This window comes from Bradyrhizobium sp. B117 (assembly GCF_038969555.1).
In the GTDB taxonomy this organism is placed as follows: Bacteria; Pseudomonadota; Alphaproteobacteria; order Rhizobiales; family Xanthobacteraceae; genus Bradyrhizobium.
On sequence record NZ_CP152414.1, the window covers coordinates 9,399,754 to 9,512,957 of the forward strand.

The following is a 113,204-nucleotide window of genomic DNA, read 5'->3' on the forward strand; positions in this document are numbered from 1 at the left end:
ACCAGCAGGTTGCGCTTGTCTTTCGTCAGCGCCTCGACCGGGCCGAGCAGCGCGACATAGAGCTCGTTGGCAAGCGCAAGGTCGAACAGCCCCGATTTGCCGGAGCCATCGCGCGCCTTGCCGACGTCGAGACCCCTGCGGAATGCGGTGACCTTTTGCGTCAGCGCGTCCGCACCGACCGGAATCTCCTTCCAGTCGACGCCCTCACGCGTGATCGCGATGACATAGCTCTGCTTGTCGACGACGGAGTAGAGCACCATCGCCTCGTCGGCAGACAGCAAAGGCTGGATGTCCTTCAATGTCAGCGGCAGCGGATTGGACAGCGAGGCATAGTCGGGAAACTCGACCGCGAGCGTCTTCTGCAAGCCCGCACGTTCCTTCGCGATCGCAGCGATCCGCACGCGGCTGCGCTGCTCGGCGGCGAGATCGCGTTGGGCGGATTGCTTCGACACTGCGCTGACGATCGCCTTGTCGAGCGCTTCGGTCTCGGCCGCGAGGTCCTGGTCCTTGCGCACGAGCTCGGCGAGCCGGTCGCTGCCTGCGGCGAGCCGGACCGCAAGCTTGTTCACGGCGGAGGCGGCCGAGGATTGCGTGCCGCGCTGGATCGCGGCCAGCGCCTCATCCAGCGCCTTGTCGTCTGGCAGCAGGGATTGCTGGCGCGCGGCGAACAGGATCGGCAACACCACACGCAGTTGCGCGCGGTTGGCCGCGAGCGTCTTTTCGGCGAGCGGCAGCGCATCGGCAGTTCGTCCCGACACCTGAAGGAAGGCGGCAAGATTGCTGGTCGAGGTCGCTACGTCGGGATTGTCAGGTCCGAGCGCACGCTCGCGGATCGCGAGCGCGCGGCGATAAAGCGGCTCGGCCTCGGCATAGCGCTGCTCGTGCTGATAGAGCCCCGCGAGGTTGTTCAGCGAGCGAGCCACGTCCGGATGATCCGGTCCAAGCACCTTCTCGCGGATTGCGAGCGAGCGCTTGATCGGCGCTTCGGCCTCGGCATCGCGGTTGAGATCGCGGTCGACCTGGCCGATGTTGTTCAGGACCGTGGCGACCGCGGGATGTTCAGGGCCAGCGACCTTCTGATAGATCGCGAGCGCCCGCTGGAACAGCGGTTCGGCCTCGGCCTGCCGTTCCTGCTTCACATAGAGCGTGGCGAGATTGTTGAGGGCCCGGCCAACATCAGGATGCTCCCGCGATAGGCCCTTTTCGCTGACGGCCAGCGCGCGCTTGAACAGCGGCTCGGCTTCAGCGAAGCGGCCCTGGCGCTGATAGAGCGCCGCGAGATTGGTCAACTCCGCCGAAACCAGTGGCGTTTCGAGGCCGAGCGCCTTTTCCATCAGCGCGATGGCACGCTTGTAGAGCGGCTCGGCGAGATCATCCCGCCCCTGACCGGCATAGACCTGGCCGAGATTGTTGAGCGCGGCGGCGAGCTCGCGGCCGTTGTCACTCTCCAGGCGCGCGGCCATGCCTTGCGCGAGCGGCAGCGCTTCCGAATATTTGCCGGCACTGATGAGCGCGTTGATCCGCGCGCTTTCCGCGGCAAGGCCCTTCTGAGCAAGACCGGGGGTGGCAAGCGATATCGTGGTCGCGAGCGCCAAACCCGCAACCAGCGTCAAACGACGGCGTGTCATGAACCCTCTCGCGGCCGAACCATTACGGTCTTGGGTCGCAGCGATGGGGGGCAGCGTTCAAATCGTTGCGCTTCAGTCCACTCTTGTGCGCGCTTCCCCAGCGAGGCGGACCAGCATCTTGCGCAGGCCCGCGCCGTCGGTCACGCGCTCCGGAAAATCCAGCCGAAGCGCCGTCTGGCCGTCCTGCATGTCGAGACCCTCGGGGTCGCAGCCGGTGCAGCGCCAGTCGCCGGCGGGGGCGCCGAGGAGCTTTGTTGCATAGAGACCCATGGCATCGCGATGGTCGGCATTCATGTGCTCGACGGCTCCCTCCTCCGCGGCGAGCAGATCCTCGGCGCCCGCGAGGTCGGTGAGGAACTGTTCGGGCTTGAGGTCGACGATCCGGCCGAAACCGGCAACCAGATGGGTTCCCGTCGGGCGGATCCGGAAGAAGGAGAAATCCTTAAACGAAACAAAAGCTTCCGCGGACGGATGGGCCTTGAGATACCGTCGCTGGAGGAGATCCTTGTCCGCTCCCGCCGCTTCGGCCCGGCCCGACAGCATGATCCGGGCACCCTCCAGGGGATCGCCGGCGGCACGCTCGTCCAGCATCAGGGAGACCCGGCCATCGGCCAGGATGTTCCTGGTGTGCACGGCCAGACCCGAGATCAGCAGGATCGGCGAGCCATCCGGGTGGCTCGCCAGATTGACCAGGGAACAATAGGGATCGCCGGAGCCCGCCATCAACGTTGCGAGAGCGCCCTGCCGCGAGCGCCGCAGCAGCGATTTGGCGAGCTTTTCGGGAGCGAAATCGGGGGTGGGTTGCATCGGCTTTCTCGGCTCAGGTGGTTGCAAGGTGGGTCTTTTTTCGGGTAAACGGGGGTCTGGTTATGGGTCGAGATGCGGCGAATCTGCCGTGTTTCGTGGAACTTGGTCACACTTCAGCCCAGCTTGCATTGCTCGGTGACAAGGTTCGTACGCCACTTCGGCACCCATGTATGCGGCGCATCACTGGATTGCTCGCCGTTTCAAGCCACGACCCAAACGGAAAGCAGAAAGCAGAGGCTCATGCCCACAATCGCTTTGGTCGACGACGACCGCAACATTCTCACATCCGTCTCGATCGCGCTGGAAGCCGAAGGCTACCGCATCATGACCTACACCGACGGTGCCTCCGCGCTTGACGGCTTCCGCACCACCCAGCCCGATCTTGCCATCCTCGACATCAAGATGCCGCGCATGGACGGCATGGAGACGCTGCGCCGCCTGCGCCAGAAGTCCGACCTGCCGGTGATCTTCCTGACGTCCAAGGACGAGGAGATCGACGAGCTGTTCGGCCTCAAGATGGGCGCCGACGATTTCATCCGCAAACCGTTCTCGCAGCGCCTGCTGGTCGAGCGCGTCAAGGCGGTGCTGCGCCGCTCGGCGCCGAAGGACCCGACCGTCGCGCCGAAGGAGAACGACGACAAGGCGCTCGATCGCGGCCTTTTGCGCATGGACCCCGAACGTCACACCTGCACCTGGAAGAACGAGCCGGTGACGCTGACCGTCACGGAATTCCTGATCCTGCAGGCGCTCGCGACCCGGCCCGGCGTGGTGAAGAGCCGCAACGCGCTGATGGATGCGGCCTATGACGACCAGGTCTATGTCGACGACCGCACCATCGACAGCCACATCAAGCGGCTGCGCAAGAAGTTCAAGGTGGTCGACAACGAGTTCGAGATGATCGAGACGCTGTACGGCGTCGGCTACCGTTTCAAGGAAGCCTGAGACTCAGCGCGCCTTCGCGAAAGATTGAGAGCATCGCCGGTTCTCGTTGCATCGGGACCGGGATCGCTCCAAGGCGCGATCGGAACGGCGCTTTGGATTGTTGCTTGAGGATAATCCTTCCGGAAAACCGCTGCACACTTTTCCGGATCATGTTCTAGGATGCGAGGACCCTTCGCACGAGATGCCTAACGCGGGCGTAAGCATTGCTTGACCGAACGCAGCCTGACGAGAACCAGAACGCCGGGGATATCGGATCCGACGGCGTTCCGGAGCACGTTGCCGACGACAAGTCGGCCGCGCAGGGCTGGCGGCCGCTGAACTGGCTGAAGCGCGCCGGGCAGTTCTTTTTCGCGCTGTCCTTCTCGAGCCTGACCCGCCGCATCGTCTCGCTCAACCTCGCCGGCCTCGTCGCGCTCGTGGCGAGCATCCTGTACCTGTCGCAATTCCGCGCCGGCCTGATCGACGCGCGCGCGCAGAGCCTGCTGGTGCAGGGCGAGATCATCGCCGGCGCGATCGCGGCCTCCGCGACCGTGCAGACCAACGCCATCACCATCGATCCCGACCGCCTGCTCGACCTCAAGACCGGCGACAGCTATGGCGGGACCGACGATTCGCTCGATTTCCCGATCAACCCGGAGCGCGTGGCGCCGGTGTTGCGCACGCTGATCTCGCCGACCAAGACCCGCGCCCGGATCTTCGATCCCTACGGGACGTTGCTGCTCGACAGCCGTGACCTCGACAACGTGCTGAGCTTCCCGCTGCCGCCGCCGTCGCAGAAGCCGGGCCTCGTTGAACGCGGCATGGTCGCGATCCGCACCTGGCTGAACCGCGGCGACCTGCCGCTGTATCGCGAGCTCGGGCGCGAGAACGGCAATGGCTATGCGGAAGTGAGCGACGCGCTCCAGGGGCAGAAGCGCTCGATGGTGCGGGTCAATTCGCGCGGCGAGGTGATCGTCTCGGTCGCCGTGCCCGTGCTGCGCTCCCGTGCCATCCATGGTGCGCTGATGCTCTCGACCCAGGGCGACGAAATCGACCAGATGGTGACCGCGGAGCGCCTCGCCATCCTGAAAGTCGGCGGCGTCGCCGCCGCCGTCATGATCATGCTGTCGCTGCTGCTCGCGAGCACGATCGCCGGGCCGGTGCGCCGGCTCGCCGACAGCGCCGAGCGCGTCCGCCGGCGCATCAGGGCCCGCATCGAGATTCCCGACTTCACCCGCCGCCGCGACGAGATCGGCCACCTCTCCGGCGCGCTGCGCGACATGACCAGCGCGCTGTACAGCCGCATGGAGGCGATCGAGATGTTCGCCGCCGACGTCGCCCACGAATTGAAGAACCCGCTGACCTCGCTGCGCTCCGCGGTCGAGACGCTGCCCCTGGCGCGCAACGAGAACAGCCGCGCGCGCCTGCTCGAGGTGATCGAGCACGACGTCAAGCGGCTCGACCGCCTGATCTCCGACATCTCCGACGCCAGCCGTCTCGATGCCGAGCTCCAGCGTCAGGATGCGATCCCGGTCGATCTGCGCCGCCTGCTGACGACGCTCGTCTCCGTCGCCAACGAGACCAAGCTCGGCCACGACGTCGCGGTCGAGACGCGGTTCGAGGGCCGCGGCCCGACCGACACCTTTGCCGTGACCGGCCACGATTCGCGGCTGGGACAGGTGGTCTCGAACCTGCTCTCCAACGCGCAGTCGTTCTCGGAAGCCGGCAACAAGGTGCGCCTCACCTGCCGCCGCGTGCGCGGAGAGATCGAGATCGTGGTCGACGATGACGGCCCCGGCATCCGCGACGACGCGCTGGAGCGCATCTTCGAGCGCTTCTACACCGACCGGCCCCATCAGGGCTTTGGCCAGAACTCCGGCCTCGGGCTGTCGATCTCCAAGCAGATCGTCGATGCCCATGGCGGACGGATCTGGGCCGAGAACCGTGCGGGCCCGGTGGACGAGGACGGCGCACCGACCGTCGCCGGCGCGCGCTTCGTGGTGAGACTGCCGGCGCTATGAGCGACGGCGGGCCCAGCATTCACGCCTCCGCAGTCAAGGTCGGGACTCTGGCGGTGCTGATCCGCGGTCCGTCGGGCTCCGGCAAGTCGCGCCTCGCCTTCGATCTGATCATGGCGGGGCGATCGGGCGTCGTCGAACGCGCCATTCTGGTCGGCGACGACCGTGTCCATCTGGCGACAGTCGGCCAGGAAATTGAAGTCCGCCCCGCGCCGACTCTGGCCGGCCTCATCGAGATCCGGGGCCTCGGAATCCGACGCTGCGACTTCGTGGAGCGTGCGACCGTCGGCCTCGTGGTCGATCTGGACGCCGAGGACGCCGAACGGCTGCCTCGGGCCGAATCGTTGAAAACCAGCATTTTTGGTGTCGAAATACCGCGAATCCCCGTGGGCCGCGACTATTCGCCCCTCCCTTTGGTTGTTGCGGGCTTGACCACTACCAAGAGTTAACCTTCTGCTAAGCCCTGAGGCGATTGTTTGAAGGGAAATGGTAACCATATGAACCCCACTATCGCGGCCGAGTAGACCGGCGCAGCTCCCCTCATCCATCCGTCTAGATTCAGGGAGATACGCAACATCCCCTCTTGCGCGGGGGCTCTGGATGGTCAAAGTGGCGCGTTCGTGCGGTGCACCAAAAGCGCCCGCGAGGAGTTTTCCGATGATTGGTCTAGTACTTGTGACCCACGGGCGCCTTGCCGATGAATTCAAGGCAGCGCTTGAGCATGTCATGGGCCCACAAAAGCAAATCGAAGCGATCACGATCGGCGCCGAAGATGATTCCGATCTCTGCCGAAGCGACATCATCGAAGCGGTTAACCGCGTCGATTCCGGCGACGGCGTTGCGATCCTCACCGACATGTTCGGCGGCACGCCGTCCAACCTTGCGATTTCCTGCATGAGCCGGCCCAAGGTCGAAGTGCTCGCGGGCATCAACCTTCCCATGCTGGTGAAGCTTGCCAAGGTGCGCGAAGAGCGTTCGCTGCCCGACGCGATCGCGATGGCCCAGGAAGCGGGCCGCAAATACGTCACCATCGCCAGCCGCGTGCTCGCCGGCAAATGAGCGAAGAGGCGCCACAAGCGGGGACGGGCGTGCCCGCGAGCGCGATTTCCAAAGAGCTTCTGATCATCAACAAGCGCGGACTGCATGCCCGCGCTTCCGCGAAATTCGTCCAGGCAGTCGAGCGTTTCGACGCGCAAGTCTGGGTGACGCGCGGCGGCGAGACCGTCGGCGGCACCTCGATCATGGGCCTGATGATGCTCGCTGCCGGGCCTGGCACGACGATCACCGTGGCGGCGGCGGGAGCGGAAGCGGAAGCCGCGTTGGCGGCGATCACCGAGCTCGTTGAGAGCAAGTTCAACGAGGAAGGGGTCTGACCCACGCGCTCAGTTCCGTAGGGTGGGCAAAGGCGCGACGCGCCGTGCCCACCATTTCTCGATAATCGCAACAGTTGGTGGGCACGCTTCGCTTTGCCCACCCTACGCACTACGGCCCTTCGCTCACTTCGCCGGCGGGGCGATGTAGATATTCCAGCTCATCGACGGGCCGGCCTTGCCGTGGGTGAAGCGGCGCGTGGTCATCACGATGCGCTCGGCGTTCGGTGCGACCTCGGAGACCCATTTCTCGAACGCCGGCAGGCGGCCGTCGGTCGGGTCGAACACGCCGATGAAGCCGTACTTTTTGACGTCGTCGCGCGAGGTCAGCCCGGAATCCCAGGCCTCTAGGGGCAGCAGCGCTGACGGATGATCCTGGCTGTAGAACACCAGCGGCTGGATCTGTTCCATCGTGCCGGCCACGACGGCCCAGCGCGAGCCGAAGCGGGTGTGCCAGGCCTGGGTCAATTCGCGCGCGAGCTCCGAGCGCGCGCCATAGATCGCAGCGTTGCCGGCATTGGCCGCCATCTCGCGCGCGGCGATCCAGGGCGAAGCCATGAGCGTGGCGATGCTGAGCACGAGCCAGATCGCGGCGATGTTGAACAGCACCGCGCTCTGCACCCGCAGCGCGGGGATCGCAACCAGCGCCAGCGGCACCAGGAAGAACAGCGAGATGCCCCAGTCCGTCTTCATGTAGATGCTGAAGGCGAGCGCGCCGAGCGGCGGGCCGACCGCGACGATGATCTGGACGATCCAGACATTCAGCGCCTGCGAAACATTGACGCCTGGATTTTTGCCGCGCGCCCAGGCCCGCGTGACGATGAGGAGCGGCGCGCGCGCAAGCAGCTTGAGCCACGGCGGCACCAGCACCATCGCCAGTGCGGCGAGCGCCACGGGCAGCGCCAACAAGGCGACATTGTGCAAGGCATAGCCGGTCACGAGCTGATGCACGAGGCCGGCGTCCTCGAGGCTGTAGGTGTCGCCGGCATAGGTCAGCGGCACGAAATGCGCCTCCGCCAGCCAGACGACGTGCGGGATCATCGCCACCACCATCGTCGCGATCCCCACCCACGGCGCCGGCGACAGCAGAAATTTCATGCGCTCCGGATGGATCAGCGCGGCAAGGCCGATGGCACCGATCATGGTCAGCACCCAGTATTTGGTCATCAGCGCCAGCGCGCCGGCAAGGCCGAGCCAGATGCCGGATTGCCACGTCCGCTTCTCGAAGGCGTTGAGATAAGCGAGCACCAGCAGCGGCAGCGTGACGAGCTGGAGCAAATCCGCGTTGTACTTGAAACCCTTGAAATTGAAGATCGGGTAGAGCGCGACCATCACCACGACCAGGAACGCGCGCCGCGCATCCACCACGCGCAAGGCGATCAGCCAGCAGATCACCATGCCGACGCCGTCGGTCGCCATCGCCAGCGCATAGGTCGCCCAGTCCGCCGCCGGGAACACCTTGAACCAGAGCCCGGCGACCCAGCCCGACAGCGGCGGGTGCTTGCCGTAGCCCCAGAGGAATTGCTGGCCCCAACCATAGGCTTCTGCGACGTCCATATGAACGTCCTGCGCTGCCTTGAGATTGATCAGGATGAAGGTCCAGAGCACCGCATGCAGGATGGCGAACTGGATCACCAGCCACAGCCGCGCCTCCGGGCGGATCGCGCAGGCGACCAGCCAGGACCGGAAACGGTTGTAGCTCAAGCGGGTCTTCGCCCGCGCTCTGGCCGTGGGAAGAGAGGTGGTCGACATGGCCCGCTTGCTAGCGCGTTTTGGCCCCGCTTGGAATCAGCTTGGCGTGAACAAAGACCCTGAAAATACAGCAATATGGTTGCCGCACGGGGATGTGAGTGGTATCCCGCGCCCATGACGACCGTCCCCATTTCCAACATCCGCAATTTCTCCATCGTCGCCCATATCGACCATGGCAAATCGACGCTGGCCGACCGCCTGATCCAGATGACCGGCGGTCTCTCCGACCGCGAGATGGCGGGCAAGGAGCAGGTGCTCGATTCCATGGACATCGAGCGCGAGCGCGGTATCACCATCAAGGCGCAGACGGTGCGCCTGTCCTACCGCGCCAAGGACGGCAAGGATTACATCTTCAACCTGATGGACACGCCCGGCCATGTCGACTTCGCCTACGAGGTCTCGCGGTCGCTGGCGGCCTGCGAGGGTTCCCTGCTCGTCGTCGACGCCAGCCAGGGCGTCGAAGCGCAGACCCTCGCCAACGTCTACCAGGCGCTCGACAACAATCACGAGATCGTCCCGGTCCTGAACAAGGTCGACCTGCCCGCGGCCGAGCCGGAGAAGATCAAGCAGCAGATCGAGGACGTCATCGGCATCGATGCCTCGGACGCGGTGATGATCTCGGCCAAGACCGGCCTCGGCGTTCCCGACGTGCTGGAAGCCATCGTCACCCGCCTGCCGCCGCCGAAGGGCGATCGCGACGCGACGCTCAAGGCGCTGCTGGTCGACAGCTGGTACGACGTCTATCTCGGCGTCGTCGTGCTGATCCGCGTCGTCGACGGCGTCATGAAGAAGGGTAGCCGCGTGCGCATGATGGGTACGGGCGCGGCCTACGACGTCGAGCGCGTCGGCTTCTTCACGCCGAAGATGCAGCAGGTCGAGGAGCTCGGCCCCGGCGAGATCGGCTTCATCACCGCCGCGATCAAGGAAGTCGCCGACACCCGCGTCGGCGACACCATCACCGACGACAGGAAGCCGGTCGCGGACATGCTCCCGGGCTTCAAGCCGGCGATCCCCGTGGTGTTCTGCGGCCTGTTCCCGGTCGATGCCGACGACTTCGAGACGCTGCGCGCCGCGATGGGCAAGCTGCGCCTCAACGATGCCAGCTTCTCCTTCGAGATGGAAACCTCCGCCGCGCTCGGCTTCGGCTTCCGCTGCGGCTTCCTCGGCTTGCTCCACCTCGAGATCATCCAGGAGCGGCTGTCGCGCGAGTTCGATCTCAACCTGATCGCGACCGCGCCGAGCGTCATCTACAAGATGAAGCTCACCGACGGCACCGAGCTCGAGATCCACAATCCCGTCGACATGCCCGACGTGGTCAAGATCGCCGAGATCGACGAGCCCTGGATCGAGGCGACGATCCTCACGCCGGACGAATATCTCGGCAGCGTCCTGAAGCTGTGCCAGGACCGCCGCGGCGCGCAGAAGGAGCTCACTTACGTCGGCTCCCGCGCCATGGTGAAATACGACCTGCCGCTCAACGAGGTCGTGTTCGACTTCTACGACCGCCTGAAGTCGGTCTCCAAGGGCTATGCCTCGTTCGACTATCATCTCACCGACTACAAGCCGGCCGACCTCGTCAAGATGCAGATCCTGGTCAATGCCGAGCCGGTCGATGCGCTCTCGATGCTGGTGCACCGCACCCGCGCGGAGGGCCGCGGCCGCGCCATGGTCGAGAAGATGAAGGAGCTGATCCCGCCGCACATGTTCCAGATCCCGATCCAGGCGGCGATCGGCGGCAAGGTGATCGCGCGCGAGACGGTGCGCGCGCTGCGCAAGGACGTCACCGCAAAGTGCTACGGCGGCGACATCACGCGTAAGCGCAAGCTTCTGGAGAAGCAGAAGGAAGGCAAGAAGAAGATGCGGCAGTTCGGCAAGGTCGACATCCCGCAGGAAGCCTTCATCGCCGCGCTGAAGGTGGACAGCTGAGGCGGGGGCAGGCTGTTCTCCGGCCGCGCGAACCGCGCCTCAGACAAAACCGCGAAAACAACCCCATGCACAGTAGCCGGCCCCTTGGCGGGACTACGGTTTTTCGATTTTAGCGAAATCGACTTGACCCGTCGGGCAAAACACTGGCATGATGGCACCATCGCGCCGTGTGGGACGCAGGCGTCCATCCAACGAAAGGGCCCACGATGATCCGGGGCGCTTAGAGCGGTCGAGCCTCGCGTCGTATCCGCTGGCGGCCCAAGCGAGGCCGCAGCAGGCCATTGCCGTCGCCGCCAACGGCTCATCGCGTCCTGGGGACAAGATCTGAAAACAGGCCTCTGTGCGCCAGGCGCCATTAGGCGATTTCGGTTTCTACGAATCCAATCTGACGCGTCCGGCAAGAGCACCGCCAGGATGGCAGCAGCGCATGGTGTGTGGTGCAGGGTCGTCGGCGCGCGACACCTCGACGCGGATGGGCAGGCCTCATCTCGATGTCCAGGCGCCACATCCGATGATCGTTTAGGGGCGTGTACTCATAAAGGCAGCGTCAGCCGCTGATGACCAAGCGGAAAGCATCTGCTCAGGTTAAGCTTCACTGCTTTTGACCCCAAGCCGAATAGGACTGCCGCCGCTGGATGCAAACATTACCGAACCAATGATCGGCGCTCCTCGGCATTTCTTCGGGGATAGGGCGGGGTGTCTAGAAAGTTCTGTCGTTTGCAACTAACAGATGATAGAATGTCATCTCAATGAAGGGGCGAAGCATGCGCTTGGTATCTGCCCTTTTGTCGGTCGCTAACGCTCTCACCGAGCGAGAGCGGCTTGCGGGCGCCCACACCATTTCAGACGGTTCCAGAAGAATTGAAATGCCCACTCGCGAGGAGGGCCGGGCTTACTTTCGTCGGAGTTTTATACATGCCGGATCTCGAAACAATTTCAGATAGCGCCAGTAAAATTATTCAACTTATCTCAGTCTCACCTGAAAGTACCCTGCTGACGATCTTTGGGTTCGGGCTTCTGATCGTAGCAGGCATTCTGGCCTATTGGACGCCGCAGACCAAGTCCGCACTTATTGTGAGCCTGATAGGTGGCATTCTCTTCGCAGCTGCTGGACCAAGTGTCGCCCTTCTGAAAGTGGAAAAGAATACAATAAGGAAAATGGACGCCGGCCGGACGTTCAGGAATTTGCACGACAACGCAGAAGTAAAGTATGTCGTTCGCCTGATCTCCTACGATCCCCAACTAGAGGCAGGGCTCGCGATTGATCGGTTGACCAACCTGGGGGCTCCAGATCAGCTATATTCGTTCGTCGCCGACTACGATGAGCTCGTTGGTTATAATGTGATCGACGCGTTGGCGAAGACTGGACAGAGCACGCACAATATCAAGCAAGTCTCAGCGATAATTTTTCCTCTAACCACGCCCATATTTCCGGCGAACGCTCTCGGGCTCTTGCAAGTGATTGTAGACGTCGAAAAGCGTGGAGGAATACAAACTCAACTCAAGAAGAAGCTTTTGGATGGCACTGGCGCCTTCGACGAGGAAGCAATGAAAAAGTTGGTGGCCAGAACCAGTATCGATTCCTATCGATGGCTCAACTATAAGGATAGCTACCCACGCTATTGCGAATTGGCTCACGAATTTCAATGCGGCGGGGGTGATCCCACTTATTCAGCGAAGGCATACATCGGAACTCTCTCCAAGGATTGGCACCCTCTCGGGTTCTCCATAAGACATCCAAATGGTCCGCCGGACGATCGGTGCAAACAGCTTTCCCCCCAAAAGTACTGCTATGATTGGGAAACGACCGAACGTGAATACCGAGATCAAATTGGAAGTCGTGTCTTCCTGATCAGAAATCTGGAGATAAGCAAGATATCTGGTCGGATCATGATCGACTTCGATCAGCCGGCTCAGCAGGTGATTCCTGACATCGGTGCTCGCTAAAATAGCGGCTGAAAGCCCACCGTTCTCGCCCGGATGCCGGCAAATCCGCTCAAGGGACGCGAACTAGTTGCGCATGTGACGCACTTCCGCTTGTGGCCGATTGTGTTGAAAAAGGCCGCTGTTGCGACGCAGAGGGATCAGTGATTCAGTCTGTCTAATTGGCAGGACTGAAGATCATGATGGGGCATCGGCAAGTCGAACAGGCTGCGTTGTTCTATGAGTTTTCGCTCGATAGGCATATTCCCGCCGACCACTTGCTCCGGTCGATCGATAGATTTGTCGACCTTGAACAGGTCAGGCAGGACCTGGCACCTTTCTACAGCAGTATCGGTCGACCTTCGATCGATCCCGAGCTGATGATCCGGATGCTGCTGATCGGTTACTGCTTCGGCATTCGATCGGAGCGGCGCTTATGCGATGAGGTTCACCTCAATTTGGCCTATCGGTGGTTCTGTCGGCTCGGTCTGGATGGCGCGGTGCCGGATCACTCGACATTCTCTAAGAACAGGCATGGCCGCTTCCGGCAGAGCGACCTCTTCCGTCGCGTATTCGAGAGCGTGTTGGGCCGCTGCATCGAGGAGCGACTGGTCGGCGGAGAAGGATTTGCCGTTGACGCGAGCCTGATCAAGGCCGATGCCAATCGGCAGAAGGGGATCGAAGGCGACAAGGGGCTTCCACCGGAGGCTGCCGGCCGAGCGATCGATGAGTATCTGGCTGTCCTCGATGATGCCGCTTTCGGAGCGGCGACTGAGGTCACGCCGAAGTTCGTGTCACCCTCCGATCCAGCGGCGCGCTGGACCGGGGCGCACGGTGGCCAAGCCTTCTTCGCCTACTCAACGAACTACCTGATCGACGTCGAGAACGCGATCATCGTCGATGTCGAGGCGACGACGGCAATCCGGCAGGCGGAGGTGTTGGCCGCCAAACGCATGATTGAGCGCTCGCTCGAACGGTTCGATCTCTATCCGAACCGGCTCCTCGGTGACAGCGGCTACGGCTCGGCCGAGATGCTTGCCTGGCTGGTCTATGAGCACGGCATCGAGCCGCACGTTACAGTCTTCGACAAGTCCGCCCGCACAGACGGGATCTTCTCGCGCGATGACTTCACCTATGACCATGCCGGGGACCTCTACCGTTGTCCCAGCGGTAAAGTTCTTACCACGACCGGAACGCTGGTGAATGATGGCGCCACCATGCTTTACCTCGCCAGCAAGTATGATTGTGATCGCTGCGCATTGAAGTCCCGGTGTTGCCCTAAGCAGCCTTCACGGAGGGTGCCGCGCTCGATCTACGAGGGCGCTCGCGACATGGCGCGCCAGATCGCAAGATCATTGGAGGGCCGCACTTCGCGTCGGCTCCGCAAGAAGATCGAGATGCTGTTCGCGCACCTCAAGCGCATTCTCAAGCTCGATCGCCTGCGACTAAGAGGCCCGAACGGCGCGCGTGACGAGTTCACCCTCGCAGCCACCGCTCAGAACCTTCGCAAGATGGCCAAGCTGATCCCGATGCAAATCCCCAGGCCCGCTTAGCGGGGGGACCAACCGCTAAGCCGCTTCGGAGCTGGCGCCAATACATCGGACTACTGCAGACTTTTTCAACGAAATCGGCCCCAAGCTTAACACCACGAGAGCCGCCGCGACGTCTGCTGTCTGAGGGAAGCCGGACGCCGCCCCACAGATAAGCTGACGCCCGCTTTTGACCCAACGCGGAAGTTGGCTCGGTCCTGCGAATGTAGGAATGTCCTTCCGGCATAACTTGCTGGGGCCAGTTTGCTGGAGGGGCAACGACCGAAACGGGCTGTTGTTGGACAAGAGCAAGTGACGAATTCAACCCGTCGTCTCTTGGCCGCCTTGATGGGATTCTTGACCGAGTTAAAGTGGCAAATTCCACGGCCGTAGCCGGCCAACTGACGGTTGCCTCAATGCGGGAACTCCTGTTCTTCGTCATGTCGAGCTTCTGGGCGGGCGCCGCGCATGCGGCGACGCCGGGTCACGGCAAGACGATCGCGGCCGCCTACATCGTCGGCGCGCGCGGCAAGCCGATCGACGCGGTGATCCTGGGAATTTTCGTCACGCTGTCCCACACCAGCGGAATCGTGCTGGTCGGCGTGCTCGCCTCACTCGGCTCGACCTGGCTCCGGCCGCAGCGCATCGAAGCCTACCTGGCGGCCGCGGTCGGCATCCTAGTGATCGTGCTCGGCCTATGGATGTTGTGGACGCAGCGCGATCTGGTGGCGCTCGCGATGGGCGAGCCAGGCGAGGTCGCCAATCGAGCGGATGCTCATGCGCAGGACCATGCTCACGACCACGCGCATGACGCGGGTCACGACCACCCGCCTGGCCATGGGCACGGCGAGCCTGTGATCTGGCACAGCCACGGATTCGGCAAGGTCCACGCCCACCGGCTGGATGTCGTGGCCGAAAACCGTCCGAAACTCCCAGTGCTGCTGGCGCTGGGTATTGCGGGCGGCCTACTCCCCGATCCAGCCGCGCTCGCGCTGCTGCTCGGCGCGCTGTCGAGCGGAAAAGTCCTCCTAGGCCTAATCACCGTCTTGGTGTTCAGCCTCGGCTTCGCGGCAACGCTCGTGGTGGTGGGCATCGTTGCCGCGAAGGTCGGCGAGAAGGTGCTCGACTGGCTGGCCAGCATCTGGATGATCCGCCTCCAGATCGCCACCAGCCTGCTGATCGTCGGCATGGGCGTGGTGCTGACCATCCGCGCGGTGTCCGAGCTGGCAGCGCTGCCAGCGGGCTGAATCCGTAGTTCGCACCACCTAAAGCGCGATGAGATTAGGATTGATCGTCATCGCGCTTTAGGTTGTTGTTTGAGCATGATCTTTTCGGAAAACCGCTGCGCACTTTTTCGGATCATGCTCTAGCGGCACACCCTACTGGGTTTGCCGCGAGTACCATAAAAACTCCAAATCCACCTTGAAATCCACTGTTACCGCGCACCCGCATACCTGGCCGGCAGCATGCCGACATATCCGCTGATGTCGGCGTACCAGACATTGCCGTCGCGATCGACCGCAACACTGAACGGCCGGGCGTTGTCGCGGGGAAGCGCAAAGGCCGTGATGCGGCCGTGGCGCAACCGCCCGAGGCTTCCACTGCGCATCATGCCGAACCAGACGTCATCGTTGGGAGCTACGGCAATGCCGCTGAGGCCTGCATTTTCGCGGGCCGCCTCGACATCCCAGAATTGTCCATCCTTGAAGCGCCCGATGCGATTGGCGCGGAACTGCAGAAACCACACCGAGCCGTCGGAGCCGACGGCAACATCCGTCGGTACGGCGCCGCGGCGCGGGAGATCGATTGTCCGGCTGGTCCCGTCGGCGGCGAGGTTGAGCAGCTGGTTGCCGTTCTGCAGCGTCGCCCATATGGCGCCGTCGGCCGTCGCGGCGACCCCATAGGGTCCGCCGCGTGCGGAATCGATCTGGTGGCGGGTAAAGACGCCGTCCTTCAGCCGGGTCACGCCATAGCCGGTCGGCTCGGCGAACCAGGCCGCGCCGTCGGGCGCGAGCGTCAGCCGCCCGGGGCGCACAATCGGGGTGTCCAACGCAAACCGTGCGATCTCGCCGGCGCTGCTGACGCGCGCGATGGCGCGTCCGGCGAGGTCGGTGTACCAGGCGCTGCCGTCGGCGGCGACCGCCAGGCCAAGGGGCTCGACGTTGCGGTTTGTCGTCGGCAGCCGCTCGAGGCGGCCGTCGCGCAGACGGCCGATCGCATCGGCATGGTCGATGGTGAACCAAATGCTGCCGTCGGCGCCTGCCGCAATCGCGATCGGGGCATCCTGCGGCTCGCTCATGCGGTACTCGACGAATTTTTGCACCGGCACGGCGCGCATGATGAGAAACGCGACTCCAGCCAACACCGCGATGCCGAGCACCCCGGCTGATATTCGCAGCATCAGCGGCCATGCGCGGATCATCGCGGCGAATGTGTGGTGGCGCGCCGGCGCGACAGGTGCCACGCCGCGAGAACGCCGCCGATCAGCATCAGCCCACAGAACGAGAGCCCGCCGGCGAGGCTGATCGGGTCGATGCGCGCCAGCAGGTTGCCGCCTTCGACGGCAGTTCGCCAGACTTCGGCATAGGGCATCAGCGAGAACACCGCGTAGATCACACCCGCATCGTTCGGATCGCGGGCGAGCGGCCCGGCCTCGATATGGATCGGAAGGTTGTCTTCTTTTGGCGCCCAGGTTTGACCGCCGTCCTCGCTGCGATAGACGCCACGATCGGAGGAGACCACGAGCGTGGTTGCGTCGGCGCTCGCCGCGATTCCGCGCACCCTCGCTCCCGCCTGAGTCAGCGAACGTCCGACGGAATGCCAATCGGCGCCGAGGTTATCGCTGACGACGATCCGGCCGCCTGCCGCCGCCCAAATGCGTTGCGGCCGCGTCGCATCGGCCGCGATCATGTCGACCGGCGCATCCGCGCCGCCAAAACCGGTATTGCGCCAGTTGCGCCCTCCATCGTCGCTGATCATCGCCCGGCTGTCGATCACGGCCGCCAGAAGTTCGGCCGATCCCGGGATCGCCACTAGCGCCGTCATCTCGCTCGTTTGCGACAATCCGGGCACGACGGCAAAGCTGCGGCCGCCATCCTGGCTCGCGAACAGCCGGCTGCGGCCGAGCAGATAGAAGCGATCCTTCGCTGCCCCCGCGACCAGCGCCCGCGCAGGGATCGCGGAAGAAGGCGCTTCGGCGCGCCGCCAGCCGTTCTGGTCACGAAGAAAAACGCCGCTGGTGGCCGCACACATGGCCAGTTCACCGTCCGGCGAGAAGGCGAGCGCAAATACCGCGCCGATGATGACGCCGGGCCCCTCCGGCACCCAGCTGCGCCCGCCATTGCGCGAACTCAGGATGCCGAGGTCGGTGCCGACCAGCAGGTGCAACGAATCGCGTGGATCGACAGCAATGACGAGCGCAGCATTGAGAAACAGACCGACATCCGCATTGAGCCAAGCCGCGCCGAGATCGCGGGAACGAAACACGCCACCATAGCTGCTCGCATCATGCGACGACGCACTGCCGGACAGCAACATGCAGGCGAGCGCGAACGCCAACTGACGCACCCATAGGGCCAATCGGCGCAACCCGATCTGCTTTTTTCCAGCTTCAATAAGAAGCGGTCGGGCTGGGAAGGCTGGTCCCACCCCGAGCACACCATTCATGGCTTGCGCGATTTCTCACCCGGCGCCAGCGCAATTTCGGCCATCCGTCCGCCGTTCAACGCGACCCAGGAATTCTTCGTCAGCGGATATTTTTCGGTGTAGCTCAGCGGCTCGTGGGCGGCGACGCAGTTGTTGTATCCGCCGGTGATCTTGTAGCACTTCTCGTAGGAGAGAAACTGCTGGACCGTGTCGGTCTGCTGCACGTTCGCCGTCATCCAGTCGCGGATGCCCTCGTATGACGAGAACGCATCCGAGCCGAACACCAGCTTGCCGATGCTGGTCGGCACCTCGAGCAGCTGCGAGCCGGCGGTATGGGCGCGGAACGCCGGATGAATCCGCACGCCCGGCAGGATCTCCATCTCGCCGTCGACGATCACCGCCTTGCCCTTCAGCACCTTGCCGTAGACTTCCTCGATGGTGAGCGGCATGTAGCCGCAAGCAGGCGTACGATTGCAGCCGCCGGGATCGGAGTTGACCGCCCGGATGTGCGGCTCTGGATAGTTGAGCGCCCACTCGATCGCCTTGAGTTCCTCGCGCTGGACGTAGAGTACGGCATTAGGCAGGTCGGACAATTGGCCGGCGTGATCCCAGTGGGCGTGGCCGATCACCACCTTGGTGACATCGGCGGCATTCAAGCCGAGAACCTTCAACTGGTCCGGCAGCGGAGCCCAGTGCTCCGACCCGGTCATCTTCAGATAGTCCTGCTGCTTCCAGCCGGTATCATACAGGATCAACTCGGTGCCGCACTTGATCACGCCGATGTTGACCGGGAGATCGACGCTCGGAATGTTGCTCTCCGGCTTGGTACTGCCGGGCACGAAAGCACGATCCGGCATGAACGATCCGAACGGGACGTTCATGAAACGGCTACTCTCGATCAGCCATGCCGAACAGACCGGTTGCTGGGCTTGTGCAGCCGCGCTGAACAGGCACGCCAGCCCCGCCATCATTGCGGCCCACGCGAACGGACGGGTTCGTAACGCACGCTTTCTCATTGTCTTCCTCCCTGCAGCTTCTTTGAGCTTACCTGATTGAGATTGGACTGCGCTTGTCTCTTCACCTGCGATTCGATGGCCTTATCTTGTCTCGATGCGAACCGGCCTCCACTTCAGCCGAAAACGCTTCAATGCGGCTTGTATTGTCCCGGCCACAGCACTTCGCCGACGCGCAGCATGTCTTCGGAAGCCCTCACATCCATGCGGTGGGCCTCGCCGAGATGTTGCGCGTCGCCATCCTCGGTGAATTTCAGTATTTCGGCGGCGGCGTTAGCGTAGAGCGCCATGGCGCCGACATATTGCGCTTGCGTCCCGGACAGCGACGGCGGCGCATTCATGGTGCGGACCTGCGTTTCGGCGGCATGGAAGAATTTCGCCAGCGGCTCGATCTTTCGTGCGAACGCGCGTGGGTCCCGATCGTCGGTCTGATAGGAGATGCCGGCAAAGCTCATCGCTACCGCCGACCGGGTTGCCTCCCGGTGGAGGGCCCATAATTCTGTCGCGAAGCGTTCCTCATCCGCGGTCAATGCCGGCGGCTGGGTTTTCTCGGCTCGTGCTCCGCTGGTTTGCGCCGTGGGTTCCGCCACCGACCGCGGCCGGATCTCGTGCAGCCACGCGGCACCGGTGGTTGCTGCGAGCGCCACAACGACGCCGGCCAACAACAACGGCCGCCTACCGGGCATGCCGATCGTCCGAATGGCGTATCCTCCATTCAATTTGTCGTTGCGACACTGTATCTCTCGGTTCCCCCGATGGTCAACCGAAACAGGTCTTGCGGAAACGCATGTTGCCGCTGATGTCGTGCGCCAGCCGTCAGCGCGGTTCCCAACTCGGCGCGTCGGTGAACAGGCCGCCTTCGGCAAAGCCGATGGCATAGATCAGGATCACTCCGAAGACGAAGCTGATCAGGCCCGACGCCACACGGAGCCGCCAATTGAATTTCGGCAAATTGACGGCGGTGAACGCGAACGGCGCTGACAAGATCAGCGTGATCAGCATCATACCGACCACAGTGCCGAGCCCGAACAGCAGCAAATAGCCAAGCGCTGCGACCGGTTCGCGGATGATGGACAGCACCATCAGGGCTGCGGCGGCCGATCCTGCAAGACCGTGCACGAGACCGACCACGAACGGTCGCAGCCACTGATAGACCGCCATTCGCCCAAACGCACTGCGGTCGAGCTGCGCCAGCGGCGTCTGGTCTTCGGCGTGCCCGTGCGCATCCGAGTCATGACCGTGTGGGTGCGTGTGCACGTAGTCGCCATGCGCATGCAGGTGATCGTGAAGATCGTGCGAATGTCCGCCTGGGATACTCGCATGGGCATGGGCTGCGCCCACCGCCCGGCCCATCCCGGTCAAGGTGAGAATGCCGAGCAGGACCAGCATGATGCCGACGGCGAATTCCATCGACAGACCGAGCTTTGGCGGGATCACGACCCCGAACACGATGATCGCCGCGCCGACCGCCATCACCGTCATGGTGTGCCCGATGCCCCAGGCGGCGCCGATCAGCGCCGAGCCCGCCATGCTGCGCTCGCGACTGACGATCGTGGCAATGGCGACCACGTGGTCGGCGTCGGTCGCATGCCGCATCCCGAGGAAAAAACCGAGAAACAGGAAGGACACAACGTTCAGGGCAGTTCCGGTCATTGCGCACGTACCAAAATGGCGACCCCCGTCCATTATTAAACAGCATTTAGACCCAACACCAAATTCCCCTATGCGCGTGCGCCCGTGACATGGCCGCGGTGCGGGGCATGCCAGCCGACCCCGCGTGCTCTTGGAACAGGATGTCCCGAGCTATGGTCCTGGCCCCAAGCTGAACACCACGAGAGCCGTCGCGACGTCTGCTGCCTGAGGGAAGCCGGACGCCGCCCCAATGCTGCTTTCGCTAAAGCTTAAGGTATTCGAAAACAGCAGCGCAAATGCCTCCGACGACGACCAATGCAGTCATGCCGATAAGCCCAAGGTGCGATTGACACTTGGCAATGATCATAGCTTCGTGTTCATCGTACCCGAGCCGCTCAGATAAGCCGAGCGCGTCTCTGAGCCCCATATTGACACTGCATTGCCTGATGTTCGCTCACGCGAGACGAACTTCGACGAAAAGAATTGCGCGATGGGATGTGGATGAATCGTCATCGCGCTTTAGGCTGTTGGCTACGCATGATCTTTCCGGAAAACAGCTTCGCACTTTGCGCTAACGCGGTCCTTCGGGTCCGGATCATGCTTTTAGCAATCGTGTTTGCATTGGCGCTGGCGGGCACCGCGGCCAACGCGCAGGGTACCAGGTCCGGACCGCCGAGCGCGCCGGCCGTTGCCGGCGTGAATGGAACAACGCCGTTCCTGTTTGATGGACGAATGCGAGGTGATGGCGCCCGGAAGAAGGCACTCGCCGACGATCATCACCCGAACGCTGGCGCCGTTGTCATGCCACCGAAAACGAGCGAGCCCGGACGATAAGTCCGCAGCCCGCATTCCTACAGCTTCCCGAACTCATCCAGCGCTCGGATCACCAGGGGCATGAACTCATCGCCGCCACCGTGGCCGGCGTCGCCGAGAACATGCAGCCTGCTGGTCGTCCATCGCCTGTGCAGTTGCCAGGCCGTGGACAACGGTCCAGAGACGTCGAAACGGCCGTGAATCAAGGCGCCGGGAATGCCGTTCAGCTTCGTTGCGTCGCGGATCAATCGACCATTCTCGAGAAACGCCGCGTTGCGCCAATAGTGCGTGACGAGCCGGGCAAATCGTAGCCGAAATTCCGCGTCGTCATATCGCGGATTGGGCTGATGTCCCGGCGTCAGCGAGACGTGCGCGTCCTCCCAGAGGCACCATTCCCGCGCGGCTGCATCGCGAACCGCCTCGTCGGCGTCCGCCAGCATGATCGCGTAAGCATCGACGAGCGGGAGGCTGCGCAGACGCCGGGGGACAAAATCGGAAAAGCGCTCCCATTCCCTTGGAAAGATGCGCCCGACATCGTGGGTGATCCACTGCACCTCGTCACGCGATGTCGTAGTCACAAAACCGAGCACCATCGCTTTCACCCGCCGCGGATGGGCTTGCGCGTAGGCAAGGCCGAGCGTGGTTCCCCAGGACAGGCCGAGGATGATCCAGCTTTCGATACCGAGCAGATCGCGCAGCCTCTCGATATCCGCGATCAGGTGGTGGGTGGTATTGCTTGCCAGGTCCGCGCCCGATTCACTTGCAAGCGGAAGGCTCCGACCGGAGCCGCGCTGATCGAGCAGCACGGCCTTGTAGACGTTCGGATCGAAAAACCGCCTTTGCCCGATAGAGCAACCCGTGCCAGGACCGCCATGCAGGAAAAGCGCCGGCTTGCCGGTGGGATTGCCGCAACATTCCCAGTAAATCCGGTGACCATCCCCGACATCCAGCAATCCATGCTCATACGGCTCGATGGGCGGGAACTGAGCCATCGCTTTTTCTCTTGAGTTGGATCGAGGGACTTCGGGAAGCCTTCCTATCCTATCGCGCGACGCCAGGGCAATTCATTGCCCGAGCTGCCCAAGCACGGCGGACCACAACGCGAGCGGCTCCCTGAGGGCTCCCGGCTCGGACGGCTTCTGGCGAACGGCCGTGTGCACCATGACGAGCTTCGAGGCCGGATCGACCAGGATGACCTGGCCGCGGATGCCGATCAGGGCAAATCTGCGCTGCTCGCCGGGGAGGAGCCAGACCTGATAGCCGTAGCCGAAATAGGGCGTGGCCACGCGCGGCGCGAGATGGCCATCCTCCGGCCTGACGGTCGTGGCATCCAGCAGCCACTGCCGAGGAATCAACTGACGACCGTCCCAGGCGCCGTCGTGTGCGAGCAGCCGGCCCAGACGCGCATAGTCGCGCAAGGTCGCGTTGAAACAACAGAACGCAATCTCCTGCCCGCCGCTATCGATCGCCCATGAGGCATCCGCTTCAGTGCCGATGGCATTCCAGATCCGGTCGTGGAAATAGTCGGCAACCGGCGTACCCGTGGCGGCGCGCAGGACGAGGCCGAGGATCTCGGTTTCCGCGCTGGCATAGTGCCACCGGGTACCCGGCGGTGCGGTTCTTGTATTGAATTGCGCGACGGCGGCGGCGGGGTCTTTCGTCTCTTCAATGAACAAGGCTCGCCCAAGCCGGGCGATGTCATCGTTCCCGTCATAGACTTCCGAGAATTCGACGCCCGACGACATATTCAGCAGGGCCCGGATGGAGGTGTTTCCATATTCCTTACCTGCAAGGCCGGGGACGTAGGTTGAGACGAGGTCGTCGATCGACTTGATCCGTCCCTCCGAGACCGCGATCCCGACCAGCATGCCCACCAGCGTCTTGGCCATGGACTGCGAGAGAAAGCGGTCCTGGTCGGTCCGCGCATATTGATAGTGCTCGTACAGGATGGTGTCGTCCCTGGCGATCAGGAGTCCCGTCACCGGGTTGCGCTTGAGATAATCCGCGATGCTCAGCCGCTCGGACCCGAAACTGTAGGCGATCGATGGCTCCGGCGCGCGCTTGAACTGCCAGGGCGTCGTCGCGCGCGCGATCGGACGGGACGGGTAGATCTCGCCAAAATGGCTGTAGACCCCGACCAGTTGGTCAAGCCGGGCGGTGGTCCCCCGCGTACCGACCGGATAGCCGGACGCCGCGCCGTAAAGCTCGGCATCGGGGCCGCTGTCCGAAAACACCGGCCCCGGCTCGCCGAGGGGGCTTCGGAGGTCCTCTGCGCAAACCAAGGGCGCCGAGAGCGCGGAGGCGAGAATGACAGACGCAAAAAGCCAGCGGCAACTGCGCGGCCTGCAGAGCGCTCCCCAACTCATTGGCCTTCCTCCTCACACCTCGTCGCGTGTGCGCTTGTGAGAACGACTTGCGGGCCGGTGACGAGAGGCATGCTATCACGAGGGGTGGATGGAGTCAGCATGAAGACCATAGCCGACGTCGGCCGACATCTCCGTTTCAGATGGCAAACCTCCGGCACCACCGACATCGCCATCACCCGATGGCAAAATCGGCCGCCGTCTCCGCGTGAATCGCGGTCGTGTCGAATGTCTCGACCGTCGTGTCACCCTGCCCGACCAGCATCGTGATCTCGGTGCAGCCGAGGATGATGCACTCGGCGCCCGAGGCGACCAGCGCCGCCATCACGTCCTGATAGCGGCGGCGCGAGGGCTCCGCGGTGACGCCAACGCACAGCTCGTCGTAGATGATGCGGTTGACGTCGACGCGCGCGTCTGCGGGAGGAACGAGGACGCCGAGATCATGCGCGCGCAGCCGCTCGATGTAGAAGTCCTCCTCCATTGTGAACTTCGTGCCGAGCAATCCGACGCGCCGGTATCCTTTGGCCCGGATGCGCTCAGCCGTCGCGTCGCCGATGTGGATGAAGGGAATGGTCAGCTTCGACGTGATCTCGGGCGCCAACTTGTGCATCGTGTTGGTGCACAGCACGATGGCGCGCGCGCCAGCGCTTTCGAGGCGGCGCGCGACCTCGGCAAGGCTGGATGCTGCCTCCTGCCAACGGCCGGCATACTGCATCTGCTTGATCTCCTGGAAATCGTAGGAGTACAGCAGCAGCGGCGCCGAATGCAGCTTGCCCAGCCGATCGCGGACGCGCTCGTTGATGAGCTTGTAATAGAGCGCGGTGCTCTCCCAGCTCATGCCGCCAATCAGGCCAATGGTTCGCATCCTCGTGCCTTTCAAGAAATGTCCCGACCGGATCGTAGACGATGAGAGAGGAGCTCGCCATCACGATGCGGAGCAACGGGTGCATTGAACCCGATCCGGCTTCAACGACACTATCCCCTGCGTAGGGATCGGCCTCGCCCGTTCACGGGCGATACGGCGGAGCATCTGGCATGCGAAAACGAAACTGGCGATTGATTGCGGTGGGCACGGTGCTGCTGGTGCTGGCCGTGCTGTTCTTCCTGTCGATGCGCGACATGACGCTGTGGTCCAATGATCCTGTCGCCCTGATGCGCACGGTCGGGGAGGTCTCCGGCGCCGTCGGCGGCATCAGCCTCGTCATGATCGTGTTCGGCCTGATCGGCCGCAAGGCCCCGGTCTGACCAAGCGTCGTTCCGGAAGGCGGGTCACGGCAGCATCACGCCTCCGCTAGGAACGGAATAACAGGTCGCTGGCGCAAATCTGGATGTCAGAACCGCGCATCTCGCGCGGACGCCATTTGGAGGCCTCGATGATCACCTCGAAGCTGTTGCTTGTGCTCGCCCTTGCATCGACGCTTGGCGCCGCGTCGGCACAATCGTTCCATCCGGCGGCGGCCGGAAAGGAAACGACCACCCGACCCTGGACGGCGCCGGTCGGTCATCGCCAGCCGCGCGCATCGGACGTTCCCGCGACGACGATGGGACCGCTGGATCAGGAGGATGCTTACATCGACAGCAGGATCGCCGGCATCTGCCGGGGCTGCTGATCGGGGGATTTTGCAGCCGACCTCCACTTCTGAGCCGAGGCGGTCGTCGGCGCTCGCCGCCGCGCTGTCCGCCACTGCCCCCGCAGCGGACGTCGCGGGTAGAGCCTAACGCAACAGGGGACTTTATCGAGCTCCTGCTGCTCGTTCGGGCTGTCAAGCCGCGGTTCGTTGATACATGCAACGCAACGTCGCATGGCCGACCTTCCATCGTCGGGATATCTTCTCTACTTTCAGATGCAGGGAGCTTGCCATGCACTTCTGGGCCAAAGTCCTCATAGCCGGTCTCATTCTCTGTCCTTGGTATGTGGCGCCAGCTATCGGAGATGACGTCAAGCAGATAAGCGTCGCCGGCGTGCAGTTCGCCTATATCGAGGCTGGGCAAGGCGATCCCGTTGTTTTGGTGCACGGCGGACTTCAGGACTATCGCTTTTGGAATGCGCATGTTCCGGTGTTCGCGAAAAATCACCGTGTCATCTCCTACAGCCGGCAAAATCATTTTCCGAATGCAACGAGCAAGGACGGTCTGCCTGATGCCGCGGCAGATGTTCACGCTGAGGATTTGGCCGCTATCCTGTCGGGGCTCGGCATAAAGCAAGCTCACATCGTTGCCCACTCAGCCGGCGCACATGCCGCACTGTTCTTCGCCGCCAATCACCCTGAGATGGTGAAAACGCTTATCATCAATGAACCCCCGGCCACCGGGTTGCTCACCGGAGCAGCCGGAGGTACGGAGATCCTGAAGGAATGGAACGTTCGGTTTGCGTCCACACGGGAGGCATTCCGAAATGGCGAGATTGATGCCGGGCTCCGGCTCTTTGCGGAAGCTGTCGGCGGACCCGGCACCTACGACCGGCGGTCCGAGAGTGATCGCAGGATGATGTCCGACAATGCGCTGTCTTCCGTCGCAGACGTGACCAGTACCCGTCCACGTCCGGTGTTCACCTGTGACATGGCAAAGCGCATTTCAGTGCCGACGCTTTTGACAAATGGTGAGCGCAGTCCCGAGTTTTTCCAGCGCATCGCTGACGAACTGGAACAATGCCTGCCTCAACGAACTCGCGTAAGAATCCCCGGCTCATCTCACACTGTTCCAGGAGAAGCCCCTGACGCCTATGACGTGGCCGTGCTCGCCTTCATCGCGAGCCACTAAAGCGCGATGAGATCAGGATGGATCGTCATCGCGCTTTGGCTTGTTGTCTGCGCATGATCTTTTCGGAAAACCGCTGCGCACTTTTCCGGATCACGCTCTAGCGAAGTGCGACTGCGGCCGAAATGGCACGGAAGATCGATGAACTCTGCGAAGCGCGGCCGACCGCCCGTTGACGCGGCCGCGCCCCGACGCTAAATGGCCATGTCGGAAAAGGCAGACTTGGTCTGGTAAGCCCAAGTCCTTTCGGTAACGAAAGCTCTGGTCTTTGGCCTCGCGCCCGAGATCCCCACGACGAACAACGGTCGCCGGTCAGGCGATCCCTCGTTCGTCCGTGAGGTCCTCGGGTTCGGGAAACGCTCCGGTCGAACATCGACAGTCGAATATCGACAACGGAGCTTTTCATGCAAAATCCCGACACCATTCCCTATGACGTCATCATTGCCGGCGCAGGTCCCGTCGGCCTGTTCCTGGCCTGCGAGCTCAGGCTTGCGGGCTGCTCAGTGCTGGCGCTGGAACAGGCGCAAGATCCGCATTCGCCGCTCAAGGGCCTGCCGTTCGGGCTGCGCGGGCTTTCAGTGCCGACCATCGAGAGCCTGGATCGCCGCGACCTGCTGGATGATCTCACACGCCGCGCCGCCGGCCGCGACACGCCGGCGGCCGCGCACTGGATGCAGCAGCAGCGCCGCCCGGGCGGCCATTTTGCCGGCATCCAGTTCTTCCACGACCAGATCGACAGCGCGCAATGGCCGTATCGCCTGCCCGGTCCGATCGGCAGCATCGCGGCCGACATGGCGAGCATCGAGGCCGTTCTCGCCATGTGCGCGGGGACGCTGGGCGTCGAGATCCGGCGCGGCTGCGGCGTCGAGTCTCTCACGCAATCGAACGATGGCGTCACCGTTGAAACGGCTGGCGGAATGGTCCAGGGCCGCTGGCTGGTCGGCTGCGACGGCGGACGCAGCATAGTGCGAAAGGCCGCCGGTTTCGAATTCACCGGCACCGATCCGGAATTCACCGGTTATTCCGCGCTGGCCGAGCTGGCCGACCCAGGCGTGCTCGCGCCGGGCCGCCATTACACGGCGTCGGGCATGTACACATTTGCGGCCCCTGGCACGATCGCCATGGTCGATTTCGACGGTGGTGCCGCCCACCGCAGCGATCCGGACCGCGGCCATATCGAGGCGGTGCTGCGCAAGGTCTCGGGCCTCGACGTGAACGTGACGGCCCTTCCCCTCGCCACCACCTGGACCGACCGCGCCCATCAGGCGACCTGCTATCGCAAGCGCCGCGTCCTGCTGGCGGGCGACGCTGCGCACATCCATTCGCCGCTCGGCGGCCAGGGCCTGAACCTCGGCCTTGGCGATGCCATGAACCTCGGCTGGAAGCTCGCCGCGACCATTCGCGGCAATGCTTCAGCCGGCCTGCTCGACACCTATGGGGCTGAACGGCAGCCGGTGGGAGCACAGATCCTCGACTGGTCGCGCGCCCAGGTCGCCCTCATGCGTCCGAGCAGGAGCTCGCGCGCACTCGAAGCCATCATCCGCGATCTCATCGACACGCGCGACGGCGCGACCTATTTCGCCGAGCGCGTCTGGGGCATCTCGCTCCGCTACGATCTCGGCGATGCCCATCCGCTGGCGGGCCGCAGCGCGCCCGATTTCGCGCTCGCCGACGGAAGACGGCTGGCCGAGCTGCTCAGGACAGGAAGAGGGCTGCTGCTGGACTTCGACGCCCGGCCATCGCTGCAGGCGCTTGCGCGCCGCTGGATCGACCGGATCGATCATGTTGCAAGCGAGCCTGAGGATCGGCTGGGATTGAGCGCTTTGCTGGTGCGCCCTGACGGCATCGTGGCGTGGGCCGGCGGGGAGCCGCCTGACCTCGAGGAGGCGGCTCGCGCTATGGTGCGATGGTTCGGTGAACCCGTGAGGCTATCGTAGCGCCCTGCACGCGCCTACGACGTCTTCTTCGCCTCGACGTATCGCGCAAAACTGTCGAGGATCGCCTGCCAGCCGCCTTGCTGCTGCTCGACCGAGTGCGTCGTCTCAGCATCGAAGACGACGCGGACGGTGACGCCCTTCGGACCGGGGACGAACTCGACTTCGGCCTTGCGATCGCCAAACGCATATTCGATCAGCTTGTGCTCGACGATCGTCGTGTAGGTGCCGGCGAAGTCGAAGCCCATGCTGCCGTCCTTGGCCTCCATGCGCGACGAGAATAGGCCGCCCTCCCGCAGGTCGACCGTGGCCTTGGTCGTGTGCCAATCGTCGGACGCGGCGTTCCACTTCACGATGTCGGCAGGCGTCGTATAGGCACGCCAGACCTGATCGATGGGGGCGGCGACGCTGGTTTCGACGGTGATCCTCATGGGCATTGCTCCAGTTGCGGCTTTGACGACTCGAATTGACGAAATCACTTCCACAGGTGCCGGGTCCATGTCCAGCACGTCCCGGGACGTGTCTCCCCAAGGACGATCGAGACCGGTCCGTGCCGACATGGTGCGGCCGTCAATTCGCAAAAAAATTGAAAAAGTGTCGTCGGCGTGTCTGCCGGCTGTTGGCTCCGGCTGATCCGGAGCTTCGAGCCTGTAGGGGCGCTTCGCATTCCCCGCGCAAAGCTATCGACGGGGCGCCGAGAGCTCGTAATTCACGCAGTCCATCTTGATGTCGTACGGACCCTGATAGATGCCGTCGCTGACCCACCGATAGACCTTGCGGTAGGTGGTGATCTGCTCCGAGCGCGGTTGATGGCCGGCCGGACGATTGACATCGGAGATCGTCTTCGACGACGTCTCGGTCAGGGTCAGCTTCTCGTCGGGATGGTCGTCACGCGAAAACACCATCTTCGTGGCAAGCCCCGAATTGTTGTCGGCTGCGCGGAAGCTCGAGCTCAAAAGCTCATCGTTGACCGCACCAAGCAGCGGCCCGCCGACCCAGCCCTTCGGCAACATGATCAGCGCGGAACGATTGAAGATGATGACCGGTGCATCGCCGCTCGGCAGCACGCCCCGGCAGCCGTAACGCCATTCGCTGGCCATACCGGGCGAGGCATTCGCCATGAAGGCAAATGCGAGCAGGCCCAGGAGAATGGAGCGAAGCGAGCGATTTTTGGCGATGGCGGGAATCACGTCGCGCATGGCAGGTCAGATCGGCCTTGTCTTCGCGCGAATGGCCATCGACCGCTTGAGGGTCTGTTGGGCATCGGCATAGCGCCCCTGATCCCGGTAGAAACCGGCGAGGTTCTCCAGGACACCTGCGAGGTCCGGATGGTTCGGACCGAGGGTCTTCTCCATCGCGGCCGCCGACCGCTTGAACAGCCGCTCCGCCTCGGCGTTGCGGCCCTGACGCGCATAGAGCGCGGCCAGATTGTTTTGCGCCTGCGCGACGTCGGGATGATCGGGACCGAACGCCTTCTCGGTCACCGCGATCGACCGCTTGAGCAGCCGTTCGGCATCGGCGTAGCGATGCCGATTGATATAGGCGTCGGCCAGATTGTTCATCAGCACCGTGGCTTCGGGATCGTCCGGTCCGAGCGCCTTCTCGAGCACGGCGAGGCCTCGCTTGAACAGCGGTACAGCCTGGTCGTAGCGGCCCTGATTGCTGTAGACGGCGCCGAGATTGCTCAACGCCAGCACCATCGACGGATCATTGGTTTTCTCGCCAATGGCGATCGACCGCTTGAGAAGCGGCTCCGCTTCCGCGTAACGCTCTTCCGCGCGGTAGAGATCGCCCAGATTGTTCAGCACCATCGCGACTTCGGCATGATCCGCACCGAGCGTCTTCTCCCGGATCGCCAGGGCGCGCTTGTATAGCGGCTCGGCGACCGCGTATTGGCCGAGATTGTAGTGGATCGTGCCGAGGTCATTCAGCGGCATCGCGACGTTCGCGTCGTCGGGGCCGAACTCCTTCTCGCGAAGGGCCAGGGATTTCTGGGCCAATGGCAGCGCTTCGGTGTACTTCCCGGCACGGTAAAGCTGCTTCATTTGCCGCGTGAGCGCGCCCGCCTCGTCCTCTTCGGCATGGGACGGCGCGGCAAACGACAGGCTCAGGGCGAGCGCTGTCACCGCGACACGGATCGATGCTTTCAGGGCCTTCATCGCACGCTCCTTCGTCGCGGCTTTTCGGGACTTACGCGCCGTTGGTGCGCCCGGACGCCGGACAGGTTCAATCCGGGCGCCCGGCCTCTCCGGTTGAACCAACCGCAACGCCGGCCACACCAAACCAGGTCGCACCCATGCACGATCGTGTATCCCGCCGATCGAGGCGCGACAGCAATGAAACGGGTCCATGCATGCGGTTCTTCCTGTGTGAGGTCGTCGCCCGCATCGTTGCGGTCTATCTGTGCGTCGATTGCGTCCGCATGCTGCGGGATGGCTATACCGAGCGCAAAATGAGGGCTTCCAGTCCCGATCTCGTGGACTGGCTGCTGGACTGGTCGCGGCTGGTTTTCCAGCGGGACACCGCGCCGGTCCAATACTGGATGGAGATGGGGCGCCAGGCCGTGTGCCTCGCGGCGTGCCTCGTCGTTGCGATCTTCGGGTGGTGGCTGCCGAACGGCTGAGGCGGGCCCTTCGGCCGAACCCGATGTCACTGCACTCAAAGCGCGGGCAGACCGGGCGGCGGCTTACGCATGTTCGACGCCTGCTCGTAGGCGTAGGCGAGGCGCAGCAGCTTGTGCTCGTTCCAGGCGCGGCCGGCGAAGGTGACGCCGAGCGGATAGTCGGGCGTGTCCTTGCCGTCGGCTCCCGAGACGAAACCGCCGGGTACCGCGACGCTGGGATAGCCCGCCCTGGCGGCGATCGCCGCGCCAGTCGCGCCGGGGAACAGGACGGCGTCGAGCCTGTGCTGGTTCATGTAGGCGTCCATGCCGCGCGTCCTGGCGGCGAGGAGGTCCATCGCGCGCGCCGATCTGTACACGCGCTCGCTCAGATCGCCCCTGGTGCTGTTGGCGGCGAGGAACAGGTCCTGACCGAAGCGCAGCGCCTTGTCGGCATGAGCCGCGTTGAAGGCAACGATGTCCGCGATGGTCTTGATGTCGCTGTGGGTCGCCCAATCCTTCAGGTAGAGATTGAGATCGTGCTTCAGCTCATAGAGGAAAACGATCCGCTGCGTGACCGCATTGCCCTTGTTGCCGCTCAGCGGATTGCGATTGAGCACCGCCATGATCGTGCCCGGTCCGCTCATCCAGCCCGCCGCCGGCATGCTGGCCCGCACGATGACGGCGCCGAGATCCTCGAGCACCTTGATGGTCTCGGCCATCAACCTGGCACCGTCAGTCGGCAGCTTGCTGTAGTAGGGATCGTTCAAGGGATCGGCGGGGTCGCTCGGCACGCCGATGCGTGCGCCTTTCATCGCATCGCGCGCGAGGCCGGCGGTGTAGTCGGCCGGCCTGCGCTGCCGCTCCGTCACGGGATCGAGCGGGTCCTTGGCAGCCAGCACATTCAGCAGCATCGCCGCATCGCGCACGGTGCGCGTCATCGGCCCCGCGGTGTCCTGGCTGTGCGCGATCGGCACGATGCCGGCACGACTGATCAAACCGACGGTCGGCTTTACCGTGACGAGGCCATTCCGGCTGGCAGGGTGCAGCAGCGAGCCCGAGGTCTCGGTGCCGATCGAGGCCGCGCACAGACCAGCGGCGACAGCGACCGCCGAACCCGAGCTCGAGCCACCGGGATCGACGACCGGGATGCCCCGATCATCCAGCAGCGCCGGCACGTAAGGGTTCTTCACCTGGCCGCCGAGCGAGGAATAACCCCCCGGCATATCGATCGCGAGAATGTTGGCGAACTCCGTCAGGTTCGCCTTGCCGAGGATCACGGCGCCGGCATCCCGCAGCAGCTTGACGATGGTGGCGTCGGCCTTGGCACGCGCCCCCTCGAGCGCCAGCGAGCCCGCCGTGGTCGGCTGCTTGTCCCCGGTCGCGATGTTGTCCTTCAGCAGGATCGGCACGCCGGCGAGCGGCCGTTTGGCCGACGGCCTGACGCCGTCGAGCTTGCCTGCTATCGCGCGCGCGTCAGGATTGAGCGCGCGCACGGAGTTGAGCATGAGCCCGTTGCGGTCACAGTCCTCGATGCGCGCGAGATAGGCCTCGGTCAGCGCCGTGGCGGTGACGTGCCCGCTTGCCAACGCATCGACGATGTCGCCCATGGACGCGTCCTCGAGCTCCAGCCCGGTCGCCGCGGCGCGTGTGACGGCCGGGGCGGAGCGAGCATCGCGCCGGGATGGCTTCGTCATAAGGTGCCTCTTGGACGGTATCCTGCGAATATGCTACCAAAGGTAGCATTAACTGCAATTCCGCGACAAGCCGATTGCCATGGACTACACGATCCGGCCCGCACGCGAGGACGACGCAGCTGACATCAGCGGCGTGATCTTGCGTGCGCTGCGCGAGACGAACGCAAAGGACTATACGGACAAGATCATCGCGCGGGTCGCGCGCAGCTTCAGTCCCGACGCCGTGCGGGAGCTGATCCGAAGGCGCCGCGTTTTCGTTGCCAGCATCGGCAGCCGCATCGTCGGAACGGCAAGCCTCGACGGAAGCGTGGTCCGCACGGTCTTCGTCGCTCCCGACGTTCAGGCCCGCGGAATCGGCAAGCTGCTGATGGCGGAGATCGCGCGCACGGCGCGCGAGCGCAACATTCCATTGCTGACCGTCCCTTCGTCGGTCACGGCCGAGGCTTTCTATGCAAAGCTCGGGTTCAGTGCCGTGCGCGACAGCTATCATGGTGACGAGCGCACGATCATCATGGAGCGGCAGCTGGATGACCGGTCCGAATGACCGCTTCTTCGTCTTGATCCCAGACATCAAATAGATCACCATCGCGCATCTCACCGCTCACGGCAGAAGGAGCGAGGAAGCGCGCATGAACGCAACTCCGGGAGTTGGTCCGGTCGAACGTGCCCGCGCCCTCGCGCCGCTGATCGCGGGCGAGGCAGACGAGATCGAACGGACGCGGCGGCTGACGCCGGCGGTCGTCGCCGCGTTGATCGACAACGGCCTCTATCGCGCGCTGCTGCCGCAAAGCCTCGGCGGCGCGGAAGCCCCGATCGAGAGCTTCATGCAGATGCTGGAGGAGCTCGCGAAGGCGGATGCGTCCACGGCGTGGTGCCTCGGCCAATGCAGCGTCTGTGCGATGATCGCGGCCTGGCTCGATCACGATACCGCGCATGAAATCTTCAACACACCGCCCGGCATCCTCGCCTGGGGCGCGATCGCGCATGAAGCGCACGCCGTCGAGGGCGGCTATCGCGTCACCGCGCGCTGGGATTTTGCCTCGGGCTCGCGGCAGGCGAGCTGGCTGGGCGCGCATGTGCGTATCGTCGGTAGCGATGGCGTGCCGCGCAAAAATGCCGAGGGATCACCGGAGGTGCGCACCATCCTGTTTCCGCTCGCAAGCGCCGTGCTGCACGACGTCTGGCAGGCGATCGGGCTCGCCGGCACCGGCACGGACTCATACGAAGTGCGCGACCTCTTCATCCCCGAGCGCTTCACCGCGTTCCGCGACGTGCCGGCTGCGCTGGTTGAGAAGGGGCCACTCTACAAGATCGGTACCGGCTCGACATTCAGTTTGGGTTTCGCCGCGGTGTCACTGGGCGTCGCGCGCGCCACGCTGGAGGCGGCCATCGCGCTGGCGCGGGCAAAGCATCAGTCGCTCGCGGGAAGCGCCATGCGCGACAACGGGGCGGTGCAGGGCCTGATCGGCCGCACCGAGGCGGATTTGCGCGCCGCGCGCGCCTATCTCTATGCGACGGCGAATGCGATGTGGCGCGATCTCTCAGCGACCGGCGAATTCAGCGCGGCGCATCGGAGCGCCGTGCGGCTGGCGGCGACCTGGACCATCCACCAATCGGGACGCGTGGTCGACACCGCCTATCACATGGCCGGCGCGACGGCTGTGTTCCGCAGCCATCCATTCGAGCGCCGCTTTCGCGACATGCACGCGATCGCGCAGCAGATCCAGGCGCGCGACACGCATTACGAGGACGTCGGTAAGATGATCCTTGCCGAAAACCGATAGTCGGGAAGTCGCGGTGCTGTTCGCTTGCGACGAATGACCACGCTCTCCATGCGCCCCTTGCATTGAGTCATGCAAAAGGAGGAGTGCGATTCCGTGGAAACACGGAGGCCGCCCTGCCCTTCTTGTTAAGCAATTTCTGGGACCTTTCCGCCAAAGCAAGAATTGGAAATGCTTTTTGGGAATGCCTGGGAATTTCTGATGTTCAAGATCAAGTCGATTGCCGCCCGCCTGATCCTCGCCATCGCGCTCACCGTCGCAGTCGCCTGCGCCATCCTCTCCGGCTTCTCGATCACCCAGCAGCGGGCGCTGACGCGGCTCGCGCTCGATCAGCAGCTCAAGCTGCAATATGACAGCGTGATCGCGGCCATCGACTATGAGGGCCGTTCGGCGCTGGCAGTCTCTGCCGCGATTGCAGCGCTGCCGCCGGTGGGCGATGCCATCGTCAAGGGCGACCGCGACGCGCTCGGCATCCTGCTCGGCGACGCCAACAAGGCGCTGAAGGCGCAGGGTATCCCGCTGATCACCTTCCAGCTCCCGCCGGCGGTCTCGTTCTATCGCGTGCACACACCAAAAAGCTTCGGCGACGACGTCTCGGCACGCCGCGCCACCGTGGTCGAGGCGCTCAAGACCGGCCGGCAGATCGTCGGTGTCGAGCCCGGCCGCGAGGCGCTCGGCATCTTCGGCATGACGACGATCGTGCGCGACGGCAAGAACATCGCCAATGTCGACATCGGCGCCGCCTTCGGCAAGGAATTCGTCGACCGCGCCAAGAAGCGCTTTGGCATCGACCTTGCGGTCTATTCGGTAGACGGCAAGAACCTGAACAAGCTGTCCTCCACCTTCGAGACCGCGGTCGCCAAGCCGGACGAGCTGAAGGCCGCGATCGACGGCGCGCCGCTGCTGCGCGAGGCCGAGCTCGACGGTCATCCGGTCGCGGTCTATGCCGGGCCGATCAAGAACTATGCGGGGCAGCCGGTCGGCGTGCTCGAGATCATCAAGGACACGACGGAATACGAGGCCGCGTTCTCCACCGCCGAGCGCAACCTGATCCTCGGCACGGTCGCGATCCTCGCCGCCGCCATCCTGCTGGCATTCCTGCTCGGACGTGGCCTGTCGCGGCCGCTCACCGCGATCACCGCTGTCATGAACCGGCTGTCGAGCGGCGACACCAGCGTCACCATTCCCGGCAGTGAGCGCCCGGACGAGCTCGGCACCATGGCCAAGGCCGTGGACGTGTTCCGCCAGAACATGCTCGAGGCCGGTGCCTTGCGCGAAGCGCAGGAGGCCGACAAGGCCAAGGCGGAGATCGAGAAGCAGGCGCTGCAGCGCCAGATGGCCGACCGCTTCGAAGCCGACGTCAAGGGCGTGGTCGCCGCGGTCGCCAAGGCGACCGAGGGCATGCAAAACGTTGCCGGCGAGATCACGTCGAGCGTCAACGGCACCTCGCAGCGCGCCTCCGCCGCGGCGACGGCCTCCGAGGAAGCCTCGACCAGCGTCAATGCGGTCGCGGCAGCTACGGAAGAGCTGGCTTCGTCGGTCAGCGAGATCGGCCGTCAGGTCACCCATTCCAGCGAGGTCGCCAGCAACGCCGTGGTCAAGGCGACCGAGACGACCGAGATGGTCACGAGCCTTGCGGCCTCCGCCGAGCGGATCGGGGACGTGTTGCGGCTGATCAGCGAGATCGCCAGCCAGACCAACCTGCTGGCGCTCAACGCCACGATCGAGGCGGCGCGCGCGGGCGAGGCCGGCCGCGGCTTCGCCGTCGTCGCATCGGAAGTGAAGGAGTTGGCCAGCCAGACAGCGAAGGCGACGGACGAGATCGCAAGCCAGGTCTCGGCGATCCAGGCCGCGACCGGCAATTGCGTCACCGCCATCTCCGGGATCAGCGACACCATCCGCGAGATCAGCGGCATCGCCACGACAATCGCCGCCGCCGTGGAGGAGCAGGGCTCGGCGACGCGCGAGATCGCCCGCAGCGTGCAGCAGGCCTCGGCCGGCACCACCGACGTCTCAGCCAATGTCGCCGGCGCAAGCCAGGCCGCCGACCAGTCGCGCGCGCTGGCAGGCAATGTGATGGTGGCTTCGGGTGAGCTTGGGCACCATGCATCAGCTCTGATGAAGAGCGTGGATACGTTTTTGGCGGGGTTGCGGGCTGCGTAGTCTTTACCTCTCCCCGTAAGAACGGGGCGAGGTAGCACGCCACCTTTGCGGCGCAACCGCCTCACGCCACCAGCGCGGCGTTGTCGTCGGCGGCCTCGATGCCGCGTTGCGCGGCCAGGAGGCTGATGATCTCCGCATTTGGGCGGGCCTTGCTGAACAGAAAGCCCTGGCCTTCGTCGCAGCCTTCGGCGCGGAGGCAACTCAGCTCGGCTTCGGTCTCGACGCCCTCGGCGGTGATGGTGACGCCAAGGCCTTTGCCGAGGCTGACGATGGAGCGGATGATCGCCTGCGCTTCGCGGTTGGCGCCGAGGTCGCGCACGAAGGACTGGTCGATCTTGATCTTGTCGAACGGGAAGCTGCGCAAATAGCTGAGGCTGGAATAGCCGGTGCCGAAATCGTCCATGGAGATGCGCACCCCGAGCGCGCGCAGCGCATGCAGCGTCGCCAGCACCTGGGCGCTCTTCTCCAAGAGCAGCGTCTCGGTGATCTCGAGCTCGAGCCGGCGCGGCGGCAGGCCGGACTGTTTCAGCGCATCCGTCACCATCGCGAGCAGGCTGCCGCTGCGGAACTGGAGCGGCGACAAATTGACGGCGACGCGGACGTCGTCCGGCCAGCTCGCGGCATCCAGGCACGCCCGGCGCAGCATCAATCCGCCGAGCGGATTGATCAGGCCGGTGTCCTCGGCGACCGGGATGAACTCGGCCGGCGAGACCATGCCGCGCTCGGCATGCGGCCAGCGCACCAGCGCCTCGAAACCGGTGATGCGGCCGCTCTGGAGGTCGATCAGCGGCTGATAATAGGGGCGCAGCACATCGTTACGGATCGCATCGCGCAGCTCGACCTCGATCTTGCGCCGGCTCTGCGCTTTTGCATCGAGCGCGGCCTCGAAGAAGGCGAAGCTGCCGCGCGCATCCTGCTTGGCGCGCGACAGCGCCATGTCGGCGCTCTTGAGCAGCTTCTCGGAGTCGTCGCCGTCGCCCGGCGCCATCGCGATGCCGATCGAGGCGCCGATCACCACGGAATGGCCGTCGAGCAGATAGGGGTCGGAGATGGCTTCCAGCAGGCGTTTTGCGAGGCCCGCCGCATCCTCGGGCCGCGTCAGCCCGCCCTGCACGATCGCGAACTCGTCGGAGTTGAGCCGCGCCAACGCATCCTCTTCGCGAAGCGTCGAGCGCAGCCGCTTGGCGACGCCGCGCAAGAGCTTGTCGCCGATCGCATGCCCCAGCGTGTCGTTGACCGCCTTGAAATTATCGAGCCCCAGCATCAACAGCGCGACCCTCTCGGCGCTGCGCCGCGTGTGCAGCAGCATCTCGTCGACCTGCTGGCGCAGCAGATTGCGGTTCGGCAGGCCGGTCAGGCCATCGTGCTGGGCCATGAAGGCGAGCCGCGCCTCGGCGCGCTTGCGCTCGGTGATGTCCATCAGCGCGAGCAGCACCGCGGGCCGCTCGGCATAGGTCAATTCGCGCGAATAGATCGCAAGGTCGATCAGCGCGCCGTCGGCCTTGACGTGCTTCCAGGTGCGCGCTGCCTGCTCGTCGCTTGAGCGATCCGTGGTCCAGGGCGACTCGCTCTCGAACGCCTGAAGGCTGCGGATCGTCAGCTTCTCGAACTCGGCGCGGCTATAACCGTAATGCGCGATCGCGGCGTCGTTGACGCCGAGGATGCGCTCGTCGTCCAGCGCGCAGACGATCATGGGCACGGGATTGCCGTCGAACAGCAGGCGGAACGAGGCCTCGCGCTGCTTCAATTCGGTGATGTCGACGCGGAGGCCAACGACGCCACCGTCGTCGGTGCGGCGTTCCTCGATCAGGATGACGCGGCCGTCCGCCAGCTTCTGCTCGTGGCGCTTGCCGGGCTCATAGAGCTTTTTCAGCCGCTCGGCGATCCACTCGTCCTCGTGGCCGGCGGCTTCCGGATAGTCGCCGCGGGCGACACCGACGCGCAGCGTGTCTTCCAGGCGCGCGCCCTCTTCGAACAGATCGGCGGTCTTGCTGTAGATCTCGGAATATTGCTTGTTCCAGAGGACGTAGCGGCCTTCGGGGTCGAGGATCACGATGCCCTGCGGCAGCAGGTCGACGGCCTGGCGCAGCCGCTCATGCGATTTACGCGCGTCCGCGATTGCGGCCTCTGCCTCTGCGCGGCTCTGCACGAGCTGGTCGCGTTCGGCAGGACGCGCGCGCGAAAAGCGCGGCTTGCGGGGCTGTCGGCCAGCCCCGGCGCGCACGCTTTGCTTTCGCTTTTTTGCTTTTTGAGACCCCAAACTCAACTTCACACGTCCTAGCCGCGCCCAGCGGCCGCAAGTGTTGGAGCAAGTGTCTGAAAAAAAAGTAATCTTTGGTGGTGTGGCCGCGCCCCGGCCGCCGAAGACCCGGTTGCCATGCCTGTTTACGAGGCGCAGACGGGCCAAACGGCGCACCGGACCGGGCGCTTTGTCGCGATCGGAAATAGACACGATGCAAAAACGCGCGCTCTCCATGAATCAATTCCGGACGCGCGTCCGATTGCATGCAGGATCGTGGCGGGACTCGCTCCGCGCACGAATTTTGGTCAAAGCAGGATACGGTTATCGCGCCGTTAAAAATCGCACGGCGACGCCGGAAAATCTGCGACTTTTGACCAAGCTAGTTCGAGATATGGATGGTGGGTGTTGCGCGTGCCCTCGCGCTGGACCAGTGCGAACAGCTCCGCCGCATGCGCGCCGCGCGAGCCGCGTCATAAAAAATGTCAGGACGAAATGCCCTCTCGCGCGAGGGCATGATGTCGCCCGTCCATGACGGCTGTAAAGACGGCGTGAGGCGGCGCCCGCCTGACAAGCCTCATCCTTAACCCTGGCGCGGCGTTGGGTTATAAGGATGTCAGCATGAGTCCCCGCCGCATCGCCCTCATCCTGCTCGTCATGACGCTCCTGGCCGCCGGCGACGCGCTGGCCCAGGACAAGGGCAGCGTCACCCCGAAGCCGCTGCCGCCGCTGGCCAATCCGAACGATCCGCATCTCGGCGCCAAGGAGCTGTTCGCGCGAAAACTGCTGCCCTCGACGGGGCCGGCGCATGTCGTCGGCTCCTATAGCAAGGGCTGCATCGGCGGCGCCACGCAGATGCCGCTCAACGGCGACAATTGGCAGGTGATGCGGCTGTCGCGCAACCGCAATTACGGCCACCCTGATATGATCGCGCTGATCAAGCGCCTGGCTGCCAAGGCGCACAAGGACGCGGGCTGGCCGGGCATTTTGGTCGGCGACATCGGCCAGCCGCGCGGCGGCCCTGCCTTGTCGGGCCATGCCAGCCACCAGATCGGGTTGGACGCCGACATCTGGCTGACGCCGATGCCGGATCGCCGGCTCTCGCGCGATGAGCGCGAGGAGATGTCGGCGGTGATGATGGTGCGGCAGGACCGGCTCGACATCGATCCGAAGGTGTTCACACCTAGCCATGTGCTGGTGCTGCGCGACGCGGCACAGGAACCGGCGGTGCAGCGCATCTTCGTCAATGCCGCGATCAAAAAGGCGCTGTGCCGCGAGGCCAAGGGCGACCGCTCCTGGCTGTCGAAGATCAGGCCGTGGTGGGGCCACGACTATCACTTCCACATCCGCATGCGCTGCCCGGCGGGCGCCGGCGACTGCGAGGGCCAGCCCTCGCAATCCGAGGACGAGGGCTGCACGCCGTCCGACCTCGCCTATTGGTTCTCGGACGCCGTGCTGCATCCAAAACCGCCGCCGGAGCCGCCGAAGCCGAAACCGCCGATGACGCTGGCGCAGATGCCCGCGGCCTGCAAGGCGGTGCTGCATGCAGGGGACGCGAAGCCGTAGGGCGTGCTGTTGCCTCACTCTCGGCGTCGTCCCGGGGCGCGAAGCGAGCCCGGGACCCATAACCACAGGGAGCGGTTGTGGCGCGACGCAGGTCACTCCGAATCCCGGTAACCACACCCGCCTGTGGCTATGGATCCCGGGCTCGCGCTGCGCGCGCCCCGGGATGACGGAGTCATGACTGGCTCCTATCCACTGGAATGCGGTAGAATGCACTGCCCCGAGGCCGTAAGCCCGCGGCATTTCGGGATGCGCATCCCGTCCATCAACAACCCTGACCGCAAGCCGCGCCCTCGCGCGGCCAACGATGAGAATTGACATGCGCGTCCTCACCCTCCTCGCTGTGCTTTCGCTCAGCGTGACCTCCGCCCTGGCTGCCGAGGAGCCGAGTGGCTGCGACAAGTTCAAATGGCCGATCGAGCGCGAGCGCGCGGCGCTGACGGCGCCGGATCGTGCCAAGCTGGCCTCGGGGGCCGAGCAGGCCGCGCTGCCGGCGGCCGCCATCACGCTGGGGCTGGTCGCGCCGCAGGAGGCCAAGCTGCCGACGCCGCCGGAGCGGGCGCCGAAGGACGGTACCTTTGCCGGCTTCACCAGCATCAAGACGGCGAAGGCCGGGCTCTACACGATCAGCCTGTCCAGCGGGGCCTGGGTCGACGTGGTCCAGGACGGGCATTTCCTCAAGCCCGTGGCGTTTAGCGGCGCCACCGATTGCGACGGCATCCGCAAGACCATGAAATACGAGCTCTCGGACAAGCCGTTCGTGCTCCAGGTCAGCGGCGCCAAGGATAATGCGCTGTCGATCGCGATCCTGCCGGCCCAATAGATCCTCCGTCGGTCAAACGGTCGCCTTTGACCTGAAGCCCCGGCCTGCTATGTTTGCACTGCGATATCCCCGCCGGCCGTAAGCCGCTGCGGGGACACGTGGAACAGCGCTTCCGCCCGTCGCGACCAGACCTAACCCAACGCCAGATTTGCGTGTGCATTTGCGCGCGCGAGCTCGCACGGAGCGCATCCATGATTCGTATTGCCGGACTTTTCACCGCCTTCGTCATCCTCGCGGGCGCGAGCCTCTCGCCTGCAGCCGCCGAGGACAAGACCATCACCGTGTTCGCCGCGGCGTCGATGAAGAACGCGCTCGACGAGATCGACGCCGCCTACACCGCCAAGACCGGCGTCAAGTTCAGCGTCAGCTATGCCGCAAGCTCGGTGCTCGCCAAGCAGATCGAGCAGGGCGCGCCGGCCGACGTGTTCGTCTCGGCCGATACCGACTGGATGGACTACGCGATCTCCAAGAAGACGATCAACGAGCCGACTCGCGTGAACCTGCTCGGCAACAGCATCGTGCTGATCGCGCCGAAGGATTCCAAGGTCGACAACGTCACCATCGCGCAAGGCTTCGACCTCGCCAAGCTCGCCGGCGACGGCAAGATCGCAACCGGCGACGTCAAGTCGGTGCCGGTCGGCAAGTATGCCAAGGCCGCGCTGGAGAAGCTGGGCGCCTGGCAGGCCGCCGAGCCGAAATTCGCCATGGCCGAGAGCGTGCGCGCCGCACTGACGCTGGTCGCCCGCGGCGAGGCCGCGCTCGGCATCGTCTATTCCACCGACGCCAAGGTCGAGCCCGGTATCAAGATCGTCGGCACCTTCCCGGCGGATTCGCATCCGGCGATCATCTATCCAGTTGCGGCGACCACGACCGCGAAGCCGGAGACGAACGACTACCTCGCCTTCCTGCGCTCGACGGCCGCCAAGACCATTCTGGAAAAATACGGCTTCAAGTTCCTGGTCAGCCCGACAACCTGATTTTTGCGACTTGATTTTGCCACCTGATATTACGACTTGATGCTCGACATTTCTCCCGCCGAATGGACGGCGATCCTGCTCTCGCTCAGGGTCGCCGTCATTGCCACGCTGGTCGCAACGCCGTTCGGCATTGCGCTGGCATGGCTGCTCGCCCGCAAGGATTTCTGGGGCAAGTCGGTGCTCGATGCCGTCGTGCATCTGCCGCTGGTGCTGCCGCCTGTCGTCACCGGCTATCTGCTGCTGCTCACCTTCGGCCGCCGCGGCCTGGTCGGCGGCTTCCTCGCCGATCATCTCGGCATCGTGTTCGCATTCCGCTGGACCGGCGCCGCGCTCGCCTGCGGCGTGATGGCGTTTCCGCTGCTGGTGCGGCCGATGCGGCTGTCGATCGAGGCGATCGACCGCCGGCTCGAGCAGGCAGCCGAGACGCTCGGCGCCGCGCCGTGGAAAGTGTTCTTCACCGTGACGCTGCCGCTGGCGCTGCCCGGCGTGCTCGCCGGCATGGTGCTGGGCTTTGCCAAGGCGATCGGCGAGTTCGGCGCGACCATCACCTTCGTCTCCAACATCCCCGGCGAGACCCAGACGATTTCCTCGGCGATCTATTCGCTGATCCAGACGCCCGACGGCGATGCGGCGGCGGGCCGGCTCGTCATCGTCTCGATCGTGCTGGCGATCGGCGCGCTGATCGCCGCCGAATGGTTCGCCCGCCGCGCCACACAGCGCTTGCACGGGAATTGACCATGCTGCGCGTCGACATCGAAAAGAAGCTCGGCGAGTTCTCGCTGTCCGCATCCTTCACCGGCGAGGGCCGCGTCATCGGCCTGTTCGGCGCCTCGGGCGCCGGCAAGAGCTCGCTGGTCAACATGATCGCCGGGCTGTTGCGGCCCGATCGCGGCACCATCGTGATCGACGGCGACACCGTCGACGACACCGCGGCCGGCATCCATGTGCCGACCTATCGCCGCCGCATCGGCTATGTGTTCCAGGACGCGCGGCTGTTTCCGCATTTCAGCGTCGCGCAAAATCTCGACTACGGCCGTCGCATGAACGGGCTTGCGCCTGATCCCGGCCAGCACAAGCGCATCATCGACCTGCTCGACATCGGCGCGCTGCTCGACCGCCGTCCCGGAAAGCTTTCCGGCGGCGAGCGCCAGCGCGTCGCGCTCGGCCGCGCGCTGCTGTCGAAGCCGCGACTCCTGCTGCTCGACGAGCCGCTCGGCGCGCTCGACGAGGGCCGCAAGCTCGAGATCCTGCCCTACCTGGTGCGGCTGCGCGACGAAGCCAATGTTCCGATGGTCTATGTCAGCCACGACGCCGCCGAGCTGCGCCAGCTTGCCACGCAAATCGTGATGCTGAAGCAGGGTCGCGTGACGTCGTTCGGCGGGGTGAAGGTGCTGACGTAGGGCGACGTGCGTGTGCTGGTGACGTCCCGTCCTTGCCTCACCACCGCAGTCATGCCCCGGCTCGACCGGGGCATCCAGTACGCCGCGGCTGCTCCGTGTCCGCGCACCGTCTCTGGAATACTGGATTGCCCGCTTTCGCGGGCAATGACAGCGAGGTGTGTCTACCAGCCGCGATCGACGTTGCGAACCTCACCGGTGCGGGCATCGACATCGACCTCCATCCAGCGACCACTGCGGTCGCGGCCTTCGATCTGCCATTCATCGCCGAGGAAGTTCGTGTGCGAGACCGTCATGACGCCGATGTCGGTCGCGACGTCGAGCGCGACTTGCATCGAGATCTGGTCGCCGGTGTCGTAGGCCATCGCCGGCGCAGCCGATCCGAGACCGATCGCGACGATGGCAGGCAAGATGAAACTTCGCATGGAACTGCTCCTGTCAAAGACGTTGACCGTCACGCGAAGAACGAGCAACGCAGCAGGGTGTTCCGGAACCGGCGGTCACGAAGGCGCGCAAATCTTCAGCGGTTGCGGCGATTTGGCGGCGGTTTCGTGCGAACTGCACCACGCCATCGGAGCGCATTCAGCACGCACCAGCATTGCAAGCGCAGCGACGACCCCTTCGTAGGGTGGGCAAAGGCGCGCTCTTCGCGCGCCGTGCCCACGTCTTCTTTTGGTGGGCACGGCGCAAGGGCGCCTTTGCCCACCCTACGGCAGCAGCGTCCACGGTGGCGTCAGACCCCCGCCACCGAGGTCCACACATCCGCCAGCTTGCGCCGCAGCGCCTGCCGGCGCGTCAGCGGCGCGGGCGGCTCCTCGTCCTCGGGCAGGCGCAAGCCGACGACGTTGACGCGGCCGCCGGAGATGCTGCGCGCGACCAGCACGATCGCGTCCAGCGGCAGCTCGGCGCCCTCTTTCGGCGCGCGGTCGAGATGGACGTCGAAATAGTCGGCGAGCGTCAGCTTGCCCTCGTCCTCACTGATCTTGACGCCGTAGATCTCGGCAAGCTCGGCCAGTGTGTGCTCCCCGGAGACCATGAAGTCGCCGAGCAGATGCGGATCGGGCGCCGAGCTCGGCTGCATGTCGACGAAGAAGCGGTCGAGCGCCTCGGCCTTCTCCGGCGGTGCCAGCAGATAGATGTAGTCGCCGGGCGCGATCGGATCGGCTTCCGTCGGCGTCAGGATGTTCTCGTTGCGGATCACCAAGGTTGGCTTGGACCAGGACGGGATCAGGCCGCGGCGGAAATAGAGGCTCTTGGATCGCACCGGATAGCCGACGAGCTGCTGCTCGAGCTGGCCGGGCAGATCGAGCTCGACGCGGCGCGGGCCACGCTCGGCGCGCGGCAGCGCAACGTGCAGCTTACGCGCGGCCGGCGCCAGCGTCCAGCCCTGCAGCAGCAGCGAGATGATGACGACGACAAAGGCGACGTCGAAATAGAGATAGGCTTTTGACAAGCCGACCAGCATCGGGATCGAGGCCAGGAAGATCGCGACCGCGCCGCGCAGGCCGGTCCAGGCGATGAAGATCTTTTCGCGCCAGTTGAAGCGGAACGGCGCGAGGCACACGAATACCGCGAGCGGCCGGGCCACCAGCATCAGGACCAGCGCGACGGCGACGGCCGGCAGCACGCTGGCGCCGAGCCGGCTCGGCGAGACCAGCAGGCCCAGCAGCACGAACATCACGATCTGCGCCAGCCAGGTCGCGGCATCGAGGAAGGTGACGACCGAATTATGCGCGCGGGTCGGGCGGTTGCCGATGATGATGCCGGCGAGATAGACCGCGAGAAAGCCCGAGGCATGCATGATCTGCGAGCCGCCGAAGATCACCAGCGCACCAGTGGTGACGAACGGCGCATGCAGGCCCTGCGGCAACGCCACCTGGTTCAGCGCGATGACGACGAGCCGTCCGCCGATGACGCCGACGACGGCGCCCAGCACCGCCTCCTGGACGAACTCCATCAGCACATGGCCGGGCGAGCTCGAGCCGAGCGAGATGTATTCCACCAGCATCAGCGTGAGGAAGATCGCGAACGGATCGTTGGTGCCGGATTCCGCCTCAAGCGTCGCGCCGACGCGTGGGCGCAGGCGCAGCCCCTGGGTGTGCACCAGCAGGAACACGGCGGCGGCGTCGGTCGAGGCGACCACGGCGCCGACCAGCAGCGATTCCGCCCAGTTGAGATCGAGCGCAAATTTCGCGAACGGCGCCGTGACCAGCGCGGTCAGCAGCACGCCGACGGTAGCGAGCACCAGGGACGGGGCGAGCACGGTGCGGATGCTGGCAAAGCGCGTCTTCAAGCCGCCGTCGAACAGGATCAAAGCGAGGGCCACCGAGCCGACCAGATAGGTGGTGCCGACGTCATTGAACTGGATCTGCCCGGGGCCGGAATCCCCGGCGAGCATGCCGATGGCAAGGAAGACGAGCAGCAAGGGCGCGCCGAAGCGCAGCGCAAGCAGGCTCGACAGGATACCGGCCATCACCAGGACGGCGCCGAGCAAAATGGCGAGGCTGAAGGAGTCGAGGGAGGCCATCCACCTTCCGGGTACAAATCGCTGGATTTTCATCCTTATCGTCGGCATTCCCCCGCGCCAACCCATTTTCGCGGCTCGCGGCAATCTGCCCGTATTTTGCGGCCTTAACGCGCCTCACTTCACGGTGTATCGATGGCCGGGCCGCACCCTTTGTGGGATTCTGCGGCGCCCTCGAATCAATCCTCTCCCCGCCTTCCGACGAGACCGATGGACATGGACCTCAAAGACTTCATGGAGTTCGTGCAGACGACCGCGCGCAGCGTCGGGGCGGAGATTTCCTCGCCCTGGTTCTACCTGCAATTTGGTCTCATTCTCGCGGCAGCCGGCCTCGCCTATGCCGCGGAAGCCGGCATTCGCAATCGCGTCGACATGACATCGCTGGCGATGGGCTGGCCGCTGCCGCTGCGGCACTTCTCGCGGGTGATGATGTCGAGCGCCTCAACGGCGGTGTTCACCCTGCTCGTGATCGTCTGCCGCGTGGTGATGTACCATGCGACCTGGCCGAGCCGCTCCTATCTGCTGATGGTCGCGGCCAAGATGGGGCTGGCCTGGCTCGTGATCCGGCTGGTGACCTCGGTCCTGCGCAACGCCTTCATCGTCAAGCTGGTCTCGATCACCGCCTGGTTCGTCGCGGCGCTGTCCATCATCGGCCAGCTCGATTCGACCGTCGATCTGCTCGATTCCTTCGCCATCGTGCTCGGCGGCCTCAGGCTGACGCCGCTCCTCGTCATCAAGGCCGGCGCGCTGCTGCTGATCGCGCTCTGGGCCACCAACATCGCCAGCAATTTCGCCGAGAGCCGGATCAATTCGACCACCGATCTGACCCCGTCGGTGCAGGTGCTGCTGGTCAAGATCATCCGCATCGGGCTGCTTGCCGTCGCCATCGTGATCGCGCTCGGCGCGGTCGGCATCGACCTCTCGGCGCTCGCGGTATTCTCCGGCGCGGTCGGCGTCGGCATCGGTATCGGCCTGCAGAAGATCGTCGCCAATTTCATCTCGGGCATCATCCTGCTCGCCGACAAGTCGGTGAAGCCGGGCGACCTCGTCACCATCGGCGACAACACCGGGCGCATCAGCGCGATGAAGACGCGCTATATTTCCGTCGCCGCAGGCGACGGCCGCGAATTCCTGGTGCCGAACGAGGACCTGGTGACGCAGAAGGTCGTCAACTGGACCTATACCGACAAGAACACGCTGGTGAAGATCGCCTTCGGCACCAATTACGACGCCGACCCGCGCGTGGTCACCAAGCTCGCCGCCGAGACCGCCGCCGCCCATCCGCGCGCGACGAAGGGCAAGCCGCCGAACAGCATTTTGACCGAATTCGCCGAGGCCGGGATGAAGTTCTCGCTGACCTTCTGGATCGCGGACCCCGACGGCATGGACAACGTCAAGAGCGACGTCATGCTGGCGCTGTGGGACGCCTTCAAGCGCGAGGGCATCCGGGTTCCCTACCCCGTCCGCGAAATCCGCGTCCGCGGCGGCGCCCTGCCGGTCGAAACCACCGTAGAAGTCCCGAATTAGGCCCGCTTTCGGGCGCAAAGACCACGCTCGGCTTGCATGAAGGCCGGCAATCATTAAATTAGGGCCTGAAATCAAGCCTTTCCGCCGATATCGAGACCATTTCAGAAGATAGCACCCGCATGAGCTACGTTGAAGCCACCGACACCTCCCTGCGCAAGACGGGACAGATCAAGCTGCACGGGCCGAGCGCCTTTGCCGGCATGCGCAAGGCAGGAGCGCTGGTGGCGAAGTGCCTCGACGAGCTCACCGACATCGTCGGCCCCGGCGTGCCGACCTCGAAGATCGACGAATTCGTCCGCGACTTCGCCTTCAGCCACGGCGCCTATCCGGCTACACTGATGTATCGCGGCTATCGTTACTCGACCTGCACCTCGCTCAACCACGTGGTCTGCCACGGCATGCCCGGCGACCGTCCGCTGAAAGAGGGCGACATCGTCAACATCGACGTCACCTTCATCGTCGACGGCTGGTACGGCGATTCCAGCCGGATGTATGCGGTCGGCCCGATCGCGCGCAAGGCGGAGCGGCTGATCGAGGTGACGTATGAGGCGATGATGCGCGGCATCGCCGCCGTAAAACCCGGCGCCACCACCGGCGACATCGGCCACGCCATCCAGAGTTTTGTCGAGCCGCAGGGCATGAGCGTGGTGCGCGATTTCTGCGGCCATGGCCTTGGCCGCATGTTCCACGACGAGCCGAACATCATCCATATCGGGCGGCCCGGCGAGGGCGTGCAGCTCAAGCCCGGCATGTTCTTCACCATCGAGCCGATGATCAATCTCGGCAAGCCGCATGTGAAGATCCTGTCCGACGGCTGGACCGCGGTGACCCGCGACCGCTCGCTGTCGGCGCAGTTCGAGCACTCGGTCGGCGTCACCGCCACGGGCGTCGAGATCTTCACGCTGTCGGAGCGGCACGGCGAAAAGCAGATCGGCTGATTTCAGACTCCGGCTCGATCGAGACGTTCGAGCTTGCCGACCACGCGGCGCCATCCGGCGACGCCGTCGCGTGATGACGCATCAGATGCCGGGCGGAACGATTCAGGCGCGAAACGGATCCGCATGCGCCGCAACCAGCTTCACCAGGTCGGCCTGGCGGTGCACGCCCGTCTTGGCGAACAGACGTTGCAGATGGGTTTTGACCGTGGTTTCGGCGATCCCTAGCGCCGCGGCCGTCTTCGGCACGCCGGTGACACTCATCATGGCCTGAAGAACGCGAACCTCGCCGGGTGTGAGCTTGTAGCGCCTGGCGACCGTTTCGAGCGGCGGCGGTGCGTAGGCCGAGACCTTGCGAACGAAGATAGCGGCCACGGCCGAATGAACCCTGCCTTGCCGACGGCGGGCGCCCGAGGTGAGCGGCAGCACGTGGGCAAACCAGCCATGGTCCGACTGCTCCAACAGCGGCACCGCGATCCCGCTGACGCCGATCGCGCCGTCGCCGTCGTTCGCGGCAACCAGGAGGTCCCGCAGGATGCGGGCCGCGTGAGGATCGACGGCGGTCAGCACGTTTCGCGGGCGGCTCAAGACCGTTCCGCTGTCGCACAACGCCTGGCCGGCCTCGTTGACGAACACGATCCGGCCAGAGCTATCGACGAGATAGACGCAGGAGCCGATCGCATCGAAGGCATCCGACAGGGCTGACGACCCCTCCCTGTGAACGTCGATCACGTTCCCGATCAGCACGGCGCGCCGCATATGGGGGACCAACAGCCGCATCCGATGGCGCATGCCATCGTCGACCAGCCCCTGCCTTTCGTTGCGAAACACCCCGAAGAGGGCGAAGCCGTTCGCCGATTTGTCGAGGGTCGCGGCAAGATGATCGACCCAGCCGTTGGGTTTCGCCCACTTCTGGTAGACCGGCGTGGCGACGAATTCCTCGTAGGGCATGAGATCAGCGATGCTGTAGATGTCCCCGACCTCGAAAAAGAACTGGCTAACGGTGACCGGATCGAACCGCACATGATCGTTGAAATATGCGGTGAGGGCATCCGCGGGCATGTTCCAGTTGTATCGGGCCGCCCCTTGCCGCGCGACGACCTCCTTGGAGTAGAGCGATGCTGCCGTTCCGCCGACGAACTGACATGTCTGCTCGAGGACGTCGGTCCATAGTGCTGAATCGAGGGCGGCATCGTAGATGTCCCCGATCAGGTGCGATACCAGATCCACGTCAACCATCGTTCGGCAGCTCCATCATCCGATCGGTTGGTAGCGGTATCCTGGAAGAACGACGTCCTCCGAATGGAGGATGGTGTGGGCGACGAGACCTTCACGCTGTCGGAGCGGCACAGCGAGAAGCAGGTCGGGTCGTAATACCCCGTCATTCCGGCGTGCTGCGCAGCAGCGAGCACCCCGGAATGACAACCAAACTACTATCGCCGCCGACGGAATGACGACGGCGGCCGCTTGTAGGTCGCGACAAATGCATCGTTGAATCTGCGCACGCTACCGAAACCGGCGGCGAAGGCGATCTCCGCCAATGTCATGCTGGTCTGGTCGATCAGACGCTTGGCTTCCTGCACACGGCGGGTCGCGGCGATCTCGCTCGGGCTCGCACCGGCGTGACGCATGAACAGGCGGAGCAGATGGCGTGAGCCCACTCCCAAGACTTCCGCAAGGTCCTTCATCGACGCGCGATCGAGAAAGCCGTCATTGATCAGGCGCATCCCGCGCGCGACGGTGGTGGCCGTGCCCATCCAGGCCGGCGAGCCCGGCGCCGTTTCCGGCCGGCAGCGCAGGCACGGACGGAAGCCGGCGCGCTCGGCGGCCGCCGCTGTCGCATAGAAGGTGACGTTCTCGGAGCGCGCCGGGCGAACCGGACAGACCGGCCGGCAGTAGATCTTCGTCGAGCGAACGCCGGAAAAGAACAGGCCATCGAAGGCACGCGCACGCGCGAGGCGCGCCCTGTCGCAGGTCGCCCAGTCGAGATGCGGTGGCAACGCCGATGGCTGCGCGGAAACCTTCGCCATGATGCAATGATAATTCATCCGACCTCGCCGGGTAGCTGAAATCGGACTCGGTCGGGCGATGAGGTCCGAATTCAGCCAGCCTGCGCCGCCGCGCCGGATCATGGTCCCGGTCCATCCGGGAGCAGATTCGCATGAGCACGCAGGCGCAACGAACGACGTCAGGACAAATCACTCTCGTCATCGAGATCGGGCTTCTGCTGCTGCTCTCGCTGATCTGGGGCAGCTCGTTCACGCTGATCAAGGTCGCGATCGCAGCGATCCCGCCGTTCACGATGGTTGCCGCGCGCGTGACGATCGCGGCCATCCTTCTGGTCGGGATTGCCCATGCGCAGGGACACGCCCTTCCCCGCCGAGGGTCAGTGTGGGCCGCCTTTTTCGTGCAGGGACTGCTGCAAAGCGCGCTGCCCTTTACCCTGATCAGTTGGGGCGAGATGCATATCGCAAGCGGTCTTGCCGGCGTGCTCAATGCCACCCCGCCGATGTTCGTGCTCGCGATCGCGATGATGACCGGACGCGGACGGCAGGCCGTCACCAGGTGGAAGATCATCGGTGTCGCGCTCGGCCTTGCGGGCGTCGCGCTTACGATCGGCACCGACGCGCTGTCCGGGATCGGCACGACGGCGCCGCTGGCGCAGGCGGCCGTGGTGGGCGCCAGCCTGTGCTATGCGCTCGCACCCATGTGGGGCCAGCGGTTCTCGAAGCGTCCCGCCATCGTCACGGCGGCCGGCGCGATGAGTTGCGCTGCGATCCTGATGCTGCCCGCGGCTGCCGTCCTCGAACGGCCATGGGCGCTGCCGCCCCCACCGCGGATGCCATCGCGGCGGTGATCATCCTCGCGGTCATCTGCACGGCCTTTGCGATGGTGATCTATTTCCGCCTGATCCGCACGCTCGGCCCGCTCGGCACCACCAGCGGGAGCTACCTGCGCGCGGGATTCGCCGTGGCGCTGGGCATCGCCTGGCTGGGCGAGCGCTTCACCTGGTCGAGCATGGCCGGAATGGCGTTGATCCTCGCCGGGGTCGTCGCCATCACGATGCCGCCATCGGCGCGGACCGGCCGGGGCAATTGAAGGTTGCAAAAACGGCAATCCGCGGCGATGCTCCGGGCCCGATGCCCGCCAAGCCAGACCACGACAAGAGCAAGCCGGAGGACGCGCCGCACTATCACGGCCATCGCGAGCGGCTGCGCGAGCGTTTCTACAGCGCCGGCGCGGACGCGCTCAGCGACTACGAGCTGTTGGAGATGGCGCTGTTTGCGGCGCTGCCGCGGCGCGACACCAAGCCGCTGGCGAAGACGCTGATCAAGACATTCGGCTCGTTCGCCGAGGTCGTGCACGCGCCGGTGGCGCGCCTGCGCGAGGTCGACGGCGTCGGCGAATCCGCGATCAACCAGCTCAAGCTGATCGCGGCCGCGGCGCATCGCGTCGCCAAGGGCGAGGTCAACAGCCGCAACGCGCTGTCGTCCTGGAACGAGGTGATCGACTATTGCCGCAGCAGCATGGCGTTTGCCGACAAGGAACAATTCCGCCTGCTGTTCCTCGACAAGCGCAACCAGCTCATCGCCGACGAGGTGCAGCAGACCGGCACCGTCGACCACACCCCGGTCTATCCGCGCGAGGTGATCAAGCGCGCGCTGGAATTGTCCGCGACCGCGCTGATCCTGGTGCACAATCATCCCAGCGGCGATCCCTCACCCTCGCAGGCCGACATTCAGATGACCAAAGCGATCATCGACATCGCAAAGCCGCTCGGGATCGCCGTGCACGACCACATCATCATCGGCAAGAACGGGCATGCGAGCCTGAAGGGGATGCGGCTGATTTGAATGGCGTCCCCTCTTGGAGGCTAATCTTGGAGGCTAAAGCGGACCTTACCGCGAACCTCGCAAAACGACGCGATTGACCGTCTGCAAATCCCGCAGCGCAGCAGTCTCCTGCCGTACCAAAGTGTGCTATCCTTTCGGCCGGAAGCACGGGAGGGACTGGGCAATGAACCGGCGCTCCTTCATCGGGTTCCTCGGCGGCGCGGGGGCGACGCCGGAAGGTCTCTCTGCGGGCTCGGCAGGGCGGGCCGACGATCACTTCCCTACGGCAGCGACCCTCTAAGGTCCGCGACACCAAAATCTACCGTGGCTCCGCCACCGTTCTCGGAAGTTGTCTGGGTGCGGGCCTCGCTGTGCTCTGACACAGCGATGATCCGGACGCCTTTCTTCTCCGCCGGTCCGACATTTCGAGCGAGGATCGCGCCAAGCAAAAGCATCGTGACCATCAGTCCGCTCACGGACGCAGTCACATAAAGATTGGACCAATCGCGCATCACTACACCACCCATGCGCATCGCCCCGGCCCGATGCAACATGCGTCGTTGAGTCGTTGGGCGATTTGGTGGCGCGGCAGTGGCGTTCTGGCGTTCACCTCACTTGTTACGCGGCTGCGGCGGCCACTAATTGCAGGTGCACGACCACATCATCGTCGGCAAGAACGGGCATGCGAGCCTGAAGGGGATGCGGCTGATTTGAATGGCGTCGACTGTTGGGGGTAACTTTGGGGCTAACTCAAGCGAACCTGACCGCGAACCTCGCAGAACGACGCGATTGGGGAGAGCCCCTCAACAACTGGGCGTTGGAGCGAGGACCGGCCTGCCTCGCAAGACATCAGAAGCCTTTTCCGCGATCATGATGACTGCTGCGTTGATGTTACCGCCAACCATGTCCGGCATGACCGATGCGTCGACAACGCAGAGGTTCTCAACCCATGAACGCGCAACTCGCTGTCGACAACGGTCATTCCATCGCTTTCCGGTCCCATGCGGCACGTGCCAAGCGGATGATGGACGGTGATACCCGTGGCCGCGATATGGGCGTCGAGCCCGGAGTCCGACCAGTTGTCCGGGCCCGGCGCCACTTCGGCGGCAATGAACGGTTTCAGCGCAAGCTGATGCCCGACGTCGCGCGCCAGCCGCAGGCCCTCGCGCAGGACGATGCGGTCGTGATCAGTCGCGAGATAGTTGCCAACGATCCGTGGGGCGGTTGATGGATCGCGCGAAACGAGGTCCAGACGCCCTCGGCTCTCCGGCCTGAGCAGGACGATCCGGCAGGAGAAGCCGTCGGCATAGGGCTGCACGACCGGGCTGAAGTAGGGTCCGGCCGTCATGGGAAGCGCGACGAACAGGAACTGCACATCCGGCACGTTGCCGCCGACCCCAGTGTTCAGGAACGCCATGGCGGCCGCGGGCAGGTCGCTCGCGATGCCGGTGCCGAACAGCTGTTGCCGCACGAGATCGATCGCGATCCGGTCGGCGCGCATGCGTCTGTGCAACGGACCGGCGCCGCGTCGAGCATAGGCGACCGGCGCGGAGATGTGGTCCTGCAAGTTCTGTCCGACGCCGCGCAGCGCCATGCGGACCGGAATGTCGTGGCGCTGAAGCACGTCGGGATCGCCAATGCCCGACAGCATCAACAGATGCGGCGAACCGATGACGCCGGCGGCAAGGATGATCTCGCGATCGGCATATGCTGTCTGCGTCCTGCCGCCGTGCAGGTACTCGACGCCGACCGCGCGTCGGCCCTCGAAGATCATGGAGCTTGCCCGGGCACCCGTGACGATGTCGATCCGGCCGCGCCGCAGCGCCGGCCGCAGATAGGCAACGGCCGCGCTGCATCTCCGTCCACGGCGGATGGTCGATTGCCAACGGCCGAAGCCTTCCTGTTGTGCGCCGTTGTAGTCCGGTGTGACCGGATGGCCGGCTGCTTCTCCCGCTGCCATGAAGGCGTCCACGAGAGGGTCCTGGTAGCGGCTGAAGCGCGTGGTGAGCGGCCCGTCGCCGCCGCGCCAGGCATCTGCACCTCCTTCCCATGACTCCTGCCGCCGGAAATAGGGAAGAACGTGCGCATAGGACCAGTCGGTAAGCCCGGCCGACGCCCAGCGGTCATAGTCGCTGCGATGGCCACGCACGTAGGCCATGGCGTTGGTCGAGGATGAACCGCCGATGACCTTGCCGCGCGCGAATTCGATGGGCCGGCCGCCCATGCTCGCTTCAGGCTCGGTGAAGAAGCCCCAGTCGTTCCGCTGTTTGAAAAACATCCGCGGCCACAGAAGCGGGACGTGGATATGCGGATCACGATCCCAGCCACCGGCTTCCAGCAGAAGCACGCGCGTGTCGGGGTCCTCCGTCAGACGGCTGGCCAGTGTGCAGCCAGCGGACCCGGCCCCAATAATGATGTGGCTGTATGTAACCATCTCGTTCTCCCTCGATATGGTTTAGTCCTTTGAGGTGAGAGCTGAAGTCCGCTGATGATCACTCGTGAGTGAAATGGCACACGCCTTCAAAGGCTAACGTGATGATCACAATCGGTCACTTCTTACAGTCCCCTGTCCACGTCCCCTGCTATCGACATTGCCAAGCCGCTCGGGATTGCCGTGCACGCCACATCATCGTCGGCAGAAGCGGGCGTGCGAGTTTGCGCGGGATGCGGTTGATCTAGGGCACCAAATCAGGCGACAAGAGCAGCATGAGCGACTGGCTGCACAATCTGCCTGTGCCCTTGATGGCGTTGGTGATCTTTGGATTCACCTATTTCCTCGCCGCGGCGATCTTCTCCGGCATCGCGCTGGCCGCGACGGAGGAGCGCGCCAAATCGCTGAAGGCGATCTCGCCGGGGATGCTGCCGGTGCTCGGCATCATCTTCGGCCTGTTCGTCGCCTTCATCGCGGCGCAGGTCTGGGGCGACAGCGACCGCGCCAGCGCCGCGGTGAGCCGCGAGGCCAGCGCGCTGCGCAGCGTCGTGCTGCTCGCCGCCGGCCTGCCGGCGGAGCAGGAGACCAAGCTGAGTGGTCTCGTGCGCGACTATGTCGGGCAGGCAGTGGCGGTGGAATGGCCGATGATGGCGCATCAGCAAGCCTCGCTGAAGGTGACACCGCCGGCGCTCGCGGAAGCCCTGCAGCTCGTCGTCGCCATGACGCCGCAGGGCACGGGGCAGGCGAACGTGCAGCGCGAGCTGCTCGCCGCGCTGGAGCAGGCACTGGATGCGCGGCGGCAGCGGATCATCGTCAGCCTCGCCGCGGTCAATCCGGTCAAATGGTGGTGCCTGTATCTGCAGGCCGCCTGCGCGCTCCTGGTGATCGGGCTCGTTCATTGCGACAACCGCCTGGGATCGGCGATCGCGATGGGCCTGTTCGCGACCGGCGTCGCCACCTCGGTGCTGCTCATCGCCGCCCACGACCGGCCGTTCGCCGGGCAGATCTCGATCCAGCCGGAGCCGCTGCTCCAGATCATGCCGGCGGGCGCGAAGAGTTAAAGCGCGAGGGCTCGAGCCTTAATAGCAATAGCGGGGATCGACCCGGACGTAATAGCCGTCGGGGCGCTGCATGTAGCAGCCGCGCTGATAGGCGTAATAGCCGGAGCGACGGCGCTCGCCCTCGGAGGCGATGGCAGCTCCCGTGCCGGCACCGACGACGGCGCCGATTGCCGCGCCGCGGCCGCCGCCGAGCGCGCCTCCGAGGATCGCCCCGCCGACACCACCAATGATCGCGCCGCCGAGGGCATCCTGGGCCGCCGCTTCATGCGCCGGCATCACCATCGCGACCGTCAGACATGCCGCGATTGCAAAACTTCCAATACCAAGACCTCGAAGCATGCTCGCCCTCCCTGTGGTGAGGCGAATCTTAACGCCCGCCATGGATTCAGGCCAGATCAAATCGCCTGCCTTGCGGCTCCGAGTACCGACAGAGGTCGCCCTAGCACTACTTTGGCAGAATCGGCGTGCCCCCGGGCCCGGACCGCTCTTTCCACGAAAGTTGACATATGAGAGAGCCACGTACTCGCTCCAGAAGGTGCGAACGCGTATCGCTTCCATTCCCACCGTCCGGAAGACCGCCGCTGGCCTGAACGTCCGCGAAACTAACTTTTATAAGACCCTCGAAAGTGGAACAGTATAGGCATGACACAGCGCATCCACCTGATACGGCACGGTCAGCCGGCCTGTCGTCCGCAGGCGGCACTCTCGCGTCAGGACTACCGGTGCTGGGTCGAGGCATACGATGCAGCAGGGATCATGGATTGGCCGCCTAATTCGCTCGTAAAATGGCTTGAATCTGCCGGGATCGATAAAGTGATCTCGAGTTCCCTACCGAGGGCCTCCGAATCGGCAAGGGCATTGCTTAAGTCAGATAGGGTGTACAGCGATCCGCTGTTCAACGAGGCAGCTATCACCATCCCAACCATCCCTTTGCGTATGAACTCTAGCGCATGGACCGCAATTGGCAGGATAACATGGCTATGCGGCGCTCCTGCAGATGAGGACATTACCGCATTTCGTCTGCGTGCTCGCGCAGCAACCGAAAAGCTTATGCAATCTGAAGGCGCGGACGAAACGGCCCTGATAGGGCACGGATGGATGAACCGAATGATCGGTCACAATCTGCGAAAGCGCGGTTTTCAAATTCAGTACCGTAGCTACAACGGTTACTGGTCCCGGACCACTCTTGTGCGGTAGCACTGCTTGGGCAGGTTGTTGATTTTGTCGCGCTTCGACAACGGCGAAAGCTAATTCTGCCAAAGTAGTGCTAGGACGTGGACTCACCAAGACGCAGCCATAGCTTGATTGCCGCGAGTTGAACCAAGGCCAAGGTAGTTGGCGCCGAGGCCATCATGGCGCTTCGCAACCCGACGACATTGTTTGATCCCGATGATCAGACACCGGTAATCTGCCCCTCATGCTCGCTTTGGTTGTTTATTCGTGATACGCCTTGACGACCACGCGCGCTGATCTTCTGTTGCCGAAGCGCGCTTCGTTATGACGAGGGTGGCGAGAATGACGAGTACGGCCAGGCACCGCTCTGGATACACTCTCTTCGCACGTCTCCTGCTTGGAGTGGGCATATTGCTCACCGGCGTGCTTCCGGATCATGCGGAGGAGGCGCCAAGCTCGCGTGGCGAGGCACTTTACCGCACGCACTGCTCATCGTGCCACGAGGGTGGCATGGCACGCGCGCCTGACGCCAACGCGCTGCGGCAATTCAGGCCCGAGCGGGTGAGCTTTGCCTTGATGTTCGGCATGATGAGCCAGCAGGGACGCGACCTGAGCCAACACGACATTCAGGAAATCGTTCGCTATCTCGTCGGGACACCACCGGAGCAGCAGCCGCCACTACCGGATTCCACATGCGGTGAGCGGGGCCCAGCGCTTGCGGACGCTTCGTTGCCGCGCTGGAACGGCTGGGGCGTCGACATCGCTCAACACCGCTTTCAACCTGCTGTCATGGCCCAGCTTTCGCCGGACGATGTTCCGCGCCTGAAGCTCAAATGGGCGTTCGGCTTTCCCGGCGATACCAGAGCCTACGCGCAGCCGACGGTTTGGGGCGGTCGGGTCTTCGTGGGCAGTGCGGGAGGCAAGGTCTATGCGCTGGATGCCAGACTTGGCTGCCAGCGCTGGGTGTTCGACGCCGGCTTCGGCGTACGCACCGCGATCACCATCGGCGAGGATGAGCGGGGCACGACCGCCTATTTCGGCGATCAACGCGGTGAGGCTTATGCGCTCGATGCCGAGAGCGGGAAGCTGCTGTGGAGGACACGTGTCGATGCGCATGCGGGGGCCGTGATCACGGGAGCGCCGACCTTGGCCAATCATGTGCTTTATGTGCCAGTCTCCTCCGTCGAAGAGGTATTGGCGATCGATCCACGCTATTCGTGCTGCACCTTCCGCGGTCTGATTGCCGCGCTCGACACCAGGACCGGCGAGGTGCTGTGGCGCGGCTATGTCAGCCCGCCGGCCCAGCCAATCCGCCTCAACGAGATCGGTGTCCAACTCTTCGGACCCTCCGGCGGGGCCATCTGGTCGTCGCCGACCATCGACCTCAAGACAAATCGGATCTATGCGACGACGGGCGACAGTTATCTGGACCCGGCCTCCACGACCTCCGACGCGTTTGTGGCCTTCGATCTGGGCACCGGACGGCTCGCCTGGTCGCGGCAGATGACCGAGGGTGATGCCTACAACATCGCGTGCGGCAGCCAGTATCGCGCCAACTGCCCCGGCACCAAGGGTCCAGATTTCGATTTCGGCTCCTCTCCGATCCTGGTCGATCTACCTGACGGACGTCGTGCGCTGGTTGCCGGCCAGAAATCCGGCATGGTGTACGCGCTCGATCCGGACCGCGATGGTGCCATCATCTGGCAGCGCCGGGTGGGACTCGGCAGTACGCTCGGCGGCGTGCAATGGGGCTCGGCTGCGGATGATGCCAACGTCTATGTCGCGGTGTCGGATGTCGGCCTGAAGGCCGTGCCGCCGGCCACCGCCGGCGCGCAGAAATCGGTCTTTGGGATACCCATGAAGCTCGATCCAAGTCAGGGCGGCGGGCTGTACGCGATGAACCAGGCGACGGGCGAGATCGTCTGGCACGCGGCACATCCAGGCTGCGGAGATCGGCCGGGATGCAGCCCTGCGCAGTCGGCTGCGGTAACCGCGATTCCTGGTGTGGTGTTCTCCGGCGGACTGGACGGCCACCTTCGGGCCTATGCCGCCAAGAGCGGCGAGATCATCTGGGACGTCGACACCATGCGGGACTATGCGACCGTGAACGGCGTATCGGCGCATGGCGGCTCGCTCGATGGACCGGGACCGGTGATCGCCGGGGGCATCCTCTACGTCAACTCGGGCTACACAAATTATGGTACCGCGCCCGGCAACGTGCTGCTCGCCTTCTCCGTGGACGGACAGTAGGGGGGACGTTTTCGCACACAACGCCTGCGTGGTCAGCGGGCGGTTGCGTTGCCGAACCGATACACGCCATCTTCACGGTCGTCGCGAGCCGGTCAGCGGGGCGCGATCCAGCGCTGCACGGCCTCGGCGGTGTCCGCGGGCGTGGTGTTGAAGCAGATCGCCGCGTCCGGTGCCAGGCAATGGACGAGGTTGAGCACCTTCTCGAACAGCAGCAGCCGCTCCTTCGGCTCGCGCAGGCCGGCGCCGATCACGATGCAGTCGAAGCGCTCGTCGCGCAGCGCCGCGGTCACGGCGGCTTCCGCCGTCGCGTCGAGGTCGATCAGGCAGCTCGTGACCTCGAAGCCGAGATCGCGCAGGCGCAACAGCTGCGCCTCGATGTAGTTGCGCACGAGCTCCGGCGTGAGCTGCGGGAACGCGTCGTAATCCGCGTTGCCGGGTTCGATGCCGATCGCGAGGACACGCTTGGCCATGCAGGGCTCCTTGCCGGACCTTCCGGCTCGTCAACCGACTGACGGCCCCGCCAGTTCCCTTGGGGACGGCCCCGGCCGGCGCCGGCCCCGCCGCTATCCTGCCGCTCGTTTCCCGCCGAGGCTGTAAGCCAGTTCACATGCGCCGGGCGGACAAGGTGCCAGATTTAGGGGGATCACGCTGGAGTCACGCGCTGATCACGGCGCCTGATTCACTCTGATCTCCGCGACCCCGGCCGATTTCATCAATTTCGCAATTTCATCGCTTTTCACGGGAGCAGGACATGAAGGTGTCATTCGAAACTATCAAGGACGAATACGAACGAAACTGGTCCAACATGAGGATCAGGCCCGGACGTGCCGACGCCGCCACCGAGGCGGCGCGCAAGGCCATCAACCACAAGGACACGTACACGGAGATCCAGAACAAGACCGACGTACCCTGGTGGTTCGTCGCGGTGCTGCACTCGCGTGAATCCAGCTTCAACTTCAACACTTATCTCGGCAACGGCCAGGCGCTCAATCGCGTCACGACCATCGTCCCCAAGGGGCGCGGCCCGTTCGCCTCGTTCGCCGAAGGCGCCGTCGACGCGCTCAGGCTGGAGGGATTCGTCGGCGCCCGCGACTGGGGCATCGCGAAGACGATGTTCCGCCTGGAGCAGTACAACGGCTTCGGCTATCGCGGCCGCGGGGTCAACTCGCCCTATCTCTGGTCGGGCTCCAACGTCTACGGCCCGCCCGAGCAAAGGGGCGGCAAGTTCGTCGGCGACGGCTCGTTCGACCCGGGCACGGTCGATCCGCAGCTCGGCGCTGCGGTGATCCTCAAGGCGATGATGGATCTCGATGCGTCGATCAGCTTCGACGGCGGCCCGGCCATGCTGAGCCATCTCGAGCCCGAGGAGCAGATGGCGTCGACGGCGCTGTTGATGCAGAAATGCCTCAACGACCTCGGCGCCAATCCGATGCTCGACGAGGACGGCATCGTCGGACCGAGGACCAAGGCGGCGGTGGCGCAGTTTCAGCAGCAACACGGCATCACCGAAACCGGCGTCCTCGACACGATGACGGTTGCCGCCATCACGCGCGCGGCGCAGCAGCCGGTCACCCCCGCGCCGACCGGCGACCTGTCGCAGATCCTGAAGCGGCTGGAGGATCTCGCGCAGATCATGCGGGGCGGCCCGCCGGCGACAAGCACGCCGCCGGTGACCGCGCCGCCGGCTGCCAATGACCCGATCACGCTGTTCGAGCGGCTCTTCGCCCTCATCAACAAGACGCCGCCGGTGTCAGGAACGAGCAATCCGGCCAACCCTGCTCCCGTCGACCAGTTGAAGCAGGTCGTCGATCTGCTCAGCACCCTGCTCAACAAGGACGGCAAGCCCGTCCTCGGCCAGGTCAACGGCGCGCTCGGCGAGACCATCGGCAAGCTGCTCAACGGCAAGAAGACCGCGCTCGGCCTCGGCGGCGCGGTGCTCACCGCACTGCTCTCGGCGGTGACCGCGAGCCCCAACGCGGGAGGCATTGCCGGGCTGCTCGGGACCATCGTGTCCGCGGTGCCGGGCCTCGGCCAGTTCGCGATGCCGATCTCGCTGGCGCTCACCGCCTGGGGCGTGCTCGGCAAGCTGGAGAAATGGGCGCAAGGCACCGCGCCGCCGCCGAAGCCGATGAGCTAGCGACGCTCGCTGTGGAGCGCCGCGGCGCGCCGCTCCATCATGGAGCGCTCACGTCCATTGGTCGCAAGATGCGCGGCGGCTTCGAACGCCTGCCGCGCCTCCGCAAGCCGCCCAAGCCTTTCCAGGAAATCGCCACGAACTGCCGGCAGATGATGATAGGCCGCCAGCGCCGGCGCGCCTGCGATCGTGTCCAGCACGTCCAATCCGGCTTGCGGTCCCTCGGCCATGCCAACCGCAACCGCACGATTAAGCTCGATGATTGGCGAGCGCACCAGAAGCGCGAGCTCGGCGTAGAGCTGCGCGATGCGTTGCCAATTGGTCGCTGCCGCGGTCTCCGCCCTGGCGTGACACGCCGCAATCGCAGCCTGAAGCGCGTAAAATCCGCCGGCGCCGCCGAGTTCGCTGGCGCGCTCGAGCGAGCGCAGGCCGCGACGGATCTGCAACCAATCCCAGAGCGCGCGATCCTGATCCATCAGCAGAATGGGATCACCATTCGCATCGGTGCGGGCATGGGTCCGCGAGGCATCCAAATCCATCAGGGCGACGAGGCCGTGAACCTCAGGCTCGTCCGGCGCGAGACCTGCGAGCACGCGGCCCATGCGCAGTGCTTCGTTGCAGAGCTGCGGCCGTAGCCACTCCTCACCGCGTGCCGCGAGGTAGCCTTCGTTGAAAATGAGATAGATGACCTGCAACACCGAGGCGAGACGCTCTGACAATGCTTCGCCGCTCGGCGTCTCATAGGCGAGCCCGGATCCAGACAGCGTTCGCTTGGCGCGGACGATGCGCTGGGAGATGGTTGCTTCCGGCACGAGGTAGGCGCGCGCAATCTCGGACGTGGTCAAGCCGCAGATCATGCGCAGCGCCAGAGCCGCGCGGGCCTCGCGCGACAGGATCGGGTGGCAGGCCGTAAAGATCAGCCGCAACAATTCATCGCCGATGTCGTCGTCGAGCGCAGCATCGAAATCCGGCACGATCTCCTGCTCCTGCAACATGTCCCGCGCCAGCATGTCGTGCTTGTTTGTGAGCATCCTGCCGCGGCGCAAATGATCAAGCGCGCGCCGCCTGGCGGTCACCATGAGCCACGCGCCGGGATTGTCGGGCACGCCGATGACGGGCCAGGCCTCCAGCGCCGCGACCAGCGCGTCCTGGGTCAGCTCTTCCGCAAGCGGCACGTCGCGCAGCATCCGCGACAGCGTGGCGATCAGCCGCGGCTGAACGACACGCCAGGTGGCGCGGATGACGCGATCGATTTCGGCGGCCGTCATCGCCGCCGACGGGGATGGGCTGTCTCACCCATCAGTCGTGAGCTGCTGCCTTGACCTCGCAGGCTCCGTCCACGCCCGGCGTGGCGAAGGCCCGCAACTCGCAGGTGCCGTCCCAACCCGGCATGTGGTCGAGGTGCAGCTGCATGAACTCCTTGGCCATGGCCAGAGCTTCGGCCTTGTCGCGCAGCTCGAAAATGGCATAGCCGCCGACGACTTCCTTGGCCTCGATGAAGGGGCCGTCGACGACGCTGAGTTCGCCGTCGACGATCCGCACACGTGCGCCGGTCGCAAGCGGCATCAGGCCGCCGGTGTCGATCATCCGGCCCGCCTTGATTTCCCGCTCGGAAATCTTCTGCATGGCCTCCATCAGCGCCGGGGTCGGGCCCCTCATTGGCTGGCTGGACGTGACGATGTACATGAAGCGCATACAAAACTCCTGTTGAGGCGAGAGGCGGCCGGCTCGGCTGCGCGATCAGCTCGCTACTGGAATGACGATCCGCCCGACGCCGGATCGACATGGGCAACAGAAAAATTGCGTGACGGGAAGTTAAGAACGGAGCGGCGCCTACTGCCGCAGCATGATCAGGGGATCGGCGGTGTCGGGGACGCGCCGCCACTGCGCATTGTCGTCGGCCTCGAACTGCCAGATCTCGCCTGATTTCGACATCAGGATGATCTGGCCGCGCTCGAGCCGCCACTGTGTCGGGTTGAACTGCGCGATCGCCGCGTCGCATTTCGGCTTGAGGAAGACCTGAAAATTGTCCTGGCCGGCTTCCGTGTTGGTCAGCGTCAATCCGCAGATCGGCTGGCCGTTGCCGCGCACCATGGCCCAGTCGCCGATCATCTGGTCCATCGACTTGGCCATCGAGCGCGCGGCGGCGAGGTCCTGCAGGATGTAGACGCCCTCGCCCTGACGCAGGCCCTCGAAGATGCCGGCCTCGACCTCGGTGAAGTCGATCACGGCCTCACCGGTCGCATCCTGCAAGCGGACGATGTCGAGACCTTTGACGCTCCAGGCGACGATGTCCTTGGTGAACGGCAGCGCAGCCTTGCAGGCCGGCTCCAGCTCGAGCTTGTAGCCCCCAGCTGCGGCGTCGGCCTTCAGCGTGACGACGCAGGTCTTGCTGCGCTCGGTGGTCGAAAGCTCCCACTGCCCGGGCATCGATTTCTTCAGAATCGTCGCATCCTGCGCATGCGCAGGGCCGATCGCGGCAATATATGCCGCGATCGTGATTGCAACGACCCGAAGAGCTCTCATCAGCGTCCCTTGAACGGCGTTTCAGCAACCGGCGTCAGCGGCGGCTTGCCGGCGAACCAGGATTTGAGGTTGTCGACCACGAGCTGGTCCATCGCATTGCGCGTGACGACCGAGGCCGAACCGATATGCGGCAGCAGCACGACGTTCTGCATGGTCTTGAGCTCGTCGGGCACGTTCGGCTCGGCCGCGAACACGTCGAGGCCAGCGGCGAGGATGGTGCCTGATTTCAGCGCCTGGACCAGCGCCGGCTCGTCGACCACCGAGCCGCGCGCCACGTTGATCAGCACGCCGCGCGGGCCGAGCGCCTTGAGCACCTCCGCATTGATCATCTTGTTCGTGCTGGCGCCGCCGGGCACGATCACCATCAGCGTGTCCACCGCCTTCGCCATCTCGATCAGGTCGGGGTAGTGCTTGTAGGTGACGTCCTTGGACGGATTGCGGGAGTGATAGACCACCGGCACCAACGAGGCATCGAGCCGGCGGGCGATGGCCTGGCCGATCCGGCCCATGCCGACGATGCCGACCTTACGGTCGCGCAGCGAGCCGACGCTGAGCGGATAGTTCTGGGTCTGCCAGAGGCCGGAGCGGACGTAACGGTCGGCCTTGATGAACTCGCGCAAGGTGGAGATGAGCAAGCCCATCGCGACGTCGGCGACCTCCTCGGTCAGCACGTCGGGCGTGTTGGTGACGATGATGTTGTGCTCGGCCGCGTACTTGGCGTCGATATGGTCGTAGCCGACGCCGAAGCTCGCCACCATCTCGATCTTGGGCAGCTGCGACAGCGACTCCTTGTCGGCGCGGACCGTGTGATAGGTCACCGCGACGCCGCGGATCTTCTCCCGGACCGCCGGCGTCAGCCGCTCGAGGTCGCCGCGGGTCTCGGCCTTGTGCACGACGAAGTGATCGGAAAACCCGTTATCGAGGATCGGCCGGACCGGTCCATAAATCAGAAGATCGATCTTTTCGGACGAAATCGAACCGGTAGACATCAGCTTTCCTTTCCAAGCGCGCTTTCGTGCCAGCGCCGTAAAACGAGGTGGGAAACTAGCGCCAGCACCCCATAGATGACAATCCCGGCCAGCGACAACAAAAGCAGCGCCGCGAACATGCGGGGTATGTTCAACCGGTAGCCCGACTCGGCGATCCTGTAGGCGAGCCCGGAGCCGGCCCCGGCGGTGCCCGCCGCGATCTCTGCCACCACGGCACCGATCAGCGATAGGCCGCCGGCGATGCGCAGGCCCCCGAGGATGTAGGGCAGCGCCGCCGGCAGCTTGAGGAAACGCAGCGTCTGCGGAGGCGAGGCACCATAGAGCTGGAACAGGCCGGCCAGATTGCGGTCGACCGAATTGAGCCCGAGCGTGGTGTTGGACAGCACCGGGAAAAACGCGACGATGAAGGCGCAGACGACGACCGCGGTCTGCTGCTCCAGATAGATCAGGAGCAGTGGCGCAATCGCGATCACTGGCGTCACCTGGAGCACGACGGCATAGGGGAACAGCGAATATTCGACCCATTTCGACTGATTGAACAGCAGCGCCAGCGCGATGCCGCCGATGCTCGCGGCGACAAAGCCTTCAAGTGTCGTCAGGAGCGTGGTGGCGAGCGATTGTGACAGCACTGCCCAGTCCTTGATCAGCGTCAGGACGATGACGGACGGCGCCGGCAGCACGTAAGGCGGGATCTCCTTGACGCGGACCACCAGTTCCCAGACGGCGAGGCCGGCGGCGAACACGATGACGGGGAGCACAAAACGCATCGCACGCTGCGCCGTCGATGGTTTTGCGGTGGCGGAGCTTTGCGCGTTCATAGCGTCAACTGCCCCGAATAAGACGGCGCCAGCGCGGCCGACACTTTCCGGCAATAATCGGAGTAAGCGGCGGAGGTGCGAAACTCCTCGCCGCGCGGCTCGACGGTCTCGATGCGGATGTCGGCCCGGATGCGGCCGGGCCGCGCCGTCATCACCACGACGCGCTGCGACAGATAGACGGATTCGAACACCGAATGGGTGACGAAGATGACGGTCTTGCGAAGGCTGCGCCACAGCGCCAGCAGATCGTTGTTGAGGCGAAAGCGCGTGATCTCGTCGAGCGCCGCGAACGGCTCGTCCATCAGGAGGATATCGGGATCGGTGACGAGCGCGCGCGCCAGCGACACCCGCATCTTCATGCCGCCGGAGAGCTCGCGCGGATAGGCCTCGGCGAAATCGGCAAGACCGACGCTCGCCAGCGCCTCATCGGCCCGCGCGCGCGCTTCCGCCTTTGGCACACCGGCAAGCTTGAGCGGCAGCCGCACGTTCTCGCGCACGCTGGTCCAGGGCATCAGGGTCGGCTCCTGGAACACGAAGCCGATGCCGTGGCCGGGCTGCGGCACACCCTCGTGCCGCGCCACCCGCACGGTGCCCGATGACGGCGCGCTGAGCTCGGCGATGATGCGCAGCGCCGTCGACTTGCCGCAGCCGGACGGGCCGAGCAGCGAGATGAACTCGCCCTTGCGTACGGCGAGATCGAGCGGGCCGAGCGCCATGACGCCGTTGTCATAGGCCTTGGTGACGCCGCGCAGGCTGACGGCGAGCGCCGTCAGGCCGGACTCGACCACGGGCGAAGTTTTGCGCTCTACCATCGATCGCCGGCTGCGAGTTGTTGAGCCGGGCTGCCCACCTCTCCCCATCGGGGAGAGGTCGCGCCGAAGGCGCGGGTGAGGGGGCTCAGGTCCCACGAGGGTACGCATCCCCTCACCCGGATCGCATCTGACGATGCGATCCGACCTCTCCCTATGGGAGAGGTGAACCCGGCCATCGGCATGGTCGGACTTGTTCTCAACATGCGTTACGGCTTGCTCGGGCGCAGCTCGACGCCGACGCCCTTGTTGACGAAGCGCAGCGTATAGGATTTGCGGAAGTCGAGATCGGCCTTCACGACGCCGGCCTTCACCATCTTGTTGAAGAAGGAGGTGTAGCGCTCGTCGCTCATCGCGCCGATGCCGTTTTTCAACGACTCGCCGGAATCGACGATGCCGTATTCCTTCATCTTGGCAACGGAATAGGCGAGCAGTTCGTCAGTCATCTCCGGGTTGAGCTGCTTGATCAGGGCATTGCCGGCGGAATTGTCGCGGTAGATGTAATTGTACCAGCCGATCATGGAGGCATCGACGAAACGCTGCACCAGGTCCGGCTTCTTCTCGGCAATGTCGCGGCGGGTCTCGATCAGGGTCGAATAAGTGTTGAAGCCGTAATCGGCGAGCAGCAGCACGTTGGGCTTGAAGCCGGCGGCCTTCTCGACCGCGAACGGCTCGGAGGTGACGTAGCCCTGCATCGCGCTCTTGGGGTTGGCGATGAACGGCTGCGGATTGAAATTGTAGGGACGCACGTTCTTCTCGCTGAAGCCGTATTCGGACTTCAGCCACTGGAAGTAGCTCGTCATGCCCTCCTTGGAGACGAACAGCGTCAGCGGCTTGAGGTCCTCGATCTTGGCGACCTTGGCGTCAGGCTGCGTCAGCATCACCTGGGGGTCCTTCTGGAACACCGCGGCGATGGTGACGACGGGAACGTTGTTGGCAACCGCGTCGAACGACATCAGCGTGTTCGCGGCCATGAAGAAATCGATCTTGCCGGCGATCAGCAGCATCCGGTTGTTCTCGTTGGGACCGCCGGGGACGATGGTGACGTCGAGGCCGTATTTCTTGTAGGTGCCGTCGGCGACCGCCTGGAAGAAGCCGCCATGCTCGGCCTCGGCGACCCAGTTGGTGCCGAAGGTGACCTTGTCGAGGGTTTGGGCGCGCGCCGGCGCAAGAGTGACGACAGCGGCCAACAAGCCCGCCGTTAACGCTCGCCGCAGATGAGAGGGGGTCATGATGGCACTCCGTCGATCGCTTCTAGCCGATGCCAGTCCAACGCGATAAAACCGCATGAAGTTCGGGGACGCGAGCCGGCCTGGCCCGCGTCCCCTCATAACCCCAAATTACGTGACAAATTCGGGCAAAGAAACCTTGATGACGCCGTCCCGCGACTGGACCAGGATCCAATGGGCCGATGCTGCCCTCGCGGATGTGGCGCGCTGGATCGCGGTGCTGCCGCTGGCGGCGACCGAGCAGCATGGCCCGCATCTGCCGTTTGAGACCGACGTGCTGATCGCCGAGGCTTATCTCGCGCGCGTGCGCGAGCTTCTGCCCGCAAGCGTTCCCGTCAGTTTCCTTCCTGTCGAACCGGTCGGGATTTCCACCGAGCATATCGACTATCCGGGCACCCAGACTTTGCCGACCGAAACCGCGCTGAAGCGATGGACAGGGATCGGCGAGGACATCGCGCGACGCGGCGTGAGGAAGCTCGTCATCGTCACCAGCCATGGCGGCAACAGCGCGGCGATGATGCTGGTGGCGCAGGATCTTCGCGCGCATCACAAGCTCTTCGTAGTGACGACATCATGGTCGCGGCTGTCAGGCGCGGACGCATTGTTCCCGGCCGAGGAAGTGCGCCACGGCATTCATGGCGGCGCGGTCGAGACCTCGATCATGCTGGCGCGCTATCCCGATCGGGTCCGCAAGGAAGCGATCGCGGATTTTCCGGCAAGCAGCATCGCAATGGAGCAGCAATATCGCTGGCTGTCGACGCAGCGGCCGGCGCCGTTCGCCTGGCAGGCGCAGGATCTCAACGCCAGCGGCGCCGTCGGCAATGCGACGCTGGCCGTCGCGGAGAAGGGCGAGCAGCTCATCGACCAGGGCGCGCGCGCCTTTTGCGAGCTGCTGAGCGAGGTCGATAACTTCGACGTGAGCAGGCTCGCCAAAGGGCCGCTCGGCTAGCGCGCATCCTCCTGAATTCATTTGGGAAAAGTTCGGATTCGACGAGCGCCCGAGGCGCTTTCGAACCGGACGCGACAAGCCTCCGTCCAATTGGGCACGCGGGCCACAACGGACCGCCTCAACCCGGATGGAGTTTCACATGTCGATCAAGACCAAGATTGCCGCCGCAGCTCTCGCGGCCCTCGCCGTCACCATGGTGTCCACCACCTCGCAGGCGCAAGCCAAGCCGCCCGGCTGGGTCTTCGGTGTCGGCGCCGGCATCGCCACCGCCGCCGTGGTCGGCTCCGCGATCGCCGCGAGTAACGACCCCTATTACTACGGCTATCACCGCTGCGGCTGGGTCGCCCAGTACAACGCCTTCGGCCAGTATGTCGGCCGCGTTCGTACCTGCTACTGATTTGAGGACCTGAGGCCGATCTCCCACGTGGATCCTGCGTCCGACACGGGCGCCTCATCCACCCCGTGTCGTGCCCCCGACCCGCCCGGCTGTCCCCCCGGGCGGGTCATCTGTTTGGGGAGCCCGTTTGTTGCAGGCCCGTCACACAAGGGTGCGAACGATCACCTGCGGCAATCCGCACTAGTTGCTATTGCGAATTAATCGCAATAAGGTTCGCTGCACGTGCAGGGACTTGGGAAGAAAACGCCTCGAAGCCGGATCATCCCGGCCGATGGCGTGGACAACAGGGACCTGATGACAGGGGCGCCGCGAATCGGCAGGGATAGCGGGGCGGGTGGATATATTCGCGTTTGGGGGCGTTCGTTTTGACGTTGAGAGGTCACCGTTACAGGTATTTGCGGACGGCTGCGGCGATGGCCTCGGGCGTAATGGTTTTTCCTGCTGCGGCGCGCGCCGCGGATCTGCCGTTGAAGGCACCGGCGCTGAAAGCCGTCTATGACTGGACGGGCCTCTATATCGGCGCGCACACCGGCATCACGCGCGGCACCTCCTCGGGGACGCTGACCGATCCCACGGTCGCAACCGACAACAACGTGTTCAACGGCGCGACCGGTGGCGTCCAGGCCGGCTACAATTGGCGCCTCAATTCAGGGCTCCTGCTCGGCGTCGAAGGCGACATCTCGTTTCCGAACTATCTGCCCTCCAACCATGTCGTGTCGTCGGCGACGACCGCGCTGTCGGGCGCGGAGGAGCGCTGGGACTATGTCGCGAGCCTGCGCGCGCGGCTCGGCTACACCAGCGGCAACTGGCTGTTCTACGCAACCGGCGGCGCGGCGTTCGCCGGCGAGCGTTTTCTGTCGACGCCGACGAGCGGCACTGAAGAGAAGGTGCTGAACACCCGGTTCGGCTGGACCGCCGGCGGCGGTGTCGAATACGCCTTCGCGCCGCACTGGAGCGCGCGGCTCGAATATCTCTACAGCAAGTTCGAGAACGCCAGCGTCACCTTCCCGTCGGGCGGGCAATATGCGTCGTCGATGGATTTCCAGAGCCTGCGTATCGGCCTCAACCGCAAGATCGACTGGCCGGGTGTGCCGACCTACAACCCGAAATCGGATATCACCGATACCGAGTCCAGCCGCTGGGAGATCCACGGCCAGTCGACGGTGCTAGGGCAGGGCTACCCTGCGTTCCAGGCGCCCTATACCGGAACGAACAGCCTGCTCCCGTCGCCGGATTTCCAGCAGACCTGGAGCAATTCGCTCTATCTGAATGCGCGGCTGTGGGACGGCGGCGAGGTCTATTTCAATCCCGAGCTGCTGCAGGGCTTTGGCTTCAACAACACGACCGGCGCTGGGGGCTTCCCCAACGGCGAAGCGCAGAAATCCGGCTTCCCCTATCCGCACTTCAACGCCTCGCGGCTGTTCGTGCGCCAGACTTTCGGCTTAGGCGGCGAGCAGGAGGAGCTTGCCAGCGGCCAGTTGCAGCTCGCGAGCAAAGTCGACGTCTCGCGCCTGACCTTGCAGGTCGGCAAGTTCTCCGTGATCGACGTGTTCGACGGCAATTCCTATGCGCATGATCCGCGCAAGGACTTCATGAACTGGTCGATCTGGGCGTCCGGCGCCTTCGACTACGCCGCCGACAAGCTCGGCCTCGGCTATGGTGCCACGGCCGAATTGAACCAGAAGCAATGGGCGCTGCGCGGCGGCTACTTCCTGATGGATGCCGTATCCAACTCGAACAATTTCGACATGAACATCGGCCGCCGCGGCGAATACGTCGCGGAGCTCGAGCTGCGCTATTCGCTGTTCGGCCAGCCCGGCAAGCTGCGCACGCTCGGCTTCGTCAATAGCGCCTTCTCCGGCAGCTATCGCGAGACGCTGGACAATCCCGCCTTCGGCGTCGACATCAGCCAGACCCGCCGCGGCCGCCTCAAATACGGTTATGCGTTCAACCTCGAACAGGCGATCACCGACGACATCGGCCTGTTCGGCCGTTGGAGCTGGAACGACGGCCGCAACGAGATCATGGCCTTCACCGACATCGACCGCAGCCTGTCCGGCGGCGTCTCGCTGAAGGGCGCGAAATGGGGCCGGCCCGACGACGTCGTCGCCATCGCCGGCGCCATCAACGGCCTGTCGCAGGACCATCGCGACTTCATCGCCGCCGGAGGTCTCGGCCCGCTCATCGGCGATGGCCAACTCAACTACCGCCACGAGCGCGTGCTGGAGACCTATTACGCGTACGCGCTGAACAAGGCGCTGACCTTCACCGCCGACTACCAGCTCATCGTCAATCCCGCCTACAACGCTGATCGTGGCCCAGTGTCGGTGTTTTCAGGACGGTTGCACGGGGAGTTCTGAGCGGCGGCTCAGAACAGCAGCGCAATACCCGAGACGAACAGCAGCACGAGCACGATCTTGCGGAACGCGGCCTCGTCGATCCGGCCGAACAGCTTCAGCCCGAGCCATGTGCCGGCGAACAGAAACGGCAGACCGAGCGCGAACAGCTTCGCCGTGTCGAGGCTGAGCGATCCCTTGGCGCCGAGTAGAAGCGCCGTCATGGCGAACACCGCGACCGCGACCGGCTGAAACGTGGCACGCTGCGCGTCCTTGGGCAGGCCTCGCAGGTTGCACCAGATGGTGATGACGATGCCGGCAAGGCCGGTCAGCCCGCCGAGCAGGCCGTTGACGAAGCCGACCGTCATGTCGGCGGCCGGCGGCACGACGGCGGCGAGCTTGAGCTGCGGCCGGAAGAATGCATACAGGCTGTAGGCGATCAGAATTGCTCCAACCGCGATGCGAACACTCTTCGGATCAGCCCAGGTCAGAAGCGACACCCCGGCCGGCACGCCGATGGCTGCACCGACGATGAAAGGCCACAGCCGGCGCCAGTCGAGCGCAGCGCGCAGCTTCCAGACCGAATAGCCCTGCACCAGAAGGCCGAAGCCGACGATCAGGCTGGCGCTCTGAAGCGGCGTCAGCACATAGAGCCACAGCGATGCCGCGACGAGGCCGAAGGCGAAGCCCGAGAGGCCGGCGACGAACGCGCCGGCGAAGGTCGCCAACAGAAAAAGCGGAAGCTCGGTTGCGATCCCGTCCATTGCTCGCTCCATAATTCAGCGAGCAGCGCTTGCGTGGGATCACCACTTCACGGGGAGGCTGCGACATCCCCGGGATGTCAGCCTAGGCGAAACCGCATCTTTCCACAACGAAGCTCCAAAGCGCGATGAGATTTGGATGAATCGTCATCGCGCTTTAGGTTGTTGTTTACGCATGATCTTTCCGGAAAACCGCTTCGCACTTTTCCGGATCATGCTTAGGCGGCCCGGATCGCCTCCAGAAACTTTCCGACCTCGGCCTTGAGACGGCTGCTCTCGCCGGACAGCGATCTGGCTGCCGTGAGCACGTTGGAGGATGCCGATCCGGTCTGGCTCGCGCCGCGCTGCACGTCGACGATGCTGGCGGAGACCTGCTGGGTGCCGCGCGCCGCCTGCTGCACGTTGCGGGAAATCTCCCGTGTCGCCGCGCCCTGCTCCTCGACCGCCGAGGCGATCGCGGACGCGATCTCGGACATGCGGGTGATGGTGCCGCCGATCGCCTTGATGGCGCCGACGGAGTCCTCCGTCGCCGTCTGGATTTCCGTGATCTGCTGGCTGATCTCGCCGGTGGCCTTGGCGGTCTGCTCGGCCAGCGCCTTGACCTCGGAGGCGACGACGGCGAAGCCGCGCCCGGCTTCGCCCGCGCGCGCCGCCTCGATGGTGGCGTTCAGCGCCAGAAGATTGGTCTGGCCCGCGATCTGGCTGATGAGCTCGACGACGTCGCCGATCCGGCCCGCGGCCCTTGCGAGCTCGCCGACATGGCCGTTGGTGCGCTCCGCCTGCTGCACCGCCTCGCCGGCGATGCGCGCGGAGTCCTGGACCTGCCGGCTGATCTCGTCCACCGACGAGGCCATTTCCTCGGCCGCCGCGGCAACCGTCTGCACGTTGGTGGAGGCCTGTTCGGAGGCGGCGGCAACGGTCGCCGTGACCTTCTCCGATTGATCGGCCGAGCTTGTCAGCGTTCCCGCCGAGACCTCCAGCTCGGACGATGCCGACGAAACGGTGTTGACGACGTCGCCGATCATGGCCTCGAACTCGCGCGCGATCTGGTCCATGCGCTGGCTGCGCTTGATCCTGGCCTCGGCCTCGACCGCGGCAGCCTCGTCGGCCGACTTCTTGGCGAGTAGAGAATCCTTGAAGTGCTGGAGCGAGCCCGCCACCTGGCCGATCTCGTCGTTGCGGCCGGTCGCGGGGATCTCGACCTCATGCCGTCCGGACGCGAGCGTTCCGATCACGTCGGCGAGCCGGCCGAGCGGCGTCACCACGCGGCTGCGCAGCATCATGGTCACGCCGCCGAGCGTCCCGAGCAGCGCCAGCACCGCGACGGCGGCGAGCGCGAGCATCGCCAGCGCGCCATCGCGCGCGGCCGCGGCGCGCTCCGCGGCTTCCGCCAGCGCGGCGTCGCGCACGCCGTAGAACATCTGGATCGCCGGCACGATGGCGCTCGCGAGTTCGTCGGCGCTGATCCCGTACTTGCCGTCGGCTCGCGCCGCAGGCATCTCCTTCTCGACCACGAGCGCGGCCTTGCCGAAATAGGAGTCCGTCGCCGCCTTCAATGCGGCGGCGATTCGGGGCGGGCTTCCGAGCTGGTCGACGCCGGCCTCGATGCGCTCGCGATCGGCCTCCACACGGCCCTGCATGCGGTCCATCAGCGAGAATTCAGCTGTCGTGAGCGGCCTTCGCGCGTTCAGCGCCGGCGACAAGGTGGCGGCACGGCTGCCGGCGGAGACGCGCAGGTCCTGCGCCGTTCGCGCCAGGCTCAAGAGCGCCGCAAGCGAGGAGTCGGCATTGACCACCTTCCCCTCGAGCCGGTTCATGATCGGCTCGATATTGGCGATGACCTCGGCGACGCCGGGCAGGAAGCCCTTGATCGCGGCGCCGTCGCGCGCAGCAAGAGGAACGCTCATCGCGCGATCCGCGGCCGTGGAGATCTCCTTCAGCCGGCGCAGGGTGCGGTCGAGGCTGTCGGCCATCGATGCGCCGTCATCGAGCACCATGATGGCCCGTCTGGCGCCTTCGAACGAAGCCTCGGCGGCTTTGACGGCCTTTGCGGCGGCGTCGATCTGGGCCTGCGTCGCGGCGCCTTCCTGGAAGATCGGCGAGATGTAGGGGGCGCGAAGGCTGGCGACCTGCTGGCTGACCATCAGGGTCGCACCAAAAGCCTCGACCGTCCTGATCGCGTCGGAGCGATTCGTGAAGATACGGGTCTGGGGTACGAGCACCTCGGCGCCGAGAATGACTGCAAAAACCGTCACCGTCAGCATCGACAGTGCGAAAAGCTTTCCGATCCGCATCCTTGGGTCCCCGAATACATTCCTGCAAATGTCGAAAACCTAGCTGCCGGCGGCTAAGAGCCCGTTAAGCAACGGCGCGCCCGTAATTCTGCGGGTATCATGTCCTCGCGGGCGGTTCCCCCGCGGCACGGATGCGACAGAATTGCCGGCAATTCCTCGCAAAATACCTATATCAATGCTTGTGCCGCCGGCCGCGCCACACTTCCTTACAACCGGAACGTCAATGCTCTCTGTCGAACTCGTCATCGTCGTCGTCCTGATCGTCATCAATGGCCTCTTGTCCATGTCGGAGCTGGCCGTGGTGTCCTCCCGCCCGGCCCGCCTGTCGTTGCTCGCGGCCAGAGGCGTGCGCGGCGCCGAGCGGGCGCTGACGCTGGCGGCCGATCCCGGCAAGTTCCTCTCGACGGTGCAGATCGGCATCACGCTGGTCGGCGTGCTCTCGGGCGCATTCTCCGGCGCCACGCTCGGACAACGGCTGACGCAATGGCTGGTCGAGCTTGGCCTGTCGACCGGGATCGCCGACATCGTCGGCGTCGGCATCGTCGTCACGCTGATCACCTACGCAACGCTGATCGTCGGCGAGCTGGTGCCGAAACAGGTGGCGCTGCGCGACCCCGAGAGCATCGCGGTCAGGGTCGCGCCGGCGATGCACATGCTGGCGAAGATATCGCTGCCGCTCGTGTTCCTGCTCGACGTCTCCGGCAAGCTGATCCTCACGCTGCTCGGCCGCGGCGGCAAGGCCGAGGAGAAGGTGTCCGAGGACGAGATCCACCACCTCGTCAGCGAGGCCGAAAGCGCCGGCGTGCTCGAGCCCGGCGAGAAGGAGATGATCGCCGGCGTGATGCGGCTCGGTGACCGCCCGGTCGGCGCCGTCATGACACCGCGCACCGAGGTCGACGAGATCGACCTGAACGATCCGCCCGAAGCTATTCGCGAGATCATCGTGAAGAGCCCGCATTCGCGCTTTCCGGTCTCGGACGGCGACCGCGACAAGCCGATCGGCGTGCTCCAGGCCAAGGATCTGCTGATCGCCTATATGAGCGAGCGCACGCCGGATTTGCGCGCGCTGGTGCGCGAGGCGCCGGGCATCCCGGCCTCGGCGGATGCGCGCGACGTGCTGGCCATCCTGAAGGCCGCGCCGGTTCACGTCGGCCTCGTCTACGACGAATACGGCGCGTTCGAAGGCATAGTGACCGCCGCCGACATCCTGGAATCGATCGTCGGCGCCTTCCATTCGGAGGAAGGACCGCCGGAGCCGGCCTATGTCAGGCGCGAGGACGATTCGCTGCTGATCTCCGGCTGGATGCCGGTCGACGAGTTCGGCGAGCTGCTCGGCATCGAGCTGCCGCCGCACCGCTACAACACCGTGGCGGGCCTCGTGCTGCAGCAATTCAGCGTGCTGCCCAATGTCGGCGACGCCTTCGACTTCGCCGGCTGGCACATCGAGGTGGTCGACCTCGACGGCCGGCGGATCGACAAGATTTTGGCGAGCCGATTGAGCGAGGTGGAGACGGGTTAGCGAGCGATAAAGCGAGCCACAATCTCAGCTGTCGTCCCGACGAAAGCGGTGCTTGTGGCACCGTTTCCCTTCTCCCCCTGTGGGAGAAGGTGGCGCGAAGCGCCGGATGAGGGGTTCTCTCCGCAAACTCAATCGTAGTGAGTGCTCGTGAAGAGAGACCCCTCACCCGTCTCGCCGCTACGCGGCAAGCCACCCTCTCCCACAAGGGGAGAGGGTGCACCGTCGTCGTGACGGCGAGCGAAGGTCCAATCCCCGCCCCTACCCGAACCTCACCCCGATCCGCTTTTCCTTGCGCCAGACCACGGTGCAGGAATGATGCGTTCCGTCGGCGGTGACGAACAGGGTGAAGTGTTCGGGAATGCCGACCGGGCTGGTGACGTCGAGCGCGGCGCCGGTGTCCGAGAAATTACGAACGGTGCAGTCGATCCCGCCGCCGCCGAACTCGATCGTTCCGGCTTTCAGCACGCGGTGTCTCGCCCTGTCGCGTCGTTCGTCCATGGCGACAATCTACACTCAAAGTTGAACCAGACGTTAAGCCCACCCTCCACTCGCAACAATTTTTGCGGTCCGGCGAGGCCGCCTGCCGGCATCTTACAGCGCCGGCAGGAACGTCTCCGCCTGCGCCATCCGCCAGGCGTCACGGAAGCGCGGATCTTCCGTGCCTTCGAGCAGCTCGCCCGGACGGAGCGCCGGATAAAGCTGCGCGAACGATCTCACGTCGGTCGTCGAGGTGCGCTGGGTGAAGTGGATCGGACGCAGCTCCTGCGGATGGGTGAGGCCCGCGGCGGCGATCAGCTCGGTCAGCGAGTGCAGCGTGGCGTGGTGGTAGTTGTGCACGCGGTCGATCTTGAGCGGCACGTAGAGCGCGCGCGCACGCGTGGGGTCCTGCGTCGCGACACCGGTTGGGCAGCGGTCGGTGTGACAGCTCAGTGACTGGATGCAGCCGAGCGAGAACATGAAGCCGCGCGCCGAATTGCACCAGTCGGCGCCGATCGCCATCGCGCGGGCCATGTCGAAGGCGGTGGCGATCTTGCCGGAGGCGCCGATCTTGATGCGGTCGCGCGCATTGATGCCGACCAGCGCGTTGTGGACGAAATTGACGCCCTCGCGCATCGGCATGCCGAGATGGTCCATGAACTCCAGCGGCGCGGCGCCGGTACCGCCTTCATTGCCGTCGATGACGATGAAGTCGGGATAGATGCCGGTCTGAAGCATCGCCTTGCAAATCGCCAGGAATTCCCAGGAATGGCCGATGCACAGCTTGAAGCCGGCCGGCTTGCCGCCGGAGAGGCGGCGCATCTCGGCGATGAACTGCATCATGCCGACAGGCGTCGAGAAGGCGCGGTGAGAGGCCGGCGAGATACAGTCCTCGCCCATGGCGACGCCACGGATTTTTGAGATCTCTTCCGAGACCTTTGCCGCCGGCAGCACGCCGCCATGGCCGGGCTTGGCGCCCTGGCTGATCTTGAGCTCGACCATCTTGATCTGGTCTTCGCTCGCAACACGCGCGAAGGCTTCCGGATCGAAAGTACCGTCGAGGTGGCGGCAGCCGAAATAGCCCGAACCGATTTCCCAGATGATGTCGCCGCCCATCTCCTTGTGATAGGGGCTGAAGCCGCCCTCGCCGGTGTCATGCGCGAAGCCACCCCTCTTGGCGCCGGCGTTGAGCGCGCGCACCGCGTTCGGGCTGAGCGCACCGAAGCTCATCGCAGAGATGTTGAAGACCGAGGCCGAATAAGGCTTCGTACAATCGGGACCGCCGATGTTGATGCGGAATTTCTCCTCGGCGTGCGTTTTCGGCGAGACCGAGTGATGCATCCACTCATAGCCCTCGCGATAGACGTCCTCCTGGGTACCGAACGGCCGCTTGTCGAGCTGCATCTTGGCGCGCTGATAGACCAACGAACGGGTGTCGCGCGAGAACGGCATGCCGTCCTTCTCGCTCTCGAAGAAGTACTGCCGCATCTCCGGGCGGATCTCTTCGAGCAGAAAGCGCATATGCGCCGAGATCGGGTAATTGCGCAGGACCGCATGGCCCTTTTGCATGAGATCGCGGACACCGAGCAGCGTCAGGGCGCCGAAGATCGCGATCGGGATCAGCAGGACGTCGAAGATCTTGCGATCGGCAATGCCGATGCCGATCAAGAGCGCAGTGACCACTGCGCAGATCGTCAGCACGATGAAGCGCGGCGAGAACGGCAGCAGCAGGGTTTCCAAGACCCCCTCTTCCGCCAGTGCCAGACGTTTGGGCGATTCCTGCTTGTTGTTGTTGTCGACCACGATCCCATCCTCTCGTCAGCATGAGGGCGGTACGATACGCCCGCGCCTGTCATACGGATATGACGCGGCCGTTGTTTCAGGCTAGCGAATTCGGCCGAGGAAAATCAATCAGCCGGGTTGGCGGTTTTTGCAGTGCAGCAGAGAGGTCGGGGTTTTGGACGGTGAGGCCGGCAGAGCCGGCGAAAGTGGAGCCTGAGAGGGAGTGTCCACCAACTCACGTGTCATCCCGGGCAAGCGACAGCGCAGACCCGGGATCCATAACCACAGGATTTCGCGGCTGAGAGAAAGTCGTCACCCCGAGTCCTCGCATAACCACGCCCTGTGGTTAGCGCGACGAGCGAAGGGCTCGCGCGGCGGTCCCGGATCGGCGCGCGCTTTAAGCGCGCTTGTCCGGGACGACGGCTGAGTTGAGGGCTAGCAGCCCGGCACGACGGCGCGATAGCGAGCGGCGCTTACCGCTCGACGAACGCCTTCTCGATCACGAAATGGCCAGGCTTGTTGCCCGAGCCCTCGACGAAGTCGCGGCCTTCGAACATGACCTTCAGCTCTTCCAGCATCGCCGGGCTGCCGCACATCATGATGCGGTCGGTCTCGATGTCGAGCGGCGACTGCCCGATGTCGTTGAAGAGCTGCTCGGAGTTGATGAGGTCGGTGATGCGGCCGCGGTTGCGGAACGGCTCGCGGGTCACGGTCGGATAGTAGATCAGCTTGTCGGCGAGCAGCTCGCCGAACAGCTCGTCCTCGCGCAGCGAGGCCACGAGCTTCTCGCCATAGGCGAGCTCGGAGACCTGTCGGCAGCCATGCACCAGCACGATGCTCTCGTACTGGTCGTAGACCTCGGGGTCCTTGATCAGGCTGGCGAACGGCGCAAGGCCGGTGCCGGTCGAGAGCAGCAGCAGCCGCTTGCCGGGGATGAGGTTGTCGGTGATCAGCGTGCCGGTCGCCTTGCGGCCGACCAGGATGGTGTCGCCTTCCTTGATCTTCTGCAGGCGCGAGGTCAGCGGGCCGTCCTGAACCTTGATCGAGAAGAACTCGAGCTCTTCCTCGTGGTTGGCGCTCGCCATGCTGTAGGCGCGCAGCAGCGGCCGGCCGTCGACCTCGAGGCCGATCATGGCGAACTGCCCGTTCTGGAAGCGGAAGCCGGTGTCGCGCGTGGCGCGGAAGCTGAACAGCGTGTCGGTCCAGTGCTGGACGGAAAGAACCTTCTCTCGGTAAAACGCGCTCATGATTTTCGATATTCCGAATAATTGCGGTTTTAGGGCAAAAGCGCTGCCCGGCCCCTGAAAGCGGGGCGGACACCATTGCCATGGCGGAGGATTTCGCGTGTGTGATCTACGCCATTGAGGCCAATAATCAACCTCGTTCCGGATGCATTTGATGCCGGTCAAACCGGCATTTGCCGCAGAACTGGCCGCATCATTAACGGTTTTGCTGCCAAGCCTCGTCTAAGGGCAATTTCTTTTCCCTCCGGCGGTCGATGGCAGCACTTAATTTCCATCGCGCTCGCGAGAATTTCATTAAGAATAGCTCTGATTTCACCCTGGAATGGCGCCGATTCCCGCATTTTTGCGGCTTTTGGCGACAGGAACGATCGAGACAGATGGCGAGCGGCGAGCGGATCTTCGTCCAGGCAATCAGGCGCTATTGCGCGGACCACGGCATCACCGTTGATGTCCGTGCCGGCGGCTGGCTGATCGCGATGCGCCGAGGCGAGATGCGCCGCTTCGCCTTCGGTTACGACATTGGCCTCAACAGCGCCATCGCGCATCGTCTCGCCAACGACAAATCCGCGACCGCCGAGGCGCTGACGCTTGCGGGCGTCCCCTGTATTCCGCATCACCTCTTCCTCAATCCGAAGCTGGGCAAGACGATCGTTGGCGCCACCTGGCGAGAGGAAATGCTTGGGCTGCTGCACGACAATCCACAAGGCGTGGTGGTCAAGCCGAACGAGGGGACATCGGGGCGCTCGGTGTTCAAGGTGACGACGGAGGCGGAACTCGACCACGCGGCCAGCGAGGTCTTTGCGATGAGCACAGGGCTCGTGATCTCGCCCTATGTCGCGATTGAGGACGAGGTCCGCGTGGTGCTACTCGGTGATATGCCCCGTGTCGTCTACAGCAAGCAGCGTGGCTCGGACTGGCGGCACAATCTCGACGCCGGCGCAACGCCGGTGTTGCTGGAGGACGGCGAGGTTCGAACGGCCTGCGTGAATCTCGCGATCGATGCGGCGAACGCCATCGGCATCGCCTTCGCGTCGATCGACGTGGTGCGCGTCGATGGGGCGTGGCGGGTGCTGGAGATCAATTCCGGCGTGATGATGGAAGCGCTGGCCAGGCTCCATCCGGAGCTGGTGCAGGCGACGTATGATGCGGCGCTGGACCGGGTGTTTGGGGAAAGATAGGAGCCGCGAGACTCGCTGAACCCTCTCCCCTTGTGGGAGAGGGTGGCTCACCGCGTAGCGGTGAGACGGGTGAGGGGTCTCTCTCCTCAACGTAGATCTGACGTGTGGACAGAGACCCCTCATCCGGCGCTTCGCGCCACCTTCTCCCACAAGGGGAGAAGGAAGTAAGGGCTAATTATTCGCGCTGGCGGAATCGTCCATGGCCTTGAACGCTTCCTCCAGCTGCAGCGAGATCGGCACATTCAGCCGCTCGCCGGTCGGAAGCCGCGCGGTGAACCATTTGTTGTAGAGCGGGACGAGGTCGCGGTTGGAGCCGAGCTTGCGGAAGGCGCGCTCGACCACGGCGGAGAGCTGCGGCTCGCCCTTGCGAAACATGATGCCGTAGGGATCGTAGGACAGATAATCGCCGGTAACGCGGAACTTGTCTTGCGCCTTGTGGCGCGCGATCAGGCCGGAGAGCAGGATGTCGTCGGTCGCGAACGCATCGGCCTTGCCGTCGACGAGCGTCTGGTAGGACTGCTCGTGATCGGCGCCGGTGACGATGTTCAGCCCCAGCGAGAACTTCTTGTCGGCCGCCTGGATCGCCTGCTCGTTGGTGGTGCCCTTCGTCACCACGATGGTCTTGCCCTTGAGGTCGGCCAGCTGCCGGACGCCGGACGCCTTCGGCACCATCAGCTTGGTACCGGCGACGAACATCAGCGGCGAGAACGCGACGCGCTTGCCGCGCTCGGCGTTGGCCGTGGTCGAGCCGCATTCCAGGTCGATCTTGTTCTGGAGCACCGCGTCGATGCGGTCGTCCGAGGTGACCTTGACGTAGTCGATCTTGAGATCGGGATCGTCGACCTCGATGCCGATCTCCTCGACGATGGCCTCGCACAATTCGAGACTGTAGCCGATCGGCCGGCCCGACTGATCGAGGAAGGAGAACGGCGGCGAGCTCTCGCGATAACCGAGCCGCACGGTGTGACTGTTCTTGATCGCCGACAGCGTCGGGCTAAGCCCTTCGCTGCCGCCGGTCTGCGCGGCAGCGCCGGTCGCCAGCAGCCATGCTGCCAGCAACAGGCCGCCCGATATCGCCAATGAGCGGCGCATGATGCACCTCCGTCAATGGCCGGCCATCGCGGGCAATTCGCCGGGCACCATGTCCGGCGTCGCCACTTCGCCGGGTCCGAGCTCGTGCTCGGGCCCGAGCTCGCCTTCCCACTTCGCGACCACGGCGGTCGCCAGCGAATTGCCGATCACGTTGGTGGCGCTGCGTCCCATGTCGAGGAAGGTGTCGATGCCCATGATCATCAAGAGGCCGGCCTCGGGGATACCGAACTGCGACAGCGTCGAGGCGATCACCACGAGGGAGGCGCGCGGCACGCCGGCGACGCCCTTGGAGGTGATCATCAAGGTCGCGAGCATCGCGAGCTGCGTCGCGAGCGACATCTCGATGTGGTAGGTCTGCGCGATGAAGATGCTGGCGAAGGTGCAGTACATCATCGTGCCGTCGAGATTGAAGGAGTAGCCGAGCGGCAGCACGAAGCTCGAGATCCGCGACGAGGCGCCGAACTTGGTGAGCCCCTCCAGCGTCTTCGGGTAAGCCGCTTCCGAGCTTGCGGTGGAGAAGGCGATCATCAGCGGCTCGCGGATCAGCTTCAACAGATGGCTGTAGCGCGGCCCGATCACGACGAAGCCGACGATCACCAGGATGGCCCACAGGATCCCGAGCGCGAGATAGAAGCCGCCCATGAACACGACGAGCTTCCACAGCACGCCGAGGCCGTTCTTGGCCACGGTGGCGGTGATGGCGGCCCAGACGGCGAGCGGCGCGAACAACATCACATAGCTCGTCACCTTGAGCATGATGTGGGCGACGTCGTCGATCATCGCCAGGATCGGCTTGGAGCGCTCCGGCATCGAGCCCATCGCCACCGAGAAGAACACGGCGAAGATCACGATCTGGAGGATCTCGTTCTGCGCCATCGCGTCCGCGATCGAGGTCGGGATCAGATGGGTCAGGAACTTCTCGATCGAGAAGGCCGAGACCGGCAAGCCCGTCGATTGCCCCGCCTGCGGCAGCGTGCCGGGGAAGTTCGCGCCGGGCTGGAGCAGATTGACCATCACGAGGCCAAGCAGCAGCGAGACGAAGGAGGCGCTGATGAACCAGCCCATGGTCTTGGCGAAGATGCGCCCGAGCCGCGCGCCGCTGCCCATATGCGCGATGCCGCCGACCAGGGTCGCGAACACCAGCGGCGCGATGATCATCTTGATCAGGCGCAGGAACATCATGGCGATCAGGTTGATGGAGGACGCCCACTCGGCTCGCGTGTCGGGCAGGAAGTTGAAGATCGCCGCCCCCATGACGATGCCCAGCACCATCGCGGCCAGAATGTATTGCGTAAACCTGTTCGACATTGAAAGACCCCCACTACATCGGCCGCTTCATGATGTCGCAGATATGACAGCGACGCAACACGCTTTGCGTGCGATCGCTATGGGCCCCGATGTTCCCGTTGCGAAACGGAAACGCACGTTCTAGCCTTCATGCAGCGCACAACGAATGCGGCTTGCACGTTTTCTTTGCGGCGGCTGCATCAATAATCGCCAGACAAAACGAAGAGGGAAACGCCATGAGCGGCACCATCAATCGCCAGATTCTTCTGGTGGAAAAACCCAGCGGCAAGCTCGGCCCCGAACATTTTGGCATGATCGATGGCGCGATGCCGGAACCGAAGGACGGCGAGGCTCTGCTGCGCGTGCGTTACATCTCGCTCGACGCCGCCAACCGCGCCTGGATGCACGGAGCGACCTATCGTTCGGCCGTGGAGGCCAACAGCGTGATGGCCGGAGGCGGCATCGCCGAGGTCGTCAGCTCGAAGGCGCCGGAGTTGGCTGCCGGCGACATCGTGTTCGGCGACACCGGCTGGCAGGAATATGCCGCGGTGCCCGCAAAGCATCTGACCAAGATGCCGAAGCTGGAGCCGATGACACATCTGCTCAGCGTGTTCGGCATCGCCGGGCTCACGGCCTATTTCGGCTTGCTGGAGGTCGGCAAGCCCAAGGAGGGCGAGACGGTCGTGGTCTCCGCGGCTGCGGGCTCGGTCGGCTCGATCGTCGGGCAGATCGCCAAGATCAAGGGGTGCCGTGTGGTCGGCATCGCCGGCGGTGCCGACAAGTGCAACTGGCTGACCTCGGAGCTCGGGTTCGATGCCGCGGTCGACTACAAGGACGGCGCGGTGTTCAAGGCCTTGCGCGCGGCGGCGCCGAAGGGGATCGACGTCTATTTCGACAATGTCGGCGGCGACATTCTCGAAGCCTGTCTGCCGCAGATGAACAATTACGGCCGCATCGCCTGCTGCGGCGCGATCTCGCAATATGACGGCGCGCCGTCGGCGCACGGCCCGCGCGGCGTGCCCGGCCTGATCGTGGTGAAACGGCTGGTGATGCAGGGCTTCATCGTGATGGACTACATGAAGGACAGCCAGCGCGCGCTCGCCGAGCTCCAGGCCTGGGTGAAATCCGGCAAGCTGAAGGTGCAGGAGGACATCATCGACGGCCTCGAGAACACGCCGAAGGCGCTGATCGGATTGCTGGCGGGCGAGAACCGCGGCAAGCGCATGGTCAAGCTCTGACGACGTATTGTTTGAGCATGATCTCCGCGCAAACGCGTTCTGCGTTTGTCGCGAGGGAAAACTGCTTCGCACTTTGCGCTAACGCGGCCCTTCGGGTCCGGATCATGCTCTAGTTACGTCGCAATTGCGCGGCTAATATCTACTTGCGGTAGAGGTCGAGGCGGCCAATGATGCCGCTCGCGACGGATCCGCCGCGACGATTGTTTGCATCACTTTTGGTAATCATTCGGCATTGCCGATAGGGCAGGAATTCACTCCAATGTTCAACACGTTGAACTATGCATCAACGCGCAGCGCGTTGCTGGCGGCCGCGCTCTTCGCAACTGCAACAGGCGCATTCGCGCAAGCACCGACCGAGGCTCAGAAGAGCGCGATCCGCTCCGCGTGCCGCTCGGATTTCATGGCGCACTGCGCGAGCGTGACGCCCGGCGGCGTGGAAGCCTATCAATGCCTGGCAAAGAACATGTCCAGCCTGTCAGCGGGGTGCCAGACCGCAGTCCGCGCGGTCGAGCCCGCTGCGGCTCCGAAGACGGAAGCCGCGCCCGCAAAGTCTGAACCGGCGAAGTCCGAACCGACAAAGACAGAAGCTGCACCCGCCGCCGAGCCTGCGGCCAAGCCGGCAGCGGGAGCCGCCCCGAAGGCCGCCGCCGCAAAGCAACCGAGCAGCGCACAGATCGCTGCGGTCAAGAGCGCGTGCCGGGCCGATTATCCCAAGGTGTGTGCCGGCGTGCCGCCCGGCGGCGCCCCCGCGCTCGAGTGCCTGGAGAAGAACAAGGCGAAGGTATCGTCGGCCTGTGAGAAGGCTGTGACCGCCGCGGTTGGTGGTGGCGGCAGCGCAGCAGCCGCAGCGCCAGCGGCCGGTGCTGCACCCGCAGCAGCAGCGCCCGCCGCGGCGCCGGCTGTGATCGTGCTGCGCCCGCTGCGGCCGCGCGAAGAGCTGTTCATCGTCCGCTCCGCCTGCGGGGCCGACATCCGCTCGCTCTGCGCCGGCGTCGCGCCCGGCGGCGGCCGCATCATCCAGTGTATCTCGAACAATGCGGCGTCGCTGTCGCCCGCATGCAAGGACGTGCTCGCGCCGTTCGCGGCACGATAGGCATTGCACAACTCACGCGCCGTAGCGCGTCTCGGTTGGCAGCGCGCGCGAATGAATTTTCGCGCGCCTGCCGCGACAAATCCTTCGCACACATCCGATTTCGATCACGACAAGACCGGGAGGACAACATGCGTTCATTGCTGCTTATCGCTTCCGCGCTCCTCGCCTTCGGGGCGACCATGACCTTCGAGGCCAAAGATGCCAACGCAGTGGTGTGCGCACGCGGCGTCTATCGCGCCGGCTGCGCCGGCCCCAACGCCGCCGTCGTGGTCCGCAAGCCGGTTCCGGCGGTTCGCTGTACCCGAGTGCTGGTGAACGGAGTCTACGTGAAGCGCTGCGTCTGACCCCCCGGGTGGTCAATCCGGCACGGTTTGGCTATGGTTCGCATCTAGTCGTTTCGGACAGGCGCAAAACGCTTGTCCGAAAGCGGACTTCGGCGCGCCACGCCTTGCCGATAATTCCGCTGGCGCCGGACGCCGGAGCACATTAGTCTACCCCCAGATAGTAAGTATACTGTCAATCAGGGAGGAAGACGTTGCGGATCGCCGTGATTGGCGGGGGGCCCGGCGGGCTCTACTTCGCCTATCTCTGGAAGAAGCGCCACCCCGAGGATCAGGTCGACCTGTTCGAACAGAACCCGGCCGACGCGACCTGGGGCTTTGGCGTCGTGTTCTCCGAGCAGGCGCTCGAGTTCCTGCGCGCCGACGACCCCGAGACGGTCGACGCGATCGCGCCGCATATGGAGAGATGGGAGAACATCACGCTGACCCTGCATGGCGACAGCGTCGCCATCGACGGCGTCGGCTTCTCTTCGATCGGACGGCTCGAGCTGTTGCGGTTCTTGCAGCAGCGCGCGCTCGACGTCGGCGTGACGCCGCGGTTCGACAGCCAGATCCATTCCATCGACCAGCTCAACGGTCACGATCTGATCGTCGCCGCCGACGGGCTGAACTCGCTGGTGCGCCGCGCCTACGAGGGCGATTTCGGCACCTCGCTGTCCTACTCCTCCAACAAGTTCGTCTGGTACGGCACCTCGAAGCGCTTCGACACGCTGTCGCAGACCTTCGTGAAGACCGACCGCGGCGCCTTCAACGCCCATCACTATCGCTATTCGCCGAACATGAGCACCTTCCTGGTCGAATGCGACCACGCGACCTGGCAGGCCTACGGCTTCGCCTACAAGGACGTCGAGCAGTCCAAGGGCGTCTGCGAGGAGGTGTTTGCCGACACGCTCGGTGGCCACTGCCTCGTCTCCAACAAATCGGTGTGGCGCAACTTCCCCTGGGTCTGGAACGAGCACTGGTCGTTCAAGAACATGGTGCTGATCGGCGACGCGCTGCATTCGGCGCATTTCTCGATCGGCTCGGGCACGCGGCTCGCGATCGAGGACGCCATTGCCCTCGTCAAGGCGCTGGAATCGGATGCGCATCTGGCGACCGCGCTGCATCGCTACCAGGCCGCGCGCAAGCCGGTCGTGGAGAAGCTCGTCAACGCAGCGCGCACCTCGGCCTTCTGGTACGAGAACTTCGCCCAGCACATGCACCTCGATCTCATGGACTTTGCCTACAGCTACATCACCCGTTCCGGGCGCATCGACGATGCACGCCTGCGCCATATGTCGCCCGCCTTCATGGCGCGTTACGAAGCCGCCAAGGACAGCGGAGATGCAGCCGGCGAGGCGACCGCATGAGCAACGAGATCCGAGACCAGGTGCCCGCCGATTGCGTGGGGGCGCGCGAGATCGGCTTTGCCGTTCCGGACATTTACAACGCCAGCCGCGTGCTGTTCGACAATCTCGGCGAAAGCCGTGGTGACAAGGTCGCGCTGATCGGGCCGGCGGGCACGCGGACCTATGCCGAGCTGTGCGCGGAGGCTTCCCGCTGGGGCAACGGCTTTGCCTCGCTCGGGCTGAAGCGAGGCGACCGGGTGCTGCTGTTCCTCGACGACACGCCGGCCTATCCGGCCGCCTTCTTCGGCGCGGTGCGGGCCGGCTTCGTGCCGCTCCTGATCAACACGCTGACGCCGCCGGACCTCCTGCAATTCTATCTCGCCGATTCCGGCGCGGCCGTTGCGGTGGCGGACGCCGAGTTCTGCGCGCGCTTCAATGCGGAGGCCTGCCAGGACACGAAGCTGCATACGCTGATCGTCGTCAATGGCGAGGTCGGCGAGCATGCTGCGCCTGCGGCGCTCGCGGCGGCAAATTGGCTTGCGCAATTTTCGGCTGAGCTCGCGGAAGCGCCGACGCATCGCAACGAGATGGCGTTCTGGATGTACTCGTCCGGCTCGACCGGCCGGCCCAAGGGCATCGTGCATCTCCAGCACGACATGGCCTATAGCGAGGTCGCCTTTGCGCGGAACGTGTTGAAGCTGACGCCCGACGACATCTGCTTCTCGGTGCCCAAGATCTTCTTCGCCTATGGGTTCGGCAACTCCGTCACCTTCCCGTTCTCGGCGGGTGCAGCAACGCTGCTGCTGCCGGGCCAGCCGAAGCCTGCCGCGATCTTCGCGGCGATCGAGCAGTACAGGCCGACGGTCTTCTTCGGCCTGCCGACGCTATACACGTCGCTGACCAAGGCCGCGGGCGCCGAGCAAACGAACTTCTCGTCGCTGCGGATGTCGCTCTCGGCCGCCGAGGTGCTCTCGGCCGAGGTCTTCAACGGCTGGAAAACGCTCACGGGGCTGGAGATCATCGAAGGCCTCGGCTCGACCGAGGTGCTGCACATCTATCTCTCTAACCGTCCCGAGCAGAAGAAGCTCGGCGCGGCGGGCTTGCGCGTGCCCGGCTACGAGGTCGCGCTGCGTGACAAGGACGGCCGTGATGTCGGCGACAACGAGGAAGGGATCCTGTGGGTGCGCGGCGATTCCAACACGCCGCTGTACTGGAACCGGCCGGACAAATCCGCCGAGACGATCCGAGAGGGCGGCTGGATCTACACCGGCGACCGTTTCGTGCGCGATGCCGACGGCTTCCATTTCTTCCGCGGCCGCGCCGATGATCTCATCAAGATCTCCGGCCAGTGGGTCTATCCGCTCGAGGTCGAGTTGTGCCTCGCCGATCACCCTGATATCCGCGAATGTGCCGTGTTCGCCGCCGAGCTGCCGGACCGGCGCATGACGCTGAAGGCGGTGGTGGTGATGAACGACCGCGCAGCGGACCAGGGCGAGGCGACACGGCGGCTGCAGGACTACGTGAAGGGCAAGCTGCTGCCCTACAAATATCCGCGCGAGGTGATCTTCATCGACGAGCTGCCGAAGACCGGCACGGGGAAGATCGACCGGCAGGCGTTGTTGCGGATGTGAGGTAAGGACGGAGTTCCGCGCACCGCAATCGTAGGGTGGGCAAAGCGAAGCGTGCCCACCGCTTCTCTCCAGTGTGAGGTGGTGGGCACGGCGCCAGGGCGCCTTTGCCCACCCTACGAGATCTCGCGCTGGGCTGTCATCGCCCGCCTTCGCGGGGAATGACATCGTTATTGTTGCAACAACAGCGCTTTACTCACCCGCCCTTGCCCAGATGCTCCAGCGCATCCTCGGCCCGCAGCGGCACGCGCGAGGCCTCGTTGTTGAGATCGACGAGCTGCGACATCAGTCCCATCAGCGTCTTGCGATCGGCGGGCTTGAGCGGCTCCAGCATGCGGGCCTGGGCGCGCTCGACGGCGGGGATGATCTCGCGCAGGATCGCGACGCCGGCCTTGGTCAGATAGAGCAGCTTGATCCGCTTGTCCTCGGGCGCCGACTTGCGCTCGACAAACTCCTTGGCCTGGAGCCGCTCGATCACGCTGCCGAGCGTCGAGCGATCGAACGCGATCACCGCCGACAGCCGCGTCGCGTCGATGCCGGGATGGGTGTGGATCGCGATCAGAGCGGCGTATTGCACCGGCGTAAGGTCGAACGCCCTGCACTCCTCCATGAAGATCGAGACCGCGATCTGCTGCATGCGCCGGAACAGATAGCCCGGCGCGGCATAGACCGCGTCGATCGTGATCGGAGCGGCAGGCTTACTCGGCATCGGGCTGCTTCTCCGGCGCGGCATTGGCGAAGGCCGGCAGCGCCTTCGCGGCGGCTTCCGCCTTCAACAGGCGCGGATAGGCCGAGACATCGACGCCGAAGCGGCGCGCGTTGGCAAGCTGCGGCACCAGGCAGAGATCGGCGAGCGTCGGCGCATCGCCGAAGCAGAACGGCCCCTTCTCGTCCCTGATCAGCGTCTCGCAGGCCGACAGGCCCTCGCGGTTGACCCACGCCGCCCAATCCTGGACTTTCTCCTCAGCCAGGCCGAGCTCGCGCAAGCGCGCCAGCACCTTCAAATTCTGCACCGGATGGGTGTCGCAGGCGATCGCCAGCGCGAACGCCCGCACCTTGGCGCGACGCACCGGATCCTTCGGCAGCAGCGGCGGATTGGGATGTGTCTCGTCGAGCCATTCGATGATCGCAACCGATTGGGTCAGCACTTCGCCCCCATCGTTCTCCAGTGTCGGCACCAGGCCTTGCGGGTTGATGGCGAGATAGGCGGGCGCGCATTGCTCGCCCTTGCGCAAGTGATGCGGCAGGTGCTCGGCACCGAGCCCCTTCAGGTTCAGTGCGATCCGCACGCGATAGGCGGCGCTGGAGCGAAAATAGCCGTGCAGCTTCATCGAGACCCTCCCTGTTAGTTTGTGTCATTCCGGGGCTCGCGAAGCGAGAGCCCGGAATCCATACTCCCGATCGTGGTTATGGATTCTCAGGTGCGCAATTGCGCACCATAGCTCGACGCTGACGCGTCGCCCCGGAATGACGACCTTGTACGTCACCCCTCACGTTGACGCTACCTAGATCGTCAGTATACTGTCAATCAACAAATCGAACGGGAGCGCACCATGGAAGCCGTGACCAAGACGCCCGAACGCGAGGCGTTTTACAAGAAGATCGACGGCGAGAATCTCACCGCGCTGTGGACGGTGATGAGCGATCTGATCACGCCGGAGCCGAAGAGCGCGTGCCGGCCCCACCTTTGGAAGTTCGACGTCATCCGCGACTACATGACCGAGGCCGGCAAGCTCATCACCGCCAAGGAAGCTGAGCGGCGCGTGCTGGTGCTGGAGAACCCCGGCCTGCGCGGGCAATCGAAAATCACGACCTCGCTTTATGCCGGCGTGCAGATGGTGGTGCCCGGCGACGTCGCGCCCGCGCACCGCCACAGCCAGTCGGCGCTGCGCTTCGTGCTCGAGGGCAAGGGCGCTCACACCGCCGTTGATGGCGAGCGCACCGCAATGGAGCCCGGCGACTTCATCATCACGCCGTCGATGACCTGGCACGATCATTCCAATGAAACGAACGAGCCGATGTTCTGGCTCGACGGTCTCGACATCCCGCTGGTGCAGTTCTTCGACTGCTCCTTCGCGGAAGGCTCCAAGGAGGACCAGCAGAGGATCACGAAACCCGCCGGCGACAGCTTTGCCCGATACGGCCACAACCTCTTGCCGGTCGATGTGAAGCGGAGCTCGAAGACGTCGCCGATCTTCAGCTATCCCTATGTCTACACCCGCGAGGCGCTGGAGAAGGCTCGCACGAGCCAGGAGTGGGACGCCTGCCACGGGCTGAAGCTGAAATTCAGCAACCCCGAGACCGGCGATTTCGCGATGCCGACCATCGGCACCTTCATCCAGCTGCTGCCGAAGGGATTCAAGACCACGCGCTATCGGTCGACGGACGCGACGGTGTTCTGCCCGATCGAGGGACGCGGCCGCAGCCGCATCGGCGATGCCGTCTTCGACTGGGGCTCGCGCGATCTGTTCGTGGTGCCGAGCTGGCACTGGGTGACGCACGAGGCCGATGAGGACGCCGTGCTGTTCAGCTTCTCGGATCGGCCGGTGCAGCAGAAGCTGGATTTGTTTCGCGAGGATCGCGGCAACGCGTGAGCCCTGCTCTATCTCCGTCATGGCCGGGCTTGTCCCGGCCATCCACGTATCGCCGCGTCGAAACAAGACGTGGATGCCCGGGACAAGCCCGGGTATGACGACCTGAATTGTGGGTGCGATCTGCTCGACATCGTCATTGCGAGCGCAGTCTCGTAGGGTGGGCAAAGGCGCGTTAGCGCCGTGCCCACGTCTTCGCGACTCATGAAGGAATGGTGGGCACGCTTCGCTTTGCCCACCCTACGGGTGCAGTGATCGTGGCTACCGCCAGTGCAACAGCCGCATCTCCAGCCAGCCGATCACCTTGCCGATCGCGAGGCCGAACACTGACAGGATCACCACACCCGCGAGCAGCTGGTCGGTCTGCATCAGATTGCCGGCCTGCAGCACGAAGGCGCCGATGCCGTATTGCGCGCCGATCATCTCGGCGCTGACGACGAGCAAGAGGGCCACGGAGGCCGTGATGCGGAAGCCGGCGAGGATCGCGGGCAGCGCGCCGGGCCAGATCACCTTGCGCACGATGGTGGCGAAGGGAACGTTGAAACTTTGCGCCATGCGGATGAGGTTGCGCGGCACTGCATCGACGCCGCTATAGACCGAGATCGCGGTCGAGAAGAAGACGCCGAGCGCAATGGTCGCGATCTTCGGCTCTTCGCCGATGCCGAGCCAGAGGATCAAGAGCGGTAGCAGCGCGATCTTCGGGATCGGGAACAGCGCCGAGATGAAGGTGATGCCGACGCTGCGCGCCAGCCTGGACAGGCCGATGGCGAAGCCGACGGCGACGCCGGCCGCCGTGCCCAGCAGCCAGCCGACGCCGATGCGCAGCAACGAGGCCGAAAGATGCTGCCAGAGCGCGCCTGACATCGCGAGCTCGTAGATCGCCCGCACGATCGCCGATGGCGCCGGCAGGAACAGCGGATTGACGAGCCCGGCGCTTCCGGCGACCTGCCAGATCGCGATCACGAGGGCGAGCGCGATCCAGCCGCCGAAGCGGCTCGAGGCGGGCACGAAGCCGGCGCCGCGGAAGCGGACGCGCCGCGTCGTCTCGTCGTTCGCCGGTGTAGCCGCGCGATCAAGCATGCTGGACCTCGCGCTCGGCATCGATCGCCTCGTTGCGGATCAGTGACCAGATCTGGTTCTGCAGTGCCAGCAGCTTTTCCCGCGCCGCCGCTTCGCCGCGCGCAGCGCGCGTCATCGGCACGGTGACGACCTCGCGAATACGACCCGGCCGGCGCGACAGCACCACGATGCGGTCGGCAAGGCGCGCGGCTTCTTCGAGATTGTGCGTGACATAGACCGCACCCATGCCACCGTCGGCGAGCAGGCGAACAAAGTCTTCCATCAGCAGCTCGCGGGTCTGCGAATCCAGCGCCGAGAGCGGCTCGTCCATCAGCAGGATGGCGGGCTTCACCGCAAGCGCGCGCGAAATGCCGACGCGCTGCCGCATGCCGCCGGAGAGCTGTTTCGGATAGGTCGTGCGGAAATCGGTCAGGCCGGTGCGGCGCAGGGCGTCGTCGACCAAAGCGCGGCGTTGCGTGGCCGAGAGCTGGGTGTGCAGCAGCGGGAATTCGACGTTCTCCTCGACCGTCGCCCAGGGCAGCAGTGCAAAATCCTGGAACACGAAGGTCAGCGGATTGAGACTGTCCGCCGGTGGCGCGCCGCGCAGCTCGGGTGCGCCGGAGCTCGGCTGCAGCAGGCCCCCCAGTATGGACAGCAGCGTGCTCTTGCCGCAGCCGGAGGGACCAACGATCGCCACCACCTCGCCGGCACTGAGGGTGAAGGAGATGTCGTCGAGCACGGCGAGATCGCCGAAGCGGTGGCTGATGTGGTTGGCGATCAGGTCCATTCTATCTCGTCGATCCCTTGCTCCGTCGTTCCGAGATGGTCCGGAACCTCGAGATTCCGGGCTCTCGCTTCGCGAGCCCCGGAACGACGAATACATCAATCCGCCTTCACATAATCCTTAGCGATGATCGTGTTCGCATCAAAGCCCTTGTCGGCAAAGCCCTGCTCCTGGAGCCACTTGATCTGGTTGTCGACGTTCTTGACGTCGAGCTTGCCGTCGGGATCGATATAGGCGCAATTGCCGACCACCTGTTCGACCGGGAGATTGGTGTATTTCGCGATGATCTCCAAAAGCGGTTTGGTCTTGTCGTTGATCGGCGCCACCCCGTCCTTCATCGAAGCCAGGATGACGTCGTGATATTCGCGATCGGCTTTGGCGAGCACGGCGAGGAATTTCGTCACCAGCGCCTTGTTGGTCAGGGTCTTCGGCGAGGCGAACACCGCCCCCAGCTGCCAGGGCGTCTCGTCGCCGACCCAACCCAGGAATTTCGCGCCGCCCTCGTCCATCAGTTTTCGTGCGGTGGAGATCGGCAGCAGCGCTGCATCGACGGTCTCGCCCTTGAGCGCGGCCGCCGCATTCGACAGCGATTGCAGCGGCACGATCTTCACGTCCGCGAGCTTGAAGCCGTATTTGTCGGCGAGCAGGCCGAGCGAATAATGGAAGCTCGATCCCACCTGCGTCACCGCGATGCGCTTGCCCGCGAGGTCCTTTGGCGTCTTCAAACCGGCCGCATAGGCGTTGTTGCTGGCGAAATAGCCGATCAGGGGATAGCCGGCCTTCTCGCGGCTCATGCCGCCGATCACCTTCAGCGTGCCCTTGCCGGCGAGATTGTAGAGGCCAGCAGTGAAGGCGGTGACGCCGAAATCGACGTCGCCTGAGGTGGTCGCGACCGCGATCGGCTGCGCCGCGTCGAAGAATTTCAGCTCGACGTCGAGCCCGGCCTCGCGAAAGTAGCCCTTGTCCTGCGCGATGAAGACCGGCGCTGAGGAGGACAGGCGGAGCACGCCGACCTTGGCCTTCAGCACGTCATCGGCCCGCGCCGTGCCCATCGCCATGATCGCCAACAGGCCGGCAGCTGCGAGCCGTGCAATTCCGATCATCCCGTTTCCTCTCGTGCTTGCAGTCCGTTACAGGCCCTCGGGCACCATCTGGTCCCGCCCGATGAAGGCGCCCTGTTGTTTCAACGTTTCCTGCAATTTTTCAATGGGGATTTCGCGGGGAATCCGGTTTCCGGAAAGCGCCAGCGCCGCAGCGGAACCGGCGGCCTCGCCCATCACAAAACAGGCACCGGAGACCCGCGCCGCCGACTGGCCCTCATGGGTCATCGAGGCACAGCGGCCGGCGACCAGCAAATTGTCGACGCCTTCCGGCACCAGCATCCGGTAAGGCAGCTCGTTGTAGCCGCGCGATTCCGGGATCGGCGGGAAGGTGAAGACGACGTCGCCGGGAACGTGGGCCTCGATCGGCCAGCCGTTGACGCCGATGGAATCCTCGAACGAGGCGCAGCCGAGCACGTCCTCGCCGCTGAGCTGGTAGCCACCTTTGATGCGACGCGTCTCCCGGATGCCGAGCTGCGGCGGCAAATCGACGATGTAGGATTTTTCAAAGCCCGGCACGGCGCTACGCAGGAACTCGTACGCGGCGAGCGCCTGCTTGCGGCCCTCGATCTCGCCGCGGGTGAGATCGTCGGGCTCGACGCCGTTGATGGCATGGCCGTCCTCACGCGCGACTTGCGTAAAGTTGACCCGCCATTCGATGCCGGATTTTTGCGGCCGCACGATCGCGCTTTTCCGCGGGAATGTGTGGGTGCCGGCGGCAAGCGCCTTTTCCATCAATTGCGGAATGGTGCGCCAGGCGTCACCCGCCTTGTCGGGATCGATGCCGTTGAGGCGGAGCATCATCGACGGATAGAGCGGATGACCGTGCTCGTCGCCGATCTCGAACGGCGCGCCGGCCCAGACCGCGAGATCGCCGTCGCCGGAGCAATCGATGAAGATCTCGGCGCGCACGGCCTGCCGGCCAGCCTTGGTCTCGACCAGCAGCGCGTCGATGCGACTGTTATTGCCCATCACCACGCCGGCGCCGAGGGCATGGAAGAGAATGTGCACCTTGTGGCTTGCGAGCAGCTGATCCGCTGCGATCTTGTAGGCCGCGGTGTCATAGGCCTGCGCAAACACCTTGCCGAGGATCAGGTGCGGCGTGTTGAGACCGCCTAAGCGGTCGATCCGCGCCAGCAGATCGGATGCCATGCCCTGCACCAGGCGGTGGGCCTTGCCGTAGACATTGCCATGCAGGCCGCAAAAATTGGTGACGCCGGCGGCGGTGCCCATGCCGCCGAGAAAACCGTAGCGCTCGATCAGCAGCGTCTTGCGCCCCGCCCGCGCCGCGGAGGCCGCAGCGACGATGCCGGCCGGTCCGCCGCCGAGGACGACGACTTCATATTCGCCATAGAGCGGCACCTTCCGTGCCGGTTCTTCGATCATGGCCCGCATTGCGCGTCCCTTCCCAAAATTCCTTGCTTGCAGGCGACTATGAATTAACGCGCAGCGAGCTACAATCCACCAAAATACGCGATCAGCTTTCGCGAATCGAGAAAGGTCGACATGGACATCCTCGTGAACCTGCAGGCCTTCCTCGCCACCGCCGATGCCGCCGGCTTCTCCGCTGCCGCGCGCAAGCTCAATGTCTCGACCTCGGTTGTCGCGAAGCGCGTTACGCAGCTGGAGGCGCGGATAGGCACGCCGCTGTTTCACCGCTCGACCCGGCAATTGCGTCTCACCGAAGCCGGCCAGCGCTACGTGCATCGCGCGCGCGGCGTCGTGACCGATGCAACAGATCTGCTCTCGCGCATGGGCGAGAAGGGCCACGACCTCGTCGATCACCTGCGCATCAAGGCGCCGACCTCGCTGACGGTGGCGCGGCTCGCCGACGCCTTCAGCGCGTTCCAGACCCAGAACCCGCGCCTTAAGCTCGAGATCGTGCTGATCGACCGCCCGGTCGATCCCGTCACTGAAGGTTTCGACATCGCCATCGGCGCCTTCCCGCACTCCTTCGGCGGCGTGGTCGACGAGCCGCTGTGTCCGCTGAAGCGGCTGCTCTGCGCCGCACCCGCTTACTTGAAGAAGCACGGCACGCCAAAGCATCCGCGCGACCTCGTCGAGCATCGCTGCCTCAGTTTCATGCCGACGGGGCCAGAATGGATCTTCGACGGACCGCGCGGCCGCATCAGCATCCAGGTCAGCCCGCTGCTCTCCTCCAACGAGGGACACGTGCTGGTGCGCAGCGCGATCGCCGGCAACGGCATCACACTGATGTCGCATTATCTGGTCGCGGATGCCTTGCGTGACGGCACCCTGAAGCCGGTGCTGCGCGACTTTCCGATTCCGGAATTGTGGGTGAAGGCCGCGATCCCCGAACGCCGGCGCAATGCGGCCGCGGTGCAGGCGCTGCTGACGCTGCTCAAGACGTCATTGGCGCCGTCGCTGTGAATTGCGATGCCGTAGCCCGCATGGAGCGCAGCGCAATGCGGGGACCCCGGATTACGCTTCGCTCCATCCGGGCTACACGCCGTCGCGCCGCTGTCACAAGATGACGGTTGCCCTCGATCAGCGGAGCTGAGAGAAGGGCCGCCATGGATCCGATAGTTATGAAATACGCTTTTGCCAGCCTGATCGCTCTCGCGATCTCCACTGCTCCCGCCGCAGCGCTGGAGCAAAACTGCCGCTTCATCCAGGCCAAGCCGGATCGCGAGGCCTGCTACAAGCGGCAGGAGGGAGAGCTCGCGGCGAAGCGCAAGCCCGCGGCGCCGACCGACGAGAGCAAGACGCTCGAAACGCTGCGCCAGATGCGGCAGGACGATGACGCGGTCTATCGCAGCATCAACAACATCTGTCGCGGCTGCTGACGTTCAGTCTTTGCCGCCGCCCCAGTTCGCCGCCCGCTTCTCCGCGAACGAGGCCAGCCCTTCCGCCGCCTCTGCGCTCTGGCGCTTGACCGAATGCAGGTGCACGAGCCGCTTGTAGGCGGCATCGTCCACCGCCATGCCACCGAACGAGCTCTCCAGCGCGAGCCGCTTGGTCTCGGCCATCGCCTCCGGACCGTTGGCGAGCAGCTGCTCGACCACCTTGGTGCCTGCGGCTTCGAGCTCGGCGAGCGGCACCACTTCGTGGACGAGGCCGATGCGGCGGGCGTCCTCGGCGCCGAAGCGCTCGCCGGTGAGCGCGTAGCGGCGGACTTGCCGTACACTAATGGCGTCGCAAAGCTGCGGGATGATGATCGCGGCGGTCAGGCCCCAGCGCACCTCGGTGATGGAGAACAGGGCGTTGTCGGCGGCAATCACGAGGTCGCAGGCGGCAATCACGCCGGTACCGCCGCCAAAGCAGCCGCCCTGCACCAGCGCCACCGTCGGGATCGGCAAGGTGTTGAGCCGCTGCACCGCCTCGAAGGTCGCACGCGAGGCCGCCTCGTTGGCCTCGGGCGATTGCGGCCGTACGCCGTTGATCCATTTGAGGTCGGCGCCGGCCTGAAAATGCTTGCCGTTGCCCCTGAGAACGACCACCCGCAGGTTGGGCTTCTTGCCGAGCTCGTCCATGGCCGCGAGCACGCCTGATATCAAGGCGCCGTCATAGGCGTTGTTCACCTCCGGCCGGTTCAACGTGACGGTCGCGACCCCACGCGCATCGAGGGTCCACAGGACGGGGCTGGCAGTCATCGGCGATCCTCCGGTCATTCGTTTCGCGCGCACTATGGCCGAGGCAACGCATCCCGATCCATATCTTTCCAGCGTGGGGCGGTCGCGCCCATCGCATGGCGGCTTGTGTCATGCTGCCGGCGGGCGGCATCCGAGGGATCAGGGACGGGACATTACATGCGCATCTGCATTTTCGGCGCGGGCGCCGTCGGCAGCCACATCGCGGTCAGGTTGGCGCGCGCCGGCCATGAGGTCAGTTGCGTCATGCGGGGGGCGCATCTGGAGGCGGTGCGGGCGCACGGCCTCAAGCTGCGCGTCGGCGATTCCGAGGTCAGTGCCAAGGTGAACGCGTCGGGCGATCCGGCCCAGCTCGGCCCGCAGGACGTCGTGATCTCGACGCTGAAGGCGACCGCACTGACGGGACTGGTGTCCAGCATCAAGCCGCTGCTCCAGGACGACACCGCCATCGTGTTCGCGCAGAACGGCATTCCCTGGTGGTATGGCATCGGCCTGCCGCCGCGGCATCCGACCCCGCCGGACATCTCCTTTCTCGATCCCGGCGGGCGGCTGCGCGCCTGCATCCCGAAGGAGCGGATCATCGGCGGCGTCATCTTCTCGTCCAACGAGGTAACCGCACCCGGCGTGGTGCAGAACCTGACGCCGGACCGCAATCGCCTCCTGATCGGCGAATGTGACGACCGCAATTGCGAGCGCATCACCAAGCTCCGCAGCGTCTTCAACGACGCGCGGCTGGAATCGCCGCCGGTGGCCGAGATCCGCGAGGCGATCTGGTCAAAGCTGCTGACCAACATGTCGCTCTCGGTGCTGTGCCTGCTCACCGGGCAGACCGCGCGCGGCGTGCGCGACGATCCCGCCTTCGCCGACGTCATCCCGCGCATGCTGAACGAGGCCAACGACATCGCCCAGCACTTCATCCCCGAGGTCAAGCGGGTGACCCGCAGCGGCCCCGCCCCCAACCACAAGCCGTCGCTGCTGCAGGATTACGAGCTCGGCCGCGCCATGGAGATCGACGTGCTGGTGAAGGCCCCCGCCGCCTTCGCGCGTACCGCCGGCCTGTCGACGCCGACGCTCGACCTGATCGCCGCGCTCGCGATCCAGAAGGCGCGCGACAAGGGGCTTTATTCGGCGAGTTGATCGATCCAGGCCGCAAGCGTGTCGAGCACCTCGGTGAGGGCCTCATCATCGGTCCGGCCGGACTTTTTCAGCACCGCGAAGGAATGATCGCCGCCTTCGATCTCGTGCAGGGTCGCCTTCCCACCCAGCGTTTGGGTCACCGGTTTGAGGTAGCTGAGGTCAGCAAGCCCATCGCGCGTGCCTTGCAGGAACAGCATGGGGATCGCGACTTGGGCGAGGTGCTGGGCACGCTCGGACGACGGCTTCTTGTCGGCATGCAGGGGAAAGCCGAGGAAGGCGAGCCCCTTTACGCCCGGCAGCGGCGCCTTCGACTGCGCCTGCGAGGTCATGCGCCCGCCGAAGGACTTTCCGCCCGCAACGAGCTTCAATCCGGGGCAGAGCCGGGCCGCCTCCGTGACCGCTGCACGGACCGCGGCGTGCGCGACCGCCGGCGCGTCGGGACGCCCCTTCTTCTCTTCCATATAGGGGAAATTGAATCGGAACGTCGCGATGCCGCGGTCCGCCAAGCCGGCCGCGATCTTCTCCATAAAGGAATGCCGCATGTCGGCGCCGGCGCCATGCGCCAGCACGTAGCAGGCGCGCGCGTGGTCCGGCTGCGTCAGGATCGCCGAGACCGTGCCGTTGCGCTCGATATCGAGCTTGAGCTCTGTCACCTTGACCGTCACGACGCGTTCACCCCTCGATCTTCCGGGCCGCGCCGCCCGGTGGCCAGAGATAGTTCAGGACGTGATTGAGCGTCGTCATGATCTCGCGGTATCCGGCGTCGCTCTTCACTGGACCGAATTTATCTTCGAGGGCAAGCTTGGCAAAGCCGTGAACGGTCGACCAGGCGGCTGCGGCCGCGGTCTTCGCCTGCCTGGGTGTCCCACCAACGAGCTCGGCGATGATGATCTCGAACTCGCGGCCGGCCGCCCGGCTCGCCTGCCTGAGACGCGGATCGTCGGCGACGAGGCGCTTGTTGGCAAACATCATCTGGAAGCGGCCGGGATGTTTTAGCGCGAATTCGACATAGGCGAGGCCCTGGGCGTGGAGCTTTCCGCGCGCATCCTGCTTGCGGGACGCAGCATCCCGCAGCGCGCCGGCAAGCGCGTCATAACCGCGGATCGCCACCTCGGTCAAAAGACCCTGCGCATTGCCGAAATGATGCGACGGCGCGGCCGGGGACACGCCGGCGCGGCGGGCGGCCTCGCGCAGGGTGAACCCTTCGGCACCGTGCTCGGCGAGAATGGCTTCGCTGGCGGCGATCAGGGCTTCCTGCAGCTCACCATGATGGTAGCCGGCTTCCGGCTTCGGAACCTTGCTATTCGGCTTGGCGCGCGCGGGCGCGATCGGTTTCGTCATGCGAGAACTTGACACTGTTCAGATTGAGAGCTATGCATCTTAACACTGTTTAGATTGATTTCCCGGAGTTCGAAATGACCGAAATGCAGCCTGGCACCGCGACCTCGCCGGTGAAACGGCGCCATCTGGTCGGCGGCGCCGTTCTCGGCATGCTCGCAAGCGCCGTCGGCGGCCTTGCCGGCGGCATCGCGCTCGGCCAAGGCGCGGCGCTGCCGCAGCAGAAGCCGAGCGGCCGCCAGCGTTTCACCGACAAGGTCGTCATCGTCACGGGCGGCACCTCCGGCATCGGCCGCGCCGCCGCGCTGATGTTCGCCGCCGAAGGCGGCAAGGTCGTGTTCTGCGGGCGCAATGTCGAGCGCGGGGCAAAGGTGGAGGACGCGATCAAGGCCGCCGGCGGCGAGGCGGCGTTCGTCCGGGCCGACGTCCGCAACGAGGCCGAGGTCAAGGCATTGGTCGACAAGACGATCGATCTCCATGGGCGGCTCGACGTTGCCTTCAACAATGCCGGCATCTCCATCGAGAAGCCGCTGCATCAGTACAGCGCGGCCGAATTCGACGATGTGATCAATACCGACCTGCGCGGCGTGTTCCTGTCGATGAAGTACCAGATTCCACACCTGCTGCAGAAGGGCGGATCGATCGTCGTCACCTCGTCATCCAACGCCATCGCCACGACGGCAAAGCGCTCGGCCTATTCCGCGGCCAAGCGCGGGCTCGTCGGGATGGTCCAGGCCGCGGCGCTCGAATATGCCCAGTACGGCATCCGCATTAATACGCTGATCCCCGGCACCACGGACACGCCGTTCATCCGCAGGCTCGCCGGCATGGAAAATCTGCCTGATGCGGCCTGGCGCGTCGCCATCGCGCAATGGGCCAAGAGCCATGTGCCGGGAATGCAGCGCGTGGCAACCGCGGAGGAGATCGCAGCCTTCGCGCTCGTGCTCGCCTCGGACGATCATCCCTACACGACGGGCGGCCAGTTCGTCGTCGACGGCGGCAAAACCGCACAGGCGGGATAGGGCACCGGCCGGCGCAGCCTCAAGACACAATCATTGGCGGCTTCGGCAGGCGTAGCAAGGCGGGCTTGCGCCCGCGCCTGGCCTTATGGCACGGCTGAGCGCTCATCGCAGTCAACGACCGAGGCCGCCATGTCCTACCGCTCCTCCTGGATGACCGAAGAGCTCGACGTCTTCCGCGACCAGTTCCGGAAATATCTCGCCAAGGACCTGGCGCCGCATGCCGAGAAATGGCGCGAGCAGAAGATGGTCGACCGCTTCGCCTGGCGCGGGCTCGGCGAGATGGGCGCGCTGCTGGCAAGTGTGCCGGAGGAATATGGCGGCCTGGGCGCAACCTTCGCCTATGACGCCGCCGTGCTGGACGATCTCGAGAGCACGGTGCCGGAGCTGACCACCGGCGTCTCCGTGCACAGCGCCATCGTCGCGCACTACATCCTCAATTACGGCTCGGAGGAGCAGAAGAAGCGCTGGCTGCCGAAGATGGCCTCGGGCGAGATGGTCGGCGCCATCGCCATGACCGAGCCCGGCACCGGCTCGGACCTGCAAAGCGTCAAGACCACGGCGAAGAAGCAGGGCAATTCCTACGTCATCAACGGCCAGAAGACCTTCATCACCAACGGCCAGGCCGCCGATCTCGTCATCGTGGTCGCGCGCACCGGCGAGGCCGGCGCGAAAGGCATCTCGCTGATCGTGGTCGAGACCGCGGGCGCGGACGGCTACAAGCGCGGGCGCAACCTCGACAAGATCGGCCTGCATGCCTCCGACACGTCTGAGCTCTTTTTCGACAATGTCACTGTCCCACCGGAAAACCTGCTCGGCAAGGAGGAAGGCCAGGGCTTTGTTCAGCTGATGCAGCAATTGCCGCAGGAGCGCCTTGCGCTGGCGGTCGGCGCCGTCGCCTCGATGGAGCGGGCAGTCAAGCTCACCACCGAATACAGCAAGGAGCGGAAGGCGTTCGGCAAGCCGTTGATGGATTTCCAGAACACCGCCTTCACGCTCGCCGAGCGCAAGACCGAGGCGATGATCGCCCGCGTCTTCGTCGACTGGTGCATCGAGCGCCTGGTCGCCGGGGATCTCGACACCGTGACGGCCTCGATGGCGAAATACTGGTGCACGGACAAGCAGGTGCAGACCGCCGACGAATGCCTCCAGCTGTTCGGCGGCTACGGCTACATGCAGGAATACCCGATCTCGCGCATCTTCATCGATTCCCGCATCCAGAAGATCTATGGCGGCACCAACGAGATCATGAAGCTGTTGATCGCGAGGTCGTTGTAGTCCGCAACGACGTCATTCTATGGTTGTTGACGTGAAACGGGAGTGATAATCTTCGTCGAGAGCTGGCGAGGCCCGGAGTGTCCGTGTCATGCGAAAGCGACCCGCGTCAGGAAAGCGCCCCCGGCGCAAGTCATCTCCTGACACCACGTCGCGTTCAGGCAAAAAGCCGCCCTCGGATCACAAGGCGTCCTCAGACAAGAGCTCTTCAGGCGGCAGTTTGGAAACCGTCTACGTCTTCAATGCAGGCCGCGTTTGCCCCGGCGACATCCTGCTGACCAGAGTCCCACTGAAGCTCCTCGATCACTCGACATTCCAGAGCAATGCGATTCAGGCTGGGACCCGGGCGCCCTTCAGCCACGCCGCTCTTTGCATCGAGCCCGGCTTGATGATCGAAGCCGTCGGCGCCGGCGTCTGCCGATTCGCCCTCGGCGCGACAGGCGTGCGATCGAGAGCCAATGTGAAGCTCCTCAGGCTCAACCTCGACGTGGTCAACGGGCCACAGCATGCTCAATTGGCCGCGCATTTCGGCCACCAATATCTCTCGCGCGGCTATTCGCTGCCCGGAGCGCTCGGCACGCGGATCGCTCCTCTCCGCAAGGCAACGCGCGGTGATCTGTTTTGCTCGGAGCTGGTCGCGCGAGCCTATGACGAGGCGCGCTGCCCGCTCTTGCCCGGCAAGAAGCCAAACAGAATCGCGCCCGGCGATCTCCTGAAGTCGGACGTCCTGCGCGACGTCACCAGGCTCGCGCTCGAGCCCATCACGATAGACACGCCGTTGATGTATTATCTGGACGACGGCTCTCATTTCGAACGGGTGGCGCACTGGGAAGTGCGCACGAAGATCAAGATCGTGCGGAGCCCGCCGGTCCAGCGTGAGCTGGCAGCACTCGGCGCCAGCGTGCCGAGCTTCTTCGAGCTCGAGAAGGTGTTGAGGAGAGTCTCGTCGCCTGGGCTCGACAACGCCGTCCATGACGAGCTGGTTCGGCACGATTTCAGCGCCGAATACACGCGCAGGACGCTTACCTCGGTCGGTCTCAAGGAGCCCAGCGAAATCCTGAGTGCGGAATTCGCCGCGCGTTTCGAGCCGCCCGAGGACCAGCTCAAGAACCTGAACGAGGCCACCCTGGAGTTCCTGCTGGAGGAGCGAAAATCAGCAATCGTCTCGTTCCAGAATGACATCGCTTCGCGGAAGACGGATATCGAGACATGGAATCGTCATCGAAGCAGCTGGAATTCACGAACTTTCGACTATCTCACGACCATGCAGCGTCCATTGCTGGCCGTCAGCGAGCAACTGCTCAAGCTATTCCGAAAGGAGCTTGACGCCCTGACGGCGGAGCAGCGCAGAAGAGCCACCGCGGCACAATAGCGGAAGGGCTCCCTTCGCGAGCAAGCCTGATCCGTTCAGTTCGGATGCCACCAGCGGCCGCCGATGACGACGCCTTCGGACACGATCTTGCGGTCACCGATCAGGTGCTCGCCGACGACGTCCTCATAGTCGAACTGGCCCTGCTTCACCGAGATCAGCGTGGCATCGCCGACGCTGCCCGGCTTGAGGCTGCCAAGCTCGGGCCGCCGCAACGCCATCGCCGCGTTCACCGTCGAGGCCGCGACCACATCCGACAGCTCCATGCCCATGCACAAGAACTTCGACATGGTCGTGACCTGGTCGAAGGCCGGGCCGTCGATGCAGAGCTGGTGGATGTCGGAGGAGATGGTGTCCGGATAGAAGCCGTTGGCGAGCATGGCACGCGCGGTCTTGAACGCGAACGAGCCCTTGCCGTGGCCGATGTCGAACAGCACGCCGCGCTCGCGCGCGTCCAACACCGCCTTCTTCACCGTGCCCTGCGCCGTCGCCGGCGTGTTGGGGAACGGGCGGAACGCATGGGTGAGCACGTCGCCGGGACGCAGGCGCGCCAGCACCTCCTCATAGCTCGGCGGCGGATGATCGATATGCGCCATCAGCGGCATTCCGACCTCGTTGGCGACCTCGAGCGCGATGTCGAGCGGCACCGCCCCTGATGTGCCTGAGGAATGCAGGCCGACGCGGACCTTGATGCCGACGATGAGATCGCGGTTGGCATCGGCCACCTTGGCCGCCTCGATCGGATTCATCAGCCGCAGCTCCTCGCTCTCGCCGACCATGATCCGGTGCGAGAAGCCGAAGATGCCGGCATGCGAGACGTGCAGATAAGCGAGGATGCGGACCTGGCTCGGCTCGATCACATGCTTGCGAAAGCCCGCGAAATTGCCCGGCCCGGCGCTGCCGGTGTCGACCGCCGTGGTGACGCCGGAGAGGCGGCAAAATTCCTCGGCATCGATGCCGAGCGAGGTGCCGCCCCAATAGACATGGGTGTGGAGATCGATCAGTCCCGGCGTGACGATGTACCGCGAGACGTCGCGCACATCGGTGCCCGGATCCGCCTTGAGCCCGCTGCCGATCGCCGCGACCTTGCCGCCTGAAAATGCGACATCCGTCACGGCATCGAGCTTTTGGGACGGGTCGATCACCCGCCCACCGCGCAGGATCAGGTCAAAAGGCATCATGGTCTCCGGATGTGGCAGTGAGGCGGCTGACCATCCGTCAGCCGAAAGAGGGGAAGGCTGCCACTTCTAGCAATTTTTACGCCGGAGTCCTTGGCAAACAGGGACGATGTCCCGTGCCAAAATGGCGATCCGAGAGATTGGCCTGGAAACGCCATCTCCCGCCGCCTCTGCAAACCTGGGTCCCGGACACCTTGCGGCGCGCATTCGCGCGCCATGTCGGCGTGACACCCGCCGAATACCGCAAGCGCTTTGCGCGGATCATGGCTTGACGTGAGGACAGCCCGATCGCGGTTGCCGACAGACAAGTGCGCTGGCGATCAAACGAGAATGGCGATCCCGGGATGACTCGAACATCCGACCTACGGTTTAGGAAACCGCCGCTCTATCCGGCTGAGCTACGGGACCGCGTTGAAGTTGTTGGCGAATTCTGCGAGCGTCAGATCTTGCTCCGAATTCGCCGCTTCACATGCCAATCTCTAATGAAAGAGCAGCCGCACATCAAGCGAACGCTTGCGGCGGCGAGGCCGGGAACCACGCCGGACGCCAGCTGTCCGGGGCATCTCGTCTGAAGCTGCCGCGTCCAGGCGACCGATCAGCGCACCCGCCCCGGTTGCCGGCCGGACTCGCCCCATGCGGTCAATTTGAGCTTGACGCATCCTCGATTGCGTCAAAAATCCAACCGTGACATTGGCCGCTGTTGTTGTCCGTGCCAACCGCACGCAGCCGGCGCTGCTGTCCTGGAGGCGGCTCCAATATCGCGACGGTGCCGAGCGCTGGAAAAAAAGCGCCGTCCCGAACGTGGGACGGCAGTTCAGGGAGGATCATGAAGAGGGACGTCTCCGGCAGATCGATCGTGCGCTGCGCATAGACGCGACTTCCGGGACTGCCATCCGCGCCAAGTGCGGTGATCATCAGAAGGTCACCGCGCAGCTCGACAAGAATGATCTCCTCGTGAGTTTTGCTTGTCGGGACGTGCGGAGCGTCGCAGGTTGAGAAACGAAGTTTGTTCTTCATTCGGATTGAGAAGTCGACCATTCCGTTGCCCCCGCTGATTGGCTGGAATTGAGAGAGGTTGCAGGGGCTGGCGGGTAAACTGTCCGGGCGATGTCCCGGTGCCGAAATATCTAGCTCTAGGTAGCCCACCGTTGCCTCTTGGTGCTGTTGCATCGTGCTGGCCGGAATAGGGCTTGCGTGTGAGAGGATCGTGAAGGGCCTCATCGCGATAACGAAAGATCATTTCACGGTGAAATAACGGGACATATCCTTAAGATCGGCGAGGTAGATGCGAGGACGCCATGGCATCACATGGGACCATTTCTTCTACGCAATTTCGCAGGACCGCTCATTTTCAGCCACTCTCGGGGGAGTCCGGACAAGACCCCGGCGGCTTCTGCCACTTCATCTCGACGCCTGCGGAGGAAGAGCGCTTCACGCTTGGCGGCGACCGATTTGACCCATCGAACCCCGTTCATTGGGCGCGGGCCGAGAGCCTGATGAAAAGGCTCGCGCATCTGATCCGATTCAATCCGGACGAGAACAAAGCGAAGCCAAATCCCAACCTGCCGAGCGGCTACACCTATTTCCTGCAGCTGGTCGCGCATGACCTCGTGCACAGCGCGATCTCGACCTCGCTCGGCGACGGGCAGACGGCCGGGCTCAGCAACGTACGGAACGCCCCGTTACGCCTCGAGACCGTTTACGGCGGAGGACCAACCGAATGCCCGCACGCCTATGAGGCCGCCCCGGTCGCATTCCGCAGCAAGCTCCGGCTGGGCAATTCGCGGATCGATCAGAACGATCAGGATCATCGCGGCCCAATAAAGGACATCGCGCGCGGCACGACGAGCACTGCCGCCGAGCTAGCCCGAAAGGCGAGCTATCCCGAAGCCCTGATCGCCGATCCCCGCAACGATTCCCATGCGATCATCTCGCAGATCCTGGTTCTCTTCCACGAACTGCACAATTGCATCGTGGATGAACTGGGGAATCTGCCCCGGATGGACAATCCGTTCGCCGACGCGCAACGACTGTTCACGACCGCACGGACTGCCTGCGTTCTGATCTACCGCGATCTGATCCGTCAGGACCTGCTTCCGCGCATCCTGCATGAGGACGTCTGGCGGGCTTACAACACCGATCAGAAACCGTTCCCCTGGCGCGTCGGGGGCGAATGGCGGGCACCTCTCGAATTCACCAACGGGTTCTTCCGCTTCGGCCATTCCATGATCCGGCCGATCTATCGCTTCAACAGCGGCCCGGGCAATGCCTTCACCATCGAGCAGATCCTGGCGCGCACCTCCGACAAGTCACCCGCGGACGTTCCTCTGGAAACCGCATGGCTGGTGAATTGGGATCTGTTTTTCAGCAGCGACCCCCATGCCGGAAACGTCAGCATCCGGATCGGCCCGTGGTCTCAGGTCGGTATCGGGGAGGAGGTCCCGGGCGAAGGCGATCTGATCGCGCGCGACCTCTTGAGCTCCATTGCGATCCAGCCCTGGTCGATCGGACCTCTCGTCGACCGCCTCAGGACCACGCACGGAGCGCTGCTCGACAAGTCTGAATTACTGGCAGGACAGATCGGTTCGCGGCCATGGGCTGCGCGCATCTCCGAATGGCTGACCAAGCGATCGGACGCGACCTTCGGCTCCTTCAACAAACTTTCGCCGAGGGAAATCGAGACCCTCGCGAAGGATCCGCCGATCCCGCTGTTCGTCCGCTTCGAGGCAGGCCTCGACTCCGGCAACCAGGGCGAACGCCTGGGCATCCTGGGTTCGATCGTCGTGGCCGACGTGATCTGCGGTGTCTTGCAGTCCGATCGGCTCCTGCCAGACAATCCCGCAGGCGGGTTGCAGATCGAGCTCGCGTCCTTGTCGGCGGCAACGCTCGGCAACACCGGGAGCGGCCAAGCCAACATCTTCGCATTCCTGGCGGACATCGAGGGCCCGGAGCGAAAGATCAGCCTGACGACCGTTCGGCGGTTTCTCAACGACAGACAGCGCGTCACCCAAGCATGACAACCCTGTAGCGTGAAAGGAGAGAAGCGATGGCCTACCCGAGAATCAATGTCAGAAACATTCCAGGCAATCACGAGAATTGGGGCAAGCTAGTCAAGACCTGGTCCACCGGCAAGAACTACGTCCGGCATGTGATCACCGACAAGGATCCGTTTCCCACTGACGTCGACCCCAAGGACGAGTTTCCCAAGCCGAAGACCTTCAGCGAGTTCGTCGCGCAGGCCCAGGCTGCCGGCGTTCAGCTGTTCTTCGACGACGGCGAAAAAAATGCAGACGTCACCGGCGACGAAAAACTGGACCTCGTGATGATCGACGTTCCGCTAACTACGCACTACGTGAAGCTCCCGCACCGCGAGAGGATCTTGGAGTCCGAAGCTCGGCAGTTGGCCGGCCCGCCCTATCCGTTGCCGCTCTTCTACGAGCGCATCCACGGCACAAAGCCGCTGCCCGGAGAAACGAGCAGTCCGAGCCAGAAGGCGAGGCTCCACGCCGAGCGGGTCGGCGAATACACGATCAACACTTGCGGCTGAGGGCCGTACTCACCACGGTCCGAACTCAATACCCTCGACAGGGGCGCCGGCCGCAGCAAGACCGGCGGCCAGGCGCTCCCAATCCGCACGGATTGCGATCGGAAAGACGTGCAGCAGCCAGCGCGTGATGTTCTCGCGCGTCGGTTTCTGCTGGCCGTGCCAATCTGCAGCAACCCGCTCCATCGCCTTCGCCAGATCCGCCCTGGCCTCGTCGAGGCGACCGAGATGCGCCTTGGCCGCGCATTCCCATATGATGAAGGCCGGCGACATCCCGAGATCCTCGCGGGAGGCATCGCAACATCCGGCATAGTCGGAGCATAGAAACTTGATTGCACCGGAATAAGCGATCTGTGGCGCCGTGGGGACCGGCGTGATCCGGAGCGACGCGGCCGAGAGCTTCGCTGCACGCTCGTATTCGCCGCAATACGCACAGATCTGGCCCGACGCCATCAAGGTCCAGGGATCGTTTTCGTTCAAATCGACCGCAAGCGCCGCGTGCAGCGTCGATTCGTCCATGCGGCCGAGCAGCTGATAGGTCCATGCGAGCGCCAGCTGCGCACGCGAATCGAGCGGGTCGAGCTGGATCGCACGCTGCGCTATACGCAGCGTCTCGGGATGCTTGGCCCGATCGCGAAATTGTCCTGGAAGCGCGATATGCGCGATGTTGCGATACTGAACGAGGCCGCTCAAGGCGGGAGAGAAATCCGGCGCATCGGCGAGCAGGCTCTCGATCAAGGCGGCGGCCGCCGGCCAGTCCTTCGAGGCCATTTGCAGCAGCAGGGCCTGGCCGCGCAACCACCGATCGTGGATCTCCAGCGTGATCTCGCCTCCGGCCGCAAGACGACGCAGCCGCTCGGCCGAGACATGGATGTTCAGTGCCATCGCGATCTGGCGGACGATCCGCTCCTGCGTTTCGAACCACTCGGTCAGCGTGATCGAATGGCGCTCGCTCCAGATGCAGACGGAATTGGCCGCATCGCGCAGGGTGATGACGAGCCGAACCGTGCCGTTCAACTCATAGGTACTGCCCTCGACGATGTATTCCGGCGGGGACGACCAGGTTCTCGGCTCCGATTCCCAGACTGGCGGCAATGTCCGCACCGACCATTCGCGAAAACGCGCGAGGCAGGCAACGAACTCGTGACGAAATCCGTCGACAAGGTGGCGCATGCCCTCAGGCACGCCGCTCGCCTGGAACGCGCAGACGGATATAAGCAGCCGCTTCGGGGCGGGGGCCAGCATTTGCGACACTCCGTGCAGGCTCTGGGCAATCGCCGGGGCCTGCTGTTGCTCGCCTGGACCCGGCATCTGCTTGATGCGAACGATCAGCTCTTGAGTCTCCTTGGATGGCTCGATGTCGTAGTCGGCCTCCAGAAGGTCCCAGAGAGATTTATAGATCTTCAAGGCTCCGCCGACGTCGCCCCGCGCCGCGCGCGTCCGAATGAGGTGCTGGCAGGCGATTTCGTGCGTTGGATCGAGGTTGAGCAGAGCCAAAGCCGCGTCGGTTGCTTCACGAGAGTCTCCCTCGCGGGGCAACAAGCGCTCGAGCGCGAGCGTCAATCTGTCATGGAACAGCTGGCGCTTGGTCAGCAGCCAGACCTGGAAGGCCGGATCGAGATTGTCGAGACCGGACAGCAGGGTCTCGGTGATACGCGGAGTATCGAGCAGGCGCGGATGCACCGTGCCCTGCGCAGCAGCCGCAAGCACCTCGTCGACGTCGCAGCGGCGGCGGGTGCGGGAGAGCGCCAGGTTTTGCTTGTCGGCCCGGAATCCCTCAAAGCCGGCATTGTCGAAGGCAAGCCTGAGGTCATGGACGACCTGCCGCAGCGAAGCCCGCGCATGTTCTTCGTCGCTCTCACTCCATAAGAGCCCGACCAGGCGTTCGCGCGTATCCTGCGTGTTGTCTGAAAGAGCAAGATAGGCTGTCAGCGCCTTGGCCTTGCGCGTCGCGAGTGAGATCTCTCGCTCGTCGACCTTGGCGGCGAAATCGCCAAGAAGGCGCAGGGCCAATTGACCGCTCGCCAGCGCTTCCTGAATCCCCGTTGCCACCTCTGACGCTCCACCAATAGCCGGAGTCATGGTCAACCACGCTTACCCAATCTTACGAAACGCAACCAACAGGCGTCCAGCGATATCTTGGCTTCTAAAATAATGGGATCTCCTGCTCGGCAAGAGCCGAGCTCCCGCGCACTCGGGAGAATCGCTTCGTCGAAACTGCTGCCGAAAAAGGTTGCAAATCAGGCGAAACGGCCCTTGCGACGGCAACGCCGAGGTCGTGCCGGGTATGATCGACAAGAAAGATCCGAATACCTCGGTCCCGCAGATGGCTCACCAGCCCGTTTAGTCCGTCAGCCGCCGTCGGCAGGCTCGCAACATCCGACGACATCGCCTGCGGTTGAAGCAATGCGCAATCCTCTGCCGCGAACGCTGCGCGACGCAGATGGCGACGATCCGCTTCATTCAATGCGGCATCGCCCGCCTCGTCCCGCTTGGTTGCTGCGACCGGTGCAGCCAGCTCCATCTGACACATCTCGAGCACCGCAGCCCTTGCCGCGTCGTTCGCGGCGAGCCTTGACGATAGTCCACATGCCAATTCCCGGCCGTCGCGCGCCAGAGATACGGCCGCAACCACGGGAATGCCGATATCGGTCGTGATGTCGAGTACCATGGTTCGCCGCGTCGACTCGCCCTTGCGCAATCGCCCGATCAATTCAGCCCCGGCTTTGGTAACGGGATGCTCCAACGCAAAGCCCTTCGGGCGATGGCCGCCCAGCCACCACATCGCGGCCGCGTCACGCTCGCAGAGCTCCAGGACTGCGCGCAGCGCGGCGGCTTCGAAGCTCGGTCCCGCGGCTGCACCTGACGACAATGCGACGACCGGGTCGATCGCCCTTCGCTCCTGCGGGCGCCTCAAGCAGAGATCGGCCGGCAAGAGTCCGGCTTCTCCGGTTGCAGCGTCAACCGCGTTGACGCAGTCGATGGTTCGGTTCGCGCCTGACACGGCCTGGCCAATCCAGCCGTCGGAGACAAAGCGCGTCCGATCGCTCGCGGCGACCGTGGCCGCAATGTCACCCGGCCGTTCGAACTGGGAAAGATACTCGGCTGCCTCACCCAGACATGACACCAGCGCTGTCGCTTGCGTCTCGCCGTTTCCTGTGACGCTTAGTCGCGCCCCCGCGCCAGCCGTCGCGGCCGGATCGGGGACGATGACGATCTCGCCACCGATGCAGTGAAAGCCCGGGGCAAAGGGCGATGCGATCGAGAACGCGCGGCTCAGACGCGCCGTAAGCGCGACGAGCTCGGCGGATGCGAGACCAGCGATGCTGTCCAGCAGCTTGGCGTCAGATTGGGAACGCAAATCCAGGGCGGCGAGATTCATGGATCGATCCCGGCCAGTTTTCGGTCATTCGCACCACCATACTAGCTTAAGACGCACGCAAGCCAAACAACCCGCCCAAGTGCGCGTGTCCTCATCGCATCCCACAACCTCAATCTGACCGCTGAAAACAAGCGAGTTCGTCAAACGAGCGTGAAAAATCGTGCTGAATGGCAATTCTGACTGCATCCCGGGATCACCCCGTCTCTCGTGGCAGGTCACGCTGCAATGACGCCTGCCTGCTTAAGGTGCCTGCATCCGACGCAGACGATTGGTCGCAACACCAATCAGGAGGCGCACCATGAAGTTGAGAACGTTGACAGAATCGCGCATTGCGATGACGGAGACACCGGGTCGCAGCGGTCGACGGGATCTGCCGGCACTCGAACGCAGGTGGGGCGCGGTCCTCGCGGTCGACATCGTCGGCTATTCGCGGCTGACGATCCTGGACGCGGAATTGGCCTATTTTCTGTACAAATCTCATCGACGTGAGCTGCTCGACCCGAAGCTCGAGGAGTACGGCGCTCGATTCTTCAAATCGACCGGCGACGGAATCCTGGCCGAATTCGAGACCGCAATTGATGCGACCTGCTGTGCCGTCGACATCCAGAAGGGGATGATCGAGCGCGGCCGAGGTGCCGCCAAGGACAACCAGATCATCTTTCGAATGGGCTTGAGTTGCGGACCAATCCTGGCCGACGCCGAGGATATCTATGGCCACGACGTCAATGTGGCCGCGCGTCTGCAATCAATCGCACCGGCAGGCGGGATCGCGATGACCGACGAAATCGCAACCCGCGTCGAGAGTGTCCTCACCATGCAACTCGATGACGTCGGGGAGCAATATTTTCACAACATGGAACGCCCCGTGCGCGTCTTTCAATGCAGCTTCGAGGATGATGCCGTCGAGCCTCGAACGAAGACGAAGCAGTTGAAAGGATCTCAGCCGCTTCGGCGTTCGGTCCAGCGCGTCATGCGCTCCGCCGCCTCCGACAGGGGGAGCAACAGGATCGTGCGCGACATGCGAATGTCATAAAGACCAGCTGCGCGCACCCATTTGGACCATGCGCGCCCTCACGCCCTGATATTGTTGTCCTTCACCACCTTGCCCCAATAGGCAACCTGCTTGTCGAAGAAGGTCTTGAAGGCAGGACCGTCCTGGAGCAGCAGCGTCATCTGCTGGGTCTCCTTGAGCTGGGCGGCGGTCGCGGGCTCGCTGAGGATCTCCTTGGACGCGGTCGCAAACGCGGAGACAATGTCGGGCGGCGTGCCGGTCGGCGCGAAGATGCCCCACCAGGCCAGCGTCTCGAAATCGGGAAAGCCGGCCTCGATCGCGGTCGGCGTGTCCGGCAGCGCCGGCAGCCGCT

General features: G+C 64.5%; 103 protein-coding genes, 1 tRNA gene and 1 pseudogene (2 of these 105 only partly in view). 51 read left to right on the plus strand and 54 right to left on the minus strand.

The window, feature by feature from the left end:
- A protein-coding gene (locus AAFG16_RS44645) for a CHAT domain-containing tetratricopeptide repeat protein (protein ID WP_342735494.1) crosses the window boundary here: on the minus strand, positions 1-1,628 show its 5' portion. Its footprint begins 961 nt before the window's first position; the window shows 1,628 of its 2,589 coding nt (coding positions 1-1,628); its start codon is at positions 1,626-1,628; its stop codon lies off the left edge, out of view.
- 72 nt (positions 1,629-1,700) lie between these two features.
- Positions 1,701-2,435: a DUF2470 domain-containing protein gene (locus AAFG16_RS44650; protein ID WP_342735496.1), complete on the minus strand. Its 735-nt coding sequence runs from the start codon at positions 2,433-2,435 to the stop codon at positions 1,701-1,703.
- A 240-nt stretch (positions 2,436-2,675) separates the two neighbouring features.
- Between AAFG16_RS44650 and AAFG16_RS44655 the strand changes: the two genes are divergently transcribed.
- From AAFG16_RS44655 to AAFG16_RS44675, 5 genes and pseudogenes are all read left to right on the plus strand, one after another.
- Positions 2,676-3,377 (plus strand): response regulator transcription factor, encoded by a 702-nt coding sequence (locus tag AAFG16_RS44655; protein WP_342735498.1) that lies wholly within the window; start codon positions 2,676-2,678, stop codon positions 3,375-3,377.
- A 203-nt stretch (positions 3,378-3,580) separates the two neighbouring features.
- Positions 3,581-5,377, plus strand: a complete 1,797-nt coding sequence (locus tag AAFG16_RS44660) for a sensor histidine kinase (RefSeq protein ID WP_342735500.1) — start codon at positions 3,581-3,583, stop codon at positions 5,375-5,377.
- A pseudogene (locus tag AAFG16_RS44665) lies at positions 5,374-5,841 on the plus strand (HPr kinase/phosphatase C-terminal domain-containing protein). Before AAFG16_RS44660 ends, AAFG16_RS44665 begins: the two are co-directional and overlap by 4 nt.
- Positions 5,842-6,031: 190 nt before the next feature.
- On the plus strand, positions 6,032-6,433 hold the full coding sequence (locus AAFG16_RS44670) for a PTS sugar transporter subunit IIA (RefSeq protein WP_024339151.1): 402 nt from the start codon (positions 6,032-6,034) through the stop codon (positions 6,431-6,433).
- The gene (locus tag AAFG16_RS44675; RefSeq protein ID WP_283082512.1) at positions 6,430-6,747 is read left to right on the plus strand and encodes an HPr family phosphocarrier protein; all 318 of its coding nucleotides are present in this window, start codon (positions 6,430-6,432) and stop codon (positions 6,745-6,747) included. Before AAFG16_RS44670 ends, AAFG16_RS44675 begins: the two co-directional genes overlap by 4 nt.
- A 123-nt stretch (positions 6,748-6,870) precedes the next feature.
- Here AAFG16_RS44675 and AAFG16_RS44680 read toward each other — a convergent pair whose 3' ends face one another.
- The gene (locus AAFG16_RS44680) at positions 6,871-8,496 is read right to left on the minus strand and encodes a glycosyltransferase family 39 protein (RefSeq protein ID WP_342735502.1); all 1,626 of its coding nucleotides are present in this window, start codon (positions 8,494-8,496) and stop codon (positions 6,871-6,873) included.
- 114 nt (positions 8,497-8,610) lie between these two features.
- On the opposite strand from AAFG16_RS44680, the gene lepA reads away from it, so the two are divergent.
- From lepA to AAFG16_RS44700, 4 genes are all read left to right on the plus strand, one after another.
- Entirely contained in the window at positions 8,611-10,422 is a 1,812-nt protein-coding gene (gene lepA, locus AAFG16_RS44685; RefSeq protein WP_283082514.1) for a translation elongation factor 4, read from the plus strand.
- Between the two features lie 915 nt (positions 10,423-11,337).
- Positions 11,338-12,369 (plus strand): hypothetical protein, encoded by a 1,032-nt coding sequence (locus AAFG16_RS44690; protein WP_342735504.1) that lies wholly within the window; start codon positions 11,338-11,340, stop codon positions 12,367-12,369.
- A 176-nt stretch (positions 12,370-12,545) separates the two neighbouring features.
- Positions 12,546-13,898: an IS1182 family transposase gene (locus tag AAFG16_RS44695; RefSeq protein WP_342735506.1), complete on the plus strand. Its 1,353-nt coding sequence runs from the start codon at positions 12,546-12,548 to the stop codon at positions 13,896-13,898.
- A 392-nt stretch (positions 13,899-14,290) separates the two neighbouring features.
- Positions 14,291-15,121 (plus strand): sulfite exporter TauE/SafE family protein, encoded by an 831-nt coding sequence (locus AAFG16_RS44700; protein ID WP_342735508.1) that lies wholly within the window; start codon positions 14,291-14,293, stop codon positions 15,119-15,121.
- Between the two features lie 188 nt (positions 15,122-15,309).
- Here AAFG16_RS44700 and AAFG16_RS44705 read toward each other — a convergent pair whose 3' ends face one another.
- The 5 genes from AAFG16_RS44705 to AAFG16_RS44725 form a co-directional block, all read right to left on the minus strand.
- Entirely contained in the window at positions 15,310-16,338 is a 1,029-nt protein-coding gene (locus AAFG16_RS44705; protein ID WP_342735510.1) for a hypothetical protein, read from the minus strand.
- Positions 16,293-17,540 carry a hypothetical protein gene (locus AAFG16_RS44710; RefSeq protein WP_342735512.1) on the minus strand — a complete coding sequence of 416 codons (1,248 nt, stop codon included), beginning with the start codon at positions 17,538-17,540 and terminating at the stop codon, positions 16,293-16,295. Before AAFG16_RS44710 ends, AAFG16_RS44705 begins: the two co-directional genes overlap by 46 nt.
- A complete protein-coding gene (locus tag AAFG16_RS44715) occupies positions 17,537-18,535 on the minus strand; it encodes an MBL fold metallo-hydrolase (protein WP_342735514.1) in 999 nt (332 codons plus the stop codon). Before AAFG16_RS44715 ends, AAFG16_RS44710 begins: the two co-directional genes overlap by 4 nt.
- 128 nt (positions 18,536-18,663) lie before the next feature.
- Positions 18,664-19,194, minus strand: a complete 531-nt coding sequence (locus tag AAFG16_RS44720) for a hypothetical protein (RefSeq protein ID WP_342735516.1) — start codon at positions 19,192-19,194, stop codon at positions 18,664-18,666.
- A gap of 154 nt (positions 19,195-19,348) precedes the next feature.
- Complete coding sequence (locus AAFG16_RS44725) at positions 19,349-20,185, minus strand: hypothetical protein (protein WP_283082521.1); 837 nt, start codon at positions 20,183-20,185, stop codon at positions 19,349-19,351.
- A 516-nt stretch (positions 20,186-20,701) separates the two neighbouring features.
- On the opposite strand from AAFG16_RS44725, the gene AAFG16_RS44730 reads away from it, so the two are divergent.
- Positions 20,702-20,998 carry a hypothetical protein gene (locus AAFG16_RS44730; protein WP_342735518.1) on the plus strand — a complete coding sequence of 99 codons (297 nt, stop codon included), beginning with the start codon at positions 20,702-20,704 and terminating at the stop codon, positions 20,996-20,998.
- 17 nt (positions 20,999-21,015) lie between these two features.
- Here the strand turns inward: AAFG16_RS44730 and pip are convergent, their stop codons facing one another.
- From pip to AAFG16_RS44745, 3 genes are all read right to left on the minus strand, one after another.
- The gene (gene pip / locus AAFG16_RS44735) at positions 21,016-21,969 is read right to left on the minus strand and encodes a prolyl aminopeptidase (protein WP_342735520.1); all 954 of its coding nucleotides are present in this window, start codon (positions 21,967-21,969) and stop codon (positions 21,016-21,018) included.
- A gap of 72 nt (positions 21,970-22,041) precedes the next feature.
- A complete protein-coding gene (locus AAFG16_RS44740) occupies positions 22,042-23,211 on the minus strand; it encodes a serine hydrolase (protein ID WP_342735522.1) in 1,170 nt (389 codons plus the stop codon).
- A gap of 304 nt (positions 23,212-23,515) precedes the next feature.
- Entirely contained in the window at positions 23,516-24,205 is a 690-nt protein-coding gene (locus AAFG16_RS44745) for an aspartate/glutamate racemase family protein (protein ID WP_342735524.1), read from the minus strand.
- A 170-nt stretch (positions 24,206-24,375) separates the two neighbouring features.
- Between AAFG16_RS44745 and AAFG16_RS44750 the strand changes: the two genes are divergently transcribed.
- The 4 genes from AAFG16_RS44750 (at position 24,376) to AAFG16_RS44765 (ending at position 28,034) form a co-directional block, all read left to right on the plus strand.
- A complete protein-coding gene (locus AAFG16_RS44750; protein ID WP_342735526.1) occupies positions 24,376-24,585 on the plus strand; it encodes a hypothetical protein in 210 nt (69 codons plus the stop codon).
- 128 nt (positions 24,586-24,713) lie between these two features.
- Entirely contained in the window at positions 24,714-24,950 is a 237-nt protein-coding gene (locus tag AAFG16_RS44755; RefSeq protein ID WP_283082527.1) for a hypothetical protein, read from the plus strand.
- Between the two features lie 250 nt (positions 24,951-25,200).
- Positions 25,201-26,100 (plus strand): alpha/beta hydrolase, encoded by a 900-nt coding sequence (locus tag AAFG16_RS44760; protein ID WP_342735530.1) that lies wholly within the window; start codon positions 25,201-25,203, stop codon positions 26,098-26,100.
- Positions 26,101-26,501: 401 nt separating this feature from the next.
- Positions 26,502-28,034 carry an FAD-dependent monooxygenase gene (locus tag AAFG16_RS44765; RefSeq protein WP_342735532.1) on the plus strand — a complete coding sequence of 511 codons (1,533 nt, stop codon included), beginning with the start codon at positions 26,502-26,504 and terminating at the stop codon, positions 28,032-28,034.
- Positions 28,035-28,048: 14 nt separating this feature from the next.
- Here the strand turns inward: AAFG16_RS44765 and AAFG16_RS44770 are convergent, their stop codons facing one another.
- From AAFG16_RS44770 to AAFG16_RS44780, 3 genes are all read right to left on the minus strand, one after another.
- Complete coding sequence (locus AAFG16_RS44770; RefSeq protein ID WP_283082530.1) at positions 28,049-28,462, minus strand: SRPBCC family protein; 414 nt, start codon at positions 28,460-28,462, stop codon at positions 28,049-28,051.
- Between the two features lie 249 nt (positions 28,463-28,711).
- Positions 28,712-29,230: a hypothetical protein gene (locus AAFG16_RS44775; RefSeq protein WP_342735535.1), complete on the minus strand. Its 519-nt coding sequence runs from the start codon at positions 29,228-29,230 to the stop codon at positions 28,712-28,714.
- Positions 29,231-29,236: 6 nt separating this feature from the next.
- The gene (locus AAFG16_RS44780) at positions 29,237-30,190 is read right to left on the minus strand and encodes a tetratricopeptide repeat protein (RefSeq protein WP_342735537.1); all 954 of its coding nucleotides are present in this window, start codon (positions 30,188-30,190) and stop codon (positions 29,237-29,239) included.
- A 194-nt stretch (positions 30,191-30,384) separates the two neighbouring features.
- Between AAFG16_RS44780 and AAFG16_RS44785 the strand changes: the two genes are divergently transcribed.
- Positions 30,385-30,654: a hypothetical protein gene (locus AAFG16_RS44785; RefSeq protein WP_342735539.1), complete on the plus strand. Its 270-nt coding sequence runs from the start codon at positions 30,385-30,387 to the stop codon at positions 30,652-30,654.
- A 35-nt stretch (positions 30,655-30,689) separates the two neighbouring features.
- On the opposite strand, the gene AAFG16_RS44790 is transcribed toward AAFG16_RS44785, so the two are convergent.
- Complete coding sequence (locus tag AAFG16_RS44790; RefSeq protein ID WP_342735541.1) at positions 30,690-32,327, minus strand: amidase family protein; 1,638 nt, start codon at positions 32,325-32,327, stop codon at positions 30,690-30,692.
- A 79-nt stretch (positions 32,328-32,406) separates the two neighbouring features.
- Between AAFG16_RS44790 and AAFG16_RS44795 the strand changes: the two genes are divergently transcribed.
- The 3 genes from AAFG16_RS44795 to AAFG16_RS44805 all read left to right on the plus strand — a co-directional run bounded on the left by AAFG16_RS44795 (position 32,407) and on the right by AAFG16_RS44805 (position 36,271).
- Positions 32,407-32,871, plus strand: a complete 465-nt coding sequence (locus AAFG16_RS44795; RefSeq protein ID WP_342735543.1) for a GNAT family N-acetyltransferase — start codon at positions 32,407-32,409, stop codon at positions 32,869-32,871.
- Positions 32,872-32,956: 85 nt separating this feature from the next.
- On the plus strand, positions 32,957-34,111 hold the full coding sequence (locus AAFG16_RS44800) for an acyl-CoA dehydrogenase family protein (protein WP_342735545.1): 1,155 nt from the start codon (positions 32,957-32,959) through the stop codon (positions 34,109-34,111).
- A 198-nt stretch (positions 34,112-34,309) separates the two neighbouring features.
- Positions 34,310-36,271 (plus strand): methyl-accepting chemotaxis protein, encoded by a 1,962-nt coding sequence (locus AAFG16_RS44805; RefSeq protein ID WP_342735547.1) that lies wholly within the window; start codon positions 34,310-34,312, stop codon positions 36,269-36,271.
- A 61-nt stretch (positions 36,272-36,332) separates the two neighbouring features.
- Here the strand turns inward: AAFG16_RS44805 and AAFG16_RS44810 are convergent, their stop codons facing one another.
- A complete protein-coding gene (locus AAFG16_RS44810) occupies positions 36,333-38,495 on the minus strand; it encodes an EAL domain-containing protein (RefSeq protein ID WP_342735549.1) in 2,163 nt (720 codons plus the stop codon).
- Between the two features lie 636 nt (positions 38,496-39,131).
- On the opposite strand from AAFG16_RS44810, the gene mepA reads away from it, so the two are divergent.
- The 5 genes from mepA (at position 39,132) to modC (ending at position 43,273) form a co-directional block, all read left to right on the plus strand.
- Positions 39,132-40,076, plus strand: coding sequence for a penicillin-insensitive murein endopeptidase (gene mepA, locus AAFG16_RS44815; protein WP_342735551.1), 945 nt, complete (start codon positions 39,132-39,134; stop codon positions 40,074-40,076).
- A 316-nt stretch (positions 40,077-40,392) separates the two neighbouring features.
- The gene (locus tag AAFG16_RS44820; protein WP_283082540.1) at positions 40,393-40,896 is read left to right on the plus strand and encodes a hypothetical protein; all 504 of its coding nucleotides are present in this window, start codon (positions 40,393-40,395) and stop codon (positions 40,894-40,896) included.
- A gap of 191 nt (positions 40,897-41,087) precedes the next feature.
- Complete coding sequence (gene modA / locus AAFG16_RS44825; protein ID WP_342735555.1) at positions 41,088-41,873, plus strand: molybdate ABC transporter substrate-binding protein; 786 nt, start codon at positions 41,088-41,090, stop codon at positions 41,871-41,873.
- Between the two features lie 39 nt (positions 41,874-41,912).
- Positions 41,913-42,608, plus strand: coding sequence for a molybdate ABC transporter permease subunit (gene modB / locus AAFG16_RS44830; RefSeq protein WP_342735557.1), 696 nt, complete (start codon positions 41,913-41,915; stop codon positions 42,606-42,608).
- A gap of 2 nt (positions 42,609-42,610) precedes the next feature.
- Entirely contained in the window at positions 42,611-43,273 is a 663-nt protein-coding gene (gene modC, locus AAFG16_RS44835) for a molybdenum ABC transporter ATP-binding protein (RefSeq protein WP_283082543.1), read from the plus strand.
- A 161-nt stretch (positions 43,274-43,434) separates the two neighbouring features.
- Here modC and AAFG16_RS44840 read toward each other — a convergent pair whose 3' ends face one another.
- Together AAFG16_RS44840 and AAFG16_RS44845 are read right to left on the minus strand one after the other, a co-directional pair.
- Positions 43,435-43,695 carry a hypothetical protein gene (locus AAFG16_RS44840; RefSeq protein ID WP_342735559.1) on the minus strand — a complete coding sequence of 87 codons (261 nt, stop codon included), beginning with the start codon at positions 43,693-43,695 and terminating at the stop codon, positions 43,435-43,437.
- Positions 43,696-44,003: 308 nt separating this feature from the next.
- On the minus strand, positions 44,004-45,797 hold the full coding sequence (locus AAFG16_RS44845) for a potassium/proton antiporter (RefSeq protein WP_283082545.1): 1,794 nt from the start codon (positions 45,795-45,797) through the stop codon (positions 44,004-44,006).
- A 207-nt stretch (positions 45,798-46,004) separates the two neighbouring features.
- On the opposite strand from AAFG16_RS44845, the gene AAFG16_RS44850 reads away from it, so the two are divergent.
- Positions 46,005-47,321 (plus strand): mechanosensitive ion channel domain-containing protein, encoded by a 1,317-nt coding sequence (locus AAFG16_RS44850; protein ID WP_283082546.1) that lies wholly within the window; start codon positions 46,005-46,007, stop codon positions 47,319-47,321.
- Positions 47,322-47,440: 119 nt separating this feature from the next.
- Positions 47,441-48,259: a type I methionyl aminopeptidase gene (map, locus tag AAFG16_RS44855; protein WP_283082547.1), complete on the plus strand. Its 819-nt coding sequence runs from the start codon at positions 47,441-47,443 to the stop codon at positions 48,257-48,259.
- Positions 48,260-48,361: 102 nt separating this feature from the next.
- On the opposite strand, the gene AAFG16_RS44860 is transcribed toward map, so the two are convergent.
- Together AAFG16_RS44860 and AAFG16_RS44865 are read right to left on the minus strand one after the other, a co-directional pair.
- Positions 48,362-49,495 (minus strand): helix-turn-helix transcriptional regulator, encoded by a 1,134-nt coding sequence (locus AAFG16_RS44860; protein WP_342735564.1) that lies wholly within the window; start codon positions 49,493-49,495, stop codon positions 48,362-48,364.
- A gap of 194 nt (positions 49,496-49,689) precedes the next feature.
- Positions 49,690-50,286, minus strand: coding sequence for an Ada metal-binding domain-containing protein (locus AAFG16_RS44865; RefSeq protein WP_342735566.1), 597 nt, complete (start codon positions 50,284-50,286; stop codon positions 49,690-49,692).
- Between the two features lie 131 nt (positions 50,287-50,417).
- Between AAFG16_RS44865 and AAFG16_RS44870 the strand changes: the two genes are divergently transcribed.
- Genes AAFG16_RS44870 through radC form a run of 3 tightly spaced genes read left to right on the plus strand, consistent with a single transcriptional unit; the run spans position 50,418 to position 52,110 of the window.
- A complete protein-coding gene (locus tag AAFG16_RS44870) occupies positions 50,418-51,113 on the plus strand; it encodes an EamA family transporter (protein ID WP_342735568.1) in 696 nt (231 codons plus the stop codon).
- On the plus strand, positions 51,071-51,355 hold the full coding sequence (locus AAFG16_RS44875) for an EamA family transporter (RefSeq protein ID WP_342735570.1): 285 nt from the start codon (positions 51,071-51,073) through the stop codon (positions 51,353-51,355). The genes AAFG16_RS44870 and AAFG16_RS44875 overlap by 43 nt, the downstream gene beginning before the upstream one ends.
- Before the next feature lie 41 nt (positions 51,356-51,396).
- Complete coding sequence (radC, locus tag AAFG16_RS44880; protein WP_342735572.1) at positions 51,397-52,110, plus strand: DNA repair protein RadC; 714 nt, start codon at positions 51,397-51,399, stop codon at positions 52,108-52,110.
- Positions 52,111-52,370: 260 nt separating this feature from the next.
- On the opposite strand, the gene AAFG16_RS44885 is transcribed toward radC, so the two are convergent.
- On the minus strand, positions 52,371-52,616 hold the full coding sequence (locus AAFG16_RS44885; RefSeq protein ID WP_342735574.1) for a hypothetical protein: 246 nt from the start codon (positions 52,614-52,616) through the stop codon (positions 52,371-52,373).
- 341 nt (positions 52,617-52,957) lie between these two features.
- The gene (locus AAFG16_RS44890; protein ID WP_342735576.1) at positions 52,958-54,523 is read right to left on the minus strand and encodes a GMC family oxidoreductase N-terminal domain-containing protein; all 1,566 of its coding nucleotides are present in this window, start codon (positions 54,521-54,523) and stop codon (positions 52,958-52,960) included.
- A gap of 272 nt (positions 54,524-54,795) precedes the next feature.
- Here AAFG16_RS44890 and AAFG16_RS44895 point away from each other — a divergent pair, with 272 nt between their 5' ends.
- Positions 54,796-55,581, plus strand: coding sequence for a DUF4239 domain-containing protein (locus tag AAFG16_RS44895; protein ID WP_283082553.1), 786 nt, complete (start codon positions 54,796-54,798; stop codon positions 55,579-55,581).
- 18 nt (positions 55,582-55,599) lie between these two features.
- Here AAFG16_RS44895 and AAFG16_RS44900 read toward each other — a convergent pair whose 3' ends face one another.
- Positions 55,600-55,920 carry a hypothetical protein gene (locus AAFG16_RS44900; RefSeq protein ID WP_342735578.1) on the minus strand — a complete coding sequence of 107 codons (321 nt, stop codon included), beginning with the start codon at positions 55,918-55,920 and terminating at the stop codon, positions 55,600-55,602.
- Between the two features lie 1,344 nt (positions 55,921-57,264).
- Here AAFG16_RS44900 and AAFG16_RS44905 point away from each other — a divergent pair.
- The gene (locus AAFG16_RS44905; RefSeq protein WP_342735580.1) at positions 57,265-59,004 is read left to right on the plus strand and encodes a PQQ-binding-like beta-propeller repeat protein; all 1,740 of its coding nucleotides are present in this window, start codon (positions 57,265-57,267) and stop codon (positions 59,002-59,004) included.
- Between the two features lie 92 nt (positions 59,005-59,096).
- Here the strand turns inward: AAFG16_RS44905 and AAFG16_RS44910 are convergent, their stop codons facing one another.
- Positions 59,097-59,474, minus strand: a complete 378-nt coding sequence (locus AAFG16_RS44910) for a hypothetical protein (protein ID WP_342735582.1) — start codon at positions 59,472-59,474, stop codon at positions 59,097-59,099.
- Positions 59,475-59,755: 281 nt separating this feature from the next.
- On the opposite strand from AAFG16_RS44910, the gene AAFG16_RS44915 reads away from it, so the two are divergent.
- On the plus strand, positions 59,756-61,141 hold the full coding sequence (locus AAFG16_RS44915) for a peptidoglycan-binding protein (protein ID WP_342735584.1): 1,386 nt from the start codon (positions 59,756-59,758) through the stop codon (positions 61,139-61,141).
- Here the strand turns inward: AAFG16_RS44915 and AAFG16_RS44920 are convergent.
- The 7 genes from AAFG16_RS44920 to AAFG16_RS44950 all read right to left on the minus strand — a co-directional run bounded on the left by AAFG16_RS44920 (position 61,138) and on the right by AAFG16_RS44950 (position 67,512).
- On the minus strand, positions 61,138-62,406 hold the full coding sequence (locus AAFG16_RS44920; protein ID WP_342735586.1) for an RNA polymerase sigma factor: 1,269 nt from the start codon (positions 62,404-62,406) through the stop codon (positions 61,138-61,140). The two genes, AAFG16_RS44915 and AAFG16_RS44920, sit on opposite strands and share 4 nt — an antisense overlap.
- 31 nt (positions 62,407-62,437) lie before the next feature.
- A complete protein-coding gene (locus AAFG16_RS44925; RefSeq protein ID WP_342735588.1) occupies positions 62,438-62,824 on the minus strand; it encodes a YciI family protein in 387 nt (128 codons plus the stop codon).
- A 147-nt stretch (positions 62,825-62,971) separates the two neighbouring features.
- Entirely contained in the window at positions 62,972-63,664 is a 693-nt protein-coding gene (locus tag AAFG16_RS44930; protein ID WP_342735590.1) for an AprI/Inh family metalloprotease inhibitor, read from the minus strand.
- Positions 63,664-64,653 carry a 2-hydroxyacid dehydrogenase gene (locus AAFG16_RS44935; RefSeq protein WP_342735592.1) on the minus strand — a complete coding sequence of 330 codons (990 nt, stop codon included), beginning with the start codon at positions 64,651-64,653 and terminating at the stop codon, positions 63,664-63,666. The genes AAFG16_RS44930 and AAFG16_RS44935 overlap by 1 nt, the downstream gene beginning before the upstream one ends.
- Positions 64,653-65,471, minus strand: a complete 819-nt coding sequence (locus AAFG16_RS44940; protein ID WP_283082563.1) for an ABC transporter permease — start codon at positions 65,469-65,471, stop codon at positions 64,653-64,655. The genes AAFG16_RS44935 and AAFG16_RS44940 overlap by 1 nt, the downstream gene beginning before the upstream one ends.
- On the minus strand, positions 65,468-66,283 hold the full coding sequence (locus AAFG16_RS44945) for an ABC transporter ATP-binding protein (protein ID WP_342735595.1): 816 nt from the start codon (positions 66,281-66,283) through the stop codon (positions 65,468-65,470). The genes AAFG16_RS44940 and AAFG16_RS44945 overlap by 4 nt, the downstream gene beginning before the upstream one ends.
- Positions 66,284-66,489: 206 nt before the next feature.
- Positions 66,490-67,512, minus strand: coding sequence for an ABC transporter substrate-binding protein (locus AAFG16_RS44950; protein ID WP_342735597.1), 1,023 nt, complete (start codon positions 67,510-67,512; stop codon positions 66,490-66,492).
- 139 nt (positions 67,513-67,651) lie between these two features.
- On the opposite strand from AAFG16_RS44950, the gene AAFG16_RS44955 reads away from it, so the two are divergent.
- From AAFG16_RS44955 to AAFG16_RS44965, 3 genes are all read left to right on the plus strand, one after another.
- Positions 67,652-68,458: a creatininase family protein gene (locus tag AAFG16_RS44955; protein WP_342735599.1), complete on the plus strand. Its 807-nt coding sequence runs from the start codon at positions 67,652-67,654 to the stop codon at positions 68,456-68,458.
- A gap of 139 nt (positions 68,459-68,597) precedes the next feature.
- Positions 68,598-68,855 (plus strand): hypothetical protein, encoded by a 258-nt coding sequence (locus tag AAFG16_RS44960; protein WP_342735601.1) that lies wholly within the window; start codon positions 68,598-68,600, stop codon positions 68,853-68,855.
- A 428-nt stretch (positions 68,856-69,283) separates the two neighbouring features.
- Positions 69,284-71,215, plus strand: a complete 1,932-nt coding sequence (locus AAFG16_RS44965) for a carbohydrate porin (RefSeq protein WP_342735603.1) — start codon at positions 69,284-69,286, stop codon at positions 71,213-71,215.
- Between the two features lie 8 nt (positions 71,216-71,223).
- On the opposite strand, the gene AAFG16_RS44970 is transcribed toward AAFG16_RS44965, so the two are convergent.
- Complete coding sequence (locus tag AAFG16_RS44970; RefSeq protein WP_283082568.1) at positions 71,224-71,955, minus strand: sulfite exporter TauE/SafE family protein; 732 nt, start codon at positions 71,953-71,955, stop codon at positions 71,224-71,226.
- Positions 71,956-72,170: 215 nt separating this feature from the next.
- Positions 72,171-74,246 carry a HAMP domain-containing methyl-accepting chemotaxis protein gene (locus tag AAFG16_RS44975; RefSeq protein ID WP_342735605.1) on the minus strand — a complete coding sequence of 692 codons (2,076 nt, stop codon included), beginning with the start codon at positions 74,244-74,246 and terminating at the stop codon, positions 72,171-72,173.
- A gap of 223 nt (positions 74,247-74,469) precedes the next feature.
- Between AAFG16_RS44975 and AAFG16_RS44980 the strand changes: the two genes are divergently transcribed.
- The gene (locus AAFG16_RS44980; protein WP_342735607.1) at positions 74,470-75,765 is read left to right on the plus strand and encodes a hemolysin family protein; all 1,296 of its coding nucleotides are present in this window, start codon (positions 74,470-74,472) and stop codon (positions 75,763-75,765) included.
- A 258-nt stretch (positions 75,766-76,023) separates the two neighbouring features.
- Here the strand turns inward: AAFG16_RS44980 and AAFG16_RS44985 are convergent, their stop codons facing one another.
- From AAFG16_RS44985 to AAFG16_RS44995, 3 genes are all read right to left on the minus strand, one after another.
- Positions 76,024-76,263 carry a PilZ domain-containing protein gene (locus AAFG16_RS44985; protein ID WP_283082571.1) on the minus strand — a complete coding sequence of 80 codons (240 nt, stop codon included), beginning with the start codon at positions 76,261-76,263 and terminating at the stop codon, positions 76,024-76,026.
- 93 nt (positions 76,264-76,356) lie between these two features.
- Positions 76,357-78,045, minus strand: coding sequence for an FMN-binding glutamate synthase family protein (locus tag AAFG16_RS44990; RefSeq protein WP_342735609.1), 1,689 nt, complete (start codon positions 78,043-78,045; stop codon positions 76,357-76,359).
- A 452-nt stretch (positions 78,046-78,497) separates the two neighbouring features.
- Positions 78,498-79,271, minus strand: coding sequence for a ferredoxin--NADP reductase (locus AAFG16_RS44995; protein WP_342735611.1), 774 nt, complete (start codon positions 79,269-79,271; stop codon positions 78,498-78,500).
- A gap of 374 nt (positions 79,272-79,645) precedes the next feature.
- Here AAFG16_RS44995 and AAFG16_RS45000 point away from each other — a divergent pair, with 374 nt between their 5' ends.
- On the plus strand, positions 79,646-80,446 hold the full coding sequence (locus tag AAFG16_RS45000) for a RimK-like protein (RefSeq protein ID WP_342735613.1): 801 nt from the start codon (positions 79,646-79,648) through the stop codon (positions 80,444-80,446).
- Positions 80,447-80,617: 171 nt separating this feature from the next.
- Here the strand turns inward: AAFG16_RS45000 and AAFG16_RS45005 are convergent, their stop codons facing one another.
- Together AAFG16_RS45005 and AAFG16_RS45010 are read right to left on the minus strand one after the other, a co-directional pair.
- Complete coding sequence (locus AAFG16_RS45005) at positions 80,618-81,538, minus strand: amino acid ABC transporter substrate-binding protein (protein ID WP_342735615.1); 921 nt, start codon at positions 81,536-81,538, stop codon at positions 80,618-80,620.
- Between the two features lie 12 nt (positions 81,539-81,550).
- Positions 81,551-82,846, minus strand: coding sequence for a dicarboxylate/amino acid:cation symporter (locus AAFG16_RS45010; protein WP_283082576.1), 1,296 nt, complete (start codon positions 82,844-82,846; stop codon positions 81,551-81,553).
- 215 nt (positions 82,847-83,061) lie between these two features.
- On the opposite strand from AAFG16_RS45010, the gene AAFG16_RS45015 reads away from it, so the two are divergent.
- The 5 genes from AAFG16_RS45015 to AAFG16_RS45035 all read left to right on the plus strand — a co-directional run bounded on the left by AAFG16_RS45015 (position 83,062) and on the right by AAFG16_RS45035 (position 88,456).
- Complete coding sequence (locus AAFG16_RS45015; RefSeq protein WP_283082577.1) at positions 83,062-84,063, plus strand: NADP-dependent oxidoreductase; 1,002 nt, start codon at positions 83,062-83,064, stop codon at positions 84,061-84,063.
- A 259-nt stretch (positions 84,064-84,322) separates the two neighbouring features.
- On the plus strand, positions 84,323-85,156 hold the full coding sequence (locus AAFG16_RS45020; RefSeq protein WP_283082578.1) for a hypothetical protein: 834 nt from the start codon (positions 84,323-84,325) through the stop codon (positions 85,154-85,156).
- 128 nt (positions 85,157-85,284) lie between these two features.
- Positions 85,285-85,500 (plus strand): hypothetical protein, encoded by a 216-nt coding sequence (locus AAFG16_RS45025; RefSeq protein WP_283082579.1) that lies wholly within the window; start codon positions 85,285-85,287, stop codon positions 85,498-85,500.
- Positions 85,501-85,691: 191 nt separating this feature from the next.
- Entirely contained in the window at positions 85,692-86,846 is a 1,155-nt protein-coding gene (locus tag AAFG16_RS45030; RefSeq protein WP_283082580.1) for an FAD-dependent monooxygenase, read from the plus strand.
- On the plus strand, positions 86,843-88,456 hold the full coding sequence (locus AAFG16_RS45035) for a benzoate-CoA ligase family protein (RefSeq protein ID WP_342735618.1): 1,614 nt from the start codon (positions 86,843-86,845) through the stop codon (positions 88,454-88,456). The genes AAFG16_RS45030 and AAFG16_RS45035 overlap by 4 nt, the downstream gene beginning before the upstream one ends.
- Before the next feature lie 193 nt (positions 88,457-88,649).
- Here the strand turns inward: AAFG16_RS45035 and AAFG16_RS45040 are convergent, their stop codons facing one another.
- Both AAFG16_RS45040 and maiA read right to left on the minus strand, forming a co-directional pair.
- Complete coding sequence (locus AAFG16_RS45040) at positions 88,650-89,162, minus strand: MarR family transcriptional regulator (protein ID WP_283082582.1); 513 nt, start codon at positions 89,160-89,162, stop codon at positions 88,650-88,652.
- Entirely contained in the window at positions 89,152-89,784 is a 633-nt protein-coding gene (gene maiA / locus AAFG16_RS45045; RefSeq protein WP_283082583.1) for a maleylacetoacetate isomerase, read from the minus strand. The genes AAFG16_RS45040 and maiA overlap by 11 nt, the downstream gene beginning before the upstream one ends.
- Before the next feature lie 222 nt (positions 89,785-90,006).
- Between maiA and gtdA the strand changes: the two genes are divergently transcribed.
- Entirely contained in the window at positions 90,007-91,047 is a 1,041-nt protein-coding gene (gtdA, locus tag AAFG16_RS45050) for a gentisate 1,2-dioxygenase (protein WP_283082584.1), read from the plus strand.
- Between the two features lie 258 nt (positions 91,048-91,305).
- Here the strand turns inward: gtdA and AAFG16_RS45055 are convergent, their stop codons facing one another.
- The 4 genes from AAFG16_RS45055 to AAFG16_RS45070 all read right to left on the minus strand — a co-directional run bounded on the left by AAFG16_RS45055 (position 91,306) and on the right by AAFG16_RS45070 (position 95,382).
- On the minus strand, positions 91,306-92,124 hold the full coding sequence (locus AAFG16_RS45055; protein ID WP_342735621.1) for an ABC transporter permease: 819 nt from the start codon (positions 92,122-92,124) through the stop codon (positions 91,306-91,308).
- A complete protein-coding gene (locus AAFG16_RS45060; protein ID WP_342735623.1) occupies positions 92,117-92,890 on the minus strand; it encodes an ABC transporter ATP-binding protein in 774 nt (257 codons plus the stop codon). Before AAFG16_RS45060 ends, AAFG16_RS45055 begins: the two co-directional genes overlap by 8 nt.
- A 95-nt stretch (positions 92,891-92,985) precedes the next feature.
- Positions 92,986-93,990: an ABC transporter substrate-binding protein gene (locus AAFG16_RS45065; RefSeq protein WP_283082587.1), complete on the minus strand. Its 1,005-nt coding sequence runs from the start codon at positions 93,988-93,990 to the stop codon at positions 92,986-92,988.
- A 27-nt stretch (positions 93,991-94,017) separates the two neighbouring features.
- Positions 94,018-95,382, minus strand: coding sequence for an FAD-dependent oxidoreductase (locus AAFG16_RS45070; RefSeq protein WP_283082588.1), 1,365 nt, complete (start codon positions 95,380-95,382; stop codon positions 94,018-94,020).
- Positions 95,383-95,493: 111 nt separating this feature from the next.
- Between AAFG16_RS45070 and AAFG16_RS45075 the strand changes: the two genes are divergently transcribed.
- Both AAFG16_RS45075 and AAFG16_RS45080 read left to right on the plus strand, forming a co-directional pair.
- The gene (locus AAFG16_RS45075; RefSeq protein WP_283082589.1) at positions 95,494-96,378 is read left to right on the plus strand and encodes a LysR family transcriptional regulator; all 885 of its coding nucleotides are present in this window, start codon (positions 95,494-95,496) and stop codon (positions 96,376-96,378) included.
- A gap of 143 nt (positions 96,379-96,521) precedes the next feature.
- On the plus strand, positions 96,522-96,794 hold the full coding sequence (locus AAFG16_RS45080) for a hypothetical protein (protein ID WP_342735625.1): 273 nt from the start codon (positions 96,522-96,524) through the stop codon (positions 96,792-96,794).
- Positions 96,795-96,797: 3 nt separating this feature from the next.
- Here the strand turns inward: AAFG16_RS45080 and AAFG16_RS45085 are convergent, their stop codons facing one another.
- Complete coding sequence (locus tag AAFG16_RS45085; protein WP_342735627.1) at positions 96,798-97,601, minus strand: enoyl-CoA hydratase-related protein; 804 nt, start codon at positions 97,599-97,601, stop codon at positions 96,798-96,800.
- 156 nt (positions 97,602-97,757) lie between these two features.
- Between AAFG16_RS45085 and AAFG16_RS45090 the strand changes: the two genes are divergently transcribed.
- Positions 97,758-98,735, plus strand: a complete 978-nt coding sequence (locus AAFG16_RS45090; protein ID WP_342735629.1) for a ketopantoate reductase family protein — start codon at positions 97,758-97,760, stop codon at positions 98,733-98,735.
- On the opposite strand, the gene AAFG16_RS45095 is transcribed toward AAFG16_RS45090, so the two are convergent.
- Positions 98,720-99,400, minus strand: a complete 681-nt coding sequence (locus tag AAFG16_RS45095) for an alpha/beta family hydrolase (RefSeq protein ID WP_342735631.1) — start codon at positions 99,398-99,400, stop codon at positions 98,720-98,722. The genes AAFG16_RS45090 and AAFG16_RS45095 overlap by 16 nt on opposite strands.
- Before the next feature lie 7 nt (positions 99,401-99,407).
- On the minus strand, positions 99,408-100,076 hold the full coding sequence (locus AAFG16_RS45100) for a TetR/AcrR family transcriptional regulator (protein WP_283082594.1): 669 nt from the start codon (positions 100,074-100,076) through the stop codon (positions 99,408-99,410).
- Positions 100,077-100,150: 74 nt separating this feature from the next.
- On the opposite strand from AAFG16_RS45100, the gene AAFG16_RS45105 reads away from it, so the two are divergent.
- Together AAFG16_RS45105 and AAFG16_RS45110 are read left to right on the plus strand one after the other, a co-directional pair.
- Entirely contained in the window at positions 100,151-101,095 is a 945-nt protein-coding gene (locus tag AAFG16_RS45105) for an SDR family NAD(P)-dependent oxidoreductase (protein WP_342735633.1), read from the plus strand.
- Positions 101,096-101,224: 129 nt separating this feature from the next.
- The gene (locus AAFG16_RS45110) at positions 101,225-102,370 is read left to right on the plus strand and encodes an acyl-CoA dehydrogenase family protein (protein ID WP_342735635.1); all 1,146 of its coding nucleotides are present in this window, start codon (positions 101,225-101,227) and stop codon (positions 102,368-102,370) included.
- Positions 102,371-102,575: 205 nt separating this feature from the next.
- On the opposite strand, the gene AAFG16_RS45115 is transcribed toward AAFG16_RS45110, so the two are convergent.
- On the minus strand, positions 102,576-102,902 hold the full coding sequence (locus AAFG16_RS45115; protein WP_342735637.1) for a hypothetical protein: 327 nt from the start codon (positions 102,900-102,902) through the stop codon (positions 102,576-102,578).
- Between the two features lie 135 nt (positions 102,903-103,037).
- Between AAFG16_RS45115 and AAFG16_RS45120 the strand changes: the two genes are divergently transcribed.
- Complete coding sequence (locus AAFG16_RS45120; RefSeq protein WP_342735639.1) at positions 103,038-103,739, plus strand: hypothetical protein; 702 nt, start codon at positions 103,038-103,040, stop codon at positions 103,737-103,739.
- A gap of 35 nt (positions 103,740-103,774) precedes the next feature.
- Here the strand turns inward: AAFG16_RS45120 and AAFG16_RS45125 are convergent, their stop codons facing one another.
- The 3 genes from AAFG16_RS45125 to AAFG16_RS45135 form a co-directional block, all read right to left on the minus strand.
- Entirely contained in the window at positions 103,775-104,914 is a 1,140-nt protein-coding gene (locus AAFG16_RS45125; protein ID WP_283087112.1) for an amidohydrolase/deacetylase family metallohydrolase, read from the minus strand.
- Between the two features lie 331 nt (positions 104,915-105,245).
- Positions 105,246-105,322 (minus strand) — tRNA-Arg (locus AAFG16_RS45130).
- A 231-nt stretch (positions 105,323-105,553) separates the two neighbouring features.
- Positions 105,554-105,952, minus strand: a complete 399-nt coding sequence (locus AAFG16_RS45135) for a hypothetical protein (RefSeq protein WP_342735641.1) — start codon at positions 105,950-105,952, stop codon at positions 105,554-105,556.
- Between the two features lie 458 nt (positions 105,953-106,410).
- Between AAFG16_RS45135 and AAFG16_RS45140 the strand changes: the two genes are divergently transcribed.
- Both AAFG16_RS45140 and AAFG16_RS45145 read left to right on the plus strand, forming a co-directional pair.
- Positions 106,411-107,931, plus strand: coding sequence for a peroxidase family protein (locus AAFG16_RS45140; protein WP_342735643.1), 1,521 nt, complete (start codon positions 106,411-106,413; stop codon positions 107,929-107,931).
- A 29-nt stretch (positions 107,932-107,960) separates the two neighbouring features.
- Positions 107,961-108,461, plus strand: a complete 501-nt coding sequence (locus AAFG16_RS45145; RefSeq protein WP_283082601.1) for a hypothetical protein — start codon at positions 107,961-107,963, stop codon at positions 108,459-108,461.
- A gap of 9 nt (positions 108,462-108,470) precedes the next feature.
- Here the strand turns inward: AAFG16_RS45145 and AAFG16_RS45150 are convergent, their stop codons facing one another.
- Both AAFG16_RS45150 and AAFG16_RS45155 read right to left on the minus strand, forming a co-directional pair.
- Complete coding sequence (locus tag AAFG16_RS45150; RefSeq protein ID WP_342735645.1) at positions 108,471-110,510, minus strand: BTAD domain-containing putative transcriptional regulator; 2,040 nt, start codon at positions 110,508-110,510, stop codon at positions 108,471-108,473.
- Positions 110,511-110,604: 94 nt separating this feature from the next.
- Positions 110,605-111,840 (minus strand): YcaO-like family protein, encoded by a 1,236-nt coding sequence (locus AAFG16_RS45155; protein WP_342735647.1) that lies wholly within the window; start codon positions 111,838-111,840, stop codon positions 110,605-110,607.
- A 454-nt stretch (positions 111,841-112,294) separates the two neighbouring features.
- Between AAFG16_RS45155 and AAFG16_RS45160 the strand changes: the two genes are divergently transcribed.
- Positions 112,295-112,873 (plus strand): adenylate/guanylate cyclase domain-containing protein, encoded by a 579-nt coding sequence (locus AAFG16_RS45160; RefSeq protein ID WP_342735649.1) that lies wholly within the window; start codon positions 112,295-112,297, stop codon positions 112,871-112,873.
- Positions 112,874-112,911: 38 nt separating this feature from the next.
- Here the strand turns inward: AAFG16_RS45160 and AAFG16_RS45165 are convergent, their stop codons facing one another.
- Positions 112,912-113,204 carry the 3' end of a tripartite tricarboxylate transporter substrate-binding protein gene (locus AAFG16_RS45165; RefSeq protein WP_283082605.1) on the minus strand. Its footprint extends 664 nt past the window's final position, so 293 of the gene's 957 nt are visible here — the last part of the coding sequence; the start codon falls outside the window, past its right edge — the gene reads right to left on this strand; it ends in the stop codon at positions 112,912-112,914.

Excerpts from the sequence above, each read along its gene's own strand:
- AAFG16_RS44670 (WP_024339151.1), top strand. The coding sequence starts at position 6,032 with ATGATTGGTCTAGTACTTGTGACCCACGGGCGCCTTGCCGATGAATTC.
- lepA (WP_283082514.1), top strand. The coding sequence starts at position 8,611 with ATGACGACCGTCCCCATTTCCAACATCCGCAATTTCTCCATCGTCGCC.
- AAFG16_RS44865 (WP_342735566.1), bottom strand. The coding sequence starts at position 50,286 with ATGGCGAAGGTTTCCGCGCAGCCATCGGCGTTGCCACCGCATCTCGAC.
- AAFG16_RS45145 (WP_283082601.1), top strand. The coding sequence starts at position 107,961 with ATGGCCTACCCGAGAATCAATGTCAGAAACATTCCAGGCAATCACGAG.
- AAFG16_RS44925 (WP_342735588.1), bottom strand. The coding sequence starts at position 62,824 with ATGTACATCGTCACGTCCAGCCAGCCAATGAGGGGCCCGACCCCGGCG.
- AAFG16_RS44935 (WP_342735592.1), bottom strand. The coding sequence starts at position 64,653 with ATGTCTACCGGTTCGATTTCGTCCGAAAAGATCGATCTTCTGATTTAT.
- AAFG16_RS45085 (WP_342735627.1), bottom strand. The coding sequence starts at position 97,601 with ATGACTGCCAGCCCCGTCCTGTGGACCCTCGATGCGCGTGGGGTCGCG.
- AAFG16_RS45090 (WP_342735629.1), top strand. The coding sequence starts at position 97,758 with ATGCGCATCTGCATTTTCGGCGCGGGCGCCGTCGGCAGCCACATCGCG.
- AAFG16_RS45060 (WP_342735623.1), bottom strand. The coding sequence starts at position 92,890 with ATGGACCTGATCGCCAACCACATCAGCCACCGCTTCGGCGATCTCGCC.
- AAFG16_RS44900 (WP_342735578.1), bottom strand. The coding sequence starts at position 55,920 with ATGCTTCGAGGTCTTGGTATTGGAAGTTTTGCAATCGCGGCATGTCTG.
- AAFG16_RS44915 (WP_342735584.1), top strand. The coding sequence starts at position 59,756 with ATGAAGGTGTCATTCGAAACTATCAAGGACGAATACGAACGAAACTGG.
- AAFG16_RS44860 (WP_342735564.1), bottom strand. The coding sequence starts at position 49,495 with ATGGTTGACGTGGATCTGGTATCGCACCTGATCGGGGACATCTACGAT.
- AAFG16_RS45055 (WP_342735621.1), bottom strand. The coding sequence starts at position 92,124 with ATGCTTGATCGCGCGGCTACACCGGCGAACGACGAGACGACGCGGCGC.
- AAFG16_RS44955 (WP_342735599.1), top strand. The coding sequence starts at position 67,652 with ATGACGCCGTCCCGCGACTGGACCAGGATCCAATGGGCCGATGCTGCC.
- gtdA (WP_283082584.1), top strand. The coding sequence starts at position 90,007 with ATGGAAGCCGTGACCAAGACGCCCGAACGCGAGGCGTTTTACAAGAAG.
- AAFG16_RS44920 (WP_342735586.1), bottom strand. The coding sequence starts at position 62,406 with ATGACGGCCGCCGAAATCGATCGCGTCATCCGCGCCACCTGGCGTGTC.
- AAFG16_RS44795 (WP_342735543.1), top strand. The coding sequence starts at position 32,407 with ATGGACTACACGATCCGGCCCGCACGCGAGGACGACGCAGCTGACATC.
- AAFG16_RS44845 (WP_283082545.1), bottom strand. The coding sequence starts at position 45,797 with ATGGCCTCCCTCGACTCCTTCAGCCTCGCCATTTTGCTCGGCGCCGTC.
- AAFG16_RS44945 (WP_342735595.1), bottom strand. The coding sequence starts at position 66,283 with ATGGTAGAGCGCAAAACTTCGCCCGTGGTCGAGTCCGGCCTGACGGCG.
- AAFG16_RS45100 (WP_283082594.1), bottom strand. The coding sequence starts at position 100,076 with ATGACGAAACCGATCGCGCCCGCGCGCGCCAAGCCGAATAGCAAGGTT.
- modC (WP_283082543.1), top strand. The coding sequence starts at position 42,611 with ATGCTGCGCGTCGACATCGAAAAGAAGCTCGGCGAGTTCTCGCTGTCC.
- AAFG16_RS44750 (WP_342735526.1), top strand. The coding sequence starts at position 24,376 with ATGCGAAAACGAAACTGGCGATTGATTGCGGTGGGCACGGTGCTGCTG.
- AAFG16_RS44780 (WP_342735537.1), bottom strand. The coding sequence starts at position 30,190 with ATGAAGGCCCTGAAAGCATCGATCCGTGTCGCGGTGACAGCGCTCGCC.
- AAFG16_RS44995 (WP_342735611.1), bottom strand. The coding sequence starts at position 79,271 with ATGAGCGCGTTTTACCGAGAGAAGGTTCTTTCCGTCCAGCACTGGACC.
- AAFG16_RS45005 (WP_342735615.1), bottom strand. The coding sequence starts at position 81,538 with ATGCGCCGCTCATTGGCGATATCGGGCGGCCTGTTGCTGGCAGCATGG.
- AAFG16_RS44885 (WP_342735574.1), bottom strand. The coding sequence starts at position 52,616 with ATGGGTGGTGTAGTGATGCGCGATTGGTCCAATCTTTATGTGACTGCG.
- AAFG16_RS44800 (WP_342735545.1), top strand. The coding sequence starts at position 32,957 with ATGAACGCAACTCCGGGAGTTGGTCCGGTCGAACGTGCCCGCGCCCTC.
- AAFG16_RS45020 (WP_283082578.1), top strand. The coding sequence starts at position 84,323 with ATGTTCAACACGTTGAACTATGCATCAACGCGCAGCGCGTTGCTGGCG.
- AAFG16_RS44820 (WP_283082540.1), top strand. The coding sequence starts at position 40,393 with ATGCGCGTCCTCACCCTCCTCGCTGTGCTTTCGCTCAGCGTGACCTCC.
- AAFG16_RS44875 (WP_342735570.1), top strand. The coding sequence starts at position 51,071 with ATGGGCGCTGCCGCCCCCACCGCGGATGCCATCGCGGCGGTGATCATC.
- AAFG16_RS45135 (WP_342735641.1), bottom strand. The coding sequence starts at position 105,952 with ATGGTCGACTTCTCAATCCGAATGAAGAACAAACTTCGTTTCTCAACC.
- AAFG16_RS44930 (WP_342735590.1), bottom strand. The coding sequence starts at position 63,664 with ATGAGAGCTCTTCGGGTCGTTGCAATCACGATCGCGGCATATATTGCC.
- AAFG16_RS44770 (WP_283082530.1), bottom strand. The coding sequence starts at position 28,462 with ATGAGGATCACCGTCGAAACCAGCGTCGCCGCCCCCATCGATCAGGTC.
- AAFG16_RS44840 (WP_342735559.1), bottom strand. The coding sequence starts at position 43,695 with ATGCGAAGTTTCATCTTGCCTGCCATCGTCGCGATCGGTCTCGGATCG.
- AAFG16_RS44870 (WP_342735568.1), top strand. The coding sequence starts at position 50,418 with ATGAGCACGCAGGCGCAACGAACGACGTCAGGACAAATCACTCTCGTC.
- AAFG16_RS44680 (WP_342735502.1), bottom strand. The coding sequence starts at position 8,496 with ATGTCGACCACCTCTCTTCCCACGGCCAGAGCGCGGGCGAAGACCCGC.
- AAFG16_RS44715 (WP_342735514.1), bottom strand. The coding sequence starts at position 18,535 with ATGAGAAAGCGTGCGTTACGAACCCGTCCGTTCGCGTGGGCCGCAATG.
- mepA (WP_342735551.1), top strand. The coding sequence starts at position 39,132 with ATGAGTCCCCGCCGCATCGCCCTCATCCTGCTCGTCATGACGCTCCTG.
- AAFG16_RS44760 (WP_342735530.1), top strand. The coding sequence starts at position 25,201 with ATGCACTTCTGGGCCAAAGTCCTCATAGCCGGTCTCATTCTCTGTCCT.
- modB (WP_342735557.1), top strand. The coding sequence starts at position 41,913 with ATGCTCGACATTTCTCCCGCCGAATGGACGGCGATCCTGCTCTCGCTC.
- AAFG16_RS44890 (WP_342735576.1), bottom strand. The coding sequence starts at position 54,523 with ATGGTTACATACAGCCACATCATTATTGGGGCCGGGTCCGCTGGCTGC.
- AAFG16_RS44850 (WP_283082546.1), top strand. The coding sequence starts at position 46,005 with ATGGACATGGACCTCAAAGACTTCATGGAGTTCGTGCAGACGACCGCG.
- modA (WP_342735555.1), top strand. The coding sequence starts at position 41,088 with ATGATTCGTATTGCCGGACTTTTCACCGCCTTCGTCATCCTCGCGGGC.
- AAFG16_RS44755 (WP_283082527.1), top strand. The coding sequence starts at position 24,714 with ATGATCACCTCGAAGCTGTTGCTTGTGCTCGCCCTTGCATCGACGCTT.
- AAFG16_RS45155 (WP_342735647.1), bottom strand. The coding sequence starts at position 111,840 with ATGAATCTCGCCGCCCTGGATTTGCGTTCCCAATCTGACGCCAAGCTG.
- AAFG16_RS45025 (WP_283082579.1), top strand. The coding sequence starts at position 85,285 with ATGCGTTCATTGCTGCTTATCGCTTCCGCGCTCCTCGCCTTCGGGGCG.
- AAFG16_RS44765 (WP_342735532.1), top strand. The coding sequence starts at position 26,502 with ATGCAAAATCCCGACACCATTCCCTATGACGTCATCATTGCCGGCGCA.
- AAFG16_RS44785 (WP_342735539.1), top strand. The coding sequence starts at position 30,385 with ATGCGGTTCTTCCTGTGTGAGGTCGTCGCCCGCATCGTTGCGGTCTAT.
- AAFG16_RS44910 (WP_342735582.1), bottom strand. The coding sequence starts at position 59,474 with ATGGCCAAGCGTGTCCTCGCGATCGGCATCGAACCCGGCAACGCGGAT.
- AAFG16_RS45125 (WP_283087112.1), bottom strand. The coding sequence starts at position 104,914 with ATGCCTTTTGACCTGATCCTGCGCGGTGGGCGGGTGATCGACCCGTCC.
- AAFG16_RS44940 (WP_283082563.1), bottom strand. The coding sequence starts at position 65,471 with ATGAACGCGCAAAGCTCCGCCACCGCAAAACCATCGACGGCGCAGCGT.
- AAFG16_RS44790 (WP_342735541.1), bottom strand. The coding sequence starts at position 32,327 with ATGACGAAGCCATCCCGGCGCGATGCTCGCTCCGCCCCGGCCGTCACA.
- radC (WP_342735572.1), top strand. The coding sequence starts at position 51,397 with ATGCCCGCCAAGCCAGACCACGACAAGAGCAAGCCGGAGGACGCGCCG.
- AAFG16_RS44690 (WP_342735504.1), top strand. The coding sequence starts at position 11,338 with ATGCCGGATCTCGAAACAATTTCAGATAGCGCCAGTAAAATTATTCAA.
- AAFG16_RS45070 (WP_283082588.1), bottom strand. The coding sequence starts at position 95,382 with ATGCGGGCCATGATCGAAGAACCGGCACGGAAGGTGCCGCTCTATGGC.
- AAFG16_RS44730 (WP_342735518.1), top strand. The coding sequence starts at position 20,702 with ATGATCTTTCCGGAAAACAGCTTCGCACTTTGCGCTAACGCGGTCCTT.
- AAFG16_RS45110 (WP_342735635.1), top strand. The coding sequence starts at position 101,225 with ATGTCCTACCGCTCCTCCTGGATGACCGAAGAGCTCGACGTCTTCCGC.
- AAFG16_RS45010 (WP_283082576.1), bottom strand. The coding sequence starts at position 82,846 with ATGTCGAACAGGTTTACGCAATACATTCTGGCCGCGATGGTGCTGGGC.
- AAFG16_RS45035 (WP_342735618.1), top strand. The coding sequence starts at position 86,843 with ATGAGCAACGAGATCCGAGACCAGGTGCCCGCCGATTGCGTGGGGGCG.
- AAFG16_RS44710 (WP_342735512.1), bottom strand. The coding sequence starts at position 17,540 with ATGAATGGTGTGCTCGGGGTGGGACCAGCCTTCCCAGCCCGACCGCTT.
- AAFG16_RS45000 (WP_342735613.1), top strand. The coding sequence starts at position 79,646 with ATGGCGAGCGGCGAGCGGATCTTCGTCCAGGCAATCAGGCGCTATTGC.
- AAFG16_RS44695 (WP_342735506.1), top strand. The coding sequence starts at position 12,546 with ATGATGGGGCATCGGCAAGTCGAACAGGCTGCGTTGTTCTATGAGTTT.
- AAFG16_RS44980 (WP_342735607.1), top strand. The coding sequence starts at position 74,470 with ATGCTCTCTGTCGAACTCGTCATCGTCGTCGTCCTGATCGTCATCAAT.
- AAFG16_RS44745 (WP_342735524.1), bottom strand. The coding sequence starts at position 24,205 with ATGCGAACCATTGGCCTGATTGGCGGCATGAGCTGGGAGAGCACCGCG.
- AAFG16_RS45140 (WP_342735643.1), top strand. The coding sequence starts at position 106,411 with ATGAAAAGGCTCGCGCATCTGATCCGATTCAATCCGGACGAGAACAAA.
- AAFG16_RS45105 (WP_342735633.1), top strand. The coding sequence starts at position 100,151 with ATGACCGAAATGCAGCCTGGCACCGCGACCTCGCCGGTGAAACGGCGC.
- AAFG16_RS44970 (WP_283082568.1), bottom strand. The coding sequence starts at position 71,955 with ATGGACGGGATCGCAACCGAGCTTCCGCTTTTTCTGTTGGCGACCTTC.
- AAFG16_RS44650 (WP_342735496.1), bottom strand. The coding sequence starts at position 2,435 with ATGCAACCCACCCCCGATTTCGCTCCCGAAAAGCTCGCCAAATCGCTG.
- AAFG16_RS45015 (WP_283082577.1), top strand. The coding sequence starts at position 83,062 with ATGAGCGGCACCATCAATCGCCAGATTCTTCTGGTGGAAAAACCCAGC.
- AAFG16_RS44700 (WP_342735508.1), top strand. The coding sequence starts at position 14,291 with ATGCGGGAACTCCTGTTCTTCGTCATGTCGAGCTTCTGGGCGGGCGCC.
- AAFG16_RS45075 (WP_283082589.1), top strand. The coding sequence starts at position 95,494 with ATGGACATCCTCGTGAACCTGCAGGCCTTCCTCGCCACCGCCGATGCC.
- AAFG16_RS44895 (WP_283082553.1), top strand. The coding sequence starts at position 54,796 with ATGAGCGACTGGCTGCACAATCTGCCTGTGCCCTTGATGGCGTTGGTG.
- AAFG16_RS44675 (WP_283082512.1), top strand. The coding sequence starts at position 6,430 with ATGAGCGAAGAGGCGCCACAAGCGGGGACGGGCGTGCCCGCGAGCGCG.
- AAFG16_RS44775 (WP_342735535.1), bottom strand. The coding sequence starts at position 29,230 with ATGCGCGACGTGATTCCCGCCATCGCCAAAAATCGCTCGCTTCGCTCC.
- AAFG16_RS45080 (WP_342735625.1), top strand. The coding sequence starts at position 96,522 with ATGGATCCGATAGTTATGAAATACGCTTTTGCCAGCCTGATCGCTCTC.
- AAFG16_RS44805 (WP_342735547.1), top strand. The coding sequence starts at position 34,310 with ATGTTCAAGATCAAGTCGATTGCCGCCCGCCTGATCCTCGCCATCGCG.
- AAFG16_RS44725 (WP_283082521.1), bottom strand. The coding sequence starts at position 20,185 with ATGACCGGAACTGCCCTGAACGTTGTGTCCTTCCTGTTTCTCGGTTTT.
- AAFG16_RS44985 (WP_283082571.1), bottom strand. The coding sequence starts at position 76,263 with ATGGACGAACGACGCGACAGGGCGAGACACCGCGTGCTGAAAGCCGGA.
- AAFG16_RS45040 (WP_283082582.1), bottom strand. The coding sequence starts at position 89,162 with ATGCCGAGTAAGCCTGCCGCTCCGATCACGATCGACGCGGTCTATGCC.
- maiA (WP_283082583.1), bottom strand. The coding sequence starts at position 89,784 with ATGAAGCTGCACGGCTATTTTCGCTCCAGCGCCGCCTATCGCGTGCGG.
- AAFG16_RS44975 (WP_342735605.1), bottom strand. The coding sequence starts at position 74,246 with ATGCGGATCGGAAAGCTTTTCGCACTGTCGATGCTGACGGTGACGGTT.
- pip (WP_342735520.1), bottom strand. The coding sequence starts at position 21,969 with ATGGCTCAGTTCCCGCCCATCGAGCCGTATGAGCATGGATTGCTGGAT.
- AAFG16_RS44655 (WP_342735498.1), top strand. The coding sequence starts at position 2,676 with ATGCCCACAATCGCTTTGGTCGACGACGACCGCAACATTCTCACATCC.
- map (WP_283082547.1), top strand. The coding sequence starts at position 47,441 with ATGAGCTACGTTGAAGCCACCGACACCTCCCTGCGCAAGACGGGACAG.
- AAFG16_RS45065 (WP_283082587.1), bottom strand. The coding sequence starts at position 93,990 with ATGATCGGAATTGCACGGCTCGCAGCTGCCGGCCTGTTGGCGATCATG.
- AAFG16_RS44950 (WP_342735597.1), bottom strand. The coding sequence starts at position 67,512 with ATGACCCCCTCTCATCTGCGGCGAGCGTTAACGGCGGGCTTGTTGGCC.
- AAFG16_RS44905 (WP_342735580.1), top strand. The coding sequence starts at position 57,265 with ATGGCACGCGCGCCTGACGCCAACGCGCTGCGGCAATTCAGGCCCGAG.
- AAFG16_RS44965 (WP_342735603.1), top strand. The coding sequence starts at position 69,284 with ATGGTTTTTCCTGCTGCGGCGCGCGCCGCGGATCTGCCGTTGAAGGCA.
- AAFG16_RS44960 (WP_342735601.1), top strand. The coding sequence starts at position 68,598 with ATGTCGATCAAGACCAAGATTGCCGCCGCAGCTCTCGCGGCCCTCGCC.